Here is a 115,343-nt window from a genome sequence, read left to right on the forward strand (position 1 = left end):
GCATCCGGGAGGATTCGAACCTCCGACCGCTCGGTTCGTAGCCGAGTACTCTATCCAGCTGAGCTACGGATGCATCAGGGAGAACTTCTTTACTACGTTAACTTCCCTGGCGCTGGCGATTATCTCGCAGACCATGAAACAACAGAATAGCTGTTATCTCGAAGAAGATGGTGCATCCGGGAGGATTCGAACCTCCGACCGCTCGGTTCGTAGCCGAGTACTCTATCCAGCTGAGCTACGGATGCATCAGGGAGAACTTCTTTACTACCAGCAAGCGCCGCAAATTAACCATTGCCACGCTTCACAAGATGGTGCATCCGGGAGGATGACTCACTGTGCTCGCCCTACGGGCCGCTGCTTACGCAGCGTTATCTTCCCTGGTACTTGCGGCTATCTCGCAGACCATGAAACAACAGGGTTGCTGTTATCTCAGAGAAGATGGTGCATCCGGGAGGATTCGAACCTCCGACCGCTCGGTTCGTAGCCGAGTACTCTATCCAGCTGAGCTACGGATGCAAAATGGCGGTGAGGCGGGGATTCGAACCCCGGATGCAGCTTTTGACCGCATACTCCCTTAGCAGGGGAGCGCCTTCAGCCTCTCGGCCACCTCACCACACGCCTCTTTCGAGTGCTTCGAAGAACTTGTTTCTGCTCTTCGTCGCTGCGATGGCGCACATATTACTTTCTGGTACTTATAAGTCAAACAATTTTTCGAGACCTTTTTTCCGTTTGCACACTTACCGCGCAATCAGCCTGCAAAAACGGCAAAAAGAGCGTTTAATCAACAGAAATTCAGGGGTTAGGGCCAGCTAAAAGCAAAAGATAAACGCAACGGACGATGGACAAGTAACGGAAAAGAGAGGCATCGGGAGTAGAAAAGAGAGATAAATCGGCTGGCGGTGGGATGCGCCTCACGAAATCGCGAGGCGCGAAAACCTTAGTAACTGGACTGCTGGGATTTTTCAGCCTGGATACGCTGGTAGATCTCTTCACGATGCACGGAGACTTCTTTAGGGGCATTAACGCCAATACGTACCTGGTTACCCTTAACCCCTAAAACTGTCACAGTGACCTCATCTCCAATCATGAGGGTCTCACCAACTCGACGAGTCAGAATCAGCATTCTTTGCTCCTTGAAAGATTAAAAGAGTCGGGTCTCTCGTATCCCGGCATTATCCATCATATAACGCCAAAAAGTAAGCGATGACAAACGCCTCACGGCGTACCGCAGTCATGGCATCACATTCTGTTAAACCTAAGTTTAGCCGATATACACAACTTCAACCCGACTTTATCGTTATCAGTGCTTCTCTTGCAAGATACCGTAATCCGAAGATCACGGCACCTATGCGTTTATAGTTATTACAGTTTTGCGCTTACCCAGCCTTTCACACTGGCTAACGCAGCAGGGAGAGCAGACGCATCGGTACCACCGGCCTGAGCCATATCCGGACGACCGCCCCCTTTACCGCCCACCTGCTGAGCGACCATACCAACCAGCTCCCCTGCCTTCACGCGATCTGTCACATCCTTAGACACACCGGCAATCAGAGAAACCTTACCATCCGCAACCGTGGCTAACACTACAACCGTTGAACCCAGCTGGTTCTTCAGATCGTCAACCATGGTACGCAGCATTTTTGGCTCAACGCCGACCAGCTCGCTGACCAGCAGCTTAACGCCGTTAATCTCTTCCGCTTTGCTGGAGAGGTTTGCGCTCTCCTGCGCTGCCGCCAGCTCTTTCAGCTGCTGCAGCTCTTTTTCCAGCTGGCGGGTACGTTCCAGCGCGGAGCGTACCTTGTCGCCGAGGTTATGGCTATCGCCCTTCAGCAGCTGTGCGATATCGCCCAGCAGATCGCTTTGGGAATGCAGGCTCGCAATCGCGCCCTCACCGGTCACCGCCTCAATACGGCGCACGCCCGCAGCGGTCCCGGATTCGGAGGTGATGCGGAACAGGCCGATATCGCCGGTACGTGAAGCGTGAGTCCCGCCGCACAGCTCGGTGGAGAAATCACCCATTTTCAGAACGCGAACGCGGTCATCATACTTCTCGCCGAACAGCGCCATAGCGCCAGATTCGCGAGCCGCATCGATATCCATAATGTTGGTTTCGATAGCCAGGTTGCGGCGAATTTGCGCATTGACCAAATCTTCAACCGCGCGGATCTCTTCCGGCTTCATCGCTTCAAAATGCGAGAAGTCAAAGCGCAGCGCCTTGTCATTTACCAGAGAGCCCTTCTGAGCCACGTGCGTACCGAGAACCTGGCGCAGCGCGGCATGCATCAGGTGGGTCGCGGAGTGGTTCAGACGGATACGCTGGCGGCGTGCGCGATCGACATCGGCCTGCACCGCGTCCCCCACTTTCAGGGTACCGCCGGCCACTTTACCGATATGACCAATCGCCTGGCCGTACTTCTGCGCATCGCTGACGGTGAACGAGAAGCCCGCGCCTTTCAGCTCGCCCTTATCGCCGACCTGGCCGCCGGACTCGGCATAGAACGGCGTCTGATCCAGAATAACAACCGCTTCCTGACCGGCGCTGACGGTATCAACCGCTTTGCCGTCGATGAACAGCGCGGTGACCTTGCCGTTCAGCTCCAGGCTATCGTAGCCTTTAAACTCAGAAGCGCCCTCAACGCGAATCATCGCGTTGTAGTCGGCGCCGAAACCGCTGGACTCACGCGCGCGACGGCGCTGCTCTTCCATTGCCGCTTCGAAGCCTGCTTCGTCAACTTTGATATTGCGCTCGCGGCACACGTCCGCAGTCAGGTCAACCGGGAAGCCGTAGGTATCGTACAGGCGGAAGGCCGTTTCGCCGTCCAGGGTGTCGCCTTTCAGCTTAGCCAGCTCTTCGTCCAGCAGCGCCAGGCCGCGTTCCAGAGTGCGGGCAAACTGCTCTTCTTCCGTTTTCAGAACATGCTCAACCTGAGCCTGCTGCTGCTTCAGCTCTTCGCCAGCGGAGCCCATGACCTCAATCAGCGGCGCAACCAGCTTCCAGAAGAAGGTATCCTTTGCACCGACCATATTGCCGTGGCGGACGGCACGACGAATGATACGACGCAGAACGTAGCCGCGGTTCTCATTCGACGGGATCACGCCATCAGCGATCAGGAACGCACAGGAGCGAATATGATCGGCAATCACGCGCAGCGACTTGTTGGTCAGATCGGTGGCGCCGGTCACTTTTGCCACGCTCTCGATCAGTTGACGGAACAGGTCGATATCATAGTTGGAGTTCACATGCTGCAGAACGGCGGCGATACGCTCAAGGCCCATACCGGTATCAACGGACGGCTTCGGCAGCGGCTCCATGGTACCGTCGGCCTGGCGGTTAAACTGCATGAAGACGATGTTCCAGATCTCAATGTAGCGATCGCCGTCCTCTTCCGCGCTTCCCGGAGGGCCGCCCCAGATGTGGTCGCCGTGGTCAAAGAAGATTTCGGTGCACGGGCCGCAAGGGCCGGTATCGCCCATCTGCCAGAAGTTATCGGAGGCAAACGCGCCGCCTTTATTGTCGCCAATGCGAATAATGCGCTCACGCGGAACGCCAACCTCGTTGGCCCAGATGTCGAAAGCTTCGTCATCGGTTTCGTAAACGGTTACCCACAGCTTTTCTTTCGGCAGAGCAAACCAGCTTTCGCCGGTTAACAGCTCCCATGCGTACTTGATGGCATCCTGCTTGAAGTAGTCGCCGAAGCTAAAGTTGCCCAGCATTTCAAAGAAGGTGTGGTGGCGCGCGGTATAGCCGACGTTTTCCAGATCGTTGTGTTTACCACCCGCACGAACGCAGCGCTGCGAGGTGGTCGCACGGGAATAATTACGCTTGTCGAGGCCAAGGAACACATCCTTGAACTGGTTCATCCCGGCGTTGGTAAACAGCAGGGTCGGGTCGTTGTGCGGCACCAGGGAGCTGCTGGCAACTACCTGATGTCCCTTACTATGGAAAAAATCGAGAAACGCCTGACGGATCTCAGCAGTGCTCTTGCTCATAATTATCCTGAAATCAAGCTATACACTTCATCCTTCACGCCGCCTCGACGCTGGCTGCGCGCGTTCACCTCAGCTACGTACCTTTGTACGCCCCAGGGACTCACTCCGTTGCCGCCGTGATGCGGCGTGAATGATTTTGTGTATAAGGAATAATCGCCCTGGGCGCTGATTGCCTTTTAAACAGCCAGCGGCCGGACGGAATAAAGTGGGAATAAGATAAGTTTTCTTTACGGGGAAGTAAAATCCCCGATGGGTCAATCTGCAAAATTTCGCCAGATTTCCTGGATATCTTCCATTAAGTAGCCGCGGTACAGCAAAAAGCGCTGTATTTTGACTTTTTCTGCAAATACGGTGGGGAGCGGATCGCCATACTTTCTCTGCGCCTGCTCTTTCGCCAGCTGCGCCCAGTCGATTTCACACTCGCGCATTGCGCGCTCGCTCTCTTCTCGGGCGATACCTTTCTGGTTCAGCTCCTGGCGGATGCGCGCCGGACCGTAGCCTTTGCGGCTCCGGCTGGCAATAAACTGGCGGACAAAGCGCTGGTCATCGAGGTAGCGGTTTTCGATGCACCAGCCCACAACGCGATCGACCTCTTCCGGCGTAACGTCCAGCGCTTCGGGGCCATTCTTCCCCATGACCGGCGCGGCCAGCTTGCGCCGCAGCTCCTGTTCGCTATGGTCGCGCATTGCCAGAATACGAATCGCGCGATCCAGCAGGCGGGCGTAGCCGGAACGGCGGGATGAAGATTCAGTCACGAGCACCTCGATAATCAAAAAGCAAAAGGGCCGCATAAGCAGCCCCTTGTTTTCCCGTCTTATTTCAAATCGCATGCCCGCTGGCCCTGCCAGCCCTGCAACCTGAACTATTCAGGAGACCATTACCTGAAGGTATCAGAAATCCTGTTCGCTTGCTTCTTCGCTTTTACCGTCAACCGCGAAGTCCGGCGTGGAGTCCTGGTTGTTCAGCAGCAGTTCACGAACTTTCTTCTCGATCTCTTTCGCCGCAGCCGGGTTCTCTTTCAGCCAGGAGATAGCGTTCGCTTTACCCTGACCAATTTTGTCGCCGTTATAGCTGTACCAGGCGCCCGCTTTTTCAATCAGCTTCTCTTTCACGCCCAGATCGACCAGCTCGCCGAAGAAGTTGATGCCTTCGCCGTAAAGGATCTGGAACTCCGCCTGCTTGAACGGCGCGGCGATTTTGTTCTTGACCACCTTCACGCGGGTTTCGCTGCCAATGACGTTATCGCCATCTTTTACCGCACCGATACGGCGGATATCCAGACGCACGGAGGCGTAGAATTTCAGCGCGTTACCGCCGGTGGTGGTTTCCGGGTTACCGAACATCACGCCGATTTTCATACGGATCTGGTTGATGAAGATCAGCAGCGTGTTGGACTGCTTCAGGTTACCGGCCAGCTTACGCATTGCCTGGCTCATCATACGCGCCGCGAGGCCCATGTGAGAGTCGCCGATCTCGCCTTCGATTTCCGCTTTCGGCGTCAGCGCCGCAACGGAGTCGACCACCAGCACGTCTACCGCGCCAGAGCGCGCCAGCGCGTCACAGATCTCAAGCGCCTGTTCGCCGGTATCCGGCTGAGAACACAGCAGGTTGTCGATATCTACGCCCAGCTTGCGGGCATACACCGGATCCAGCGCGTGTTCTGCATCGATAAAGGCACAGGTTTTACCTTCACGCTGCGCGGCGGCGATAACCTGCAGAGTCAGCGTCGTTTTACCGGAAGATTCTGGCCCGTAGATCTCGACGATACGGCCCATTGGCAGACCGCCGGCGCCCAGGGCGATATCCAGTGAAAGCGAGCCGGTGGAGATAGTTTCCACGTCCATGGAACGGTCTTCACCCAGGCGCATGATGGAGCCTTTACCGAACTGTTTTTCGATCTGGCCCAGTGCTGCCGCCAACGCTTTCTGTTTGTTTTCGTCGATAGCCATTATTACTCCTGTCATGCCGGGTGGAACCGGGTAGTGAATTCTGTTCTGTTGAGGCAATTATACTGTATGCTCATACAGTATCAAGTGTTTTGTAGAAATTGTTGCCAGAGGAGCTGCAGGGCGTAGGCCGTGGCCTGACGGCGCACCGACTCACGGTCTCCGGCGAAACATTCGCGCTGCGTGATCCCCTGCCCGTTGGCGCAGGCGACGCCAAACCACACCGTTCCGACGGGCTTTTCCGCGCTGCCGCCATCCGGCCCGGCCACGCCGCTCACCGAGATCGCGTAGGTGGCGCGCGCGGCGCGCAGTGCGCCAACAGCCATCTCCACCACCACCGGTTCGCTCACCGCGCCGTGCTCAGCTAACGTCGCTTCGCTGACGCCAATCATCTGGGATTTAGCTTCATTGCTGTAGGTAACGAAACCGCGCTCGAACCACGCCGAGCTGCCGGCGATATCGGTAAGCACTTTAGCAATCCAGCCGCCGGTACAGGATTCAGCCGTGCTCACCGTCGCGCCCTGCGCCTTCAGCGCCTGCCCAACCCGCTCACTCAGCTGCATTAATTCCAAATCAGTCATCGTCGCCTCGTTTAAGCCAGATAAAGAGGCCATCAAAGATAGCACTTTCAGCACAGATATGGGGATCGGGAGATGAATTTACGAGGGGGCTTGTGAAAATGGACGGTCCCGACGGGCCGGGACCGTAAAATAGTGCTTTACTTCATGCTGCCGGCAATCAGCTCAACGTTATGACGCATCATTTTCACGTAGCTGTCCGCCACGCCGCCCGGTTTTGACAACGCCTCCGGATAGAGCTCGCCGCCCGGCTGCGCGCCCGTCGCGTTGGCAATCTGCTTCACCAGCCGCGGGTCGAGCTGGTTTTCCATAAACCAGGTGTGCACGTTATCGGCTTTAATCTGTTTAATCAGCGCCGCAACCTGCGCGGCGCTGGCTTCGCTTTCCGATGACAGCCCCTGCGGCGCAAGGAAGGTCACGCCGTAGGCGCGGCCAAAGTAGCCGAACGCGTCATGGCTGGTCAGAACCTTACGTTTCGCCTGCGGAATGGCGCTGAACTGGTTCTTCGCCCAGCCGTGAATCTCGTTGAGCTGGCCGATATAGCGCTTGCCGGAGACCTCAAGCGCCGCTTTATCCTCAGGGTCGGCTTTGACCAGCCCGCTGAGGATATTTTGCGCGTAAAGCGCGCCGTTGGCAGCGCTGTTCCAGGCGTGCGGATCGGTCACCGTTTTCCCGTCCTCATCGAGGGTATGCGTTTTTACGCCCGTCGATGCCACCACCAGCTCGCCTTTGAATCCCGATGCTTTAATCAACCGATCGACCCACCCCTCCAGCCCGAGGCCATTAACCACCACCACGTCGGCCTTGCTGAGTAAAGCGCTGTCCTGCGGCGATGGCTCAAAGGTATGCGGGTCGCCGTCGGGGCCAACCAGCATATCGACATGAACATGCTCGCCGCCAACCTGCTGCACGATATCGCCCAGCACCGAAAAGCTGCTGACCACGTTGAGCGTTTTCGCCATCGCCCCCTGCGCCGCCAGGCCCAGCGCCAGCGCTAAAACTACCCCGGTACGTTTCATCATATTTTCCTTACCCCATTAATTTGCGCCAGCCGACCACCAGCCGGCTGCGCGTGCCAAAAAACACCGAAATAAAAAAGATCCCGCTGGCGGTCAGCACGATGGCGGGGCCGGCGGGCAAATTCGCCGCCCACGACAGGCTGAGCCCCATCCAGGCGCAGGCGCTGCCGATCAGCGCCGCCAGCAGCAGGATGGCGGGCAGCGTTCGCGCCCAGCAGCAGGCGGCCACCGCCGGGAGCATCATCACCCCCACCGCCATCAGGGTGCCCAGCACCTGAAAACCCGCCACCAGGTTCAGCACCAGCAGCGCCAGAAACAGGCCGTGCAGTAGCGCGGGCAGCCGGCGGTTATTCACCTGCAGCCACGCGCTGTCAAAGGCCTCGCTCACCAGCCCGCGATAGAGCAGCGCGATGCAAATCAGCGTCAGGCTGGCAACCCCGGCGACGAACAGCGCCGCGTCGTTATCCACCGCCAGAATCGAACCAAACAGCAAATGCAGCAGATCGACGCTCGAGCCACGCAGCGACACCAGCGTCACCCCCAGCGCCAGCGAGCCCAGATAAAACCCGGCGAAGCTGGCGTCTTCTTTAAGCGGCGTGCGGCGGCTGACCCACCCCGCCACCAGCGCCACCGCAATGCCGGCGATAAAGCCGCCCACCGACATCGCCAGCAGCGACATGCCGTTAAGCAGATAGCCCACCGCGACGCCGGGCAAAATCGCATGCGACAGGGCATCGCCCATCAGGCTCATGCGTCGCAGCAGCAGGAAAACCCCGAGCATGGTGGTGCTCAGCGAGAGCGCCAGGCATACCACCAGCGCGCGGCGCATAAAGCCGAATTCGATAAAGGGTTGAAAGAAGGTGTGCCAGATCATGCCAGCCTCGCGGAATCGAAGGCGGGAAGCACCTCGCCGGTCTCGCCCCAGCGGGCGTGCCGGGACTCGAGCAGCAGGGTTTCCGGGAAATATTCGGCGACGCGCTGATTATCGTGCAGCACCGCCAGCACGGTCTGCCCCTGCCGGTGCATCTCGAGGATCAGCGTCATCAGCTCGCGGCTGGTGGACTCATCGATCCCGGTAAAGGGTTCATCGAGCATCACCAGCGGAGCCTGCTGGACCATCACCCTGGCAAACAGCATGCGTTGAAACTGCCCGCCGGAAAGCGCTTCAATCGGCGTTTTCGCCATTGACGCCAGGCCGACGCGATCCAGCGCCGCGTCAATGCGCCGGCGAAGCTCACCGCGCAGTCCGCTCAGAAGCGAGACCTGCGGCCAGGCGCCCTGGCTCACCACGTCCCGAACCACGAGGGGAAACTGTGATTCCAGCGAATGCCGCTGCGCCAGCCAGCCGATAACCGGGCGCGACGCGCGCCAGTGCAGGCGGCCGCTCACCGGGGGAATAAACCCGGCCAGCGTTTTTAATAAAGTCGATTTACCGCAGCCGTTCAGACCGACAATGGCCATCAGGCTGCCCGCGGCGATAACGCCGCTCAGCGCCGGGGTAATCGCCAGCTCGTCATACCCGGCAACCAGGTTTTCCAGTTCAATCATGGCAAGGTTACCGCCCACCATGTCGCCAGCCACAGCAGCGCCAGCAGGACGCAGGCGAAGCCCACGCGCAGCGCGGCGGAGCTTGAAAAAAGAGAGATGAACATCTTTGCCTCAATCAATATGTTATAACGTAACATTATTGGATCGGCGGAATAATGTAAATCAGCGTCAACGAAGGGAAATGCTGCAAAATGTAACAGACTCCCCTCCAGGCAGAGGGAAGTCTCGGGGCAGGCTTACTGTCCGCGGGCCTGAGAAACGGCCAGGCCGAGCTGCCAGACGGCCATCGCGTAGTGGGTGCTGTGGTTATAGCGGGTGATGGTGTAGAAGTTCGGCAGCCCGTACCAGTACTGGTAGCCGGTACCAATATCGAGGCGCAGCAGGCTAGCCTGCTGATGGTTACCCAGCGGCTGCGTTGGCGTCAGGCCGGCCGACGTCAGCTGCGATACGCTGTAATTGGTCTTAAAGCCGTTCTCCAGACCCGGGGCCTGACCCATTGCCGGTACCGCGACCAGATCGCCGCTCGCCCAGCCGTGCTGCTTGAAGTAGTTGGCCACGCTGCCGATCGCATCCACCGGGTCCCACAGGTTGATATGCCCGTCGCCGTTGAAATCCACCGCGTACTGGCGATACGAGGAGGGCATAAACTGACCGTAGCCCATTGCGCCGGCGAAGGAGCCTTTAAGGTTCAGCGGATCGTCGCTTTCGCTACGCGCCATCAGCAGGAAGGTTTCCAGCTCGCCGGAGAAGTACTCAGCGCGTCGCGGATAGCTGAAGGAGAGCGTCGCCAGGGCGTCAAGAATGCGGGTTTTCCCCATCACGCGCCCCCAGCGGGTTTCCACGCCGATAATACCGACAATGATTTCCGGCGGTACGCCGTAGACCTGCCAGGCGCGGTTCAGCGCATCCTGATACTGATTCCAGAACGCCACGCCGTTTTGCACATTATCCGGGGTGATGAACTGTTTTTTGTAGCGCAGCCACGCGCCGTTCGGCCCGGACGGCGGCAGTCCGCTCGGCGCCTGGCGGTCCATCAGGCGCAGGACGTAATCCAGACGCTTAGCCTGGGAGAGAATTTCGTGCAGCTGCTGCCGGTCAAATCCGTGCTTGCTCACCATTTTGTCGATGAACTGCTCCGCAGCAGGATTGTTGGCGAAATCTCCCCCCATATTCATAACGTTATGCTGCGGCTCCAGCAGGAAGCCACCGGATCCTCCCGTGGTCTCCGTTACTGCGGTGGCTTTAGGTTTGCTGCTACAGGCAGCGAGGAGTACGCACAGCGGGAGTAGTGCCAGATAGCGACGCTTCAACATGGGGCTTCCATTTAACAAATTCGGCAAAGGGTAATTATGGTAAAGCATGCGGCCGTCAACAAGGAAGCGGCAATCTATTCGCGGACAAAATAGTCCTGCCCGCCCCCTCTCTCCCCGCCCGAAGATCCTCTTCCCGGCCAATTTGCAGGGTGAAATTTTCATCCCATCGGCAATAAACTTTCAACTTAAAATATTTATCTTTCATTTTGCGATCAATTTAACACTTTTAAACCTTTCAAAGTGATTAAAATCAGCTGCCAGTTAGCAAGAAAAATAACGCTACAAAGGAGAGAATGATGATTGAAGTTATTACCCACGGCGCCGAATGGTTTATCGGCCTGTTTCAGAAGGGGGGCGAGGTCTTTACCGGTATGGTTACCGGGATCCTCCCTCTGCTGATCAGTCTGCTGGTTATCATGAACGCGCTGATCAACTTTATCGGCCAGCAGCGGATCGAAAAGCTGGCGCAGCGCTGCGCCGGGAATCCCGTCTCCCGCTACCTGCTGCTGCCCTGTATCGGAACGTTCGTTTTCTGTAACCCGATGACCCTGAGCCTGGGGCGCTTTATGCCCGAGAAGTACAAGCCCAGCTACTACGCGGCGGCCTCCTACAGCTGCCACTCCATGAACGGCCTGTTTCCCCATATCAACCCCGGCGAGCTGTTTGTCTATCTCGGGATCGCCAACGGCTTAACCACCCTCGGCCTGCCGCTGGGGCCGCTGGCGGTGAGCTATCTGCTGGTTGGCCTGGTGACCAACTTCTTCCGCGGCTGGGTGACCGATCTGACAACCTCCATTTTTGAGAAAAAAATGGCCATCCAGCTTGCACAAAAAGTGCATCTGTCCGGAGCTGCATCATGACGCGTATTCGTATTGAAAAAGGGGCCAGCGGCTGGGGCGGCCCGCTTGAGCTGGACGCCGTCGAAGGCAAAAAAATAGTCTATATCACCGCCGGAACCCGCCCGGCCATCGTCGACAAGATCGCCCGGCTCACCGGCTGGCAGGCCGTGGACGGCTTTAAAGAGGGGGAACCGCCGGAAGCTGAGATCGGCGTGGCGATTATTGACTGCGGCGGCACCCTGCGCTGCGGCATCTACCCGAAGCGTCGTATCCCGACCGTCAATATCCACGCCACCGGCAAGTCCGGGCCGCTGGCGCAGTATATCCTTGAGGACATCTACGTCTCGGGCGTTAAGGAAGAGAATATCCACCCCGTCGACGGCGCCGACGCCGGCGAACCGACCCCGCTTCAGCCCGCGGGTCGCGATTACGACGCCAGCAAAAAAATCACCGAGCAGAGCGACGGCCTGCTGGCCAAAGTCGGCATGGGCATGGGCTCCGTGGTGGCGGTGCTGTTCCAGGCCGGGCGCGACACCATCGACACGGTGCTGAAAACCATCCTGCCGTTTATGGCCTTCGTCTCGGCGCTGATCGGCATCATCATGGCCTCGGGCATTGGCGACTGGATTGCCCACGGCCTGGCGCCGCTCGCCAGCCATCCGCTGGGGCTGGTGACGCTGGCGCTGATCTGCTCCTTCCCGCTGCTGTCGCCGTTCCTCGGCCCCGGCGCGGTGATCGCCCAGGTTATCGGCGTGCTGATCGGCGTGCAGATTGGCCTCGGCAATATTCCGCCGCATCTCGCCCTCCCCGCCCTGTTTGCGATTAACGCCCAGGCGGCCTGCGACTTTATTCCGGTCGGCCTGTCGCTTGCCGAAGCCCGGCAGGAGACGGTGCGCGTCGGGGTGCCTTCGGTACTGGTCAGCCGTTTCCTGACCGGCGCGCCAACGGTGCTGATCGCCTGGTTCGTTTCCGGATTTATTTACCAATAAGAGGTTCCTGAAGATGACCGTGATTTACCAGACCACCATTACGCACATCGGCGCCAGCGCGACGATGGCGCTGGAGGAGCAGATGCTGATTACCTTCCGCGAGGGCGCGCCGGCGGATATCGAAGAGTACTGCTTTATTCACAACCACGGCGAGCTTGTCGGCGCGCTGGCGCCGGGGGCGCAGCTCCAGCTGGGGGAACAGCGCTATCCGGTCACCGCGGTGGGCGAGGTGGCGGAACAGAATCTGCGCGAGCTGGGCCATATCACGCTGCGCTTCGACGGCCACCGCGTGGCGGAATTTCCGGGGACGGTTCACGTGGCCGGCCCGGTACCGGAGGCGATCGCCCCCGGCTGTGTACTGAAATTTTTTGCTTAGGCTGTAAGGAGAGAACTATGAGTCAGGTTGCTGTTGTCATCGGCGGAGGACAAACCTTAGGTGAGTTTCTGTGTCGTGGCCTCGCCGCGCAGGGGTATCGCGTGGCGGTGGTGGATATTCAAAGCGATAAGGCCACCCGCGTGGCGCAGGCGATTAACGCCGAGTATGGCGAAGGAACGGCGTACGGTTTTGGCGCCGATGCGACCAGCGAGGCCAGCGTCGTCGCGCTCGCCCGCGGCGTGGACGAGATATTCGCCCGCGTGGACCTGCTGGTTTACAGTGCCGGGATCGCCAAAGCGGCCTTTATCAGCGATTTTGCGTTGGGCGACTTCGACCGCTCGCTGCAGGTCAATCTGGTGGGCTACTTCCTCTGCGCCCGCGAGTTTTCACGGCTGATGATCCGCGACGGCATTCAGGGACGCATCATTCAGATCAACTCCAAATCCGGCAAAGTGGGCAGCAAGCATAATTCCGGCTACAGCGCGGCGAAGTTTGGCGGCGTGGGGCTGACCCAGTCGCTGGCGCTGGATCTGGCGGAGTACGGTATTACCGTGCACGCGCTGATGCTCGGCAACCTGCTGAAGTCGCCGATGTTCCAGTCTCTGCTGCCGCAGTATGCCCACAAGCTGGGTATTGCCGAAGATCAGGTCGAGCAGTACTACGTCGACAAGGTTCCGCTGAAGCGCGGCTGCGATTATCAGGACGTGCTCAACGTACTGATGTTTTACGCCAGCCCGCAGGCCTCTTACTGCACCGGGCAGTCCATCAACGTCACCGGCGGGCAGGTGATGTTTTAACCGCCGGTTCCCGGGTCGCGCCGCGATCCGGGTTCTTCCCGACGCCACGCCTTAAGGAGATTTTATGGTTAGCGCATTAATCACCGTCGCCGCCATCGCCTGGATCGCCCAGCTCGCCTTCGGCGGCTGGCAGATCCGCCGCTTTAACCGCGAGTTCGATAAACTCTGTCAGCAGGGCCGCGTCGGCGTCGGACGCTCAGCGGGCCGCTTCAAGCCGCGGGCCATCGTCGCCATTGCGGTTGATGAACACGACCGCATCAGCGGCACGCTGCTGATGAAGGGCCTGACCGTCTTCGCGCGTCCGCAAACAATCCCGGCGCTTGACGGCAAACTTTTGCAGGAATTGCAGCCGGATATGATCTTTCCCCATGATCCGCTCTGTCGGAATGCACTATCATTAGCGCTTAAACCGAAACATGTATAATTTCGTTGTAAAAGTAAATATCTTGCGAAATTATCATATCGAAACTTTAAACGCAGGATGTAACCGCTATGAAACCACGTCAGCGACAGGCCGCTATTCTTGAGCATCTGCAGTCGCAGGGTAAATGCTCGGTCGAAGAGCTGGCGCAACACTTCGATACCACCGGTACGACAATCCGCAAGGATCTGGTGACCCTCGAACATGCCGGAACCGTCATTCGCACCTACGGCGGAGTGGTGTTGAATAAAGACGAAAGCGACCCGCCTATCGATCATAAGACGCTGATCAATACCGCGAAGAAAGCGCGCATCGCCGAAGCCGCCGTGCGCTTTATTCACGATGGCGACTCGATCATCCTCGATGCCGGCAGTACGGTGCTACAGATGGTGCCCCTGCTCAGCCGCTTCAATAACATCACGGTAATGACCAACAGCCTGCATATCGTTAACGCCCTCTCTGAGCTCGACAATGAACAAACGATCCTGATGCCCGGCGGCACCTTTCGCAAAAAATCAGCTTCCTTTCACGGGCAGCTGGCGGAGAATGCCTTCGAGCAGTTCAGCTTCGATAAGCTGTTTATGGGTACCGACGGCATCGATCTGAACGCCGGCGTTACCACCTTCAACGAGGTTTATACCGTCAGCAAAGCGATGTGCAATGCCGCCAGGGAAGTGATCCTGATGGCCGACTCATCGAAGTTTGGCCGTAAGAGCCCAAACATCGTCTGCGGCCTTGAAAGCGTGGATATGCTGATTACCGATGCCGGTATCGACCCGACGTTCCAGCGGGCGCTGGAAGAGCAAGGCATCAAAGTGATTATTACTGGAGAAGATCATGAGTAACTTTCTGTTAGAAGCCGGACGCCAGACCCTGCTGCTGGAGCTCCAGGAGGCGAGCCGCCTGCCTGAACGCCTGGGCGACGACTTCATCCGCGCGGCGGAAACCATCATCCACTGCGAGGGTAAACTGATTGTTTCCGGCATCGGTAAATCAGGTCATATCGGCAAAAAGCTGGCCGCCACCTTTGCCAGCACCGGCACGCCGGCGTTTTTTGTCCACCCGGCGGAGGCGCTGCACGGCGATCTGGGGATGCTCGACGGCCGCGACGTGATGCTCTTTATCTCCTATTCCGGCGGGGCGAAGGAGCTCGACCTGATCGTGCCCCGGCTGGAAGAAAAATCGATTCCTCTGCTGGCGATGACCGGCAAATCGAAATCCCCGCTGGCGCTGGCGTCCAGGGCGGTGCTGGATATTGCCGTAGAGCGCGAAGCCTGTCCGATGCACCTCGCACCGACCTCCAGCACCGTCAACACGCTGATGCTCGGCGACGCGCTGGCGATGGCGGTGATGCAGGCCCGCGGCTTCAATGAAGAAGATTTTGCCCGCTCGCATCCGGCCGGCGCGCTCGGCGCGCGGCTGCTGAATAAAGTCCACCATCTGATGCGTCGCGACGAGGAGGTGCCGCGCGTTGACGTCACCGCCAGCGTGATGGCCGCCATGCTTGAACTCAGCCGCACCGGGCTGGGGCTGGTAGCGGTATGCGATGCGCAAAACCGCGTCGAGGGCGTATTCACCGACGGCGACCTGCGCCGCTGGCTGGTGGGCGGCGGCACCCTTGAGGATACCGTCAGCCGGGCGATGACCCGCAGCGGCGTGACGCTGCAGGCCGAGAGCCGCGCGGTTGAAGCCAAAGAGCGCCTGATGAAGCACAAAATCAGCGCCGCCCCGGTGGTGGATGAGCGCGGCCAGCTGGTCGGCGCGATTAACCTGCAGAACTTTTATCAGGCCGGGATTCTTTAAGCCCCAGACGCTTCGCCAGCCGATGCAGGTTGGCGACGTCAAGCTCCAGCGCGCGGGCCGCCGCCGCCCAGCTGCGGTTATTCTCCGCCAGCGCCCGGGCGATCGCCTCGCGCTGGAATGACTCCGTCGCCTCACGCAGGTTTAGCGCCTGCGTCGGCGCCGGCGGCGCGGCGCTCGGCAGGTTCGGCGCATCGCCGGCAAACTGAAAGTGCTGCGGTTCCAGCACGATTTCATCCCCCGCCTGGGTCGCCCGCGCCAGCACCACCGCGCGATGAATCGCATGCTCCAGCTCGCGAACGTTGCCGGGCCACGGCCAGGCGCTCAGCCTTGCCCGCGCGGCGTTGCTTAACACCACCTGCCCCAGCCCCATCCGCAGGCGGCACTGCTCGCAGAAATAGCCCGCCAGCAGCACCACGTCCTGATCCCGCTCGCGCAGTGCCGGCACCGACAGCGGAAAGACGCTCAGCCGGTGATAGAGATCGGCGCGAAAGCGCCCTTCGACTACCTCCTGGCGCAGGTCGCGGTTGGTGGCCGCCAGCACCCGCACGTCCACCCGCAGACTGCGATCGTCCCCGACGCGCTGAATGTCGCCATACTGCAGCACGCGCAGCAGCTTCGCCTGCAGCGCCAGCGACAGCTCGCCGATCTCATCGAGGAACAGCGTGCCGTTATCGGCCATTTCAAACTTGCCGCTGCGGTTGCTGATAGCCCCGGTAAACGCCCCTTTTACGTGACCAAAAAGCTCGCTCTCGGCCACGCTTTCCGGCAGCGCCGCGCAGTTAAGATAGACCAGCGGATTGGCGGCGCGCGGCGAGCCCTGATGCACCGCTTTCGCCACCAGCTCCTTGCCGGTGCCGGTTTCACCGTCAATCAGCACGTTGAGATCCGATGCCGCGACGATATCAATCTCCTTTTTCAGCTGCAGCATCGGCGCCGAAAGGCCAATAATCTCCTGGCGCTCGGCGGCCGGGTAGCTCACGCTCGGCTCCGGCAGCACGTTCTGGTTCTCCAGGCGGGCGATCAGCAGCGCATTGTTGAGCGCCCCCGCCACCAGCGCGGCAATCAGCCGCAGCTCCTCATCGCTGAAGCTGTCAAAGCGGTCGGCGTCCATGCCGTCGAGGGTCAGCGCGCCGATCAGCGTCTGCCCGGCGAACAGCGGCAGCCCTACGCAGGCGTGAACCTTGAGGCTTTCCTGGCCGGGGATCAGCCCGTCATAAGGGTCCGGCAGGTCGCTATCCGCCGGGAAGCGCACCACGTCGCCGGCGCGGGCGATAGCCTCTAAACGCGGATGCCCTTCGAGGGAAAAGCGCCGCCCCAGCACGTCCTGGGCGAGGCCGTCGATGGCCAGCGGCACAAACTGATGCGCCTCATAGCGCAGCAGCGCCGAGGCATCGCAGCCGAGGATCTGCCGCAGGGTGGTAATCAGGCGCGGGAAGCGGTCGGCATGGCCGATATCGCTTTGCAAATCAATGGCGATTTTCGCCAGCGCCTCTACGGAAAAGCTCATCGCTGCCTCACTGTCATTTTGACAATCACAATAGTCATAACGACTATTTTAACCATTGTCATTTTGACAGCAACGCTTTTAGAAAAAAATAATAAATCAAACAAAATCAATATATTAAAAAGTTGGCACGCAGCTTGATATAAGCAAAACATCTTATTTTGAAAACGCTGAATTAATTGAGGTTGCTATGTCTATTCTGGTTAAAAATAACATTCATTGGGTTGGCCAACGCGACTGGGAAGTGCGTGATTTCCACGGAACCGAATATAAAACGCTGCGCGGCAGCAGCTACAACAGCTATCTCATCCGCGAAGAAAAGAACGTCCTGATCGATACCGTGGATCATAAATTCAGCCGCGAGTTCGTACAGAACCTGCGCAGCGAAATCGACCTCGCCGATATCGACTACATCGTGATTAACCATGCGGAAGAGGACCACGCCGGGGCGCTGACCGAGCTGATGAACTCGATCCCGGACACCCCGATTTACTGCACCGCCAACGCCATCGACTCCATCACCGGGCACCACCATCACCCGGAGTGGAACTTCAACGTGGTGAAAACCGGCGACAGCCTCGATCTCGGCAACGGTAAGCAGCTGATCTTCGTGGAAACCCCGATGCTGCACTGGCCGGATAGCATGATGACCTACATGACCGGCGACGCGGTGCTGTTCAGCAACGACGCCTTCGGTCAGCACTACTGCGACGAGCACCTGTTCAACGACGAAGTGGATCAGACCGAGCTGTTCGAACAGTGCCAGCGCTACTACGCCAATATCCTGACGCCGTTCAGCCGCCTGGTGACGCCGAAAATTACCGAGATCCTCGGATTCAACCTGCCGGTGGATATGATCGCCACCTCCCACGGCGTGGTGTGGCGCGACAACCCGACGCAAATCGTCGAGCTGTACCTGAAATGGGCGGCGGATTATCAGGAAGACCGCATCACCATTTTCTACGACACCATGTCCAACAACACCCGCATGATGGCCGACGCTATCGCCCAGGGCATCACCGACATCGACCCGCGCGTGGCGGTGAAAATCTTTAACGTCGCCCGCAGCGACAAAAACGAAATTCTCACCAACGTGTTCCGCTCAAAAGGCGTGCTGGTGGGCACCTCGACCATGAACAACGTCATGATGCCGAAAATCGCCGGCCTGGTGGAGGAGATGACCGGCCTGCGTTTTCGCAACAAGCGCGCCAGCGCCTTTGGCTCCCACGGCTGGAGCGGCGGCGCGGTTGACCGCCTCTCTACCCGCCTGCAGGACGCCGGCTTTGAAATGTCCCTGAGCCTGAAGGCGAAATGGCGCCCGGATCTGGATGCGCTGGAAATTTGCCGCGAGCACGGCCGCGAAATCGCCCGCCAGTGGGCCCTCTCCCCGCTGCCGGCCGGCGCTGATAAAAAAGCGTCGGCTGAGCAGAGCGCCTGCGCCGCGGCGGCAGCGGCCGACCTCGGCCCGTCAATGCAGTGCAGCGTCTGCCAGTGGATCTACGATCCGGCGAAAGGCGAACCGAACCAGGACGTCCAGCCTGGCACCCCGTGGAGCGACGTGCCGGATAACTTCCTGTGCCCGGAGTGCTCTCTCGGCAAAGATGTCTTTGACGTTCTGGCAACGGAGGCAAAATGAGCGATGGCATCGTCATCATCGGCTCGGGCTTCGCGGCCCGCCAGCTGGTAAAAAATATTCGTAAGCAGGACCCGCAGATCCCGCTGACGCTGATCGCCGCCGACAGCATGGATGAGTACAACAAGCCGGATCTCAGCCACGTCATCAGCCGCGGTCAGAGCGCCGAGGATCTGACCCTGCAAACCGCCGGGGAGTTTGCCGAACAGTATAACCTGCGCCTGTTCCCCCACGTCCGGGTGAGCGATATCGACGCCGAGGGCAAAGTGGTCAAAAGTCAGGATCGCGAGTGGCGCTACGACAAGCTGGTGCTGGCGACCGGCGCCGCGCCGTTTATTCCGCCGGTGCCGGGCCGCGAGCTGATGCTCACCCTCAACAGCCAGCGGGAATACGGTGCCGCCCAAACCCGGCTCCACGACGCGCGGCGCGTGCTGATCGTCGGCGGCGGGCTGATCGGCTGCGAGCTGGCGATGGATTTCTGCCGCGCCGGCAAAGCGGTGACGGTGGTCGACAATTCCGCCAGCGTGCTGTCGGCGCTGATGCCGCCGGAGGCCAGCAGCCGCCTGCAGCATCGGTTAACCGACATGGGCGTGCACCTGATGCTGAAAACCCAGCTCGAAGGGCTGGAGCAAACCGCCGACGGCATCCGCGTTACCGTCGATCGTCAGCGCAGCGTGACCGTGGACGCGGTGGTTGCCGCCGCCGGCCTGCGCCCGGAAACCGCCCTGGCGCGTCGGGCTGGTCTTGAGATTAACCGCGGCGTGGTGGTCGATAGCCGCCTGCGCAGCAGCCATCCGGCAATCTTCGCCCTCGGCGACTGCGCCGAAATTAACGGCATGGTGCTGCCGTTCCTGCAGCCTATTTTGCTCAGCGCCATGTGCCTGAGCAAAAATCTGCTCGAGCAACCGGGTGAGCTGAAGCTGCCGCCGATGCTGGTGAAGGTGAAAACCCCGGATATCCCGCTGCATCTGGCCGGAGAGACGCGGCGCGAAGACCTGACGTGGAATATCGTAGCCGCCAACGACGGCCTGGTGGCTAAAGGCGTGGATGCGGAAAACCAGCTGCGCGCCTTTGTGGTCAGCGAAGACCGGATGAAAGAGGCCTTTGCGCTGCTCAAGCAGCTGGTGAGCTAAGCGCTTTCCCGGGTCGCGACGTCAACGCCTTGCCCGTGTATGGATGCCCCCGTTATACAACCCATCTCTTCGGTTGTGTAACGGGGGTAAGTGGCGTTCACATATCCGGCCCCTCTCTCAACACCATCACCATCGTATAGGGCCAGGATGCTATCTGCGCCCCTGCTTCCCTTCGGGCTATCGGCTTGTTTATCAGAGCGCCTTCAGCCAGGCCGGCTTATTATCCGAGCCTCCTTTAATAGCTTAAAAGCCGTTTTCTCATCACTATAATCCTGGTTTAACAGCCCGAAGGGGGTGTCAGAACCAACGACTACTGCGGCCCGCTTATTATGAGAAATGTTTATCTGGTAACAATGCTCAACCAATTGCGTCCATTGCTCCCCGGTTTCGCAAAGTGAATGGGCTAACGCCAAAAGACGTGTGTGGAAGGTTAAGAGTACCCTGCAGGCTTACGCTCGCCTGGATGCCAGCCCTGCCACGGACAGAATCACCGCAAAATCCTTCAGGATGAAAATTAGTTTTACCCCTACATTTAGTGGTGGCTACGTGAAGGAGGTTCATCTATTCTGCCTTTATCAGCGAGCAGGCCGGAGTCCCTCTTTGTGGATAATCCCATTCTTCAGAAAACCCTCATTACCGTTATTCTCATCCTGTGGGTAATCGATGAATTCCGGACCAGGAAAAGAAAAACTTCTGACCCCGCTATTGAAGCCGCTGATGCCAGGGAACGCCATCAATGGCGCTATCTCAGATGGGGGTTCCGGGCAATACAAGCGGCAGCAACGGTGTATATCTTCGTTCAGCTGATTCAGGTATTACTGAGATAGATGCCTCAGGCAGGTACAGCTGGATAGAGACATTTTACTGTCCAGGTGGGCCTCGGTGGGTACCGTTGTGTAGGTGCCATGAGTGCCGGGGGCGGACGTAAAAAGTGCCTGTATTAATTATTAGGTAATAAATCACAGCTTATTATCTCCTCTACATATTCAGAAGTCTCATTCGAAACATCCACTGGATGTAGATAATTAGTAGTTAAAAAAGTGCTAGGAATGACGAATAAATATGCAAATATTCCTGAGGACTAAATGGATTGAGGGGAAAAAGAGGGATCATCTAAAATAATAAAGAATATCGTTATGCTGGCCATTGTGGTCAGCTTTGCCGCTGGTTGCGCACCGTTACATCCTTCTGGCTGCCATAAGACCACGGCAACGGGTAGTTGCAGTTCAGGGCGCTGGGATGATCAGGATGAATGGGGGGCGCAAGCGCGGGCAATCAGAGCGGCAATAAATGCCAAACTAAATGAGCCGCAAAACTGGAAAGGGCAAAAATGCAGGTTGCATATTGAATTTGCTCAGGATGGCACAGCTTTAAACATATCAACCAGCAATGGCAATAAAGCATATTGCGAAGCGATAAAATCAGCAGCCCATAAAGCCAAGTTTCCAGCCTTCAACAATCCAGAAGTCTATAGAGATTTTCAAAAATCCGGCTTCGATATGGGCAGTTAGCTAATCACCACAAACGGTTAGATATAAGCTAACGAACTGCTTGATTTGCAATTATCCATTACGATCTAAAGTATGGTACTACGAAGTAGTATATGGCTCGATAAAAAACTAATGTAATGCCCGGGGAAAGGAGAGTAAATCGGATGACAATTTTAGTAACAATGCAGGCCGAGCTCGTGGTCGGTGAAGCGCAAGTGATAAAGAGCCTGGCCCCTGAGGGAATGCTGGCCGCCGTTTTTGAGGACGATGGTGAAACCGAATATTTTTACGCTCTCGATGAGTCTGTCGACGGCAACCCGATTCAGGACGCGGTGCATATCTACAACGCCGAAGATATTTCTGACGGACACGTTCCCTCTGACGTTAAAATCGGCTGGTCTGAAGACAGTCAGAAGTGCGTGCTATTGATCAATGGATATCCGCATGGATCATTCGATTTCGTGGGGAAAAATGGATACTGCAGGAGTGGATTTCCTCCACAAATAAACAAGATATGGTCGAAGTCAGGCCATAAGTGGAGTGATGCGGTAGATGACTTTTTTCGATGAGTTGCGACAGCCTTGGCTGCCTGCCATCTTTATAGTCCGTACATCGGAGGTTAGGGTAAATCCGGCCGTTCTGCGGGCTTGAAATAACCGCCCATTGAGCGGTTTCTATCCATGGAGATTTGTCTGTTAGCTTGTGTGACATGAGTTACAGCAGTAGTAACAGCCATATGGTTAATTTTAAAACACGGACGCATCATGAAATCTATCGGACTACTTACTCTCATCCTGCCACTACTTCTGGCTGTCTGCGCCGGTACACAAGCCAGCGACAGCACACCATCTGGTAGCACTTCATCTGCAAATACAGTCATTACCACTCACGATAAGAACGGAAAGTTACTGCCGGATGCCCTGCGGATACAGTTTGATGTTGACGCAGACGGAAGAGTTCAGAATGCACAGATCCTTGAATCGACAACTACTCCGGAGCTTGAGCGTAAAGTCATCAGTAAAATGAAGAATGAATGGCGGTATGAAAAAGGGAAACCGGGAACAGATCTCAGAATAGTAGTCATGATTCACCCTCCCAGACGGTAGCACCACCAGGAAGTAGCAAGAAACTTTTGTGACTAGCAGCCTGACGCATCAGGCTATGTAAGTAAAGCCCGCAGTGTGCCAGGAGCGGATGTTGTTATTGTATGGATGAACACGCAGTGTCGTTGCTTTCACCATAAAACAGGTACGTTTTGAGCAAGTAAGAGGAAATTTAGTAGTTGCTAAAAAAGATAGAACACTTTAATTTAGGTGCTTAGTAAAAATATCTAACCCGATAAGGCGAGTTGGTAAAATATACCAATTTTATGACAGTGAGGGGGATTCAGATAATATTATGGATGGAAAGAGACTTCAAAATTATTGGTCACAAGAGGTGGACGCGCTTATTGCAACATACAGACAATTTGAAACTCTTATTCCTTCTCAAGAGGTTCAAGGATCAGCACATCATGGTGAAGATGGTCGATTTGTTGAGGAATTGTTGCGCGAATTTTTTTCGAAATATCTTCCCAAGAGTTTAGATATCGTAACTGGGTTCATTCTCCGGCCAGCGGTAAAAACTGGTACGACAGGGAAAGAGCGCAAGAATGACCTTGATGAACATTCATCTCAATTAGATATCATTGTCTATGATTCCGAAAGATATCCAGTATTTCAAAAAATTGGAAATAGTGCAATTGTTCCTCCGGAAGGTGTTGTGGCAATAATTTCAGTAAAAAAACACCTCAACGATGGGGACATTTTAAAAGAGTGCCGAGCTTTATGGGATGCTTCAAAGTTATGCAAGACACAATATTCTAATCGCCAATGCGATAAAGTAAGAGGGCCATACCTTGCTTTAGTAACGCTGGAATCAAAGATTGATAAAAAACGCATAGATAACCTAGACTGGATATTCAAGAAAATCGCCGAAGCATATGGGCATGGCGATAAACCGACCTTTGACGAATTAATTGGTTATGTTGGTTCTCTTAGTGAGTGGAGTCTATTTAAGAGAAGACCAGGCGATAAAAATGTAACTAAAGCGAACTATATTAGCCTTGTTCATGCCAAAGGTGAGTCTCATTTGGGATTGCAATTTATTCTCACTGGCATTCTTTCTGTATTTTACGATGAAAGCAGACGAAATATAAGGCGTCCTGGGTTTACAGCCTTTCCTTCCGGCCGAAAATTTGAGAAGAATCTTGGGGAAATAAAATGTAGTGGGGAACGCTAGCTCTTACAATACACCGCAAGGGACATGCCTTCTCTACGCATCTGCTTCCCTAAGATCGTGAAGTTATATTTAGCTTATGTTTCATTGAGCTAGCAAAGACGGTCTTATATCTTCGATTCGATCATGAGGGTCAACTGTACTTTAATCTCATATATCACAGGAGAATTGAATATGAACTCGTCACCATGGCACAAAGACTATATCATCGGACAAGAAGACCACTTCAGATACCTCATACCAGCAGGTTTCGAATCCGACTTAACTTTGAAGATACAGCGCTCAATCTGGGCCTAGTCAGCATAACTTGGGACAATAAGCTATGGATCTGTGATCTGGTATAATTAAGATACCAGATGTTACATATAGCAGTTATATCTTGAATACAGCAACGGTGTTACAATTGAAAGCTGGTAGCATATTAATGCTACCGTTTTATTTTCTAATGCAGGAAATATTGTATTAATATTTTGTGTAATTCATGCCAGCATGCCATTGAGTGAACAACAGAAGATTGATCGAAGTAATTTTTAGAGCTGTTGTTTTTAGTAGCATCTCCATCAATAGATGGATAGTTTATTTTTTTTCAATCAATTGGAAAATGATTTTTTAGTTTTTTGAGTAAGCATCACAAGAATACTGATTAGACGACGCATAATAATATCTTAATATAAATAATTATAGATTATTGACCTGTATTTTAAAATCTGCACTTGCTCAGCATTCTATAATCTCTTGTCTGCGCGGACCTTCACCTCTGCTAGTTTTATTACCCCGTATTTGTAGCGGACGTTGTTCGCCATCTTACGGTATTGAAAAAACTGTACAGGACCTTTTATTTTATTCTAAGCAGCAATATCTTAAGCTGCAGTACTTGTCAGAAAGGATTGGTTGGGTTAGTTATCTGTTAGATTTATTGAAAATGACATGTAGAGTTAAAACCATAATTAAAAAATATAAGGCATCACAATTATGTGATGCCTTTAATTTATTAAATGCCAAAGTAGTTGGTGTATAAATAAGCAAATCCATATCTTGTTTTGCTACCGACCATATATGGAGTTATAATTTTATTTGCAATCAAAATCTGTTTAAATTCTGAAAGAGTTCCAGCCTTAATGATTTCGTCATCATCATGGTTTTTCTTAATCTCTTCTAGAAGTCGGTCAAAACTACTCTCATTGAGTACATTTCTTTTGAAGCCAGGACTTACTTTATTATTGGACAAATCCAAACAGAAGCATTTAACGAACTCATTACCCTTTTCGTTCCATAGATCTTCAAGATATTTTACAACCGCATTTTTTCGAACTTGCTTACTCGTGCAGTAAGCTAACCCTATGATAGAATTTTTACGATATTGTTTCTCAATGTCTTGTTCATCCTGTTCTCTAATTGCATTTGTCAAAAGATCAATAAATGGGCGAAGGTTTACTGTTTTGTCCGCGCTTTGAATATTTCGGAATAAATCTTCATATGCGGTGCTTAGTCTGCCATTTTTTTTAGGTCTAGGAGCACCAAAGAAAGCATTTATAACTGGTTGGATAAGATATTTATCTAATGGAAGTTGGTTGTGTATTATTCCTTTTGTTTTCAATTTTTTATGAATTTGCTGTACCAATGTTGAACTTGGTAAGTTGTTTGATAGGAATGAGAAGAAATTATCTTTCGAGTAATTGAATACTATCTTTAAAAAATATGAGAAAATTTCATTCTGTGTCCACTCTAGATCTATAATACGAGGACTAAAAGAATTTTTATTTGTTAGGTTGCCAAGCCTCTGATATAGATCTCTTCGTAAGAAGAGTTTTGGATGAATGTTTTCGTAAGAAAAACGCATTGCTACTTTAACAAGAGGTGAAATTACATCATTCCATAAGAATGGTTTTACTATATTATCTAGTTGGTCAAACGTAATAATTAACCGTTTATCCTCGCTTTTTAACACACTATTAATGTCATTCATTTCATCTTCAATTAATGAATATTTTTCTGAATCTAATAACAACTCAATTATTTTACCTTGTGTCTTGAAGTTATCAAGATTTACAAGTAAGTCTGGATTCTTGCAACCATATTCCCCTCTGGAACAGATGGCATTCCATATAAAGAAGATCCAAAAACGCTTTATGAATAACTCATCCTTATGATAGGCATCGAATCCATCAAATTCGAAGTTGTCTTTATCAAAATTTGTAATATTCAACACATTATAATCCAAATGTGTTTTTTGAGCTTTTGATGTTAACATATTGAAAAAACTACCAATCTGGAGAGCCTTATAGAAAGCTGTTTTTCCGGTACCTTTATCTCCTAATAATATATTTTTTTCAGGTATAAAAAGGTCTTCCATACATGGTCTAAAATAAAACAACTTATTTATATAATCATCAGAATATTCAATGTTTTCAGCATAGAGGTCTGGTAATTTATCTCTTAAATCATTTAGTACTTTATCTTGAATGCTTTCATCTGATTTTGAGGTTGTTATATCATAATTTATATCCCCTTCATCATCACTGTTAATTTCAAAGGAATCCATTTCATTTAATGCACTTAGATTTCCTTCAGCATTAATTGCATCTTTTATCTTATTTTCTTTTACAATTAAATGAGGTTTGGATGTAACTTCATAAATATACTTGAAAAATTTCTGATATTGAGTGGAGCCGTTCTCGCCATTGATGAAATCGTCTAAATCATCCTTATCTTCCAAAGACGTACCTATATACTCAAGGGTGTTTTGCCTATCAAAATAAAAAACTTCAGTATCAAAGGATGAATCCCCTTGGATTTGATTGCAAAAATTATTAAAACGGCGGCTAAAATTACTGCTAATGATTGATAATACGAAACACGCATTAATATTCATCTCATTGAGTGTTTTCGTTACATATTCAATGCCTGGTTGATTTTGAGCATCATCACCAGCTAATACAACAACGTTTTGGGATACTTGAGCTAAGGCACCAAAAGTATTATTAAATCCCGTTCGGGAATCAATGAGTATTACATCGGGAGAAAACTCTTTATTAATATCATTTATAATATTATCAAATATTTTTACTAGTTTCTCACCCTGCAAATCTAACTTTGCAAGCCCTTCTAAATAACTAACTAAATCTTCATGATTATGCATTATATTTCCGGCTGACATAAGGTTAATAATGCCACTGCCAGAGTAATTTTTCTCAATGCTATAAATGTAATCTTTTATGCTTGTTTTTTCATCAAAGGATTTATCGTTAAGGTATTCTATAATACCACCTTTGCAATTATCTGATTGAGCACTGTTAAAAAAGTTAATCAAACCTGGAGCTTCAAAGTCGCAATCAACTACAAAAATATTTTTACCTTGCCTTGCTAGATAGCTGGCAGTTAATGCTAAGCTTGTGGTTCGCCCTACACCACCTTTGTAACTGAAAAATGTTAAAACATTACTGTGCTTGTTTACTCTCTTCTTCATGTTAAGCAAAGCACTTAATGAGCGTCTTAAACCAATTGATGTCTTTTCTTTTGAAAATAAATGTTCGTATTCCTCATCAGCTGATCTTTTTTCAGACAGGAAAGTAAACTCGATGTTTTCATTGCTAAATTCATTAATACTAGTTGCATTAAGATATAGTTCATCTTTTCTTTTAATAACATCACTTACAACGTAAACTTCGACACTTTGATTTACTCTGAGCTCAACATAATAATCATAAATTGTATTTTTATCGATATTTTCTTTTAGATCATTTTCAATTCTTCGAATGAAATCTATTGATTTTAACATTTATTAAACCTTACATCTTTTTTAGGAAGTTATTAGTGTGGGAATATAACTCTTTTATTTGCTTGTAATTAACATCAATGGACGAATATCTTATCTCAGGCGTCCAGTCATTCATTAATTTGTTTATGGCTTTTTCTTCGCTTACGTGACTTACGTCGCTGATTAACGAATCAAGGTAATTTTGTAGTCTTTTAAAATTATGTGTTTTTATTTTATTTTTAAAATCTATTCCAAATTTCTCACACTCGCCCTCATTAACTTCTGAGTTTAAGTCATAGTTTTCAAGCTCAAATATTTTATATTTAATTGAACATTCAATTATATAACCTGAGAGATAGTAAAGGCTAAGCACTAAAAATTTGTATTCCACATTTTCAGCGTTGTCCTCACCTAAGCTATCCAGTTTTTCCTTAAGCACTCTACAAGCGTGGTTATGCCGTTTAGCTGACGATAAGAACTCCGTATATTTCATAATGAGCACCATAGATATAGGACTAGTCTATATAATAGCAATTACTACCAAGATTACAATTGAGATTTTTGTCTCTAACGCAAATATTTCATAGTAAATAAATAGATTACTTTCAGAATTTTTGACAATAACATTTATTTTTTAAAATAAAATTTTAGAGCGAATAGTGTCCACTGCTGATGATGCCTTTTGGCCTAAATTGTGACTACTATGATCAGGTAGTCAGATTCTGAGTACTTATGTCCGCTGTTCGCTCAAAGTTGCCTGTCATGCCTGCTTAAAAAAGCATAACGTAGGATTGTTCCGTTTTCCAAGCAGACCCCATATCGGTTGTTTAGTCTCACATGGGTGAAATAGCTTCATGCAATCCGCCAAATAGAGGTTTGAGCAATGATTGGGCTGAACTATGGGTTCTGATGATATTTCTCACATTTAACTCGTATCTTTTTCTATCAGGAAAACCGAGTTTCCTAGCTATGGTGTTTAGCAAGCCAGTTTCTCGGATAGGATATCGAGTCATCAAAGTAACGACATCATTGTTTTGAATAGCGGTGTCGAAAATATCAACTTCAGCGTGGCGAATTTCATTTATATTTAGAAGAAAAGAAAACTCTTCATTGGAATTTATATAGTCCTGAGTTGGTATTTTTGAAAAAACCTTACTTCTAACTATTTTTTCTATAGATCTTGAGCACAACCGATCCTTGTTGCTACTCATCACTTTAATGATTTCCTCATTTATGTTGTCAAAAGCTTCATTTTCATTTTCTATTCCAAGATAGCCTGCATATTCACTTATAATAATTCGTATTACTTCTGGGTGATAATAAATTGACTCGACAGAATGAACAGCTAAAGTATATACTCGCCGAGATAAAAGAGAGGAAATTTCACCTTGTGTTTTATTATCATTATCAACCAACCCATAGGCTTCAACCCACTGAAGGCTAGGGTTAGATGCGATACCAACAACAGAAGCCTCAACATCCTTACAGCTCCCTTTTGGTATTATACTAAAACCATGAAATAAAGATGAATATATAGATAAATCAAGGCTGTTTTGATCACCCTCTACAAAAAGAACCTTTCGCCTTGAGCCAAAGATGCTTTCTTTTATCTCTTCTGGTATGTCATCACTACCATCCAATACATCTAAAGTCCAAGATGATGGATTTTTCGAAACATACTCACAAGACCGAACTAAAATAATTTTTGAATTGATAAAAAAAGACGGGAACAGAATTTCATGAGTCGAGATTAAAAATGAACAATCACTTCTTAAAGAAACTAGCTCACTAAGAAGAGGGAGTGTTATTGCCCGATGTAGGTGCCTTTCGGGCTCATCCATAATGATGAGCGTACCAGGCTCTGAAGTAAGAACGTCAGCAGCAATAAGCAACGCATTTTTCTCTCCATCAGACAACTCAGCAATACTGTATGTGACATCATCATTATAACTGCGGTTCTTAACAATGAAATTGTCATCTTTATCAACATGAATAGATATATCCATGTTTGACTTTTCTATCAGAGAATTAATTACTGTAAGAGGCGATTCAGGTGTTTTAAAATCCGGATCATTTAAAGTATTACTATCATACGCAGACTCTATATCTCTAGCTCTTCGATTAATGTGCCTTTTTAATTTTGCCACCACCATTCTGTTAGTACTTTCACCTTGATATAACCGCCACCTAGAATCAATTAGCGTACGATAGTGTCTATTGTTTTGATCTATACTCTCAATTTCACTACCGGTCATATCAATAACTGATTCATTGAACCAATTCTGCCTGTGTGCACTTATAATTTTTACATGGTTATCTGGTAATTGCCTATGAAAATGATTAACTAGTGAAGATTTCCCCGAGCCGTTTGATCCAATAAGGAAAACAACATCACCATTATCAATATCTACAGCTATGTTACCAACACCAGTTTTATTTAGTTGTAAAGAATTCAATTTAAAACCTCTCTATTCCTAATAGTACGTTGCTCGATTGATATATAAAGATAACTAAGGCTTCCCTAGCGATGGTCTTCCTCCCCCCTTGCTTCAGGTATCGCCGCATCCTATCGGATCACCATAGGCATTCTTTGCCAATACCCATAACGCTTTATCACTATTCATTGCATCAACAGTGAAATTGCTTTTGCTGCTATCGCCAGTAACAGCGGCAAGTTCTACTGACAGCATTTCGATTAAGCGATGGGATTCTAAAGAAAATGGATCTGATTTCCCTACTATTATCATGTTGATATCCTAGAAGAAATTATGACCAGCATAAAGTATCCTGCCTGGAAAAGCGTCATACCAAAATGGATTATGGGACAACTCAGATTCTTGGCTGTCCTGAGCATGTTATGTCCGCCCCTCGCTCATACCAACCCTTTAGCGTTACCGTTCATCTCGTTGCCTGTACTCTGGCTCGCCCCAGTTTCCAGGAGACCGGGGGAGGCATTCAGCAGCCCACCGTTCTTGCGAAAGATACCCTCAATGCCGCTACCCATGACAAAATCCCCGTGTACTCCTATTAATAATGCAACGTTGCATGATCTTATATTCTTTCCTGAATCCCCTTCGCAATAATCAATATTGTCCATGATATATATACTGTGTTTTTATTCAGTACGGTGTAATAAATAAAGCCAGATAAAACCCTCACCTGTCATAACGGAAGGATGGAATAAGCAGGAAGATTTTTAAAGAGCGCGGTATGAAAGTGTTACCAGCACTTCCACACCGCTAACCACAGACAACTATCAAGGAGTTGAATATGGCTGAGCAGAATTTTAAGCCAGAAAGTGCTATTGCCAAAATAGATTCTGATGAATCACAAACGAGTGGTAAAAATTGCGAGCTGGAACGTAAAAAATCCGTTAAGCACTTGCAGAATAAATCCACAGCGGAGTCACCGCAACCGCTTAGCCGCACGGAGTTTTATGACCGTATGCGGCATGACTATATCCCGCTCCAGGGTGACTGGCTTTCGCAGGCCGGATTTACGTCGGGTATGCCGGTAAAAATCAGAGTGATGCCAGATTGCATTGTGATCACCGCCCAGAACAGCCGGGAGCTGTTCGGCTGTGCCGAAGGGTTAAGCGCGGCTCATTTCAGCAAGAAGAAAATGGACTTGTGGATCAAGACGTTTCCCGGTGCGCTTAACGATACCGGTGACCTGCCGGTCATCCGGCGGGAGAAACCCGGCTATGATTGCCTGAAACGAAGCCGCGACTGACCCTTAAGGTAAAATCCCGGCTCAGGCGGCCGGGGTTGTTATAAAGATCAATCCGGACCTGCAGGAGGTGACTTACGGGCTTTGCGCTCATCTAAATAGCTGCCTTTCCCGGCTCTGGTGAATAATGCGCGACCCGGGACCCCGAACCATTAAAAGGCCCGACCTACTGCGCCAGATTATCGTATCCGCGCCAGCGATAGTTAATCACCGACAGCACCCAGCAGGCGACAAACAGCCCGATAACCACGAAGCCGGCGTTGCCGAGATTATCGTTCAGCGCCCCCACCCAGCGCCACGGCCCGCCGCTGAGCGCAAATTTATCCATCAGCAGGCCCAGCGCCTCCATGCCGCCAATAAACAGCGCTACCACCACCGAAGTCCCGGTAATGGTCATATTGTAATAGAGCTTGCGCTGCGGCTTGCTGAACGCCCAGCCGTAGGCGCCCACCATCAGCACGTTGTCGAGGGTATCCACCAGCGCCATGCCGCTGGCAAACAGCGCCGGGAAGACCATAATCGACCAGATAGACATGCCGCTCGAGGCGCTGGCGGCGGAGATCCCCAGCACGCCAATCTCGGTCGCGGTATCAAAACCGAGGCCAAACAGAAAGCCGACCAGGTACATCTGCCAGCTGCGGCTGATCAGGCGGAAGGTTTTGCCGAACAGCCAGCTCATCATGCCGCCGCCCGCCGCCACCTCATCGCTCACCTTCTCCCCGCGCTTCCACGCCTGAAAGCTGCGCCAGACGCTGCGCAGAATAACCAGGTTGATAAAAGCCATCAGCAGCAGAAACAGCGCCGAAACGGCGGTGCCAATCACGCTGCCGGTATCGTGAAACCAGCTCATCTGCTGGCCGAACGCCGTCGCGGTGGCGGCAATGGCGGCGGAGGCCAGCACCACAATCGACGAGTGCCCCAGCGAAAACCAGGCGCCCACGCCGAACGGACGCCGCCCCTGCTGCATCATCTTGCGCGTCACGCTATCAATCGCCGCAATATGATCGGCATCGACCGCATGACGCAGGCCGTATCCCCAGGCCAGCAGGCTGGCGGCCATCAGCGCGCCGCTGTCGCCAAAGGCCTGCCACGCCCAGACCCAGGCGACCAGGTTGGCCACAATAAGCCCCAGCACCAGCGCTGCGGCGCGCGGCTGCTGGCGTAAAATCGTCACTATCATGATGATGTCCTGTGAGCCTGCCGGCGGGCGGCGGCGACCGCCGCCTGACCAAACGCTATCGCTCCATCACCGGCAGGCAGCTGATGCGGAAACAACAGAGTAAAATCCGCCAGATAAAACGTCAATCGGCAAACCAGCAGCCGGTTGTGTAGTACCCCGCCGCTAAACACCAGCGTAGAGATGCCGCGCCTGACGGCGTGGTCGCGCGCCATTGCCGCCAGCCCGCGGGCCAGCGCGTCGTGAAAGGCCCAGGCCTTGTGCGCCGGCTGCGCCTGCCAGCCTAGCCACCGGCGCCAGAAGGTGGCGAGATCCAGCCGACCGTCGCGCCACGGCAGGCTAACCGGATGATCGATACCGGCGCAGGTCGCCGCCAGCGCCTCCAGCCGGCAGGCTGCTTCCCCTTCGTAGCTCAGCGTGGTCGGCGCGCAGCCCAGCGCGAAGGCCACGGCATCGAACAGCCGCCCGCAGGAAGAGGCCTTAGGCGCATTAATCCCCCGCTCGACGGCGCGGGCGACCAGCGGCCACGCCTGCCGGAGCAGAACCTCGGTTTCAGGATAGTTTTGCCACTCCGGCACAAAGGCCAGACAGTGGGCCAGCAGGTTGCGCCACGGCTGACGCGCCGCCAGATCGCCGCCGGGGAGCGCCACCGCCGGCAGGCCCGCCAGATGCTCGCACTGACGGTAATTCACCCGCAGGCATTCGCCGCCCCACAGCGCGCCGCCCTCCCCCATGCCGATGCCGTCCAGCACCAGGGCGATGACGTCCCCGCCGTCCAGCGGCCAGCCGTGCTCCGCCAGACAGGCGGCGGCATGGGCGTGATGATGCAGCACCCGCTCGATCGGCAGCGCCATCGACGCCGCCCACCGCGTCGAACGATAGCCCGGATGCGCATCGGTCACGATCCCCTGCGGGGTGAAGGCGTAAATCTCCTGCATCAGGCGCAGCGCCTCACTCCACTGCGCCTCCACGCCCTCATCGCCGAGGTCGCCAAAATGCTGGCTCAGCACCGCCTCATCGCCGCGCGCCAGGCAGAAGGTATTTTTCATATCCGCGCCGAGGCACAGCAGCGGCGGGACGTCGTGAAACCCCGGCGGCAGCGGCAGCGCATCCGGCACGTAGCCGCGCGAACGGCGTAGCATCTCCCCGCTCTGCCGCACCACGGAATCATCCATCCGCTGCACAATATCGCGGTTATGCAGCAAAAATCCGTCGGCAATCCCGGCCAAATCCGCCAGCGCCCGCTCGTTAGCCAGCGCCGGAGGGCCCCCGCTGAGATTGCCCGAAGTCATCACCACCGGGCGCGCCAGCGCCTGCAGCACCAGGTGCTGGAGCGGGTTCGACGCCAGCATGACGCCCGCCTCTGCCAGCCCCGGCGCGATATCGTCACATAAACCGCTGAGCCGGGTTTTATCCACCAGCACCACCGGCGCGGCGGGCGACGACAGCAGCGCCAGCGCCTCGGCCGGCAATCCCTCCGCCGTCGGCAGCATCACCGCCAACGGCTTAGCCGGGCGGTGCTTGCGCTGGCGCAGGATCGCCACGGCGCGTGGGTTTCCGGCGTCGCAGGCGAGATGGAAGCCGCCAAGCCCTTTAATCGCCACAATCTGCCCGGCAGCAAGCCGGTCTGTTGCCGCCCGCAGCGCCTCCTCGCCGTAGCAGTTCTCCTCCCCGCTGCGCCACTCAAGCCGCGGCCCGCACGATTCGCAGGCCACCGGCTGGGCATGAAAGCGCCTGTCGGCCGGATTGCGGTATTCGGCTTCGCAGGACGGGCACAGCGGGAACGGCGCCATCGCGGTAAACGGACGATCGTAGGGCATGGCGCGAATAATGGTAAAACGCGGCCCGCAGTGGGTGCAGTTGATAAACGGATAGCGGTAGCGGCGCTCCCGCGGATCGTTCATTTCCGCCAGGCACGCCGGACAGGTGGCGGCATCGGGAACGATCTGCGTGCGCATGGTTCCGCCTCCGCTTCGGCGGATGGTGAACGCCTCCGGCAGGGCTTCCCAGGCAAAGGGTGAGGCCTGCGCGCTGTCGATACGCGCCAGCGGCGGGCAGCGGCGGGCCAGCGCGGCGACAAACTCCGCCTCGTCGCCCAGCAGGCGAACCAGCACGCCGTCGCCGTCGTTGCACACGTCGCCGAAGCGTCCCAGGCGCTGCGCCAGCTGCCAGACGAAGGGGCGAAATCCCACCCCCTGCACCTTACCGCGGATGCGGATTTTCACCCCGTTCATGCCGCTATCGCCCTACCAGGCCAGCGCCGTACGGCGACGTTTTTCAATATTCATCTGCTCAAGCTTATTGCGGTCAACGCAGATAAGCGCGTGCGTCGGGCAGGCGTCCATACAGGCGGGCCCCTCTTCGCGATGATGGCAAAGGTCGCATTTATTGGCTTCGGCCTTTTCCGCCGTCACGTTCAGGCCCGCGCCGCTATGGCGGATCACCGGACGCACCACCACTTCCATCGCCCCATACGGGCAGGCCACCACGCAGGTTTTGCAGCCGATGCAGCGCTCCTGCATCACGTGGACAAAGCCCTTATCGCGGCTGATGGCCCCGTTCGGGCAGACGTTAGCGCAGGGCGCGTCTTCACACTGACGACAGGCGGTGGCCGTCGACACGTTGACACCCTTGATGACATGGATACGTGGTAAAAAGGATTTTGGCGTCAGCGCGGCGCAGTCCTGATTGGCCTGATGAGAGACCACGCAGGCCACTTCGCAGGTACGACAGCCGATGCATTTGCTCGCGTCGGCAATAATGAAACGGTTCATCCATTTCTCCAGCAGTAAGAAGGTTACGCGCCGGAGTATGCATAATACGTTCCAATTATTATCTAATTGATAGTAAAGGTAATTAATCGGGTGATTTCTGTCATCGTCACATCTGACGATGACAGGTGACGATCTCAGGCGCCGGGGCCTGCGCCAAGAGAATCGCGCTCAATCAGCTCGCCGGGGAAGGTTTGCTGGAATTTTAAATCACCGCCGTCGAGCATGAAAATCAGCCGGTTAATGCTCTCTTTGATCATCTCCGTCACCGGAATTTTGACGCTGGAAAGCGCCGGGATCATATAGGGCGCCAGCACGATATCATCGAAGCCAATCACCGAAACCTGCTCCGGCACCTTCACGCCGTGCAGATGCAGCTGCTTCATCGCGCCAATCGCCATATCGTCGTTGCTCGCCACCAGCGCGCTGTAGCCGGCGTTGCGCTGACGCAACGTCTCAACCCCGGCCGCACCGGTTTCCGGCGTCCATTTTCCCTTCACGATCAGCCCTTCATTGAGCGGAATGTCGTGCTGAGCCAGCGCATCTTTGTAGCCGGCGAGGCGCTCGATGCCGGTAGGTGAATCCAGCGAGCCGGTGATAAACGCAATCTCACGGTGGCCGCGGGCGATGAGCTGCTGTACCGCGGCAAAGGCCGAGGCTTTTTGATCGGACCAGACGCAGTGGCTGGCGTTGCGCCGCAGGCGGCGGTTAAGCACCATGATTGGCCGGTCGTGCTGCTCGACGATCTCGTCCATTTCATCGACGCTAAGAAAGCGCGGGTAAATAATAATCGCGTCGCAGCGCAGGTCTAGCAGGTACTGAATCGCCTCGCGCTCTTCGTCGGCGCTGTGCTTGCCGTCGGCCAGAATCAGCTGACGCCCCTTGTCTTCGGTCATCCGCGCCACCTGAAACAGCAGCTCGCTGAAGTAAACCCCGTGATAGAGGGTGTTGGTGACCACCAGCCCGAGAGTCTGGCTCTTTTTGGTGGCGAGGTTACGCGCCAGCAGATTCGGCCGGTAGCCGCTTTCAGCAACGGCCTGGAACACGCGATCTTTCGTCTCCTGGCTGACGTAGCCGTTGCCCGATAGCACCCGCGAAACCGTCGCCTTCGACACCCCTGCGCGCTTAGCGACCTCCAGCATCGTTGCCATGTTGTTCTTCCTGTTGCAAAAGATGCTCGCAGTGTACTGCACGCCCTGCCGTTTTACAGCCTTCACGTTGCTGACGGCCTGTTTTCCCTCTTCGCGACAAAGCGATCAAAATCACAAATTTGAAAACTGATTTTTTTAGATCTTGTATGAATCGATGAAACTCATCATGATTTTGTGGAACCGGTTTCCTACATATGCACGACGCCACGCAGCTTTACGGCGCGGTGAAAAGCCAGTACCCCATTGATAAACAGGATAAAATCCGATGTCTAAAAATTATGCAGCCCTGGCACAGCAGATCGTCTCGGCGATTGGCGGCGTTGAAAACGTCACCGCCGTCACCCACTGCATGACCCGCCTGCGTTTCGTGGTCAAAGACAACGAGCAGGTGGATAGCGCGACCCTAAAAGGGCTGAAAGGCGTACTTGGCGTCGTGCGGAGCGATAACCAGTGCCAGGTGATCGTCGGCAATACCGTCTCCCAGGCCTACCGTGAAGTCGTTGGCCTGCTGCCGGGCGATATGCGCCCGGCGGAGCCCGTGGGCAAACCGCCGCTGACCTTCAGGCGAGTTGGCGCCGGGATCCTCGATGCGCTGATCGGCACCATGTCGCCGCTGATCCCGGCGATTATCGGCGGATCGATGGTCAAGCTGCTGGCGATGATCCTCGAGATGAGCGGCGTCCTGGCGAAAGGCGCGCCGACGCTCACCATTCTGACGACGATCGGCGACGGCGCATTCTTCTTCCTGCCGCTGATGGTCGCCGCCTCTGCGGCGGTAAAATTCAAAACCAATATGTCGCTGGCGATTGCCCTCGCCGGGGTGCTGGTGCATCCGAGCTTTATTGAGCTGATGGCCAAAGCTGCTCAGGGCGAGCACGTCGAGTTCGCCTTTATTCCGGTCACCGCGGTGAAATATACCTACACCGTGATCCCGGCGCTGGTGATGACCTGGTGCCTCTCTTATATCGAGCGCTGGGTCGACAGAATCACTCCGGCGGTGACGAAAAACTTCCTCAAGCCGATGCTGATCGTGCTGATCGCCGCGCCGCTGGCCATTCTGCTGATCGGCCCGCTCGGGATCTGGATCGGTAGCGCCATCTCGACGCTGGTGTACACCATTCATCACTATCTGGGCTGGCTATCGGTGGCGATTATGGGCGCCCTGTGGCCGCTGCTGGTGATGACCGGGATGCACCGCGTCTTTACGCCGACGATCATTCAGACCATTGCCGAAACCGGCAAAGAGGGCATGGTGATGCCGTCGGAAATCGGCGCCAACCTGTCGCTGGGCGGCTCTTCGCTGGCGGTGGCGTGGAAAACGAAAAACCCGGAGCTGCGCCAGACGGCGCTGGCGGCGGCGGCGTCGGCTATTCTCGCCGGGATCTCCGAACCGGCGCTGTACGGGGTCGCGATACGGCTCAAGCGCCCGCTGATCGCCAGCCTGATCAGCGGCTTTATCTGCGGCGCGGTAGCCGGCATCGCTGGGCTTGCCAGCCATTCAATGGCGGCACCGGGCCTGTTTACCAGCGTCCAGTTCTTCGATCCGGCGAATCCCATGACTCTCGTCTGGGTCTTCGGCGTGATGGCGCTGGCAGTGGTGCTGTCGTTTGTTCTGACCCTGCTGCTCGGCTTTGAGGATATCCCGGTGGAAGATGCCGCCGCCGATGCCCGACAGCGCCAGGCGACGGCCGAAGCATCGCACGCCTGAACATAATTTTTGACACAGAGGTAACGCATGGCGACTTTTCCACACGGATTTTTATGGGGCGGCGCACTGGCCGCCAACCAGGCTGAAGGGGCATATCTGGAGGGCGGCAAAGGGCTGACTACCGTCGATACCCTTCCCCACGGGGCCAGGCGCCTGCCGGTTAAGCTGGGGCTGGAGAAGCGCTTTCAACTGCGTGACGATGAGTTCTACCCAAGCCATGAAGCGATAGACTTTTATCATCGTTATAAAGAAGACATCGCCCTGATGGCGGAGATGGGCTTTAGCGTATTTCGCACCTCCATCGCCTGGAGCCGCCTGTTCCCCAACGGCGACGAGCAGGAGCCGAATGCGCAGGGGATCGCCTTCTACCGTTCGCTGTTTGAAGAGTGTAAAAAGCACAATATCGAGCCGCTGGTGACCCTGTGCCACTTCGACGTGCCGATGCATCTGGTGACCGAATACGGCTCCTGGCGCAATCGCAAAATGGTGGGATTCTTTACCCACTACGCCCGCACCTGCTTTGAAGCCTTTGACGGGCTGGTGAAATACTGGCTGACCTTTAACGAAATCAACATCATGCTCCATAGTCCCTACTCCGGCGCCGGCCTGGCGTTCGAAGAGGGCGAGAATCAGGAGCAGGTGAAGTACCAGGCCGCGCACCATGAGCTGATTGCCAGCGCCCAGGTGACCAAAATCGCCCACGAGGTGAACGCGCAAAATCAGGTTGGCTGTATGCTGGCGGGCGGCAACTTCTACCCCTGGTCCTGCAAGCCGGAAGATGTGTGGATGGCGCTGGAAAAAGATCGCGAAAACCTGCTCTTTATCGACGTGCAGGCGCGCGGCGCCTGGCCGGTATGGGCGGCGCGGGTGCTCCGCGAGAAGGGCGTGACGATTGTCAAACAGCCGGGCGACGACGAGATCCTGCGCAACACCGTCGATTTTGTCTCCTTCAGCTACTACGCCTCGCGCTGCGCCTCGGCGGAGATGAACGCCAACAATACCAACGCGGCCAATATCGTGAAGTCGTTAAAAAATCCGCATATTCAGGCCAGCGAATGGGGCTGGGGAATCGACCCCCTCGGCCTGCGCATCACCATGAATATGATGTATGACCGCTACCAGAAGCCGCTGTTCCTCGTGGAAAACGGCCTCGGGGCGCGGGACGAAATCGACGCCAACGGCGAGATTAACGACGACTATCGCATCAGCTATCTGCGCGAGCACATCAAAGCGATGGGCGACGCTATCGAAGACGGTATTCCGGTGATGGGCTATACCAGCTGGGGCTGCATTGACCTGGTGGCCGCCTCCACCGGCGAGATGAGCAAACGCTACGGCTTCATCTACGTTGACCGCGATGACGCCGGCAACGGCACTCTCGACCGTAAGCGCAAGAAGTCGTTCTGGTGGTATAAAAAGGTCATTGCCAGCAACGGCGAAGACCTGGCGTAACGGCAATCCCCCGGATAGCGGCGCTGACGCCTCTCCGGGGAAACCTCACTCCACCACCGCTTCCAGCGGAGCAAACCCGCCGAGGCCCTGCCAGCCGTTCAGCCGCCGGTAAACCTCGGCCACCGCGTCTTTAATCGGCTGGGTCATCGGATAGTAGAAGCCGACGATATCCGGCTGAATGCCTAAGAAAATCACCTCGCCGACGTCCTCTTTCAGCTGATCGATCAGATAGTTGAGCGGCATATTGTGGGTGGTCATCATAAACATTTCGGCGATATCGTCAGGATCGACGATGCGGATCGCGCCGGGACTGAGCCCCATGTCGGTCGCGTCGACGATCAGCAGGCGATCGGGGCGCAGCTCGCGGATCGCGACGATGTCGTTTTCCGGGGCGCTGCCGCCGTCAATGACCACCCAGCGGCCCGTCGGGTTTGCCGCGCACGTTTCCGCCAGCAGCGGACCCGCGCCGTCGTCGCCCATCATGCTGTTGCCCACGCAGAGTAAAACGTCAGTCACGGAGTCTCCTCACCATCAGATAGATGGCGCTTTCCTGGTGAATATCATGCAGCATGCTGAGCATCAGCCTGCTCCACGCCTGCTGCTGCGGCGTCTGCGCAACCTGCGCGTTATCAAAGGCGTTGGCCAGCATCGTCACGTGATTGCTGTCGATAACGATTTCGCCATATTTCGGCACGCCTTCCATTTTTCGCCGGGCGGTGCTGCCCGCTTCAAGGGTTGCAATCCACGCCAGGTACTGGTCCCACGGGCAGCTCAGCGCCGTTTCCAGACAGTCGATAACCCCAAGATGGTGACCAATCGCCAGGCTGTAATAGACAACCTGCTGCGCCTGGTCAGGCGTGGCGTCGTTCTCATCAATAAATTTACGGCTCAGCTGGCTGAACACCACCGTTTCACTCATCGGATGCGCGCCTCCTCAACCACCTGATTGAGATGGGTAACGATCTCGGTCAGACGCGGATCTTTTTCCGCCTCCAGCCAGCGCACGACCTGGCTGTCGCCCTGGCCGAGCAGGCGCATATAGTCATCGGCAATCTGCCGACCGTAGCGATAGCCCGCCAGGCGGCGCGCTTCGCGGTCGATGCGCACCCGCAGCGGCTGGACCATATTCGGATGCAGAATTTCCGCCGCCTTGTCATCCTGCTCGCCCGGCAGACGGGCGTGAATTTTCTGCTCCAGCAGGCCCAGCGCCATCGCAAAACCGTACAGCGTCGCGGCCGGCGTCGGCGGGCAGCCGGGAATATAGACGTCGACCGGCACAATTTTATCGGTGCCGCCCCATACGCAGTACAGATCGTGGAAGATACCGCCGCTGTTGCCGCAGGCGCCGTAGGAGATACAGATTTTCGGGTCCGGCGCGGAGTGCCAGGCGCGCAGCGCCGGTGAGCGCATGGCGCGGGTCACCGCCCCGGTGAACAGCAGGATATCGGCATGACGCGGCGACGGAACGACCTTTATTCCAAAGCGTTCGGCGTCAAACAGCGGCGAAAGCGTGGCGAAAATCTCAATCTCGCAGCCGTTGCAGCCGCCGCAGTCCACGCGATACACGTAGGCGGAACGCTTAATATTCTTCAGCAGCGATGCCTTCATGCTGGCGATAGACTCGTCTACCGTCATCGGCACAGGAATACCGTTTTCATCGCGCGGGCCCAGTAAATTACTCATCAGCTGGCCTCTCTCATATGGCGAGTCAGTTCAATACGATCGGACGGCACCAGGCACTTCTGGCGCTTGCACTCGGGGCAGGTTTCGAAGCTTTCGCGGCGCATCCCGGCGCGGGTATCGCCGTTGTGCTCCAGCAGCGCGATGGCGTAATCGATCTCTTTCTGCACGGCGAAGGGACGCGCGCACGTCCGGCAGTGGCACATAGCAAAGCGCGACTGCTGGAGGAAATCCTCTTTCTTCCACACCGCCAGCTCGTACTCCTGCGAGAGCTTAATCGCCGCCGTCGGGCACACCTCTTCGCAGCGGCCGCAAAAGATGCAGCGCCCGAGGTTGAACTGCCACGCCAGCTGGTTAGCGGCGAGGTCGGTCTCCACCGTCAGGGCATTCGACGGGCAGGCGTTAACGCAGGCCGCGCAGCCGATGCACTGCTGGGGAGTGTGTTCCGGCTTGCCGCGGAAGTTTTTATCCACCGGCATCGGCTCCAGCGGATAGGCGTGCGTCGCGGTGCCGGTATTAATAACTTTTTTAATAAAGGTAAACATGGCGGCTCCTTATTTCAGCGGCGAGTTTTTACGCTCGATGCTGTAGCGCTCCAGCTCTTTGTACGGCACCACTTTGCTTTTCTTCTTCCGCACGTCGACCACGGTCATTCGGTCGGTACAGGAGTAGCAGGGATCGAGGCTGCCGATAATCAGCGGCGCATCGGAAACGGTATTGCCGCGCAGCATATAGCGCAGGGTCGGCCAGTTGGCGTAGGTCGCCGCCCGGCAGCGCCAGCGGTAGAGCTTCTGATTGTCGCCGGTCATACTCCAGTGGATATCATCCCCGCGCGGCGCTTCCGAGAAGCCCAGCGCAAAACGATGAGGAATATAGGTGAAGCCATCCACCATCAGCGGGCCGCCCGGCAGATTGTCGAGGCCGAAGTCGATCATATTTAGCGCGGTGTAGACCTCGTTGATGCGCACCTTCAGGCGCGAAATCACGTCGCAGCCCTGCTCGCTGTGCACTTCCATCGGCAGCAGGCCGTAGCCGACAAACGGATGGTCGGCGCGGGTATCGCGCGCGTGGCCGCTGGCGCGCACCATCGGGCCAACGTTGCTGAAGTCGCGGGCGATTTGCGGGTCGAGACGGCCAATGCCGACGGTACGCTGCGCCATGTTCGGCGTGCTGAGCAGCATCTCCACCAGCTCCTGCACGTCGCGGCGCATCTGCTGCGCCAGCTGGCGGGTCTGGATCATATCCTCTTTCAGCAGGTCGCGACGGATGCCGCCAATCAGGTTCAGGCCGTAGGTTTTACGCGCCCCGGTGAGGATCTCCGCCATTTTCATCGACGTCTCGCGCACGCGGAAGAACTGCATGAAGCCGGAGTCAAAGCCGGTAAAGTGGCAGGCGAGGCCGAGGTTGAGCAGATGCGAATGCAGACGCTCCACCTCCAGCAGAATGGCGCGGATCATCTGCGCGCGCTCCGGCACCACGATGCCCATCGCGTTTTCTACGGAGGTGGTATAGGCGGTGCTGTGGGCAAAGCCGCAGATGCCGCACACCCGGTCGGAGAGGAAGGTCACTTCGTTGTAACCCATCCGGGTTTCCGCCAGTTTCTCCATCCCGCGATGGACGTAGAACAGACGGTAGTCGGCGTCGATAATATTCTCCCCGTCAACGAACAGGCGGAAATGGCCGGGTTCATCGGAGGTGACGTGCAGCGGGCCAATCGGCACCACGTTGTTTTTCTTACTGCCCAGCTCGTTAATGAACTCGTAGGTTTCCGCATCGGTGGTCGGCGCCGGGCGCTGACGGTAATCCATGCTGTCTTTGCGCAGCGGATAGAGTTCGTCCGGCCAGTCGTCCGGCAGCACCAGACGGCGCTCATCCGGCAGGCCAACCGGCAGCAGGCCGTACATATCGCGCACTTCGCGCTCGCCCCATACCGCAGCGGGCACCCGCGGCGTCACCGACGGATATTCCGGCTTATTGGCGTCCACTTCCACGCGCACGGTTATCCAGCACTTCGTCCCCTGCTCCATCGACAGCACGTAGTAAACGGCATAGTGGCCGTTGAGCTTGCGTTCGTCGTTACCGAACAGCACCGACAGCCAGCCGCCCTGCTGGTAGTAGAGAAACTCCACCACTTCCGGGAGATAGTTGATCTTCACCGTGACGGTGAGCTGATCGTTGGTCTGCCAGGCCTCGTCCAGCACCACGCCCGGGAAGGTCTGATGCAGCGCGGCGAGATAGCGTTGACCCGGTTTTTCTTCGTTCATATATAAGACTCTCTTAAATCACGCCGCCAGCAAGGAGACGAAGGCTAAAAAGGCAAAGCCAAAACCGGCCCAGGTAACGCGGGACGTGGCACAAAAGCGCAGGCGCGCCATGCTGTTTTCAAACAGGGCAATAATCAGGACGCCGGCCACCAGCTTGACGACGGCGACCACCAGCGCCAGCAGCAGCCCACCGACGCTAAAGCTGGTCATCTGCCCCCACGGCATAAACACGCCGACAAACATCTGCAGGACCACCAGCTGCTTGAGGCTAATCCCCCACTTCAGCACCGCGAAACCGCTGCCGCTGTATTCGGTCAGCGGCCCCTCCTGCAGCTCCTGCTCCGCCTCCGCGAGGTCGAACGGCAGCTTGCCCATTTCGATAAAGGTGGCAAAAGCGCAGGCGGCCAGCGCGAGGATCAGCGGAATGCTGCGCGCGGCGGGCCAGTGGTAGATGGTGTCGGTGATGCTGCTGATATGGGTCGAGCCGGCAACCTGCGCCGCCACCCACAGTCCCAGCAGCAGAATCGGCTCAACCAGCACGCCGAGCATCGCTTCGCGGCTGGCGCCGATGGCGGTAAACGGGCTGCCGGTATCCAGACCGGCGATAGCAAAGAAGAAGCGGGCGATGGCGAAGAGATAGATCAGCGTAATCAGGTCGCCCAGCCCCGCCATCGGCGAGTCAACGGTAACCACCGGCAGCGCGGTGGCGATGGTCAGCATCACGCCGACCATCACGTACGGCATCAGGCGGAATACCCAGCCGGAGGCGTCGGGGCCGATACTCTGGCGCCCCAGCAGCTTGATAATGTCCCGATACTCCTGCAGCACGCCCGGCCCGCGGCGGTTATGCAGACGGGCGCGGGCGACGCGGGTGATGCCGGACAGCAGCGGCGCGGCGGCAAACAGCGCCAGCGCCTGCAACAATGCAACGAATACGCTCATTTTCAGGCTCCTCGTGAAATGACAATAACGACCAGCACCGCCAGCTCAATCAGCGCAACGCTGCGCAGCAGCGCGGGCGCGGAGCCGTTCTGCCAGCCGGGGATCAGGCGTACCGGGTTCAGCCAGTGGCGCAGCTTGAGCAGCGGAGCAAAGGCCTCTTTGACCGGCATCGCGAAGCCGTGGGCGGTCACCACCATCGATTTTTCATGGTCGTAGCCGCAGACCCAGGCCGCGCCGCGGGAGCGCGCGGGCAGGCGGTCGCCTTTGTAGAAAATCATCAGCAGCAGCGGCAGCAGCGGACAGGCGATCAGCAGAATGGCAATCAACGGCTGCGACACCACGCTCGATACCTGAGCCTGGGCCGGGACCACGCCGCTCACCAGCGGCAGAAGCCACGGCGCTGCCACGCCGCCAATCACGCAGCAGAGCGCGGAAAACACCACGCTGAAGGTCATCAGCCACGGGGCGCTGGTGGCGTTTTCCGCCTGCTGGCTCCGCGGCGCGCCGAGGAAGGTGACGCCGTAGACTTTAGCCATGCACATCACCGCCAGGGCGCCGGTAATCGCCAGGCCTACCGCCAGCAGCGGCCCGAGCAGGCGGCCGATAAACGCCTCGCCGGTGCTGAGCCTAAAGAACGACTGATAGATAACCCACTCGCCGGCAAAGCCGTTCAGCGGCGGCAGCGCCGCCATAGCCATCAGGCCAACCAGCATAGAGAGCGAAATCAGCGGCATTCTTTTGCCGATGCCGCCCAGCTTTTCGATATCGCGATGGCCGGTGCGGAACCACACCGCCCCGGCGCCAAGGAACAGCGTGGTTTTAAACAGACTGTGGTTGATCAGGTGATACATCCCGCCGATAAATCCCAGCACCATCAGGCTGGCGTTATCGAGGGCCACGCCGGTGACAAACGCGCCGAGGCCCAGCAGGATGATGCCGATATTTTCCAGAGTGTGGTACGCCAGCAGGCGCTGGATATTGTGCTCCATCAGCGCGTAGAGCCCGCCGATAAACGCGGTGATCATCCCCAGCACCAGCAGCAGTACGCCCCACCACAGCGGCGGGATGCCGCCGGCAAGGGAGACCGTCAGGATGCCGAACAGGCCAACCTTCATCACCACCGTGGAGAACAGCGCGGCGGCCGGCGCGCCGGCGCCGGCATGGGCCTGCGGCGCCCAGCCGTGCAGCGGAATAATCCCCGCCAGCAGCGCAAAACCGACCAGCGCCGGGAGCCACAGCAGCATCTGCTGCGGGGCTCCGGCGGCCAGCAGGCTAATCTGCGTCAGATCGAGCGTGCCGTAAAACGACCACACCAGCCAGCAGCTCCACGCCAGCAGCAGCGTGCCGAAGCGGCCCAGCGCAAACCACAGTTTGCCGGACTGGGCGCAGCCGGTAAGGAAGGCTCCGCACAGGGCCATAATTTCCGCCATCACCACCAGACTGCCAAAGCTGGTCGTCACGACGGCGCAGGTGGCGGCCGCCAGCAGCAGGTTGACCAGCAGGCCGTTAGCTTTTACCTGCGGATGGCGGTGCCAGGAGATATTAAATAGCGAAATCGGTAATGCCGAGAGGCCGATGGCCAGCAGCCACAGGGCGTTAACCCCGCTAACCCGCACGGGCAGCGAGATCATCTGCAGCACGCCGGTGCTCACCCGACCCGGCATCAGCAGCGTCGCCATCCCGGCGACGATCAGCATCGCGCTGGCAACCGCCCCGCCGATCCCGGCGATCGCGCCGCTTAGCGGTTTTCTCAGGCTAAAGAGCAGCGCCAGCACGGCGCTGACGGCGTACCAAACCACCGCCTGATTGACTAAAGAGATAATGTTCACTTCACGCCCCCTTGTTGCGCCTGAAACAGCGACAAATCGCCGAGGTCGGTGTTAAAAGTCAGCTCGCGCTTACGCCTGCTGGCCAGGGCGATGTCGCGGATATCAACCAGCAGCAGCGCTTTTGTCGGGCAGGTACGCACGCAGGCAGGTCCCTGCTCATCGAAATGGCACAGATCGCATTTCACCGCGATAGCGCGTACGCCCGGTACCCAGTCGAGCAGCGAGCTGACGCGGGCGGGCGCGGGCGGCGCGGCGGGCGCCATCGGCGTATTCGCATTTGCCGGAATATCCAACGGTCGGCTGCCGGAAAATTCGATCGCGCCAAACGGGCAGGCGATGCCGCACAGCTTGCAGCTTACGCACAGGCTTTCGTTTAGCTGGACCGCGCCGTCGATGCGGTTAATCGCGTTAACCGGGCATACTGCGGCGCAGGGGGCGTCTTCGCAGTGGTGGCACATCTGCGGCGCGGATTCTTTTTCATTACGCATGACCTGCAGTCGCGGCATCGCCTGCAGGCCCTGCTGGCGATGCGTCTCAGCGCATGCGGCTTCGCAGGTGCGGCAGCCGATACAGACGGTGGAGTCAGCAATTACAAAACGGTTCACCGGGTCTTCCTCGGGTGAAAGTCATTTTTGACGAAATCAGGTTGTGCAGATGTCATTTTCGACACCCGTCGACACCTTGCGCTTAGTCGTCCAGCTGCAGATGGCTTAAATCCACCGGCTGGTCCTGTTCCATGGCGTCGTACAGGCGGTCGTATACGGTCGCCACGATCGCCAGATAATGCTCCAGCACCTTCTCGCGGGAGCGGTTGCTGATGCGCCCGTCGATGGTGCCGTCAGAAGCCAACGTAGCCTGCGCGATCAAGCGCTTATCTTCGCCATTTTTGCTTTGTACGTAGTATTCGATGGTGTGGTTGTTAAAGCCTTCCGCCAGCGCGACAAAAACCTGAAAGTGGCCGAACAGCACGAAGCACAGCTCTTTGTCCGGCGCGCAGCTCATCGCATGATGCAGGCGCGCCTTCGACAAGGTGATGCCCTGAACCAACGAGTTGCAGTAGGTATGCCACTGCTCCTGATGCTGGCGGTGACGATCGGCGATGTAGTCCGCCTTTTCACTTATTTCCCAAATAGTCATCTCGGATCTCCCGGTTGCATGAGATGCACTGCACTAGCATTTTCTATGCCAAATTTCATCTTATTGATATTTATTGAAATTAATAAAATTCGGGGCCTTCAGCGACATGTCGACGACGTCATCAGGTCATCGTCATCGACAGTTTCTCCGACAGTACCGATGCCCTGGCATCGTTATTGCATATATGGCCCATTGCGGCGATGTGGAGGCCACCATGCACGAAATCACGCTTAGCCAGCGGGCGTTGGAAATTATTGAACAGCAGGCGCAGCAGGCCGGCGCGCGTCGGGTCACCGGCGTGTGGCTCAAGGTCGGGGCCTTTTCCTGCGTGGAGGCCAGCGCGCTGACCTTCTGCTTTGAACTGGTGTGCCGCGGCACGCTGGCCGAAGGCTGCGAGCTGCATATCGCCGAACAGCAGGCCGAATGCTGGTGTGAGTCCTGCCAGCAGTACGTGCGTCTGATCTCTCAGCACGTGCGGCGCTGCCCGCAGTGTCAGAGCGACGGGCTGCAGATCGTGGCGGACGATGGCTTACAGATTCAGAGAATAGAAGTGATCCCCGCATAGTGCGCCCGGGATCGCGGCGGCAGGCGCGCGAGCGCCGCCAGCAGAGAAACAACGCGCAGTATGGCGGGATAGACCAGGAGTAAAATTATGTGTACCACCTGCGGCTGTGGGGAAGGCAACCTTTATATAGAAGGTGACGAACGTAACCCCCACTCGGCGTTTCGCAGCGCCCCCTTCGCGCCGGCTACGCGCCGGCCGATGACCATTACCGGCGTCAAAACCGACGGTTTTACCCCCAGCCGCTCCGCTGAGGGCGACCTGCACTACGGCCACGGCGAGGCGGGTACCCATGCGCCGGGCATTAGCCAGCGTAAAATGCTGGACGTTGAAATTGACGTGCTGGAGAAGAACAACCGTCTGGCCGCCCGCAACCGCGCCCGCTTTGCGGCCAAAGGCCAGCTGGTGCTGAACCTGGTCTCCAGCCCCGGCTCCGGCAAAACCACCCTGCTGACCGAAACCCTGCTGCGCCTGAAGGCGAAAACCGCCTGCGCGGTGATTGAAGGCGACCAGCAAACGGTCAACGATGCGGCGCGCATCCGCGCCACCGGCACGCCGGCCATTCAGGTCAACACCGGCAAGGGCTGCCACCTCGACGCGCAGATGATCGCCGAGGCCGCCCCACGCCTGGAACTTGCCGATAGCGGCATCCTGTTTATTGAAAACGTCGGCAACCTGGTATGCCCGGCGGGCTTCGATCTCGGCGAGCGGCACAAGGTCGCGGTCCTGTCGGTGACCGAAGGTGAAGACAAGCCCCTGAAGTATCCGCATATGTTCGCCGCCGCCAGCCTGATGCTGCTGAACAAAATCGATCTCCTGCCGTACCTCAATTTTGACGTTGAGCAGTGCCTCGCCTGCGCGCGGGAGGTAAACCCTGATATTGAAATCATCCTGCTTTCCGCCACCAGCGGAGAGGGCATGGAGCAGTGGCTTAACTGGCTGGAGGCGCAGCAATGTGCATAGGCGTCCCGGGACAAATTTGCGCCATTGAAGGCAACCAGGCCAGGGTCGAGATCTGCGGCATCCAGCGCGAGGTCGACTTAACGCTGGTGGGCACCGTCGATGAGCAGGGCCGGCCGCGGCTCGGCCAGTGGGTGCTGGTGCACGTCGGCTTCGCCATGAGCATCATTAATGAAGCCGAAGCCCGCGATACCCTCGCGGCGCTGCAAAATATGTTTGAGGTCGAGCCGGACGTCGGCGCCCTGCTGTTCGGCGAGGAGCGATAATGCGTTTCGTTGATGAATACCGCGCGCCGGAGCAGGTGCTGCAGCTGGTGGATCGCCTGCGGGAGCGCGCTCGCCTGCTGCCGCATACCGCCGCCCGTCCGCTGCGGATTATGGAGGTTTGCGGCGGCCACACCCACGCTATCTTTAAATTCGGCCTCGACCAGCTGCTGCCGGAAAATATTGAATTTATCCACGGTCCCGGATGCCCGGTCTGCGTCCTGCCGATGGGCCGCATTGACGCCTGCATTGAAATTGCCGGCCGCCCGGGCGTCATTTTCTGCACCTTCGGCGATGCGATGCGCGTACCGGGGAAAAACGGCTCCTTGCTGCAGGCAAAATCGCGCGGAGCCGACGTGCGCATCGTCTATTCGCCGGTCGATGCCCTGAAGCTGGCGCAGCAAAACCCCGACCGCGAGGTGGTGTTCTTCGGGCTGGGCTTTGAAACGACCATGCCCGCCACCGCGCTGACCCTACGCCAGGCGCGCGACCGCGACGTCGATAACTTCTTCTTTTTCTGCCAGCACATTACCCTGCTCCCGACCCTGCGCAGACTGCTCGATACTCCGGACAACGGTATCGACGCCTTCCTCGCCCCCGGTCACGTCAGCATGGTCATTGGTACCGAAGCCTACGGGTTTATCGCCAGCGACTACCGCCGGCCTTTAGTGGTTGCTGGATTCGAACCTCTTGATCTACTGCAAGGCGCGGTGATGCTGGTTGAGCAGACAATAGCGCGGTGCAGCCGGGTCGAGAACCAGTATCGTCGCGTAGTACCCGATGCAGGTAATCCGCTGGCGCAGCAGGCGATTGCCGACGTGTTCTGTCTCTCCGGCGACAGCGAATGGCGCGGGCTTGGGGTCATCAGCGCTTCCGGCGTAGGGCTGACGCCTGAGTATCAGCGTTTCGACGCCGAAGCCCATTTTCGCCCGGCGCCCCAGCGCGTTTGTGACGACCCGCGAGCCCGCTGCGGCGAGGTGCTGACCGGACGCTGCAAACCGCATCAGTGCCCGTTATTCGGGCAGGTCTGTAATCCGCAAAGCGCGTTCGGCGCGCTGATGGTCTCATCAGAAGGCGCCTGCGCCGCCTGGTATCAATATCGCAGTCAGGAAAACGAAGCATGAAAAGCATCCAGTTAGCCCACGGTAGCGGCGGTCAGGCGATGCAGCAGCTGATCGCCTCCCTGTTTATGCAGGCCTTCGCCAATCCGTGGCTGGCGGAGCAGGAGGATCAGGCGCGGCTTGACCTGGTGCAGCTTGCCGCCCAGGGGGATCGCCTCGCCTTCTCCACCGACGGCTACGTTATCGATCCGCTGTTTTTTCCCGGCGGCGATATCGGCAAGCTGGCTGTATGCGGCACCGCTAACGACGTGGCGGTAAGCGGCGCTCTGCCGCGCTACCTCTCATGCGGTTTTATCCTCGAAGAGGGGCTGGAGATAGCCACCCTTGAGAAGGTGGTGAACAGCATGGCGCAGACCGCTCAGGCGGCGGATATCGCTATCGTCACCGGTGATACCAAAGTCGTGCCGCGCGGGGCGGCGGATAAGCTGTTTATCAATACCGCCGGGATTGGCGCGATTCCTCCCGAGATCCGCTGGGGAGCACGGCAGATTACGCCCGGCGACGTGCTGCTGGTCAGCGGCACGCTGGGAGATCACGGGGCCACCATTCTGAATTTGCGCGAAGGGCTCGGGCTGGACGGCGCGCTCTCCAGCGACTGTGCGGTATTAACGCCGCTGATTCAGACGCTGCGCGACCTTCCCGGCGTGAAAGCGCTGCGCGATGCCACCCGCGGCGGCGTTAACGCGGTGGCCCATGAATTTGCCGCGGCCAGCGGCTGCGGGATTGAGCTGCACGAACGCGAGCTGCCGGTCAACGATACCGTACGCGGCGTTTGCGAACTGCTTGGGCTCGATGCCCTCAACTTTGCCAATGAAGGCAAGCTGGTTATCGCCGTCGCTCGCGATGCGGCGGAAGCGGCGCTGACCCGGCTGCGGGCGCACCCGCTCGGCCGCCGCGCGGCGATAGTTGGCGAAGTGGTTGAGCGCAGCGGCGTGCGGTCCGTCGGCCTGTACGGCGTGAAACGCACCCTCGATCTTCCTCACGCCGAGCCGCTGCCGCGAATTTGCTAGTCGCCTCTGGCCGCCGGGGTAGCGTTGCGGCGGAAAGCGCCCGACTGGCGCAAAAATGCTTTATTAACATACTATTACATCCTAAATAATTCGAGTTGCAGGAAGGCGGCAAGCGAGGGGATCCCGATGAGCTTACTCAGGTAAGTGATTCGGGTGACTGAACGCAACCCACGCAAATGCAACTTGAAGTATGACGGGTATATTTATGTCATCACTTTCTTATGCGCTGCTTTGTCGGCGCTTTTTGGACGTAAGCAATGTCGTATACACCGTTGGGCGATTTCGGGCAGCAGGGTCTGTTCGACATCACCCGAGTTTTATTACAGCAGCCCGATCTGGCCGCGCTGAGCGAAACGCTGACGCGTCTGGTCAGACAGTCCGCGCTGGCGGATCGCGCCGCTATTATTCTCTGGAACGCCGGCAACCACCGCGCGGCCAGATACGCCTGCGACGAAGCGGGCCTGCCGGTGAGCTACGAAGATGAAACCGTGCTCGCCCACGGGCCGGTGCGGCGCCTGCTCTCGCGCCCCGACGCGCTGCACTGCGACCGCGCCACCTTTGTCGAAGCCTGGCCGCAGCTGGCCGATAGCGGCCTCTACCCGTCGTTCGGCCATTACTGCCTGCTGCCGCTGGCGGCAGAAGGCCGCATCTTCGGCGGCTGCGAGTTTATCCGCAACGATGCCCGTCCGTGGACGGAAAAAGAGTATCAGCGCCTGCACACCTTCACGCAGATCGTCGCCGTGGTCACCGAGCAGATCCAGAGTCGGGTCAGCAATAACGTTGATTACGATCTGCTGTGCCACGAGCGCGATAACTTCCGCATTCTGGTTGCCATCACCAACGCCGTGCTCTCCCGGCTGGATATCGATGAGCTGGTCAGCGAGGTCGCCAAAGAGATCCACCGCTATTTCCGCATCGACGCCATTAGCGTGGTGCTGCGCAGCGGCCGCAAAGGCAAGCTGAATATCTACTCGACCCACTACCTCGACGCCAGCCATCCGGTGCACGACCAAAGCGAGGTCAACGAGGCCGGAACGCTGACCGAGCGGGTGTTTAAAAGCAAAGAGATGCTGCTGCTCAATTTGCACGAACACGACTCCCTGGCGCCGTACGAAAAAATGCTCTTCGAGATGTGGGGTAACCAGATTCAGACCCTGTGCCTGCTGCCGCTGATGTCCGGCAATACCCTGCTTGGGGTCCTGAAGCTGGCGCAGTGCGATGAGAAGGTCTTCACCACCACCAATCTCAAGCTGCTGCGCCAGATTGCCGAGCGCGTATCGATCGCCGTCGATAACGCGCTGGCGTATCGCGAGATCCAGCGTCTGAAAGAGCGGCTGGTTGATGAGAACCTCGCGCTGACCGAGCAGTTGAACAACGTCGAGAGCGAGTTTGGCGAGATAATTGGCCGCAGCGAAGCGATGCACAGCGTGCTCAAGCAGGTCGAAATGGTGGCGCACAGCGACAGCACCGTGCTGATCCTCGGCGAAACCGGCACCGGTAAAGAGCTGATTGCCCGCGCGATCCATAACCTCAGCGGCCGCAACGCCCGGCGAATGGTGAAAATGAACTGCGCGGCGATGCCCGCCGGGCTGCTGGAAAGCGACCTCTTCGGCCACGAGCGCGGAGCCTTTACCGGCGCCAGCGCCCAGCGTATCGGTCGTTTTGAGCTGGCGGACAAAAGCTCGCTGTTTCTCGATGAGGTCGGCGATATGCCGGTTGAGCTCCAGCCGAAGCTGCTGCGCGTGCTGCAGGAGCAGGAGTTTGAGCGCCTCGGCAGCAATAAGCTGATCCGCACCGACGTGCGGCTGATCGCCGCGACCAACCGCGATCTCAGGCAGATGGTCGCCGATCGCGAGTTCCGCAGCGATCTCTACTACCGGCTCAACGTTTTTCCGATCCATATCCCGCCGCTGCGCGAACGTCCGGATGATATTCCGCTGCTGGTCAAAGCCTTCACCTTTAAAATTGCCCGCCGTCTTGGGCGCAATATCGACAGCATTCCGGCTGAAACCCTGCGCACCCTAAGCCGCATGGAGTGGCCGGGCAACGTCCGCGAGCTGGAAAACGTTATTGAGCGCGCGGTGCTGCTGACCCGCGGCAGCGTGCTGCAGCTATCCATGCCCGAGCTGAGCAGCGATCCGGAACCGATGGCGGCAGAAATTCTGCCGCAGGAGGGCGAAGACGAGTATCAGCTTATCGTCCGCGTGCTGAAAGAGAGCAACGGCGTGGTTGCCGGCCCCAAAGGCGCCGCCCAGCGTCTGGGCCTAAAGCGCACGACCCTGCTGTCGCGGATGAAAAGATTGGGTATTACAAAAGATGAGCTAGTATAGGTCCGACACGCACTCAACCAGGTACAAGGAGATTCTATGGCGGTATCAGCACGTAATCAGCTCACCGGCACGGTCAGCGCGGTAGCCACGGGCGCAGTTAACGATGAGGTTGAATTAACCCTCGCGGGCGGCGCAAAGCTGGTGGCAATTGTCACCCACAGCAGCAAGGAAGCGCTGGGCCTGGTCGCAGGAAAAGAGGCCATTGCGCTGGTTAAAGCGCCGTGGGTCACCCTCGCGACCGAGGATTGCGGCCTGAAGTTCTCCGCACGCAACCAGTTTGCCGGCAGCGTGATCCGCGTAACGGAAGGCGCGGTCAACGACACCGTACATATTAAAACCGATGCCGGTTTTGAGATTGTCGCTGTCGTCACCAACGAAAGCCAGCAGGAAATGAAGCTCGCGCAGGGCAGCCGCGTGATTGCGCTGATCAAAGCATCGGCGATCCTCCTCGCAACCCGCGCCTGAGTCAGACTCAAAGCGCTGCTTCACTTTGAGTGAAACAGCGTTCATTGCAAACCTCCGCGTCAGCAGCGCCTTTCGGCATTTTTCCGCTGGCGCTGCGCCGATCGGGCGTCGATTTCGCGCCCGTTTCCCCTCCGCCGCTATGCCACGCTATCGTTTCCACGCTCATTATTCGCCCACCATCTAAATAATAATCATTTTCATTTAACAATAGCTTGTGCTATATAACATAGCACAGGCTATAAATGATGATTAATTAATCGCAACGTTGTGAGGGAACCTATGCTGCACCTGCCACCGCTGAAACACCTGATGTTTGCCGCTACTCTGGCGATCCTCGCCGTCGCCCCCGCGCAGGCGAAAGATAAATTTAAGGTCATCACCACCTTTACGGTGATCGCCGATATGGCGCAGAACGTGGCCGGCGATGCCGCCGAGGTGAGTTCAATTACCAAACCGGGGGCCGAGATCCATGAGTATCAGCCCACGCCCGGTGATATCAAGCGCGCCCAGGGAGCGCAGCTCATTCTCGCCAACGGTCTGAATCTCGAACTGTGGTTCGCCCGCTTCTACCAGCATTTAAACGGCGTGCCGGAAGTGGTGGTCAGCAACGGCATTCAGCCGATGGGCATCAGCGACGGCCCCTATAACGGCAAGCCCAACCCGCATGCGTGGATGTCGGCGGACAACGCCTTAATCTACGTCGATAACATCCGCGACGCGCTGGTGAAATACGATCCGGACAACGCCGACGTCTATCGCCGCAACGCTGAGGCCTACAAGGAAAAAATCCGCCAGACCATGGCGCCGCTGAAAGCGCAGCTGGCGAAACTGCCGGAGGATAAGCGCTGGCTGGTCACCAGCGAAGGCGCATTCTCCTACCTCGCCCGCGATAACGGCCTGCAGGAGCGCTATTTATGGCCGATTAACGCCGACCAGCAGGGCACGCCGCAGCAGGTGCGTAAAACCATCGACACCATGAAAAAAGAGCATATCCCGACCATCTTCAGCGAAAGCACCATCTCCGATAAGCCGGCGCGCCAGGTCGCGCGCGAAGCCGGCGCCCACTACGGTGGCGTGCTCTACGTTGACTCCCTGAGCACCGCCGACGGCCCGGTACCTACCTATCTCGATCTGCTGCGGGTGACCACGCAAACCATCGTCCAGGGCATCAACGACGGCCTGAGGAAACAGCCATGAGCGCAGGAACGGCGGGGCTGGTCATCGATCGGGTCAGCGTAACCTACCGCAACGGCCATACCGCGCTGCGGGATGCCTCCTTCAGCGTCCCGCAGGGTTCGATTGCCGCGCTGGTTGGGGTGAACGGCTCGGGGAAATCGACCCTGTTTAAAGCGCTGATGGGCTTCGTGCGCCTGGCGCGCGGCGAGATTGCGATTCTCGGCCGGCCGGTCAACCAGGCGCTGCGGCAAAATCTGGTGGCCTACGTCCCACAGTCCGAAGAGGTCGACTGGTCGTTCCCGGTGCTGGTGGAGGACGTAGTGATGATGGGACGCTACGGCCATATGGGCTGGCTGCGGCGGGCAAAGGCTCGCGATCGCGAGATCGTTGACGCGGCGCTGGCGCGCGTAGGCATGAGCGAATACCGCCAGCGGCAGATCGGCGAACTCTCCGGCGGCCAGAAAAAGCGTGTGTTCCTTGCCAGAGCCATCGCCCAGCAGGGCAAGGTGATCCTGCTGGATGAACCCTTTACCGGCGTCGACGTGCAGACCGAAGCGCGGATCATCGCCCTGCTGCGGGAGCTGCGCGATGAAGGCTGCACCATGCTGGTCTCAACCCACAATCTCGGTTCGGTCAGCGAGTTTTGCGACTACACCGTGATGGTCAAAGGCACCGTTCTCGCGAGCGGCCCGACCGAGACCACCTTTACCGCCGAGAATCTGGAGCTTGCCTTTAGCGGCGTGCTGCGCCACGTGGTGCTGAAAGGCGGCGAGGATCGCATCATTACCGACGATGAACGGCCGTTTATCAGCCGCCGGGCAACAGGAGGCGAAGGATGAACTGGCTGATCGAGCCGTTTGGCTATCAGTATATGCTGAACGCGATGTGGGTCTCCGCGCTGGTCGGCGGCGTGTGCGCATTTCTCTCGTGCTACCTGATGCTTAAAGGCTGGTCGCTGATTGGCGATGCCCTTTCCCACTCGATCGTCCCCGGCGTGGCGGGAGCCTATATGCTCGGCCTGCCCTTTGCGCTGGGCGCCTTTCTCTCCGGCGGGCTGGCGGCGGGCAGCATGCTGTTTCTCAACCAGCGCTCAAAGCTCAAGGAGGATGCCATTATCGGGCTGATTTTCTCCTCCTTCTTCGGTATCGGGCTGTTTATGGTGTCGCTCAACCCGACCTCGGTAAATATTCAGACCATTATCCTTGGCAATATTCTGGCGATTGCCCCGGAGGATATTATCCAGCTGGCGGCGATTGGCTTTATTTCGATAATCATCCTGCTGCTGAAATGGAAAGATCTGATGGTGACCTTTTTCGATGAAAGCCACGCGCGCTCCATCGGCCTGAACACCACCGGACTCAAGCTGCTGTTCTTCACCCTGCTGGCGGCCTGTACCGTTGCGGCGCTGCAAACCGTGGGCGCGTTTCTGGTGATTTGCCTGGTGGTCACCCCCGGCGCCACCGCCTGGCTGCTCACCGACCGCTTTCCGCGCCTGCTGGCGATTGCCGTCGCCATCGGAAGCCTGACCAGCTTCTTCGGCGCCTGGCTGAGCTACTATCTGGACGGCGCCACCGGCGGCATTATCGTGGTGGCCCAAACGCTGCTGTTTCTGGCGGCATTTATCTTCGCGCCAAAGCACGGCCTGCTTGCCAGCCGCCGTCGCGCCAGGGAGGCCTCATGCTGACCGCTCTGCTCGAACCGTTCCAGTTCTCTTTTATGATTAACGCCATGCTGGTGGCGGCTATCGTTGCCGTCCCCTGCGCCCTGCTGTCGGTGTTTTTGGTGCTTAAAGGCTGGGCGCTGATGGGCGATGCCATGAGCCACGCGGTGTTTCCGGGGGTGGTGGTGGCGTACATCGTCGGCATTCCATTCGCCATCGGCGCCTTTATTGCCGGGCTGTTCTGCGCCATTGCCACCGGCTATCTTGATGACAATAGCCGCATCAAGCGCGACACGATCATGGGGATCGTCTTTTCCGGCATGTTTGGCGCAGGGCTGGTGCTATACGTCGCCATTCAGTCCGAGATTCATCTCGACCATATTCTGTTCGGCGATATGCTGGGCATCTCCGCGAGCGATATCGCGCAAACGTCGCTGATAGCACTGGCTATTGCGCTGATTATTGGGCTGAAGTGGCGCGATTTTCTGCTGCACGCCTTCGACCCTCATCAGGCCAAGGCCAGCGGTTTACGCTGCGGGCTGCTGCACTACGGGCTGCTGTGCATGATTGCGCTGACGATCGTCGCGACGCTGAAAGCGGTGGGGATTATTTTGTCGATTTCGCTGCTGATAGCGCCGGGCGCTATCGCGCTGCTGCTGACGCGGCGCTTTATCAGCGCGCTGCTGCTGGCGGTGGCGCTCGCCGTGAGCTGTTCGCTGGGCGGCGTCTGGCTGTCGTTTTATCTCGATAGCGCCCCGGCGCCCACCATCGTGGTGCTGTTCACCGCGCTGTTTATCATTACGTTCGTTTATACTTCGATGCGCGATAGCCGGACGCAGGCCGACTCCGCAGAGGTCGAGGGCCGCGGCTAGCGCCACTGCCTGGAAAAGCGCCGGCTATTTTTTTGGCCGGTATTTTTCCGGCAGCTCGGGTACCGGGCGCCGGTCATCAATCAGATGACGAATGGTTAATATCGGGTGGCGCCAGAGCATTCGCGGCCCCGCCCAGCGCATGATCTGCTTCATCTCTTCGCGTTTTGCCGGCTGATAGCAGTGCACCGGGCACTGCTTGCAGGCCGGCTTTTCTTCACCAAACACGCATTTATCCAGCCGCTTATCGGCATAGGCGTTGAGCGCCTGATAGTGCTCCGCGTCGCCTGTAGCCTCCGGGCAGCGGCGCCGATAGAGCGAAATCATCCTGCTGATGGTCTCTTTTTCGCGATCGATACGTTTACCCGCCATAGCCTGCCCCCGGCAATAAAGATGCACCTATAATACACCTTAAGGCGGCGCGGTGCAGCCGGTTACTCCCTGAGGATTAGGCCGGCTTATCCACGTGCCCCAGCGGTTTTTCCGGGAAGCAGACGTCGCGTACCCGACGCTTGAGCTCCGCCGCATCGGGGAAACCGTCGTCCTGTTTGCGATCCCAGATTTGCACATCGTCTACGGTGATGGTGAATATTCCCCCGGTTCCCGGCACCAGCGTTACCGAGCCGATATCGGTGCTGAAGGTGTGCAGCAGCTCCTGCGCCATCCAGCTGGCGCGCAGCATCCAGTTGCACTGGGAGCAGTAGGTGATGGTAATGGCGCGCTTAGTCATTGTTATCCTCAATAGTTCCTACCTGAATGATCAGGTTAGTTAATCGTTAAGCCGAATTGTAAGCAACTTTATGAATAAAATGTGGAGATATAATGAATTAGTTGCAAATGGTAATACTTATCATTAGTATTCGCAAAATTACAGGGAATGAATTCGCCAGCGCAGGGAAATAACGGGGTGAATCGACAAATCTGGAAGTAACGCGTGAGCCGATACTAATAATTATCAAGGCGTGGCTACTATGTACAAATCCACTCAATCAACAGCATGGTTTAAAAAAAGCCTGCTGGTGACTTCTTTGCTCGCAGCAATTTATCAGACCTCCGCCGGGGCGGCTGACAGCACCAATAAAAATCTCACCAGCGATGCATCATCCGATGATAGTTCGGAGCTGATGACCGTGACCGCACCCGCGCCCGAGCTGAAAGCAGGCAGCGAACACACCATTAGCGCTCAGGATCTGCAGGATAAAGGCGCGAAAGATTTTGGCTCCATCATGCGCTATGAGCCGCTGATTGGCGCCACCGGCGCCAGCGGCGGTTCGGGCAACGGTAAAAGCGGCTTCGACCGCGGCGGCTACACCGGCTACAACATTCGCGGCATGGAGAGCAACCGCGTCGGGATCGACGTCGACGGCATCGCCCAGCCAAACGCCACCGGACGCAGCTACGTCAGCCGAGCGGGCCTCAACACCTTCGGCATCGGCCGCGACTACATTGACCCGTACATGTACGGCAGCATCAATATTCAGTCCGGCGCCACCTCCAGCGAAACGGCCAACAGCTCCATCGGCGGTAACGTCTCTTTCCGTCCGAAATCTGCCGATGACTACCTGCGTCCTGGCAAAACCAGCGCCTTCGGCTACCAGAGCGGCTACGACTCCGCCGACCGCAGCTGGCACAACGGCGTCACCATCGCCGGCGGCGACGAGACCCTGCGCGGGATCTTCGTCTACAGCCGTCGCGACGGCCAGGAAACGGAAAATAACAGCGGAACCGTCGATTCATATCCGGCCAACTGGCACTCCGACGCCTTTATGACCTCCGGGATCTGGCAGCCAAATGAAGAGCATAAGCTGACCGGCACCTTTGATTACTACCATAAAACCAACCATACGCACTACGACGCCTGGGACTCCAGCGGCGGCAGCGTTATCGGCACCGCCAACCAGACCAGCCAGACGCGCCGCTGGGGGCTGAGCCTGAAAGACGACTGGACGCCGATGAACGACTATATCGATAGCGTGTCGACTAAGGTCTACTACCAGCATACCGAGGCCCACGACTGGACCTGGATGCCGGATAGCACCGCCCTCTCCATGGAGACCGTGAACTCGAACTTTGACACCGACACCTGGGGGTTCCAGACCGCGCTGGCCAAATCCGTGGGCCGTCATGACCTGAGCGGTGGCCTCAACGCCAGCACCACCAAAACCCAGCGTCCGTTCAGCCAGTCGCCGGTGCCGAGCGTCTACAGCGCGATCATGCAGCCGGAAGCGGATAGCCGCGGCTACATCATCGCCGGCTTCGTGCAGGATAAGATTAACTTCGATCTCGACAGCCATAACTTCGCCGTGATCCCGGGCATTCGCGTCGTGCATCAGTCGACCAAGCCGGAGAACCTCTCGGACCTGACCACCAACAGCAGCGTGCTGACCGGCTCCGCCGTCTCGACGCTGTACGGTAAGAACTCCGATACCCAGGCGCTGCCGTCGCTGACCCTGCAGTACGATATGACTCCGCGCCTGATGACCTACCTGCAGTACCAGCGCGGCGCGCAGTTCCCGAACGCCAGCCAGCTGTACGGCTCATGGAACCTCGGCTCCAGCTATGCCGGACGGGCGCAGTACGCGCTGATCGGCAATACCGATCTGAAAACCGAAACCAGCGATAACTTCGAGTGGGGGATGAAGGGCGAGGTGACGGAAGGCATCACCATGCGCACCGCGCTGTTCTACAACAGCTATAAAAACTTTATCGCCTATAGCCGCTACACGCGCTCCGGCAACCCGGACCAATTCACCAACGTACCGTCGAATATCTATACCATTTATCAGGCGGAAAACCGCGATAAGGCCTATATCTACGGCGGCGAAATCAGCGCCAAATTTAACTTTGGCACCTGGTTTGAAGAGGTTAACGGCCTGAGCGCCACCCTCGCCTACGGCTATAGCGAAGGGAAATCGAAGTCCAGCTATAACGGCGACAAGTACGTCGACCTCGATAGCGTCGCGCCAATGAAGGCTATCGTCGGCGTGGCCTGGGACGACCCGGCAAAAGTGTACGGTACCGCGCTGACCGCGACCTTTGTTAAGGGCAAACGCGCCAGCACCACCAACCGCGAAAGCTATACCAACACCGGCTCGGCGATCACCGATTCCACCAGCGAATATATTCGCGTGCCTGGCTACGGCATGCTCGACTGGACCGCTTACTGGCAGGTGGCGAAGAACGTGCGCCTGAACGGCGGGGTTTACAACATTACCGATCGTAAATACTGGGATTACCTGAGTAGCCGTAATATCGAGACATCGACCAACCAGGATGCCAATGACAAAGCGCTGGCGACGATGCCTGGCCGTACCTGGCAGCTGGGCGTGAACGTCGATTTTTGATAGATCCAATAATAAGAAACCTGCCCCCGGCCATCGTGCCGGGGATACTCATCGTAGAGAAGGATGTGAATTATGCTAGACGCTCAACATCAACCTGCCCCGCTGTGGCAGCGCTATCTGACCACTAAAGCGCAATCCTCCGCCAAATACGCCCGCGATATCGCCGCCGAAATGGGGATTAGCGAAGCCGAACTGACCGAAGCCCGCCTCGGCTACGATGCCGTGCGCCTGCAGGACGACGCGCGCGCTATCCTGGCCGCGCTGGAAGCCGTCGGCGAAACGAAGTGCATCTGCCGCAACGAATACGCGGTCCACGAGCAGGTCGGCGAATTTACCCACCAGCACCTCAACGGCCACGCCGGACTGGTGCTCAACCCGCGGGCCCTCGACCTGCGCCTGTTTCTCAGCCAGTGGGCCAGCGCGTTCCACCTGACCGACAACGATCGCCAGAGCATTCAGTTCTTCGATCATCACGGCGACGCGCTGCTGAAGGTCTACGCCATCGAGCAAACCGATATGGCAGCCTGGGACGCGCTGATTGCTGAGCACACCCAGAACGCGCCGACGCCGCTGGCGATTCGTCCCGTCGAGATCGCAAAATATGCAGACACCGTCGACGGCGCTGCGCTGGAGAGCGAGTGGCGCGCGATGACCGACGTGCACCAGTTCTTCGTCCTGCTGAGAAAGCATAACCTGTCGCGCCAGCAGGCTTTCCGGGCGGTGAGCGACGACCTCGCCTGCCGCATTGAAAACGATGCCCTGCCGCGCCTGCTGGGCGCCGTCCGCGAAGAGGGCAACGAAATTATGATTTTCGTCGGCAACCGCGGCTGCGTGCAAATTTTTACCGGCGCGCTCGAAAAGCTGCTGCCGATGCGCGGCTGGCTCAATATTTTCAACAGCACCTTTACGCTGCACCTGCGCGAAGACAGCGTTGACGAGGTTTGGGTGACCCGCAAGCCGACCGCTGACGGTCACGTTACCAGCGTCGAGCTGTTCGCCAAAGACGGCACGCAGATCGCCCAGCTCTTCGGCCAGCGCAGCGAAGGCCACCCGGAGCAGGAGCAGTGGCGCAGCCAGGTTGACCGTCTGACGACGGAAGGACAGACCGCATGAAACGCTGGCTCGTACTGCTGACGGTCTTGCCGCTGTTTGCCAGCGCCGCCGCCGAACGCATCATCTCTCTCGGCGGCGACGTCACCGAAGTGGTTTACGCCCTCAATGCCCAGCAGCAGCTGGTCGCCAAAGACAGCACCAGCACCTGGCCCGCCGAGGCGCAGTCGCTGCCGGACGTGGGCTATCTGCGCCAGCTCAACGCCGAAGGGATCCTCTCGCTGCGTCCGACCCTCGTGCTGGCCAGCGCCCAGGCCCAGCCTTCGCTGGTGCTAAAAAAGGTGCAGGAAAGCAGCGTGAAGGTTATTGACGTACCGGGGGGCTACAGCCTGGCGTCAATTGATAAAAAGGTCGCCACGATTGCTGATGCCTTAGGCAAACAGGAACAGGGCGATGCGCTGCTGCAGAAGCTGCACCAGCAGATCGCGCAGATCCCCAGCCAGCCGCTTAACAAGCGGGTGCTGTTTATTCTCAGCCACGGCGGGATGAACACGCTGGTTGCCGGGAAGCAGACGGCGGCCGATGGCGCGATCCGCGCCGCCGGCCTGCAGAACGCGATGCAGGGCTTCGACCACTACCGCAGCATGTCCCAGGAGGGCGTGGTCGCCAGCCTGCCGGACCTGGTGGTCATCTCCGCCGACGGGCTTAAGGGCATGGGGGGCGAAGCGGGACTGTGGAAACTCCCCGGCCTGGCGCAAACCCCGGCGGGCCGCCATAAGCAGGTGCTGGTGATTGACGATATGGCGCTGCTCGGGTTTGGCCCACGCACGCCGCAGGCGGTCATCACGCTGCGGCAAAAAGCGGAGCAGCTGCCCTGATGCGTGCCGCTCCCGCCCGTACTCTGTGGCTAATGCTGTTGCTGCTGGCAGGGCTGACGCTGTTCGCCACCACCCTCGGGGCGATGCGTCTGCCGCTCGCCAGCCTGTGGCCGTCAGGAGATGAGGTGCTGCGCCATATCTGGCTGACGATTCGTCTGCCTCGCGTGCTACTGGCGCTGCTGGTCGGCGCCGCGCTGGCGCTCTCCGGCTGCGTGATGCAGGGGCTGTTTCGCAACCCGCTCGCCGACCCCGGCCTGCTGGGGATCAGCAGCGGCGCGGCGCTGGCGGTGGCCTGCTGGCTGGTGCTGCCGCTGTCGGTGCCGGTACTGGTGGCGCTGTATGCGCCGATGCTGGCGGCCTTTATCGGCAGCATGGCGGTGATGGTGGTGATTTTTATCCTCAGCCGGGCCGGCGACGGCTCGCTGTCGCGCCTGCTGCTGGTGGGGATTGCCATCAACGCGCTGTGCAGCGCGCTGGTGGGCGCGCTGGCGTGGATAAGCAACGATACCCAGCTGCGCCAGCTCTCCCTGTGGGGGATGGGCAGCCTCGGCCAGGCGGAGTGGTCTACGCTGCTGGTGGCGGCCACGCTGATGGTCCCGGCGTCGGCGGCGGTATGGCTGATGGCCTCGCGCCTCAACCTGCTGCAGCTTGGCGATGAGGAAGCGCACTATCTCGGGGTCAACGTCCGGGCGCTGCAGCGGCTTCTGCTGCTGTGCAGCGCGCTGCTGGTGGCGGCATCGGTCGCCATCAGCGGAGTGATCGGCTTTATTGGCCTGGTGGTTCCGCATCTGATGCGGATGTGGCTGGGGCCGGACCATCGCGGCCTGGTCCCCGGCTCGCTGCTCGCCGGCGCGATTTTACTGCTCCTCGCCGATACCCTCGCCCGCACCGTCGCCGCGCCCGCCGAAATGCCGGTCGGCCTGCTGACCAGCATGCTCGGCGCCCCGTGGTTTTTATGGCTTATTTTCCGCCAGCAGAGGACGATCAATGGATAACAGCTATATCGCCCGCTCGCTGTCGCTGCGCGTCGGCCAACGCCTGCTGATTGACGATATTTCACTGCAGCTGAGCGCGGCCGGAATGACGGCGCTGATTGGCCCGAACGGCGCGGGCAAATCGACCCTGCTCCGCCTGCTGACCGGCTTTTTAACCCCGGACAGCGGCGAACGGCGCGTAGAGGGCCGACCGCTGGAAAGCTGGACGCCGGAGGCGCTCTCCCGCCGTCGGGCGGTGATGCTGCAGCGTACCCAGCTGCACGCCGACTGGCCCGTTGAGACGGTGATCGCTATGGGACGCTCCCCGTGGGGCAAAACCCCGGACCTCCAGGCGGTCCGCAGGGTGATGGCGGAGACCGGCTGCGACCATCTGGCCGGCAGGCGCTACCCTTCGCTCTCCGGCGGCGAGCAGCAGCGAGTGCAGCTGGCCCGCTGTCTCGCCCAGCTGTGGCGCGACGACGCTCCGCAGGGCTGGCTGTTTCTTGATGAGCCGACCTCGGCGCTGGATCTTTACTATCAGCAGCACCTGCTGCGCCTGCTGAAACGGCTGACCCGCAGCGGCCTGCTGCACGTCTGCATCGTGCTGCACGATCTTAACCTCGCCGCGCTATGGGCCGACCATATCCTGCTGATGCATCAGGGAAAGCTGGTGGCGGAAGGCACGCCGCATAAGGTGATACAGCAGCCGATCATCAGCCGCTGGTACGGCGCCGACGTGCGCACCGGCCAGCACCCCGATCACCCGATCCCCCAGGTCTATCTGGCGCCATAATTCCGCCGTGGGTAGCGCGCTCGTCCGCGCTACCCGCTTTAGCAACTGGAACGCGGATCGCTACATCTTGTTTCGTCACTTTCCCTGAAAGTCGTATCTCCGTTATGATGTCTCTCCCATGTGATACCAACGAAAACAAAAAAGATCGCAACCCATTAAAACCCAGGGAGCTGGATAACTTTCTATGAGTACAATCGACAATCTCGACGCCCACACCCCGATGATGCAGCAGTATCTGAAGCTGAAAGCGCAGCATCCGGAGATCCTGCTGTTCTACCGCATGGGCGACTTTTACGAGCTGTTCTATGACGACGCTAAACGCGCCTCGCAGCTGCTTGATATCTCGCTGACCAAACGCGGCGCCTCGGCGGGCGAGCCGATCCCGATGGCCGGGATCCCGCACCATGCGGTGGAAAACTACCTCGCGAAGCTGGTGAATCAGGGCGAGTCGGTGGCGATTTGCGAACAGATTGGCGATCCGGCCACCACCAAAGGACCGGTCGAACGGAAAGTGGTACGCATCGTCACGCCCGGCACCATCAGCGATGAAGCGCTGCTGCAGGAGCGTCAGGATAATTTGCTGGCCGCCATCTGGCAGGACAGCAAGGGCTTCGGCTATGCAACGCTGGACATCAGCTCCGGGCGTTTTCGCCTCAGCGAGCCGGCCGATCGCGAAACCATGGCGGCGGAGCTGCAGCGCACCAACCCGGCAGAGCTGCTGTATGCCGAAGATTTTGCCGAAGCGGCGCTGATTGAGGGCCGCCGTGGCCTGCGCCGCCGTCCGCTGTGGGAGTTTGAAATCGACACCGCGCGCCAGCAGCTGAATTTACAGTTCGGCACCCGCGACCTGGTGGGCTTCGGGGTCGAAAACGCCCCGCGCGGCCTGTGCGCGGCGGGCTGCCTGCTGCAGTACGTCAAGGATACCCAGCGTACCTCCCTGCCGCATATCCGCTCGATTACCATGGAGCGCGAGCAGGACAGCATCATTATGGATGCCGCCACCCGCCGTAACCTCGAGATCACCCAGAACCTGGCCGGCGGCACCGACAATACCCTCGCCTCGGTCCTCGACTGCACCGTCACCCCGATGGGCAGCCGGATGCTTAAACGCTGGCTGCATATGCCAATCCGCAATTCCGCGGTGCTGATCGAGCGCCAGCAGACCATCGGCGCCCTGCAGGAACGCTATGGCGAACTGCAGCCGGTGCTGCGCCAGGTCGGAGATCTGGAGCGTATTTTGGCGCGCCTGGCGCTGCGCACCGCGCGGCCGCGCGATTTAGCCCGCATGCGCCATGCCTTCCAGCAGCTGCCGGCGCTGCGCGAAATGCTGGCCGACGTCCCCTGCGCCCCGGTGCAGCAGCTGCGCGATAAAATGGGCGAGTTCGCCGAGCTGCGCGAGCTGCTGGAAAAAGCCATTATCGACGCGCCTCCGGTGCTGGTGCGCGACGGCGGCGTGATTGCCCCGGGCTATAACGAAGAGCTCGACGAGTGGCGCGCGCTGGCCGATGGCGCCACGGACTATCTCGATAAGCTGGAGGTTCGCGAACGCGAACGGCTGGGGCTGGATACGCTGAAGGTGGGCTACAACGCGGTTCACGGCTACTACATCCAGATTAGCCGCGGCCAAAGCCAGCACGCGCCGATTCACTACGTCCGTCGCCAGACGTTAAAAAACGCCGAGCGCTACATTATTCCTGAGCTCAAGGAGTATGAAGACAAGGTGCTGACCTCGAAAGGCAAGGCGCTGGCGCTGGAGAAACAGCTGTACGATCGCCTGTTTGATATGCTGCTGCCGCATCTTGCCGACCTGCTGCAGAGCGCGAGCGCGCTGGCGGAGCTGGACGTGCTGATTAACCTCGCCGAGCGCGCCGAAACCCTTAACTACTGCTGCCCGACCTTTAGCGATAAGCCGGGCATCCGCATTGTCGAAGGCCGCCATCCGGTGGTGGAACAGGTGCTAAAAGAGCCGTTTATCGCCAACCCGCTCACCCTGTCGCCGCAGCGGCGGATGCTGATTATTACCGGTCCGAATATGGGCGGTAAAAGTACCTATATGCGCCAGACCGCGCTGATTGCGCTGCTGGCCTGGATCGGCAGCTACGTTCCGGCGCAAAAGGTCGACATCGGCCCTATCGACCGCATCTTCACCCGCGTCGGCGCGGCGGACGATCTGGCAAGCGGCCGCTCAACCTTTATGGTCGAGATGACCGAAACCGCCAATATTCTGCATAACGCCACCGAACACAGTCTGGTGCTGATGGACGAAATTGGCCGCGGCACCTCAACCTACGACGGCCTGTCGCTGGCGTGGGCCTGCGCCGAGAGCCTGGCGAATAAGATAAAAGCGCTGACCCTGTTTGCCACCCACTACTTCGAGCTCACCCAGCTGCCGGAGAAAATGGAAGGAGTGGCTAACGTCCATCTGGACGCGCTGGAGCACGGCGACACCATCGCCTTTATGCACAGCGTTCAGGACGGCGCGGCGAGCAAAAGCTACGGCCTGGCGGTCGCGGCGCTGGCGGGGGTGCCGAAAGAGGTGATCAAGCGCGCTCGCCAGAAGCTGCGCGAGCTGGAGAGCATTTCGCCCAACGCCGCGGCGACCCAGGTTGACGGCACGCAGATGTCGCTGCTGTCGGCTCCGGAGGAGACCTCCCCGGCTCTCGAAGCGCTGGAGCATCTTGACCCCGATACGCTGACGCCGCGTCAGGCGCTAGAGTGGATCTATCGGCTGAAAAGCCTGGCGTAATCCTCTTATCCTCTGAACGTCACTCCCGGGCAGCAATACTTCGCCCGGGAGTGAACCGCAGAAATGGCCGCAGAAACCGGTATATTACCCCGCCCGCTGACGTAAAAAATCGATAAACGCCCGCACCCTGGTCGGCACGTGCCGCGCGTCCGGATAGACCGCATAGACCCCCTGCGGCGGAAAGCTGAGCTCCGGTAGCAGATGAACCAAACGCCCCTGAGCCAGCGCTGAAGCCACCAGCCACTCCGGCAGCAGCGCCACGCCGCTGCCGGCAAGGGCGAAGGCCATTAGCGCACTGGCGCTATCCGCCGACAGGCGCGGGGGCTTTTTAATTTCAAAGTCGATAGCCTTGCGATCCCGACCGCTAAGCTGCCAGCGCAGCGGGGTTTGCAGGCGCTCGTGAATAACCCACTCGGCCTGGGCCAGCTCTTCAAGGGTTGTCAGCGGATGCTGCGCCAGCCACGCGGGTGCGGCAACGGGCAGGATCGCAAAACGCGAGATCAGCGCCGCGCGGTAGCGCGAGTCCGCCAGCGTCCCGAGACGAATGGCGACATCAAAGCGTTCGGAGATTAAATCGGCGTGGTGCGAGGATGAAACGTGGCGCACGCGCAGCGCCGGATGCAGCTGGCTAAATTCGGCCAGGGCGGGAACGATCGCCCGCGTCCCGTACTCCGGGGTGGTAGTGATGCGCAGCTCGCCGCTCAACCCGGCGTGGCTGGCCCGCACCTCATCCTGGAGATTTTCCGCCGCCTTCAGCAGCCCGACGCCGCGCTGATAGAACACCGTCCCCGCGTCCGTCAGGGTCAGCCGCCGCGTGGAGCGTAAAAGCAGCGTCACGCCAAGCTCGCTCTCCAGCTGCCGCACGTTAAAGCTCACCACCGCCTTGGTCTGGGCCAGGGCGACCGCCGCCGCGGTAAAACTTCCGCAGTCCACCACCGCCACAAACATCGCCATACGTTGCAGATTCAGCATGCTAATTCAGCTTATTGTCAAAAATTATAAGACAGTATATCCCGCTTCGCCGCGTTTATCCCCCCGACGCAGGGGTTTAGAGTAGCGACCTTCTTTACCGGAGATCGCCATGACGTATCGCAGCAAGGTTGCCACCGTTTTTCTGCTCGGTTTTTTTCTCGACTTAATCAATATGTTCATCGCCAGCGTTGCCTTTCCCGACATGAGCCGGGCGCTTAACGCCTCCGTAGGGGAGCTCACCTGGGTCAGCAACGGCTATATTGCCGGGCTCACGCTGGTGATCCCCTTCAGCGCCTGGCTTGCGCAGCGGTTTGGCGCCCGCCGCGTTTTTCTGCTGTCGCTGCTGCTGTTCAGCGCGGCGGCGCTGGGATCCGGAATGGCGAAGTCGCTGAGCGCGCTGATTTTCTGGCGCGCGCTGCAGGGGATCGGCGGCGGGCTATTAATTCCCGTTGGTCAGGCGATGACCTGGCAGTACTTTCAGAGCCACGAGCGGGCAAAGCTCTCCGCCGCGGTGATGCTGGTCGGGCTGCTGGCTCCCGCCTGCTCTCCGGCGCTTGGCGGGCTGCTGGTGCAGACGTTCAGCTGGCGATGGGTTTTCTTTGCCAGCCTGCCCGTCGCCTTTCTGACGCTTATCCTGGCCGCCTGCTGGCTTGAAAAAGAGGCGAAGGCGACGCGTCCGAGGCGCTTTTTACACCTGCCGCTGCTGGCCGACCCGCTGCTGCGCTTCGCGATGCTGATTTATCTCTGCGTTCCCGGCACGTTTATTGGCATCAACGTCGTCGGCCTGTTTTACCTGCAAACCCTCACCGGCATGTCGCCTTCCGCCGTCGGGTCGCTGATGCTGCCGTGGTCGCTGGCATCGTTTGTGGCGATAACGCTGACCGGCAGATACTACAATCGCTTCGGCCCCCGGCCGTTTATTATCAGCGGATGCCTGCTTCAGGCGGTGGGGATCCTGCTGCTGATCGGCGTAGGCCCGCAGACCCCGGCGGTCGCCCTGATAAGCGCCTTCACCCTGATGGGCGCGGGCGGCAGCCTGTGCAGCAGTACGGCACAAAGCAGCGCCTTTTTGAATATCGCCAATCATCACCTGCCGGACGCCAGCGCGCTGTGGAATATCAACCGCCAGCTCAGCTTTTTAGCCGGCGCGGCGCTGCTGGCGACGCTGCTCAGCGTCCTGCTCCACTACTACCCCACCGCGCTGGCGTGGCGCGGGGTGTTTATTACCGCAGCCGGGGTAACCCTTATCCCCCTGCTGAGCTGCCTGCGATTCGACAACCGGGCGCTGATCCTGCGCCTGCATAGCAAAATGGAGAAGAAATGAGCGCATATTTTGAGGAAGTTCTTAATGCCCACGTGGTTATTGAAAGGTGGTTAGGCCGCAAGGAAGGAAGCGCGGAGGCGTTAATGGCCCGTTTTACCCCGGATTTTACGCTGCTCACCACCGGCGGCGCCCGTATGGACCAGCCAACGGTCAGCGATTTTTTCCAGCAGGCCGGCGGCAGCCGCGCGGGCCTGACCATCGCCATTGATAGCCTTACGGAGCTTGCCCGCTGGCACGACGGCGCGGCGGTTCTCTATCGGGAAACGCAGACCCTTCCCGGACAGGCGCCGACGGTGCGCTGGTCAACGGTGGTGTTCAGGCAGGAGGATGAGCGGATTTTGTGGCGCCACCTGCAGGAGACCTGGCAGGGGTAGAGCAAGGCAGGCCAGAAAAAGAAAAGGCCCAATCGAAGGATCGGGCCTTTTTTAAGAAAAATGTCTTATTCGCGGAATAGCGCTTCGATGTTCAGCCCCTGACCCTGCAGGATTTCCCGCAGGCGGCGCAGGCCTTCAACCTGGATCTGACGCACGCGTTCACGGGTCAGGCCAATTTCACGACCTACATCTTCAAGCGTAGCGGCTTCATAGCCCAGCAGGCCAAAACGACGCGCCAGGACTTCACGCTGCTTGGCGTTCAGTTCGAACAGCCATTTGACGATGCTTTGTTTCATATCATCGTCCTGCGTGGTGTCTTCCGGGCCGTTATCTTTTTCATCGGCCAGAATATCCAGCAGCGCTTTTTCCGAGTCACCGCCCAGCGGGGTATCCACCGAGGTGATGCGCTCGTTCAGACGCAGCATACGGCTAACGTCATCAACCGGCTTATCCAGCTGTTCGGCAATCTCTTCCGCACTCGGCTCGTGGTCCAGCTTATGGGACAACTCGCGCGCGGTACGCAGATAAACGTTCAGCTCTTTCACAATATGGATAGGTAAACGAATGGTACGGGTTTGGTTCATAATCGCCCGTTCAATCGTTTGACGAATCCACCAGGTTGCATAAGTTGAAAAACGGAACCCACGTTCCGGGTCAAACTTTTCAACCGCGCGGATCAGCCCCAGGTTGCCCTCTTCAATCAGATCCAGCAGCGCCAGACCACGATTGCTATAACGACGGGCAATTTTTACCACCAGACGCAGGTTACTTTCTATCATCCGGCGGCGTGAAGCGACATCACCACGCAACGCGCGTCGGGCGAAGTAGACCTCTTCTTCAGCCGTCAGCAGCGGGGAATAACCAATCTCACCAAGATAGAGCTGTGTCGCATCAAGCACGCGTTGCGTTGCGCCTTGCGACAGGAGATCCTCCTCGGCCAGATCGCTATCACTGGGTTCCTCTTCTACTAAGGCTTTCTCGTCGAAAACCTCAACTCCGTTCTCATCAAATTCCGCGTCTTCATTTAAATCATGAACTTTCAGCGTATTCTGACTCATAAAGATGGCTCCTACCCGTGATCCCTGAGCAAAGCACCTTCGCTAAATATCATTCAAACGTCGCCAGGACAGCTTTTTAACCCCAATGCAGAGCGGTGCTCACCGCCCCGGCGCCTTTTAACTGACGTTATGCTTATGCGTACTTCGCCAAATTATCGCTGCGGTAAATACTGCAGCGGGTTGACGGATTTCCCCTTGTAACGAATTTCAAAATGTAATCTTGTCGAGCTGGTTCCGGTGCTACCCATGGTAGCGATTTTCTGCCCCGCTTTAATTTCCTGTTGCTCCCGGACCAGCATGGTATCGTTATGAGCGTAGGCACTCAGGTAATCATCGTTGTGTTTGATGATAATAAGATTACCGTAACCGCGCAGTGCGTTACCGGCATAGACGACGCGTCCATCAGCGGTCGCGACGATAGCCTGTCCTTTACTGCCTGCAATGTCGATGCCTTTATTACCGCCCTCGGCGCCGCTAAAGTTCTCGATAACCTTGCCATCAGTCGGCCAGCGCCATGAAGAGATCGGCGAACTGGTTGACGTGCTGCTTGCAGTCGGTTGGTTGCTGCTAATAGCTGGAGCCGTAACCGGCGCAACGACCGTCGTTGCTGGCTTATTGTTCGGCAACATCTTATTAGCATTCTGTTCACCTGAGGATTCAGAATACGTAATAGTTGGTTGTGACGCAACCACTGCGGTTGATTTTTGTGCAGGATGTGCGGCCGCCGTCGCACCTCCGCTGGCCCGAGCGCTGGCCTGAGCAACGGCGTTATCGCCGGTGATTGGCTGGCCCGCGGAGTTGCCGACCTGCAGCGTCTGGCCGACGTTCAGGCCGTACGGTGCCGGGATATTATTGCGCTCAGCAAGGTCGCGAAAATCGTTGCCGGTCACCCAGGCAATATAGAACAGCGTATCGCCGCGTTTGACGGTGTAGCTGCTGCCGCCGGTATAGCTGCCTTTCGGAATATCGCCATATTTGCGGTTATAAACGATCTTGCCGTTCATGGTCTGCACCGGCTGCTGGGCCATCGGCTGAATTTGGGTCGGCTGGCTCTGAACCGGCTGCACCTGAGGCACGGCGGTAACGCCCGTTTTCGCCGGCGGGGTAATCAGCATCCCGGAGCTGGTTCCGGAGGAGGAGGCTCCTCCCGCCGAACTGACCGGCGCAGGCGGATTATTCGTATTCGAACAGCCTGCCAGCCAGAGTGAAACCAGCGATAGTGCCGCAATACGGCTTAAGGTAAATTTTGGGCTTCCCGCGCTCATTTATCCCCCAGGAATAGGTTAACTACCAATATCTTGCTTACCGGGAAACGCCCGGCCAGGACACTGAAAATGTGTCCACCCTACGCCTAAAATCAGGCAAAAAAAACCTGGAATAATCCGGGTCTCACGCCAGCTCCCCTTGTACCAGGGGAACGAAGCGAACGGCTTCGACGGTATCAATGACAAACTCATTGCCGCGACGACGGATCCGTTTCAGAAACTGATGCTCTTCACCCACCGGTAAAACCAGCACGCCACCTTCATCCAGCTGCGCCAGCAGGGCCGGCGGAATTTCCGGCGGTGCGGCGGTGACGATAATCGCATCAAAAGGTGCTCGCGCCTTCCAACCCTGCCATCCATCGCCGTGACGGGTTGAAACATTATGTAAATCAAGTTGTTTAAGGCGACGCCGCGCCTGCCACTGCAGGCTCTTAATTCGCTCGACCGAACAGACGTGGTGCACCAGCTGCGCCAGGATCGCCGTCTGATAGCCCGAGCCGGTGCCAATTTCCAGCACCCGCGACTCCAGCGTCAGCGTCAGAAGCTCCGTCATCCGCGCCACCATGTAGGGCTGCGAAATGGTTTGCCCCTGGCCAATCGGCAGCGCGGTGTTTTCCCACGCCTTATGTTCGAAGGCCTCATCGACAAACTTTTCCCGCGGTACCAGCGAAATCGCTTCGAGCACGCGCTCGTCAACGATGCCCTGAGTGCGGAGCTGATTCAGCAGGCTTTCAACACGTTTGCTTACCATTGGCTGTCTACTCCGACGCGATCGAGCCAGTCGGTGACCACTTCATGGGCCTGGTGGGCGGTTAAATCAACGTGCAGCGGCGTCACCGACACGTAGCCTTCATCTACCGCCGCAAAGTCGGTATCGGGCCCGGCATCGTGCTTCTCGCCCGGAGGACCAATCCAGTACAGGGTATTGCCGCGCGGATCTTTTTGCGGGATAACCTGATCGGCCGGATGGCGGCTGCCGCAGCGGGTCACGCGGATGCCTTTAATCTGCTCAAGGGGCAGATCGGGGACGTTGATATTGAGAATGCGCCCGGTGCGCAGCGGCTCGCGGCTGAGCGCGCGCAGAATGGTGCAGGTGATGGCCGCCGCGGTGGCGTAATGCTGATGGCCGTTTAGCGAAACGGCCAGCGCCGGAAAGCCAAGGTGACGACCCTCCATCGCCGCGGCAACGGTACCGGAGTAGATAACGTCATCGCCAAGATTCGGCCCGGCGTTGATACCGGAGACCACGATATCCGGACGGGGGCGCATCAGGGCGTTAACGCCGAGATAGACGCAGTCCGTGGGCGTGCCCATCTGGATGGCGATATCACCATTGTCAAAGGTGAAGGTACGTAGTGAAGACTCCAGCGTCAGGGAGTTCGATGCGCCGCTGCGGTTACGATCGGGTGCGACAACCTGGACCTCAGCGAATTCCCGTAAGGCCTTCGCCAGGGTCTGAATGCCCGGCGCATGAATCCCGTCATCGTTACTCAGCAATATTCGCATAGTCACCCGTTGTATTGATAAGTTCCCTTACCACGCTGGTGGCGAAGCTGCCCGCTGGCAGCCAGAAACGCAGTTCAACGGTGACGTCATCCCACCAGTTCCAGCGCATCTGCTGCGGATAGAGCAGCATCGCCCGGCGTGCCGCCTCTACTTTTTCACGCACCAGCAGCGCCTGAAGCTGCGTCTCTTCGGCCACCGCCGCCTGCTCGGCGGCCAGCGCATCGCGTTGGCTGCCCCAGTCGCCGCTGCCCGGCAGCGCAGCGGTAATCAGCAGCTCGCGGTTATTAACCCGCCCCTGCAGTTCCGCCAGCTCTTCAGGCGCAGCGACAAACCAGCTGCCGCGCCCCGCTAATTGTAGCGCATCGCCATCAACAACCTGATTAAATTCTGTTTTTTTTAATCTAATACTGACCTGCTGATTAAACAAGCCGCTACGCGCCGCCGAGAGCCAAAAACTGCGTTTATTTCGATCGCGCACCGGGGCTCCGCTCTCCGCCCAGCGCAGCGCGCCCAGCAGGTTGCTGCCGCCAATCCCAAAGCGCTGAGCGCCAAAATAGTTCGGCACGCCGCCGCCGGCGATGGCCTGCAGGCGCTGCTCGACATCATCGCGGTGGCTGACTTCGCGCAGGATCAGGGTGAACTGATTGCCCTTCAGCGCCCCAAGGCGCAGCTTGCGCTTATGGCGCGCGTACTCCAGCACCTGGCAGCCCTCGAGCTGAAACTTGCTGAGGTCGGGCATCTCTTTACCCGGCACCCGGGCGCAGAGCCACTGTTCGGTTACCGCGTGCTTGTCCTTCTGCCCGGCAAAGCTGACTTCCCGGGCATGGATTTTAAGGAATTTTGCCAGCGCGTCCGCGACAAAGCGCGTGTTGCACTCCTTTTTGAGGATCCGCACCAGCACGTGCTCGCCTTCGCCATCGGGCTCAAAGCCGAGGTCTTCTACCACCACGAAGTCTTCCGGGCTGGCTTTCAGCAGCCCCTGCCCCTGCGGTTTTCCGTGCAGCCAGGTGAGTTCGTTGAAGGCGATCATTGCGCCGCCTTACGCAGCAGCGCCACCGCTTCACAGGCAATGCCTTCGCCGCGCCCGGTAAAGCCGAGCTTTTCGGTGGTCGTCGCCTTCACGTTGACGTCGTCCATATGGCAGCCAAGATCTTCGGCGATGAAAACGCGCATCTGCGGAATATGCGGCAGCATTTTCGGCGCCTGGGCAATGATGGTGACGTCAACGTTGCCGAGGGTATAGCCTTTCGCCTGAATCCGGCGCCAGGCTTCGCGCAGCAGCGCGCGGCTGTCGGCGCCTTTGAAGGCCGGATCGGTGTCCGGGAACAGCTTACCGATGTCCCCCAGCGCAGCCGCGCCCAGCAGGGCATCGGTTAGCGCATGCAGCGCAACGTCGCCATCGGAGTGGGCCAGCAGCCCCTTCTCGTAAGGAACGCGCACCCCGCCAATAATGATTGGGCCTTCACCGCCAAAAGCGTGTACGTCAAAACCATGTCCAATTCGCATTAAGCCTTCTCCTGGTGTCGGGAACGGGTAAGGTAAAATTCTGCCAGCGCCAGGTCTTCCGGGCGCGTCACTTTAATATTATCAGCGCGTCCGGCTACCAGTTCGGGATGGAAGCCGCAGTACTCCAGCGCCGACGCTTCGTCGGTGATGGTTGCGCCTTCGTTGAGCGCACGCGTCAGGCAGTTAAAGAGTAATTCACGCGGGAAAAACTGCGGCGTCAGCGCATGCCACAGGTCGTTGCGATCGACGGTATGGGCAATGGCGACCTTGCCGGGTTCAGCGCGCTTCATGGTATCGCGGACCGGTGCCGCCAGGATGCCGCCAACGCGGCTGGTTTCGCGCAGCGCCAGCAGGCGGGTGAGATCGTCCTGATGCAGGCACGGGCGCGCGGCGTCATGCACCAGCACCCACTGCGCATCGGGCAGCGCCTGCAGGCCAGCAAGCACGGAGTCGGCGCGTTCGCTGCCGCCGTCAACGACGGTAATCTGCGGATGGGAGGCCAGCGGCAGCTGGCTAAAACGGACATCGCCGGGGCTGACGGCAATCACCACGCGCTGGACGCAGGCGTTGGTCAGCAGCGCGGCGACCGCGTGTTCGAGAATCGTTTTGTTACCGATTGAGAGATATTGTTTCGGGCATTCCGTTTGCATACGACGGCCAAAACCGGCCGCCGGCACCACGGCGCAAACGCCCGGAAAAGTGGCTGCCATGTCGTAATCCTGGGCTTATTTATCGATTATTCTGCGCCGAACCCTGATTGCGCTTAGACGCATCCGGGACCAGACGATAAAACGTTTCACCCGGGCGGGTCATACTTAGCTCGTTGCGCGCGCGTTCTTCGATAGCTTCCTGACCGCCGTTGAGGTCATCGATTTCCGCAAACAGCTGATCGTTGCGCGCTTTTAGTTTACCGTTAGTGTCCTGCTGAGCGGAGACATCGTCATTAACCCGACTATAGTCATGCAGACCATTTTTACCGAACCACAGCGAGTACTGTAGCCAGACCAGCAAAGCCAATAATAGCAGCGTTAATTTACCCATCCTGCCCCCTGAAAAACGGCATCATCATCCGATAACTCGCCCGAGCGTTTTGCTCCGACGCGCGGACGATGCCGCGTAACGCGGGGACTGTACCACATTTTTGTCGTCGATACCCAGGCTTGATTCATACGCCAAAAAGACTATCCCAGCAGCCAGAGGAACAGCAGGCCGAACATCAGTCCGATGGTTAAAATCGTCGCGCATGAGCTGTAGAGGAGTTTGCCATTCAACAACGAATGCAGCGCAATACCGACCACCACGGCAACCGGCATTAGTGCAAGGAAGAACGGCCAGGTGTAGAGAAGAAAAAACAGCGTATTGCTGCCATAGATGAGAAAGGGGATACCCAGCGCCAGCAGCCATGAGATAAATCCCACGGCGGCGCCTGACAAAGACCAGGTGGTCTCGTCATTCGCCACCGGAGGTGGTTCTGAACGAATCATACTGAGGTTCTGGGTATTACGCATATCGAATCCTGTTCACCGGGCGACCAGCATCTCAGTGCCGCCACCGTTTCAGGATCTGATAATATCTCGCTGTCTGAGCAGGTCTAATAGTTGGTGCACCAAATTTGTTACCAATTGTTCACCATCCAGATGAATTTCCGCCTTTTCCGGCGCTTCATACACGGAGTCAATCCCGGTGAAATTGCGTAATTCGCCGGCGCGCGCCTTCTTGTACAGCCCTTTCGGATCTCGCGCCTCGCAGATGGCCAGCGGCGTATCGACGAACACTTCGATAAAGCGCCCTTCCCCCAGCCGCTCGCGCACCGTCTGCCGTTCGGCGCGGTGCGGGGAGATAAAGGCCGTCAGGACCACCAGTCCGGCCTCAACCATCAGCTTAGCCACTTCACCCACGCGGCGGATGTTCTCTTTGCGATCGTCGTCGCTAAAGCCCAAATCGCTGCACAGGCCGTGGCGAACGTTATCGCCGTCCAGCAGATAGGTGCTGACGCCGGCCTGCTGGAGCGCCTCCTCCAGCGCGCCGGCAACGGTCGATTTACCGGAGCCGGAGAGCCCGGTAAACCACAGCACCACGCCGCGATGGCCGTGGCGCTGCTCGCGCTGCTGCTGAGTGACCGGATGGGCGTGCCAGACGACGTTTTCGTCATGCTGCGCCATTACTTGCCTCCCAGCAGATCGCGAGCGTCCCAGTGCGGGAAATGCTTACGGATAAGCTGGTTTAGCTCCAGCTCGAACGCGCTGAACGACGAAGCGGACGCCTGCGCGTGCTCCTGCGGTTCGCGCACCATGCCGGCGCCGACGGTCACGTTCGACAGGCGGTCGATAAAAATAAGCCCCCCGGTCACCGGGTTGTTCTGGTATTTGTCCAGCACCAGCGGCTCGTCAAAGGTCAAATCCACGAGGCCGATGCCGTTAAGCGGCAGCGATTCCACTTCCCGCTGGGTCAGATTGTTAATATCAACCTGGTAGCGAATGCCGTCCACGCGGGCGCGGGTTTTCTTGCCGGCAATTTTGATATCAAAGCTCTGGCCCGGAGAGAGCGCCTGTTCAGCCATCCACACCACGTCAATGCTGGCGCTCTGCACGGCCGGCAGGGATACCTGCGCATCGACCAGCAGGTCGCCGCGGCTGATATCAATCTCATCCTTAAGCACGATGGTGATCGCTTCCCCGGCGCCGGCTTCCAGTAGGTCGCCGTCAAAGGTCACGATGCGCGCCACGCTGGATTCCACGCCCGAAGGCAGCACCTTCAGACGCTGGCCGACCGTCACGGTGCCGGAGGCTACGGTGCCGGAGAAGCCGCGGAAATCGAGGTTTGGACGGTTAACAAACTGCACCGGGAAACGCAGCGGCTGGCTTTCGACCTGGTGATGGATCTCTACGGTTTCCAGCACTTCCAGCAGCGTCGGGCCGCTGTACCAGCCCATCTTGTCGCTCTGGCTGGCAACGTTATCCCCTTCCAGCGCGGAAAGCGGCACGAAGCGAATATCGAGGTCGCCAGGCAGCTGTTCGGCAAAGGTCAGATACTCTTCGCGAATCTGATTGAATCGCTCTTCGCTGAACGCCACGAGGTCCATTTTATTCACCGCCACCACCAGGTTTTTAATCCCCAGCAGCGTCGAAATAAAGCTGTGACGACGGGTCTGATCCAGCACGCCTTTGCGCGCGTCAATCAGCAGGATCGCCAGATCGCAGGTCGAGGCGCCGGTCGCCATATTGCGGGTGTACTGCTCGTGCCCCGGCGTATCGGCAATAATAAACTTGCGCTTTTCGGTAGAGAAATAGCGGTAGGCCACGTCGATGGTGATGCCCTGCTCGCGTTCCGCCTGCAGGCCATCCACCAGCAGGGCCAGATCCAGCTTCTCGCCCTGGGTTCCGTGACGCTTGCTATCGTTATGCAGCGATGAGAGCTGATCTTCATAGATCTGGCGGGTATCGTGCAGCAGGCGGCCAATCAGCGTGCTTTTGCCGTCATCAACGCTGCCGCAGGTCAGGAAGCGCAGCAGGCTTTTATTCTGCTGCGCGTGCAGGTAGGCTTCAACGCCGCCTTCATCAGCAATTTGTTGTGCAATTGTCGTATTCATGGCGGCTCCTTAGAAATACCCCTGACGTTTCTTCAGCTCCATCGAGCCTGCCTGGTCGCGGTCAATCATGCGACCCTGACGTTCGCTGGTCGTGGAGACCAGCATCTCTTCAATAATTTCCGGCAGCGTTTGCGCGTTGGACTCCACCGCGCCGGTCAGCGGCCAGCAGCCGAGGGTACGAAAACGTACCATCTGCTGTTTGATAACCTCGCCCGGCTGCAGGTCGATGCGGTCGTCATCGATCATCATCAGCATGCCGTCACGCTCGAGAACCGGGCGCTCTGCCGCCAGGTACAGCGGCACGATTTCGATATTTTCCAGATAGATGTACTGCCAGATATCCAGCTCGGTCCAGTTAGAGAGCGGGAACACGCGGATGCTTTCGCCTTTGTTAATCTGGCCGTTGTAGTTGTGCCACAGCTCAGGGCGCTGGTTTTTCGGATCCCAGCGGTGGAAGCGGTCGCGGAACGAGTAGATACGCTCTTTGGCGCGAGACTTCTCTTCATCGCGGCGGGCGCCGCCGAACGCGGCGTCGAAGCCGTATTTGTTCAGCGCCTGCTTGAGGCCTTCGGTCTTCATGATATCGGTATGCTTGGCGCTGCCGTGGACAAACGGGTTAATGCCCATCGCCACCCCTTCCGGGTTTTTGTGCACCAGCAGCTCGCAGCCGTAGGCCTTCGCGGTACGGTCACGGAACTCGTACATCTCACGGAATTTCCAGCCGGTATCCACGTGCAGCAGCGGGAACGGCAGGGTTCCCGGATAAAACGCTTTACGCGCCAGGTGCAGCATCACGCTGGAATCTTTACCGATGGAGTACATCATCACCGGATTGGAGAATTCGGCGGCCACCTCGCGAATGATATGGATGCTTTCCGCCTCCAGTTGTCGCAGGTGAGTGAGTCGTTTTTGGTCCATTACCGTTCCTTATAAGGCCTGTTGCACCGGGCCTAAGCCAGATTGACCACAGAAGAGTCAAAGCCCTCTGCGTTCGTTGTGTGTTGAAACCAGGCGAGCTGCTGATGGAGCTGCACCACTTCACCCACCACCAGCAGGGCCGGCATTGGGGCATCTTTCGCCAGGTGTTCCAGTTGTTCTAACGTGCCGGTCGTCGTTTGCTGATCGGCGCGCGTGCCGCGGGAGATAACCGCCACCGGCGTGTTTCTGTCGCGTCCGTGCGCGATCAGCTGCGCGCTAATTTCTGCCGCCTTCATCGTGCCCATGTAGATAGCCAGCGTTTGCTGGCTCTGCGCCAGCAGCGCCCAGTCGAGCGCCGCGCTATCCGCCTTGTAGTGGCCGGTGACGAAGGTCACGCTCTGCGCGTAATCGCGGTGGGTCAGCGGGATCCCGGCGTACGCCGTCGCGCCCGCCGCTGCGGTCACGCCGGGAACAACCTGAAAGGAGATCCCCGCCGCCGCTGCCGCCTGCAGCTCCTCGCCGCCGCGGCCGAAAATAAACGGATCGCCGCCCTTCAGGCGCACCACCGTTTTGCCCTCTTTCGCCGCCTCGACCAGCATCCGATTCGTCTCATGCTGCGGTACTGAATACTCTCCGGCGCGTTTACCGACGCAGATCATCTCCGCATCACGGCGTACCAGCTCGCGGATCTCCGGCGTCACCAGATGGTCGTAAAACACCACGTCCGCCCGCTGCACCGCCTGCAGACCGCGCAGGGTAAGGAGTCCGGCATCACCCGGCCCGGCGCCGACAAGTATGATTTCACCCGACCGCTTTTCCGGCTGATGCAGCTCATCCTCCAGCGCCTTATCCGCAGCGGCCTTATTTCCGGCAATCATCAGGCTGGCAAAGCGGCCGTTGAAAACGCGCTCCCAGAAACGACGTCGCGCCGCGGTGGTGGTGAGATGCGTTTTAATATGATGTCGCCAGTAGCTTGCCGCTTCGGCAACGCGTCCGAGGTTGGTCGGCAGCAGGGCTTCAATTTTTTCGCGGATCAGCCGCGACAGTACCGGCGCCGATCCGCCGGAAAAGATCGCCACCAGCAGCGGCGAGCGATCGACAATGGAGGGGAAGACCACCGAGCAAAGCGGCTGATTGTCCACCACGTTAACCAGGCGAAAGCGGGCGTTCGCCGCGGCAGAAACCCGCTGGTTCAGCGCGTCGTCTTCGGTGGCGGCAATCACCAGGAAAACGTCGTCGATCTGCTGTTCCTGAAACTCCTGCGCGCGCCACGCGATCTCCTGGCGTTCGACCTGTTCAGCAAGCTCATCGGACAGCGCAGCGGCCACAACCTGCACCTTCGCCCCCGCCCGGCGCAGAAACATTATCTTGCGCGCGGCAATCTCACCGCCGCCGATAACCAGCACCGGCCGCGCTTTTAATTCGGCAAATAAGGGCAAATAGTCCACGATGCAACAGCTCACTTACAATCAGTCATAGTGCGACTATAGGGTGCCACTTAGAGCAAATGAAATTACGAAATGGAATGAGTTGTTACTCAAAGGAATAAAGACATGGGAAAGCTAAGATCAAAAAGTGCTTAACATGCGACTTTTCCGCTATTTAAGAGCAAATGAAATTGTTTAACCTCGGTCACAGTTTCATACTAAGCGGGTCAAATTGTTATGTTCCCGTAAGGACCCTCATATGTTTTCCGCGTTGTGCCGCCGCCTGCTTCCACTGGCGCTTGGCGCAGGTTTTGTCTTCTCCGCCCCGGCTTTTAGCGCTATGGGCGAAACCGCCAATACGCAGGCTCGCCATATCGCCACCGTTTTCCCCGGAAGAATGACCGGCTCGCCAGCAGAGATGCTGTCGGCGGACTACCTGCGTCAGCAGTTCGCGCAGATGGGCTACCAGAGCGATATTCGCAGCTTTCATACCCGCTATATCTACACCACCAAAAACCAGCGGCAGAACTGGCAAAACGTCACCGGCAGCACGGTGATTGCCGCCCACGAGGGCAAGGCGCGCCAGCAGATCATCATCATGGCGCACCTTGATACCTACGCCCCGATGAGCGATAGCGACGTGGAAAAGAACCTCGGCGGCCTGACCCTGCAGGGGATCGACGACAACGCCCTTGGCCTTGGCGTGATGCTGGAGCTGGCCGAGCGTCTCAAGAACGTGCCTACCCACTACGGCATTCGCTTTATCGCGTCCAGCGGTGAAGAGGAGGGGCGCCTCGGGGCGCAGAATCTGCTGCAGCGGATGAGCGATGCGGAGAAGAAAAACACCCTGCTGGTGATCAACCTCGATAATCTGGTGGTCGGCGACAAGCTCTATTTTAATAGCGGCCGCAGCACGCCGGCGGCGATTCGCAAGCTGACCCGCGACCGGGCGCTGGCCATCGCGCGTAGCAAAGGCGTTGCCGCCTTCAGCAACCCGGGGCTGAACCGCGACTATCCGCAGGGCACCGGCTGCTGTAACGACGCCAGCGTTTTTGATAGCGCCGGGATCCCGGTGCTGTCGGTGGAGGCTACCAACTGGTCGCTCGGTAAGAAAGATGGCTTCCAGCAGCGGGCAAAATCCCCCGCCTTCCCTGACGGCTCAAGCTGGCACAACGTGCAGCTGGATAATCAGCAGCATATCGACAAAGCGCTGCCCGGCCGCATCGAGCGGCGCAGCCGCGACGTCGTCAAGGTGATGCTGCCGCTGTTGAAAGAGCTGGCGAAGGCCGATAAGCGCGGCTAGCTGGCGCTTGCTGGTCAGCCAGGAAGGAGCATATCCCCGCTGGCGCGGGGAACACTTGCAGCTGGTAACACAAATGCATGGTTCGACCGGTTTATCCCCGCTGCCGCGGGGAACACAGCTGCTCGACGAATGCGGCAGGCTCCAGCGTCGGTTTATCCCCGCTGGCACGGGGAACACCGCATGATGACCCGCTACCAGAACAACTATCACGGTTTATCCCCGCTGACGCGGGGAACACGAACAAACCCCCATCCCTGTTTCGCGATTCACCGGTTTATCCCCGCTAACGCGGGGAACACGTTAATACCGGTTTGCCCGGTGCCGGTTGTTTCGGTTTATCCCCGCTGGCGCGGGGAACACTTCGCTGTTTGGCAATCGGCGTCCTGCTGTTCCGGTTTATCCCCGCTGGCGCGGGGAACACGATATTGTCGCTGTAGTTCCAGAGCAGCCACGCGGTTTATCCCCGCTGGCGCGGGGAACACACGTTTAATGGTTCGATTATCCGGAATAGAGTCGGTTTATCCCCGCTGGCGCGGGGAACACGGGGCTACTCTGCTATTGCGGTGGCGACGTGCCGGTTTATCCCCGCTGGCGCGGGGAACACATTTCGGACCCGACAAACTCTTTAACGGATGGCGGTTTATCCCCGCTGGCGCGGGGAACACGATAACGGAGAATGCGCACAATCGGTACGTCTCGGTTTATCCCCGCTGGCGCGGGGAACACGACGGTCGGGCAAAAAGTATCACAGTAGAAACCGGTTTATCCCCGCTGACGCGGGGAACACAGCCATAGCTGACGTTACCGGCCATTCATTTCCGGTTTATCCCCGCTGGCGCGGGGAACACACTGACACCTATTGCGACTGGTCGCCATCTCGCGGTTTATCCCCGCTGGCGCGGGGAACACTGCCGGAATTACACCATGAAATTGATCTAATGCGGTTTATCCCCGCTGGCGCGGGGAACACAAATGGGCAACCCATCAGTACCGCAGGGCTTTCGGTTTATCCCCGCTGGCGCGGGGAACACCAGCGGTTTCGTTGGTGATGCTAGACCATCCGCGGTTTATCCCCGCTGGCGCGGGGAACACGGACTGCTGGTTCGTCAGCTGTGCAATCTGCTCGGTTTATCCCCGCTGGCGCGGGGAACACTTGGTGGGGGAACTGCAGGAGAAGGGAATTTACGGTTTATCCCCGCTGGCGCGGGGAACACGGGATTACCTGACTATCGGCCATAATCCTACCCGGTTTATCCCCGCTGGCGCGGGGAACACGATGATATCATCGCCGAGTTCATGGAGCTGTTCGGTTTATCCCCGCTGGCGCGGGGAACACGCCTGCGATAGTGGTGCGGCCAGACGCTACGCCGGTTTATCCCCGCTGGCGCGGGGAACACCTCCACATCGGCGAGTCCCAATGTGTAGCCAGCGGTTTATCCCCGCTGGCGCGGGGAACACGAGACATTCCCTCCCCATGAGCTACCCAGCAACGGTTTATCCCCGCTGGCGCGGGGAACACAAGCTAGGCTGGCGCAGAGAGGCAGCTTACTACGGTTTATCCCCGCTGGCGCGGGGAACACTCATGACCGCTGAGAAGGCCGATCGTAACGACCGGTTTATCCCCGCTGGCGCGGGGAACACTAAAAATCGCAGATTAACCGTGAATGCATGAGCGGTTTATCCCCGCTGGCGCGGGGAACACAAAAGGAATTTGAATATATCCCCTTCGATATACGGTTTATCCCCGCTGGCGCGGGGAACACTTCCAAAAAAGATGGGGCTTAAGGGCAAGAAGCGGTTTATCCCCGCTGGCGCGGGGAACACATTTCGTCGCCGACTAATGCCGCAGGACGATGCGGTTTATCCCCGCTGGCGCGGGGAACACCCGCGTTGTGGCTCAAAGAAGATGCCGTAATTCGGTTTATCCCCGCTGGCGCGGGGAACACGAGGCCGCGCGCGAAGAGTTGGAAGCCGATGACGGTTTATCCCCGCTGGCGCGGGGAACACATATGCAATGCGCCAAGGTAATGTTCCGGGTGCGGTTTATCCCCGCTGGCGCGGGGAACACAGCGGCCACTCGTAAAAGCACAGCGCAAAGAACGGTTTATCCCCGCTGGCGCGGGGAACACCAATGTCCCCTCAATTCAGTTTCACCACATTGCGGTTTATCCCCGCTGGCGCGGGGAACACTGCTGCTGAATTGATTGCCCGCCTAAAAAGGGCGGTTTATCCCCGCTGGCGCGGGGAACACGAGGCGCGCGGAGTTGAAAAGTTGATCGAGCACGGTTTATCCCCGCTGGCGCGGGGAACACTCGGTCACCATGACGCGCTCCCAGACCGGTACCGGTTTATCCCCGCTGGCGCGGGGAACACGTGCAGGGTAACGGCAAATCAACCCTCGCCAACGGTTTATCCCCGCTGGCGCGGGGAACACGGTTCCCGCACCATCCCCGACGCTGCCGGCGGCGGTTTATCCCCGCTGGCGCGGGGAACACCTGTTCGCCACGATGATGCGGCGCGGGCCGACCGGTTTATCCCCGCTGGCGCGGGGAACACTAAGGACTAAATCTCGAACCGCATTAACAAAACGGTTTATCCCCGCTGGCGCGGGGAACACGCGTATTGCGGCGCGAATTCATCGTCAATAATCGGTTTATCCCCGCTGGCGCGGGGAACACCTGGGCGATGGACAGGCTACCGGTACCCAGGGCGGTTTATCCCCGCTGGCGCGGGGAACACATCGACTTCATCTGGTAGACCGTAACCGGGTGCGGTTTATCCCCGCTGGCGCGGGGAACACCCGCGCCGCGCGCTCCCGTTGAGACGCGTCACCGGTTTATCCCCGCTGGCGCGGGGAACACAGTCGCGTGTTGAACTCGAAATACTGCCCCGGCGGTTTATCCCCGCTGGCGCGGGGAACACCAGATCGTTTTTAACTGATTGGGTTTGCAAAACGGTTTATCCCCGCTGGCGCGGGGAACACTCATCGAGGATGAGGTCCTGCCCGATAGCGTCCGGTTTATCCCCGCTGGCGCGGGGAACACAAAAATAGAACTGAGTGGTGTTCTTGGTAAAACGGTTTATCCCCGCTGGCGCGGGGAACACATGTGGGTAAACGGGTCCTCACGTATACCGAGCGGTTTATCCCCGCTGGCGCGGGGAACACGCGACCTGTCGATGATGGCGGTAGTTAACCTACGGTTTATCCCCGCTGGCGCGGGGAACACATGGCAACCCTGAAGGGGCTGACGCGTACCTACGGTTTATCCCCGCTGGCGCGGGGAACACGGTAACCGTTGGCAGACTGAGGGATGCTGATACGGTTTATCCCCGCTGGCGCGGGGAACACATGGCAACCCTGAAGGGGCTGACGCGTACCTACGGTTTATCCCCGCTGGCGCGGGGAACACGGTAACCGTTGGCAGACTGAGGGATGCTGATACGGTTTATCCCCGCTGGCGCGGGGAACACTCTTCCTCGGCTTTCTTATTGGCATTGGTCTGCGGTTTATCCCCGCTGGCGCGGGGAACACAACAAAGCCCAGCCAGAAGGCGACGCGCCGGACGGTTTATCCCCGCTGGCGCGGGGAACACTGAAACCATTCGTCAGGCGTCGCCCCCCAGTTCGGTTTATCCCCGCTGGCGCGGGGAACACCAGATTGGCAAGGTGATGGAGCTGGGACTCGGCGGTTTATCCCCGCTGGCGCGGGGAACACGAGCAGAAACGCATAGACGAAGGGATTGAGGCGCGGTTTATCCCCGCTGGCGCGGGGAACACCGCTACGTCTGAAAGGTTGTTCATTCGCATGCCGGTTTATCCCCGCTGGCGCGGGGAACACGGTCGCTTAATGCAAATAACAACGTATAAGGGCGGTTTATCCCCGCTGGCGCGGGGAACACTCTAACGCTATGCGACTGAACTAAAAGACTTTTTTCAACACACTCAATCCTACCAAACTTTCCGTATTTTTAAAGAACACTAACTTATTGAATTTTAATGGGTAAAAATGACACCAGTCTCAGCCCATCCAGATCTACCGGAATACGTCGGTTTTCACCGAAAGTCTGAAATTCAAATCCTGATTCAGTATTCGTTGCCCATGCCATCACGACATTTCCCTCTTGCGCCAAAACGGAGATTTGTAGCCATATCATCTCGCGGACCTTGGCCGAAATATCGCCAACATACACCCCAGCACGAATCTCCAGTAGCCAGACAGCCAGCCTTCCTCGCAGTCGCGGTGGTACATTTTCAGTCACAACAACCAGCATACTCATCCTCAATTACTCCGATGGCCAGAGTCTCCCAACGAGACAGGAAGTGGGATCGCAACGGGTTGCGAATCTTCAGGGGGAGCTGGAGGTTGGATTTCCCCCGCGGCAAGAACCTCTTCAATAAGTGGAATCAGTCTCGCTAGCGTCTTACCACTACGGAAAATATCCCGACAGGCAAGACGAACCTCCCTGTCCGGTGCAACCGGATTGCGGCGAGCAATTTCAAACGCTTTGGGCACCACGGTGTCGAATTTAATGATATCGGCGATATCGTAGACAAAGGAAAGTGGCTTACCGGTATGTACAAAACCAATGGCTGGCGCATACCCGGCAGCGAGCACTGCTGCCTCCGTCACACCATAGAGGCAAGCTGTCGCTGAACTGATGCACTGGTTGATAATATCGCCCTTCTCCCAATCCCTGGGATCATAGCGGCGGCCTTGCCACTTAACTCCATATTGTTTCGCCAGTAATGAATAAGTCGCCCGAACCCGACTGCCTTCAATGCCACGTAGTTGATCAACCGAACGGCGGCCTGGCGCGGGCTCACCAAAGCGCAGCTCAAACATTTTACGCACGACTTTTAAACGTAAATCATCATCAAGCGCCAGCTTTGCCTGATAGAGTAATTTATCTGAACGCGCACCGCCCGGCTGACCCGATGCATACACGCGAACTCCGGCTTCCCCCACCCATACCAATAGTGTCCCCACCTGAGCAGCTAAACGAACGGCAGCATGAGAAACACGCGTTCCAGGCTCGAGCATAATACAAGCCACAGACCCGACAGGAATATGGGTACGAACCCCCGTTTTGTCGATTAACACAAAAGCGCCGTCGATCACATCTATCTGCCCATATTGAAGGAAGATCATCGACACACGATCTTTCAATGGGATCGGATTAAGAGGAAGCCAGCTCATCAGCGCCTCCTTTTCACCATCAACATCCCACACCCCATCGCTTTGCTTTTTCCCAACCCGGAAAACAACGCCTGTTCAAACAATAAAGCATCGGTAATTATGAGCGTGCCGGAAAAATCAACGCTACTAAAAGCAATCGGGTTATCCTGTGCTTTACGAACAAAACGGTGTTGTTGATATGCCTGCACGCAAGCGTATCGCGTCTGTATTTCTCTGCTTTCCGTACCGGCCCATTGGGTAAAATCGTCAGGTTCAGGCTGAAGCAGACGGAAGCCGTGTTGATTCCCCTGCATTTCCAGCCAGCCCTGCGCAGCCTGCTGCTGTAATTCCCACCATTTTTCCGGCTCTACGCCGTTCGCTTTAGCCTGGTGCTTTGCATTCATCATGACATCGCTACGTTTGCCATTACGGGTAATCACCGGATTAGCGCGTAACTGAAAATCAAGCACCAGCCCCTCGGTCAGCTGAGGGCTAAATGATTTAGTTTCAACCAGAAACAGAGCGTGCTGCGTTAACGGCGGCGTCGCTGAGAGCATAAAAAAGCCGCCACGCTCTTCCTGACGGAACAAAAACTGGCGCTCTTTCTGTTCAGGAAAGAGCTGCCATAGCCACTGGTGGCTGGCGTAAGGCCGGGCTGAATCCCATTTTTTCAACATTTCCGGCTGTAGATTATTAAACCGGAGCTGGATACGAGACAGGTACATTAGGCTCTCCCCTGCAGTGGCCCGCTAAAACGGGTATAGCTACTAAACTGCCAGCGCTGGCGGCTTACAGGCTGATTATTGCTACGCTGCTTTTGCTGCCAGGTCAGACTGACTTCATTTGGGTCATCCCAGTAACAAACGCCTGCGCTTAAGATAGAGCCATTTAATTCCACCGGGCATATCTCCTGCCTCGCCAGGATAAAGACGTCCTTTAAATCACCACGCATTAAACGAGGCGCCAACGGTAATGCTAAAGGATAGGACTTACGCCCAAGATAGAGAGGGAAATGTGGGGTCAATAACGCCTCGAGCAGTACCGGCAGCGTGCATGGTGCTCCGGGTGTCGCGCTTAATGCCACATGCCAGTAGCCGTCGCAGCGATACTCCCGCTGCGAAATCAGGGTTCCGATCTCATCGGGGGCAAGTCTAAGTTCATCCCGACGCGTGTAGTAACGATACTTTTTGTTTTCTCGCGGCGCACTTACGGTGTGATAGTCCCGAAGCCATCGTTCCTGAGAGGAAAGCGCGTGCACGGCCAGATGGTAATGCTGATTGAAATTATTCAGCCGCTCTTCTTCTTCCCGCCGAATACCCAGCGCTGCGGCAAGCAATCCCAGCAAGGCAGATCGCGTTGGAACTGTCGCCGAAGGACGGATTTCTCCGGGTGCTTCTTCGCCCCACGATGCCAGGGGCGCATACAGTTGGAAAACCAAATATTCCTTCATCATTCATCCTTACTGGCTAACAAAGGCCAGTAATTCCGCCAGCGTTCCTTCACTTTTCTGCACGTTCAATTCTTTATAATTGTCAGTACAGTTCCCATATACGCTATTGAAGCTGTCACGCTGCTGCTTTAAGCGGGTAATAGCCGCCGTAATTTGATCGGCATCGCGTACCGGCTGGAAAAATGCCGCAGCCAAAGAGCGCGGCTGTTTTTTACCGATTTCAGCCAGTGCATAGGAAGCATAAGCTCGAGAGGCAAAGCTATTTTGTTTACCGGTTGGAGAAACCGTAAGCGCCGTTTCGGTCAGTGCCGCAATAGCACGTTTCGCCAGTTCCTCATTACCACCAAGGTTTTCCACCAACAAATCACGGCTAATGCAGATATAGGTATAGAAAAGCGCCGAAGCAAAACCCTGCTCACCCATATGACCGGAACCGGCGTCTTCTTCTTTATTGTTCAGATCGTCAACGGCGGTGAAAAAATCAGATTCAATGGTCACGGCGCTCACCCCTAACGCATGAGAAACCTGACAGGCAGCTTCGACGTTGAACTCCGGCGTTGACGCCAGCATACGGCCAAATAGCGCCATATCTACGCTACGCTGCTCCTTCCTGAGCAGCTTAACTTCTTCTTCACTGGGTTCACGCTTATTGGCAATTAGCGTATCAACCAGCTGTTTAATTAACGTAATTTCGTGATGGCTGACATGAACAATTTGTTCAATTTCGAGGTTTTTTTCATCGGGCGCATTTTTATCATTTTTCAGCTTACCGAATTGAGCAGCAATTTTTTCTGCCGCCCCTTTCGCCACCTTCGCCGCGATACCGCCGGCAATCATCGGCCGGAAAACGTAATCCACGCCAATTCGTCGGGAACGCTTGCCGATGAAACCATCCAGCGCTTCTTCAAAGGTGTCAGATACGCGCCAGGCACGCTTCAGGCTTTGCGATGAAATGCGCAGACGCTCCACGCCCCCCATATAGGCTGTTTTAGGTCTACCTGATTCATCGCGGTTCAGGTTAGCAGGCGCGTAGGCGGTTAATAAATGCAGTTGAATAAAGGTAGTCATCGTTAAATCCTTCTAAAAATGATTATTTGCTATATGACGCAGAAAGATATTCATTCGCCCAACGGATGCGATTGCGCTCAAAGGGGTCACGGGGCTCCGACTTGTGCTCTTCTCGCCTTTGCCACTCTTCCATCCACAAAAAAATACTGTCGGCCAGCGATAAGACATTAACCCCTTCATGACCACGAATCGTCACCGCGTGGATTAACAGCTGACAAAACGTTTCCGGATCGGAAGCCTTTTGCAAACGTTCAAAACGTAGAGTAGAAACGCACGACGTTGAGCCGTTAAGTTTTTCCCCCAGCTGCGCGGCAAAGCTTGTTTTTTCATTATGCTTCTTGATATGCGCGGCGACGCTGGCAAACAGCGCCAGCGCCATTTCATCAAGGGGTTGTAGCGGCATATGTTCAAGAAGAGAGTGACGGAGCGCGCCGTATCCTTCACACATCATTGCGCCGTAGGGCGGCTCCATTCTTTTCAGCTCCGCCCGCCAGGCTCGTCCGTTAATGCGCTGACTCTCTCGGGTCGAGTATCGCTCAGACAATGCGGTAAACCAGTTAATCAGCGCTTTTTGTGCTTTGGCATTGGTGATTCTGCGCAGTGCCGCAGTATGACTATTCAGCATGTTCAACCTCCTCTTATTATCCAACCAGCGCCAGTACATCCTTATACGCTTTATGTTTACGATAGCCGCTCTCAAGCTCCTGCCGCGCCTTCAGCTGACGGAGCAGGATATCGTCCGGACTATCGGCGTCAGTGAGGATTTCACGGTCAAAAACGTTAAAGAGATAGGCGTGTAATTCACGCTCCCATGCTTTCACCGCGAGATGAGTCGACGTCTCTTGACGTAATGAATCAACCGCCAGTACACCTTGCAACGTTCGAAAAGCAGACTCAGTTTCCTGCCAAAAGGCGATATCTATCATGCTGAAGTCAACTTTGGCTTCTTTTGGACTGGCAAATCTGGCGCTTTTTAGTGCATTTCTCAGTAATGCCAGCGCCTCTGAAGCCAGTACCAGTACTTTATTGAGCGCTTCCAGAAATTGCTCCGCATGAGAGGTGCTGATTAACGGAACACGGTGCTGGTACCAGCAGCGAGCTTTGGCATTATCCATGTCCCATGCAAAGCACCACAGTCCGATATTTTTCTGTTGACTGGCAGAGCGGACCACCTTTGCAGGCTGCATTTTGTTAAATTTATCCTCACGTTCGAGAATAAGCCCCAGCCAGTCTTTATAGCTGACGCCGCCCGGCTGCCCTTTGAATGCCAGCCAGGGGGAGGAAGAGTCTTTTAGCGCCTGCCGATAGGGGGAGAATGGATGCCGCCAACCGTCATACTGAACGCCATAGTTTTTTACACGCATTTGCCGCAGCAGCGACTCATGCTCCTCACCGCATAAATCACAGATTCCCGCATCAGTATGGGTGAAATCGAGCTCAATCCGTCGCGGCATTCCCCAGTAAGCCTGCAAAGGATGCGCATTCTCCGGCGTTACCACATTGCCTGCCTTTTCACTGGTCCTGGTCGGCGCGAGCCAGGGGAAAATCAGCGGGAACTTCGCTGGCGTCGGTGCATTTTCCTCGGGTAAAACGTTGAGCCAGAGCTTTCGCCAGAGCGGAAACTTATCTTCTTCTTGCGGGACCACCAGCGTGGTTAGCGGTCCACCGCCGCGCATTCCGACCCGATATCCCGCGCCACCGGCCGGAGAGTTAGTTTGCACCGCAAACAGGGCAATGGCCGCACAGTGGGGACATATTCGTTCAAAGCGACCTCGTTTAACAAAATGATCTTTATTGAGCTTTAGCGTATTGCCGCCAGGCGCATCAATCAGCAGCCCGGCAATAGTGCTATATTCAGTATCAAGAGGATCGTAGCTTTGTAGAAAGGAAGGTTTTTGTTCGCCGAACTGCAGAGCGGGAGAGAGGACACGCAGTGCGCGCTGCCATTCTTCAGGTTCAATACCTTCATTCCAGATATCTCCCCAGTCTTCTTTATCTTCAGGGGCGATAGCACATTGCAGGATACCTATCAACATTTGCCATGCTGCCCCCTGAAAATCAGCCCGAGGAAACGCGAGATCCTGAATTCTGTTATCCAGAATATCGCATAGTGCAACTTTCGTTTTTTCTCCGTCGGAGAAAAGGACAGGAAGCCATTTTTCCGTACTCAAATCCATAGAGTTACTCCTGTAAAACTGGAATTCAGCAGAACCAACCATTTATTGAAGGAGAAAAAGGATTGGCTCCCAGCCCAACATTTGGGTAGAAAACATCGTAACCAAGTTTTCGGATGCCATCAATAACAAAGCAAGAAGTCACTTATAATAAATAAGCCTGATCTTTAATGTTGCTATAATTACGTTCATGCTTATTTCAATGACAATAATTAACAAAAACGAATATATCACATTTCCAATGTGCAAATGGTTCACACGTCAGCAGGAGTAAAAAGTGTCTGCTGGAGGTGAAAAATTGTTGTCCTCATAGCCAGTAAGCTATAATCTTGCTATAGCTTACTGGCTATGAGGGATCGCAATGTGGGACATAGAAACGACGGACGCTTTCGATGAGTGGTTTGCGGCACAGACGGGTGCGCTGCAGGAAGACATGCTGGCCGCTATGGTGATTTTATCTGAGTATGGCCCACAGTTAGGCAGGCCGTTTGCAGATACCGTGAATGATTCTGCTTTTCCGAACATGAAAGAATTGCGCGTACAGCATCAAGGCAACCCAATCCGAGCCTTCTTTGCGTTTGATCCTTGCCGCCATGGCATCGTGCTATGCGCCGGAGACAAAACGGGGTTGAACGAAAAGAAATTTTACCGAGACATGCTCAGGTTTGCCGATAATGAATACCGTAAGCACCTGAATAAATGAGGAGTTACTATGGCTACCCTTAAAGAACTGATGGCTAAGCAAAGTCCAGAAAGCCGGGAGCGTATTGCCGAAAAAGTGGAAGAACTTCGCCAGACGATCGCTTTAAATATGCTTAGGGAAGAGCTGAATATTTCTCAAACGGAGCTGGCGGCGGCGATGGGCGTTAAGCAGCCAACGATCGCAAAAATGGAACAGGCGGATAACGATCCCCGCCTGTCGACCCTGAAACGTTACGTCACCGCTCTGGGCGGCGAACTCAGTATTGACGTGAAGCTCCCAACGGGCAAAAGGGTCGCATTTCACCTCTGAAAAAATGGAGCGAGGCTGGCTTTCAGGCTAACTCACCAGATAAATTGAACTGCCAGCCAGCCCTGCAGCTTTGTCCTGGAAATCAAAAGATGATGACTGAAAGCCCGCAGTATCTCCGCTACTGGGGAAAAACAGCAAAAACAACCGATAGCAAGCATAATGCCTATCACCTCCTGGCATACCATTGCCTTGACGTCGCAGCCTGCGGATATTTCATCGTCAAAAACAATATCTTTAACACCAGAGATATATTAAAAGAGTGTGGCATCAGCGGGACGGATGCAGAAAACTGGATCGTCTGGCTATTTGCCAGTCACGACATTGGAAAATATGCTCGGGGCTTTCAAAAATATGCCCTATTCCCAGGTTCACCGTTAGTTCCTCCTATTAATAGTATTTCAGCTTTTGAACGTCACGATTCTTTAGGCTTTTATTTATGGGGAAAATTACTTGAAGCATGGTCTGAAGGTAATAATGAAATTATTCCAGGCATTCCCCTGGAGAATCGCCCCAGTTTCAAAAGCGCCTTAAATATATGGATGCTCGTTAGCACCGGCCACCACGGAATCCCCCCTGATACGCTAAAAAATAGCAGCCCTTTGGCATTCAGCGACGAGGATATTGCGGTAGCAACGCATTACCTGGAAACAGTAAGTCAGCTATTTTCCTTTACGCTGCCTGCGGAATGGAAAGTCAAAGCGGGAAGAAAACGCTTAAAACAGCACAGCTGGTTTTTTGCTGGCATAGTCACCATCGCCGACTGGATGGGCTCGGATGAAACGCAATTTCCGCCGCTCAGCAGCCCCATGCCTTTAGAAGACTACTGGCCCCTTGCCTACGAAAAAGCTCAACGAGCCATCCTCAAAATCCCGCAGCGGTCACAACATAGCCGCTATCAGGACCATCAGGCTCTCTTCCCGTTTATTCATACTCTTACGCCTCTCCAGCAGCGAGCAAGTACGCTGGATATCTCTGCGCCGGGTCCGCAGTTGGTCATTCTGGAGGATGTTACCGGGGCAGGTAAAACCGAAGCGGCGTTAATCCTGACGCATCGTTTAATGTCCGCCAATAAGGGGCATGGACTCTACGTTGGCCTGCCGACAATGGCGACCGCAAACGCCATGTATCAACGCCTGACAGGAGCTTATCACGCGCTGTTTGCCAAAGATGCCAGGCCATCGCTGATGCTGGCACATGGCGGCCGACAGATGTCGGATGCATTCCGACAGTCGGTCTGGCAACCATCGGGGGAAACGGCTGAAGATTATTCTCGCGACGATGGCAACGCCGCCGGTGAATGCCATATCTGGTTTGCCGATTCGCGGAAAAAAGCGCTGCTGGCGGAAGTGGGGGTTGGAACCTTAGATCAGCTATTAATGGCCGTCATGCCCTTCCGCCACCAGTCGCTACGCCTGCTCGGAATGCGCGACAAGATTTTGCTGCTGGATGAAGTTCATGCCTACGATGGCTATATGGTGAAACTGCTGGAAGGGTTGCTCCAGTTCCATGCCGCCCAGGGCGGAAGCGCTATCATTTTAAGCGCAACGCTCCCTGCCGCTTTACGGGAGAAATTGCTCAACGCATTTAACAAAGGTGCGGGATTTGCCGCAATCGAAACGAGCAGCGATGCGGGCTACCCATGGTTAAGCCATCTATCTTCCACAGGGCTGACAGAAGAAGCGCTCACGACACGCCAGGAGGTTCAGCGCACCGTCATCGTTAGCTGGATCCAGCAACGTAGGGAAGCGTTGGAAATTATTTATCGTGCAGTCGAAGCCGGGCAATGCGTATGTTGGATCCTTAATACGGTTGATGAAGCACGCGAAACTTATCAGCAGCTGTTGCATGAAAAGCGCATCCCTGAACAGGACCTGCTGCTTTTCCACAGCCGCTTCGCCTTTGCCGATCGTATTGCCATTGAGAATAAAACCCTCGCCTGGTTCGGCAAAGATGCCCCCGTTTCAGCACGGCGAGGGAAAGTATTGATCGCCACTCAGGTTGTCGAACAAAGCCTCGATCTGGATTTTGACTGGATGATCTCGGATCTGGCGCCAATAGATTTGTTGATCCAGCGCGCCGGTCGACTTCAGCGCCATATCCGCACTGCCGGTGGGGAACGCAAAGCGATACTGCCCGATGAACGTCAGCCACCGATACTGCATATTCTAGCGCCAGAATGGCAGGAACAGGCTGGGCAAGGTTGGCTGGGAAAAGAGCTGCGAGGAACCGGCTTCGTTTATTCCGACCACGCCTGCTTATGGCGCACTCAGGCGCTGCTGCGTCAATATGGAGAAATCAGGATGCCGGAAAATGCCAGGGCATTGGTCGATGGCGTCTATGAACAGAAAATTCCCGCCCCGGGCAGCTTACAGGCACTTTCTGACGTCGATTTCGGCAAGGTGTTGAGCCAACGTTCCGTCGCGACGCAAAACCTACTACGCCACGATATCGGCTACGATCGGGAGGCCAGCGATTTTTTATGGGATAAAGATCGGGAGTTTTCAACCCGCCTGGGCGAAGAGAGCGTTGATATCTATCTCGCCTGGCTGGATGAGGAAAATGAACTGCATCCTATCGTGATGGAGGGCGACTTCCGCTGGGAAATGAGCCGATTATCGGTACGTCTATCGTGGTGGAAAAAGAGATCGGCAGAATTTTTACTTCTCGGCGAGGATACGCTTGAACGATTTCGGAAGAAACAACATCGCCCGTCCGCGCAGGTGGTGCTGGTATCGTCAGAAGGTGAAGCGATTTACTACAGCAAACGGGAGGGGCTGGCTGGCAATACCCCAGGGTAAACTCCTGAACCAATACTCCCGGAAGCGGCGCGATGCGCCGCCCGGGACTTTTCTCAACCCTCGTGCAGCCCGCACTCGCGCTTCAGGCCGAAGAAGCGCGTCTCTTCTTCCGCCATCCCCGGCTCCCATTTGCGGGTGGTGTGGGTATCCCCCACTGAAAGGTAACCCTGATCCCACAGCGGATGGTATTTCAGGCCGTGCTTCTGCAGGTACTGATAAACGGTGCGGTTATCCCAGTCGATAATCGGCAGCACCTTAAATACCCCGCGCTGAATCGCCAGCACCGGCAGCGTTGCCCGGCTACCGGACTGTTCGCGGCGCAGGCCGGCAAACCAGGTACGGGTGTTCAGCTCCTGCAGGGCGCGGTTCATCGGCTCAACCTTGTTGATGTCATTGTATTTCTCAATGCCGTCAACGCCCTGCTCCCACAGCTTGCCGTAGCGGGCTTCCTGCCAGGCCGGGCTGGTCTGCGCCCGATAAACCTTCAGGTTCAGCTGCAGCTTGTCGGTTAGCTCATCGATAAACTGATAGGTTTCCGGGAACAGGTAGCCGGTATCGGTAAGGATCACCGGAATATCCGGACGGATCTGGTTAACCAGATGCAGGCTAACCGCCGCCTGAATACCAAAGCTTGAGGAGAGCGCGTAGTCGCCGGGCAGGTTTTCCAGCGCCCACGCCACGCGTTCTTCGGCGCTGAGCTTCTCCAGCTGCGCGTTGGTTTCTGCCAGCTGCAGTACGCGTTCAACTTTCGGCAGTTCATTTAGCGCGTTGAGATCGAGTACGGACATAGTTACCTCGTTATTTTCCCTTCACCTTATCCCCTTCCCGTCAACGGAGAGGGGATCGTCAGGCGTGGATAAAGACCTTTATTCCCAGAAATCACGGGCTGGATCGAGCACCGGGCGCACGATACCCGCACGCACCGTAAAGTCGCCGAAGCCTTCACCCGCTTCGCGCTCTTTCGCCCAGCGCCCGACCAGTTCGTCAATCGAGTCGAGAATTTCCGACTCGGTAATATTTTCGCGATACATACGCGGAATACGCGTTCCGCTGCGGTTGCCGCCAAGGTGCAGGTTGTAACGGCCCGGCGCTTTACCGATCAGGCCAACCTCCGCCAGCAGGGCGCGGCCGCAGCCGTTCGGGCAGCCGGTCACGCGGGTGACGATATGCTCCTCGCCCACCCCGTACTTGCTCATCACGCCGTCCACCTTATCGATAAATGACGGCAGGAAGCGCTCCGCCTCGGCCATCGCCAGCGGACAGGTCGGGAAGGAGACGCAGGCCATCGAGTTTTCACGCTGCGGGGTGACGCTATTCATCAACCCGTGATCGCGAGCCAGCTTCTCGATCTTCGCCTTCTGCTCTTCCGGCACGCCGGCAATAATCAGGTTTTGGTTCGCCGTAATGCGGAACTCGCCTTTATGGATCTTAGCAATCTTCAGCAGACCCGTTTTCAGCGGACGCCCCGGATAATCAAGGATACGGCCGTTTTCAATAAACAGCGTCAGGTACCAGTTATTGTCGATACCTTTCACCCAGCCAATCCGATCGCCGCGACCGGTAAACTCGTAGGCGCGGATCGGCTCGAATTTAATGCCGGCACGGCGCTCAACTTCGGCCTTGAAGGTCTCAACGCCAACGCGTTCCAGGGTGTATTTCGTTTTCGCATTTTTGCGGTCGGTACGGTTGCCCCAGTCGCGCTGGGTCGTGACCACCGCTTCCGCCACGGCCAAAGTGTGCTCAAGCGGCAGGTAGCCGAATTCGCTGGCGGTGCGCGCGTAGGTTTTCTTGTTGCCGTGCTCAATGGACAGACCGCCGCCCACCAGCAGGTTAAAGCCCACCAGCTTGCCGTTTTCGGCAATCGCCACGAAGTTCATGTCGTTGGCGTGCAGATCGATATCGTTCTGCGGCGGAATAACCACGGTGGTTTTGAACTTACGCGGCAGATAGGTCTGGCCAAGGATCGGCTCTTCGTCGGTGGTGGCCACCTTCTTCTGATCGAGCCAGATCTCGGCGTAGGCGCGGGTGCGCGGCAGCAGGTGCTCGGAGATCTTTTTCGCCCACTCGTAGGCTTCAGCATGCAGCTGAGACTCGTTGGGGTTAGAGGTGCACAGCACGTTACGGTTCATATCGTTGGCCGTCGCCAGCGCGTCCAGCCCCACCGAGTGCAGCATCTGGTGCACCGGCTTGACGTTCTTCTTCAGAATGCCATGGAACTGGAAGGTCTGACGGTTGGTCAGACGAATGCTGCCGTAGATGGTGTTATCGGCGGCAAACTTATCAATCGCCTGCCACTGTTTGGTGGTGATCACCCCGCCCGGCAGGCGGCAGCGGAGCAGCATCGCGTGACGCGGCTCCAGCTTCTGCGCCGCGCGTTCGGCGCGGATGTCGCGGTCATCCTGCTGATACATGCCGTGAAAGCGGATCAGCAGGAAGTTATCGCCCCTAAAGCCGCCGGTGAGGGGGTCGTTTAAGTCTTCTGCGATGGTGCCGCGCAGGTAGTTACTCTCTACCTTCATACGCTCGGCGTCGGTCAGTTTACCTTCGACCACCAGCGGTCCTGGATGTTTTTCGCTCATTAGTAGACATCTCGCTGATAACGGCGCTCAACGCGCAGCTCACTTAAAAATTCGTCCGCCGCTTCGGCGTCCATCGCGCCAAATTCGGCAATCACTTCCAGCAGCGTCCGCTCAACGTCTTTCGCCATGCGATTGGCGTCGCCGCAGACATAAATATGGGCGCCGTCATTAATCCAGCGCCACAGTTCGGCCCCCTGCTCGCGCAGCTTGTCCTGAACGTAGACTTTTTGTTGTTGATCGCGGGACCAGGCCAGATCGATGCGGCTCAGTACGCCCTCTTTGACGTAGCTTTGCCATTCAACCTGGTAAAGGAAATCTTCCGTAAAGTGCGGGTTGCCGAAGAACAGCCAGTTCTTGCCCTCGGCGCCTTCCGCCGCGCGCTGCTGCATAAATGCGCGGAATGGCGCAATGCCGGTACCCGGGCCAATCATGATGACCGGCGTCTGCGGATTAGCAGGCAGGCGGAAGTTATCATTGTGTTCGATAAAGACGCGGACTTCGCCATCTTCTTCCACGCGATCGGCAAGGAAGCTGGAAGCGCCGCCGGCGCGCGCGCGGCCTTCGATCTCATAGCGCACCACGCCGACGGTAACGTGAACTTCGTTTTCCGTTTCCGCCTGCGACGAGGCGATCGAGTACAGGCGCGGCGTGAGCGGGCGCAGCAGGTCAATCAGCGCCTGGGCATCCAGCTGTGCCGGAGAGAAGCGCACCATATCGACGATCGGCGTGGTGGCGGCGTAGTGCTGCAGCTGCGCTTTATCGCCCACCAGCGGCAGCAGCGTTTCGCTGCGCGTTAGGGTGGCATAGTTCTCCACGATGTTGGCGGTGTTCACCGTCAGCTCAAAGTGCCACGTCAGTGCTTCGGCCAGCGGCAGCGTCTTGCCGTCTACGCTAACCGGCTCGTCGCCCTTCAGCCACAGCAGTTCGGCCAGCTCGTTGACCAGCGCCGGATCGTTCTGATACCAGACGCCCAGCGCATCGCCGGGCTGATAGCGCAGGCCGGAGTCGCCAAGATCGATTTCAACGTGGCGCACGTCTTTTTCCGAATCACGGCCGGTGATTTTTTGGTTTACCGAAAGCGTCGCGGTCAGCGGCGCTTCTTTGGTATAGGGGCTGGTGTGAATGTCATTGACCGCGCCGCTTGTCGCCAGCTGAGCCGGCGTTGCCGCCGGGGCGCGGGCTTTCAGCACCTCGACCACGCGGGTGCGCCATTCGGCCGCAGCGCCCTGATATTCAACGTCGGAGTCAACGCGATCGAGCAGGCGCTCCCCGCCCAGCTCGGCCAGCCTGCTGTCGAAGTCTTTACCCGACTGGCAGAAGAATTCGTAGGAGGTATCGCCAAGACCAAAGACCGCAAAAGCGGTGCCTTCGAGCTTCGGCGCTTTTTTCGAGAGCAGGAATTTATGCAGCGCGACGGCTTCTTCCGGCGGCTCACCTTCGCCCTGGGTTGAGGTCACGACGATCAGCAGTTTTTCGGAGGCTATTTGTTTGAATTTATAGTCGCCTGCGTTAACCAGCTTGACGTTCAGCTGCGCTGCCTGAAGGTCGTCACGCAGCGCTTCTGCCACGCGGCGGGCGTTGCCGGTTTGCGAGGCGGAAAGCAGCGTAATGCTCGGGACTTCCGCTGCCGGGGCCGGAGCGGCAGCCACCGCGCCGGGATGCTGATTCAGCACGCCCCAAAAATAGCCGGAAACCCAGGCAAGCTGGGTCGGAGTGAAGTCTGTCGTGGCCGCCTGCAGGCGCGCCATTTGCTCCGGGTTGAGCGGGAGCAAATTGGAAGGTGGGACCTGTGTCGTCATGCGTCGTTATGTTCCAGTAAGCAAAGCTGTTATTCGCACCCTGTCAGCGCGGCAAAAACAGAAGAGAATGTAAGGTTAACGGCGCAGATAGTAACAATTAAATAAGGGATGGAAATAACAAATAACCAAATGGACTAACCTGTTTTACCTATAGTTATTAACAACAAAATCGATTAAATAACCACATGAAATATAAAGAGATAATATGCGCCAGTTCGGTGAATGTGGCGATTTTCCGCTCAGGGCCGTTTTAGTTAATGCTAAAAAATGTGCTTTCCGGTACCCTACGGCGGTTTTTTTGTCTTATTGAGAGTAAAAGATGTCCACCACCCTGTTTAAAGATTTTATCTTCGAAGCCGCCCACCGCCTGCCCCACGTACCGGAAGGTCATAAGTGCGGTCGCCTGCACGGTCACTCTTTTATGGTGCGTCTGGAGATTACCGGCGAAGTCGATCCGCATACGGGTTGGATCATGGATTTTTCCGAGCTGAAGGCCGCCTTCAAGCCGACCTACGATCGCCTGGATCACTACTATCTGAACGATATTCCAGGGCTGGAAAACCCGACCAGCGAAGTGCTGTCGCGCTGGATTTGGCAACAGGTTAAGCCCGTTGTACCGCTGCTGAGCGCGGTGATGATTAAAGAGACCTGCACGGCGGGCTGCATCTATCGCGGCGAGTGATTAAAGCCTTTGTGTCGATGGTCAATATTCCTTAGATAACGCCATGTTAGCCTAGACGTTCTCGGTATCTGGGGCGCAATATGGCTGACGATTTTGATATTATTATCATCGGTGCAGGGATAGCCGGCACCGCCTGTGCTCTACGCTGCGCGCGGGCAGGACTTTCGGTCCTGCTGCTCGAACGCGGCGAACTTCCCGGCAGCAAAAATCTCTCCGGCGGGCGCCTGTATTGCCGCGCTCTCGCCGAACTTCTCCCTCATTTTCAACAATCCGCCCCGCTTGAACGCCGTATCACCCAGGAAAACCTGACCCTGCTGACCGACTATGGCGCCACAACCTATTCCAGCCTGCAGCCCGGCGGCGACTCCTGGAGTTTACTGCGCGCCCGTTTCGATCCGTGGCTGGTTAGCCAGGCCGAAGGCGAAGGCGTCCAGTGCATTACCGGTACGACGGTCACGGCGCTGCATCGTGAAAACGGCCGGGTTTGCGGGGTCATTTGCGACAACGAAACGCTGCGCACCCGCTACGTGGTGCTGGCGGAAGGGGCCAACAGCGAGCTGGCGGAGCGTCACGGTTTACTCCCGCGCCCGTCCCCAACCGCCATGGCGCTGGGGATCAAAGCGGTGCTGGCGATGGATCGCAAGACGCTGGAAGATCGTTTCCGCCTCGAGGGTAACGAGGGCTCCGCCATGATATTCACCGGCGGAGTCTGCGGCGATTTACCCGGCGGCGCGTTCCTTTATACCAATCAGGAGACGCTCTCATTCGGTATCGTATGTCCACTCTCCTCGCTGGGAAAAGGGGAGACGCCTGCCTCCGGGCTGCTGGACCGGCTTAAATCGCACCCGGCCCTGCGCCCTCTGCTGCAGGGCAGCGAAACGCTGGAATACGGCGCGCATCTGGTACCTGAAGGCGGCCTGCACGGCATGCCGGCGCGGTATGCCGGGGATGGCTGGCTGCTGGTGGGCGACGCGCTGCGCACCTGCGTCAATACCGGCTTCACCGTGCGCGGAATGGACATGGCCTTAATCGGCGCCCAGGCGGCGGCGCAAACGTTAATCCACGCCTGCCGGCACGACGCGCCGCAAAATCTGTTTGCGCAATACCATCAGGAGATCGAGCGCAGCCTGCTGTGGGAGGTGCTCCAGCGTTACCGGCACGTTCCCGCGCTGCTGCAGCGCCCCGGCTGGTATCACCGCTGGCCCGCGCTGATGGACGATATCTCCCGCGAACTCTGGCAGCAGGGCGAAGGCCCCGTCCCGCCGCTGCGTCAGATAGTCTGGCGTCATCTTCGCCGTCACGGCCTGCGTCATCTGGCAGGCGATCTTGTCAGGAGCTTACGATGTCTGTAGCACGTAACGTCTGGCGCCCCGCCGCCGACCCGCATATTGTCCCGACGGCTGCGCCCGACCGGGAAGTCGTCGAACGGCTCATTGCCTCCTGTCCCGCCGGGCTTTTTTCGCGAACGGCGGAAGGCGGCGTGCAGGTCGACTACCGGGGATGCCTGGAGTGCGGCACCTGCCGGCTATTATGCGATGAGGCAACGCTCAAAGAATGGCGCTATCCTGACTCTGGATTTGGTATTACATTCCGTTTTGGCTAATAAAACGGCGCTAAATAATTCAGGCTGCAGGAAGGCTAGCGCATTCGCAGCCTGAATGATGACGAGAAAAATACGAAGGACACACCATGCCTCTGTTACACCTGCTACGACAAAATCCGGTCATCGCGGCCGTCAAAGATAACGCCAGCCTGCAGTTAGCCATCGATTCCGAGTGCCAGTTTATTTCCGTGCTGTACGGCAATATCTGCACCATCAGCAACATCGTAAAGAAAATCAAAAACGCCGGGAAATACGCATTTATTCATGTCGACCTGCTGGAGGGGGCGTCGAATAAAGAGGTGGTGATTCAGTTTTTGAAGCTGGTGACCGAAGCGGACGGCATCATCAGTACCAAAGCGCCGATGCTGAAAGCGGCCAGGGCGGAAGGCTTTTTCTGCATTCATCGCCTGTTTATCGTCGACTCCATTTCCTTTCACAATATCGACAAGCAGGTGGCGCAGTCCAACCCGGACTGTATTGAAATCCTGCCGGGCTGTATGCCAAAAGTGCTGGGATGGGTGACGGAGAAGATTCACCAGCCGCTGATTGCCGGCGGTCTGGTCTGCGACGAAGAGGATGCGCGTAATGCGATGAAAGCCGGCGTGGCGGCCCTTTCAACCACCAACACCGGCGTCTGGAAATTAGCGAAGCAGCTTAATTAATCGTGCGCGCTGGCTGCCAGTGCTTCAAGCACCGGTAGCCAGTCATCCACGATGCCGACGTCCGCTTGAGAAAATACCGGCGCGCTGGCGTCATGATTAATCGCCACGATAAACCGGCTGTCGCGCACTCCCGCCATCAGCGCCGCCGCGCCCGATGCGCCCGCCACAATGCAGATATCCGGGGCCAGCAGATGGCCGGATATCCCCACCAGGCGATCGGCGTCATGACCGCCGTTCATCACCCGCCCGCGGCTGTAGCCCGCTTCCGCGCCAAGGTTTTGCGCAAGCGCCGCGATGCTTCCCGCATCGGCCTCCTCTCCGCCCTGCCCGACAACCAGCACCCGCTCCGCCGTGGCTAAAGGGTGCGCGCCCGCGCGCTCTACGCGCTCAATCTCCGTCAGCCACTCGGGCTGCGCCGCGGAGACGATACGGCGCTCCGGCAGGCCGCAAGGGAAATCCCCGTCCGCCTTCCCCCCGGGCTGGCGCGCCAGGGAGAGGCACAGCGGCCGGGTGCTCACCTCCAGCGTGGCCGTCAGCGCGTTGCCCCAATGAGGCTTCGTCACCCAGCCTTCCGCCGCGTTCAGCGATTGCACCTGGCACACGCTGCATCCCCGCAGGCGCCAGGCCAGCCGCGTGGCCAGCTCATCGGCCAGCGCGCCCGCCGGGAACAGCACTATATCCACCGGCGTCTGCCGCCACTGAGCGACCAGCGCATCCAGAAGCTGCCCGGCAACCTCCGCCCCGGCGTCTGGCGTCCAGCGCTCGAGATCCGCCGCAGCAAGATCGTTTGCCGCAAGCCACCCGCCTATCGCGGTGCTGTCGCCGGCCGCCATCACTATCGCCATCTTCATGGCCGCATCCTCTGGCATAAATAGTTCTCCCACAGCGTCCTGGCTTTCTCCTGCGCCGTCGCGCCTTCAACGATAACGGCCGCGCGCCGCGGAGCCGGGCGCATCAGGCGCAGGCACTGAACGTCAGGCGTCGCCTCAGCGGTCGCCGCCTGGCGCACGATGTCCGCCTTTGCCGCCGCCAGGCGCTGGCGCATGCCGGGTACCGGGAGCGCCACTTCGCCGCACTGCCTGACGGCAATCACCGCCGGTAGCCGCACCCGGCAGCGGCGGATGCCGGCGTCCGTGCGCTGCTCGACAACGACAAAAGGCGGTTCGAGCGTAAAGCGTTCAACCTGGGTGAAACAGGGCCAGCCGAGCATTTCCGCCAGCAGAAACGGCGTCTGGCCATTTTGCCCCTCGCTGCTCTGACAGCCGGTCACGATCAGCTCCCCGCCGCGGCTGCGCTGCCAGCCGGCAATCTGTCCGGCGATAAACGAGGGCGCAAAGCGCAGATCCGCTGCCGTCTCCAGCAGCACCCGCTGATCAAAGCCCAGCGCGGCAAAGTAGCGCAGCCAGTGCAGCGCGCGCTCGTCGCCAATGCTTAATGCGCTCAGGGTCATCCCGCAGCCCGCATTGCGCTGAGCCAGCAGCAGCGCGGCGGCGGCCTGCTCATCGGCGCCGATGGCGCTGCGCAATAGTGAAACATCCGGCCCGGGGGTATCCAGCGCGGCGGCCTGCCAGTCCTTTTCCGCCAGCATGCCGGCGTCCGGCTCCGGCTTAAACGCCAACAGAACGTTCATTCGCTCCTCCTTGTCTTTTATCGCCGCTTCCGGCAGCGGCCAGCGGCAGCGCTTTGGTTTCCGGGGCCCACAGCCAGGTCACCACAAAGCCGATCAGCAGTACGCCGGCCAATAGCAAAAGGGTAACCGTCATCCCCCACTGCGCCAGGGTCCAGGGCAGCAGGCCGGTGCTGATGGCGGCGCCAAGCCGGCTCATGGCGGTTGCGAAGCCAACGCCCAGCGAGCGGATATCCGTAGGAAAGCTTTCCGCCGGTAAAATCCCCACCAGGTTGCTGACCGCCGAAATCGTGGTGCTGAATAAGATAAAAAGCAGCAGCGTCCAGTGGCTGCCCGCCGGCAGACAGGCCATAACGATTAGCGTCGCCGCCAGCAGCAGAAAGCTGCCGAGCAGAAAATGACGGTGGGCCAGCAGATGGGTTAATACCAGGCCCAGCAGCGCGCCAACGATCAGCAGCGCATTCAGCAGCAGGCTGGCGGTGAGCGCATCTTCAAGACCGATGGTTTCCGCGATGGTGGGCAGCCAGGTATAGATAACGAACCACGGGATCACCAGGCAGACGAAGAAGATGCTATTAAACGCCGTTCGCCGCCAGTAGCGCGGTGAAAATAGCGTTCCGATGCGTTTATTGCTTGCCGCCACCACCTCATCGCCGAGCAGCACGTGCGGGCCGAAACAGCGGCGCACCACGGCATGGGCCTCGGCGAAGCGGCCCTGGCGCAACAGCCAGCGCGGAGACTCCGGCGTCCCCCAGCGCAGCAGCGTGATGAGCAGGGCCGGCAGCGCGGACGAGGCCAGCAGCCAGCGCCAGGCCTCCGGGTTTTCGCTAATAAAATGGTGCCCGGCGAGGCTTGCCAGAACGTAACCGATGGTCCACACCACGCTAAACGCGCCGAGCAGAATGCCTCTATGTCGGCGCGGCGCGAATTCGGCGAGCAGCGTATGGCCCACGGAGTAATCCCCGCCCAGGCCAATGCCTATGAGGATCCGCAGGCCAATGAGCTGTTCAGGCGTGGTGGCAAAAAACTGTAGAAAAGAGGCGACGGTAATCAGGACAAAGCTGAGGTTGAAAATCTTCTGCCGGCCAATATGATCCGAGACCCATCCGAGGATCAGGCTGCCGATAAACAGGCCAAGCAGCGCCGCCCCGCCGATCATCCCGGCCATAAAAGGCGTCAGGCGCATGGCGGGAGTCAGCTGGATAATGGCGTAACCGATGACGCCGAGGACGTAGCCGTCAACCAGATGCGCGCCGAAGGTTAGTGCGGCAATACGGCAGTGAAAGCCGTTAAGCGGCAGATCGTCCATTCGCACCGGTGAAGCGTTCATTTCTCCCCCTTCATGGTCCGGCAAAAACGGCTTCCCGGTTGAGAAGCCGTGTATAGTCCTCATACTTCAAGCCGCCTGCTGCGTTTGCTTTCCCCCGTCACATCGCAATCGTTGCTCCAGGGGATGGGCGCTTTAAGGACCCGCAGGCGAGCCGAATTATTTTGGCTATCGCTATTATTTTTCAATCGGGTAAATCGTCCCGGTATTCATGATACCGTTTGGATCAAACTGCTTCTTCAGCCCTTCCAGCAGCGGCCACGCGCTGCCGTGCTCCAGCTTGCTCCAGTGAACGCGGTGTTTACCAATCCCGTGGTGATGCACCATCGAGCCGCCGAGGCGAATGGTCTCTTCGCAAATGATCTTGTTGAGCGGGTTGTGGTACTTATCAATCTCCTCCTCCGGCTTGCAGTCCACCACGTTGTAGTCGTAGACGAAGTACATGTTGGTGCCGTTCATATAGCTATGAGAAGAGTGGCCGCCCAGCATGGTGATGTCGTCGGCGTGCGGGAACTCGGTGCGGATGCGGTTGAGAACGCTTTCGTAGATCTCATTGATGCAGCTCCAGCAGCCCGATACCTCGGTGGTAAAGCCCATGTTGCCGGTTTTGAGGATCTGCACGCGTTCGGCGGCCACCTTTTCCGGGCCCCAGTTGAGGTGGTTAAACCAGGTTTCAATCAGCTTGCTGTCTACGCGCCGGCACTGCGGATAGCGCGCAACGACCTGCGCAATCCCTTCGCCGGTGGCTTTCGCTATCAGCGGATTGCCTTCGGCCATAAAGATCAGCACGCATTTGCCATCGGCAAAATGGGTAAAGTGCTGGGTGCCATCCTCGGCATCGTACAGGCGGGCGATCGACGGACGATAGCCTTCCACCATGACCTCGCGCAGGATGCTGAAGCCCACCTTCATATCGTCCAGCACGTAGCCGTAGAACAGGTTATTTTCCGGCGTGAACCTGAAGATTTTCACCGTCACTTCAGTGATATAGCACAGCGCACCTTCGTTACCGATGATGATATGGCGAATATCCGGCCCGGCGGCGCGGCGCGGAACGTTTTTGATGCGGGTGACGGTGCCGTCGGGCAGCACGGCCTCCAGCCCGACCACCATATCTTCGATCGCCCCGTAGAGCGTGGAAAACTGGCCGATGCTGCGGGTTGCCACCAGACCCCCCATCTGCGCCAGCGGCTTGGACTGCGGCGAGTGCCCGGTGGTGTAGCCTTTTGCCCGCAGCGCGTTTTCGAGAATTTCCAGCGGCACGCCGCACTGCGCGGTTGCCTGCATATTTTCGATATCAATGTTCAGGATTTGGTTCATCCCGGCGCCGTCCAGCACCACGGAATTTTCCACGACGGTTTCGAGGCCGCCTTCGGTCGCCGAGGCGCCGGTACGCGGAACCCCGTTGATCTTATGCTGGTTCATAAAGGACAGCACGCTTGAAACCTGTTCGGTGGAGCCTAGCTTGACGACCGCGGCGGGCAGCGGCAGCGTAAAGACGCCGTGGATATCGGCATATTTACGAAAGCGGTCAATACTGTTGCGCTTTAAAACGGTTTCATCGGTGATCACGCGATCGGAACCGACGATTTCTTTTAACTGGTCAACAATCGCTTCACGGGATAAAGACATAGTAATACCTTCCTGATAATTAATTCGGAATAGACGCGGCATCACGCAAGCTGCTTCTTTATTAACGGCCGGCATAAACCCCAATGACATCGGGTGCGATGTTTACGGGGAATTGTTTTATTTCAGCCTCGATGCATATTGAGTAATATTACGTAAGACAATAAATAAAAATACAGAAACCACCGATTGAAAATTAACGCACCAGATAACCGCCATCGACCACCAGCAGATGGCCGTTAACATAATTGGATGCCTGACTGGCTAAAAATACGGCTGCTCCCATGAGATCCTGAGTATCACCCCAGCGGTTTGCCGGAATATGGTCCAGCACGCGCTGATTGGTTTCCGGATTGCTGCGGGTAGCCAGCGTAATATCGGTAGCATAATAGCCAGGGGCGATGCCGTTGACCTGAATATTATACTGACCTAGCTCGTCGCAATAGGCTTTAGTGAAACCGGCAAGCGCGTGCTTAGTTGCCGAATAAGCCGGTGACCACTGGCCGCCGAGGTAAGAAAATAACGAGCAGATATTAATAATTTTGCCGCTGTTTTGCGGGATCATAATTTTTGCCGCTTCGTGGCTGAGCTCGAACGGCGCCGTCAGGTTAACATCGATCATCGGATCCCAGTCCGCCCGCCCGAAGTCCAGCACCTTATTGAGCTTACAAATCCCGGCATTGTTGACCAGGATATCGACCGTGCCAAAGCGTTCACAGCAGGCGGCAATGATCCGCTGCGGCGCGCCTTTGGCGGTAATATCCACCTGCATAAACTCAACTTCAACGCCCTGTTTTTCAATGATTTCTTTTGTCTCTCCGTTGTCCTTGACGACGCTTGGGATAAACAGATTCGCGCCGGCTTTCGCCAGCGCCATAGCAAAGGCCTGACCCAGCCCGCTATTGCCGCCGGTGACAATTGCCGTTTTACCTTTCAGAGAGAAGAAATCCATTGAGAACGCGTTAAGAGATTCGATTGACATAGTTGACTCCAAATTCCTTTAGGCAAAAAAAAAGAAAGGTAACTTCCCCCACGAGAGGGAAGCTACCTTTCTCATTGTCTCTGGTAACTGAGCTAAATTTTTAGCACAGCGTCCGGACACCTAATGTGATCGCAATCACAGATAAATATTTCACGCATAAATTATGCGTAAAACTACGAAGCGTGATTATTCTCACACTAAAGCCCACGCCGGCATGTTATTCCTAATCGCAATTACTAGAGACCAGAGAAAAGTAATCCACCTGCAAAGGCGGTTTACTTTTCTCTTTTTTTCGTCTATTCAAAATGAGATCACGATATGCAACAGAATTCATATCGCCGTTGGATAACGCTTGCCATTATTAGCTTTAGCGGCGGAGTCAGCTTTGACCTTGCCTATTTACGCTATATCTATCAAATCCCAATGGCAAAATTCATGGGATTTAGCAATACCGAAATCGGCTTAATTATGAGCACCTTTGGTATTACCGCCATTATTCTCTATGCTCCCAGTGGGGTTATTGCCGATAAATTATCGCATCGCAAAATGATTACTTCAGCGATGATCGTGACCGGCCTGCTCGGTTTAATAATGGCAACCTATCCACCGCTGTGGGCCATGCTTTGTATTCAGGTCGCCTTTGCCATCACCACCATTCTGATGCTGTGGTCCGTTTCAATTAAAGCTGCCTCGCTGCTCGGCGATCATAACGAGCAGGGGAAAATCATGGGCTGGATGGAGGGGCTGCGCGGCGTTGGCGTTATGTCGCTGGCGGTATTTACCATGTGGGCATTTTCCCGCTTCGCGCCCGACGATAGCAACAGCCTGAAGGTCGTTATCCTGATTTACAGCGTGGTTTACATCCTGCTGGGGATATTGTGCTGGTTCTTTGTCAGCGACGCGCCCCAGCGCGGCGGCGAGGCGCAGGAAGAGAAAAAAGCGTTTCAGCTAAGCGATATCCTCGCGGTCCTGCGCATCAGCACCACCTGGTACTGCAGCATGGTCATCTTTGGCGTCTTTACCATCTACGCCATCCTCAGCTACTCCACCAACTACCTGACGGAAATGTACGGTATGTCGCTGGTAGCCGCGAGCTATATGGGGATCGTCATCAACAAAATCTTCCGCGCGATTTGCGGCCCGCTGGGCGGCATTATTACCACCTACAGCAGAGTCAAATCCCCGACCCGCGTCATTCAGCTGCTGTCGGTCGTGGGGGTTCTGGCGCTGGTCGCCCTGCTGGCGACCAATTCAAATCCGCAGTCCGTCGCAATGGGGATCGGCCTGATTCTGCTGCTGGGCTTCACCTGCTACGCTTCGCGCGGGCTCTATTGGGCCTGCCCCGGCGAAGCGAGGACCCCGGGCTATATTATGGGAACAACCGTCGGTATCTGCTCGGTCATCGGCTTCCTGCCCGACGTTTTTGTCTATCCGATCGTCGGCCACTGGCAGGACACTCTCCCCGCCGCAGACGCCTACCGCAATATGTGGCTGATGGGCCTGGCCGCGCTGTGTATGGTGATCCTCTTTACCTTTTTGCTGTTTCGAAAAATACGCCGCACCGACGCCGCGACAGCGCGCGAGGCATCGCTTGCCGCAGAGACTGCCGGCGAGTGAGGGTGAAAATTAAAGGAGAATAATAATGTCGAAGAAATACATCATTGGAATCGATGGCGGGAGCCAGAGTACCAAGGTCGTGATGTACGACCTGCAGGGAAACGTGGTGTGCGAGGGAAAGGGCCTGCTGCAGCCCATGCACACCCCGGACGCCGATACGGCGGAGCATCCTGATGATGATTTGTGGACCTCGCTTTGCCTCGCCGGGAAGGATCTGATGAGCCGGTTCGCGGGCCAGAAAGAAGATATTGTCGGCATCGGTCTGGGCTCCATCCGCTGCTGCCGCGCGCTCCTTAAAGCCGACGGTACGCCCGCGGAACCGCTGATTAGCTGGCAGGACGCCCGCGTCACCCGGCCTTATGAGCACACCAATCCCGACGTGGCCTGGGTCACCTCATTTTCCGGCTATCTATCGCACCGCTTAACCGGCGAGTTTAAGGACAATATCGCCAACTACTTTGGTCAGTGGCCGGTGGATTATAAAACCTGGGGGTGGAGCGACAACGACGAGGTCGTTAAGCAGTTTAATATTCCGCGCCGGATGCTATTCGACGTGCAGATGCCCGGCACGATTCTGGGTCATCTCACCGGCCAGGCGGCCCGCGCAACCGGCTTCCCGGCGGGATTGCCCGTTATCTGCACCACCAGCGATAAGCCGGTTGAGGCGCTCGGCGCAGGGCTGCTGGATGATGAAACGGCGGTTATCTCATTGGGCACCTATATCGCCCTGATGATGAACGGTAAAGCGCTGCCGAAAGATCCCGTCGCCTACTGGCCGATTATGTCCTCCATTCCCGAGACGCTGCTCTATGAGGGGTACGGTATTCGCAAAGGAATGTGGACGGTGAGCTGGCTGCGGGACATGCTGGGCGAATCTTTGATTAAGGACGCCGGGGCCCAGGGCCTGTCGCCGGAAGATCTGTTAAATAAAAAGGCTGCAGCGGTGCCGCCGGGCTGCAACGGTTTAATGACCGTACTGGACTGGTTAACGAACCCCTGGGAGCCCTATAAGCGCGGGATCATGATCGGTTTTGATTCCGGCATGGATTACGCGTGGATTTATCGCTCCATTCTGGAGAGCATTGCGCTGACGTTGAAAAATAACTACGACAATATGTGCAATGAAATGAATCACTTCGCTAAATATATCATCATTACCGGCGGGGGTTCGAACAGCGACCTCTTTATGCAGATCTTCGCCGATGTATTTAACCTGCCGGCCAGACGCAACGCGATTAACGGCTGTGCAAGCCTCGGGGCGGCAATCAACGCCGCGGTTGGATTGGGTTTGTACCCCTCCTACGCGGCAGCGGTAGCAAATATGGTGCGGGTAAAAGATACCTTTATGCCGATAGAGAAGAATGCCAGCCGGTATGAGGCATTAAATAAGGGGATCTTCAGGGAGTTAACCACGTATACGGATACGATTTTGAAAAAGTCGTATGCGGTCACCCACGGTAGCCTGGAAAACGTTGACGCGATTCAAAGCTGGTCGAACGCGTAACGGACGCGCCGGGTAGTACGTAGCTACCCGGCGATTGATCAGGCAATATTCAGATACTTGTGCGTTTGCATCGACAGCCGCCAGTTGCGGGCGATGCAGGTCTCGATGCAGAGACGCGTCGCATCCTCTTTCTGGCTGATAGGCTGCAGAGCGATAATCCGCGGCTTGTCGTCGGTCAGCGTGTCCAGCAGTTCATCCAGCGCTTCGATATCGCGCACGCGACCCACCGGATGCTTGATTTCATCCGCGCGCAGCAGCGCCTGCGACAGCACGTCGTAACCGCCACGCATGTTGACCTTAGGGGAAACCGTCACCCAGGCCCGCGGGCTGCAGCGCACCTCATGGGTACCGCTGGTTTCAATCTGGCAGCTGAAGCCGTTATGCTCAAGCAGGGTCGTCAGCGGGGTGAGATCGTGGATGCAGGGCTCACCGCCGGTGATCACCACGTGACGGGCGGTCCACCCCTGACGGCCAATGATCGCCAGCAGATCTTCGCCGCTGGCCGGGCCCCATTTGTCGCTCTCTTTGGTTTTCGCCAGAATGCTAAACAGCGACACTTCCCGATCGGCAAGTTTGTCCCAGGTATGTTTGGTATCGCACCAGGCGCAACCAACCGGGCATCCCTGCAGGCGAATAAAAATGGCGGGCACGCCGGTAAAGTAACCCTCGCCTTGCAAGGTCTGGAACATCTCGTTAATCGGGTACTGCATAATCATCTCTGTTTAGGTTCTAAACGATCATTATCGCAGATTTGCACGCCCAGGTCTTGTCCTCAGCTGCGATGGCGCGCGCTTCCCTCCCCTCGGCCCGCAGGCCAGACATCGGAGGGTCAAACCGCGGCTATTGTTCCTCTTCACGCCGCCAGTTTATAAATCTATCCGCCGCCCGGTAATAATTCATTTTATTTTTTAGATCCCCGTCTTTGATGTAACAAAAAATTTTAATTATGACATTAATGAAAAATATAAAAACCTGAATAATAAATAAAATAACAAACAAAATCAGTAATATACAAACTGATACATGAAAGATCGAATCTTTATAAATAGCCTGATGTCGAATCCAATCCGCGCCCGTTCATAACCTTAATACCGTCTTAAGGATTGGCCTAAATGGCCCATTTGCCATTTACCCACCGTTTAGTTTAGCCCGCCTAGAATCCACTTCACTAACCATGATGAGACTGTATTCATGAAGACATTATTAATAACAGGCGTTACCGGATTTCTGGGTGGAGCAGTTTTAGAGAATATCCTCAATCAAAAAAATGGGGTTAATCTGCTGCTTTTAGTTCGTGCCAATAATGGTGAAGCAGCGCTTGCCCGGGTTAAAGACAATCTGCGTAAATTCAATATCGCCGAGGAGGCGCTGGCGACGCTGAGCGCCCGGCACATCCTGCTGGGCGATTTGGCGAATCCTGAGGAATTCCTTGCCGATCCGCGCCTCGATGGCGTCACCCACGTGCTCAACTGCGCCGCCGTCGCCTCGTTCGGCAACAATCCGCTGATCTGGAAAGTCAACGTTGAGGGGACGCTCCGCTTTGCCCAACGCATGGCCGAGGTCTCCGGGCTACAGCGCTTCCTGCACGTTGGCACGGCAATGTCGTGCTCGCCGGAACCTGATTCTCTGGTTGCGGAAAGCGCCGAATTCCGCGAGCGCGCCGAACATCTTGTCGAGTACACGCATTCTAAATCGACCATCGAGCGGCTGATGCAGCAGGCGTGCCCGACGCTGCCGCTGACTATCGCCCGCCCTTCTATCGTCGTCGGCCATACCCATCACGGCTGCCAGCCCTCCAGCAGCATCTTCTGGGTATTCAGCATGGGCCTGATGCTGCAAAAGTTCATGTGTTCGATGGAGGACAGAATTGACGTTATTCCCGTTGATTACTGTGCCGACGCGCTGCTGATGCTGCTCGACAGCCCGCTGGCTCGTGGAGAAGTGGTGCATATCTCGGCAGGGGAAGAAAATAGCGTCAGGTTTGCCGAGATTGACAGCGCGATGGCCTCAGCGCTGGAGCGTCTGCCGGTTGGCGATAGCTATGCCCAGGTGAGCTACGAAACGCTGGTTAAGATGCGCCGTGAGCTAAAAGATATCTTTGGTCCGTGCAATGAGCGCCTGATGCTCAAAGCCATGCGCCTGTACGGCGCGTTCGCCACGCTTAACGTCCGCTTCAGTAACGATAAGCTGCTGAGTATGGGGATGCCTAAACCGCCGCGCTTTACCGATTACATTGACCGCTGCGTGCAAACGACCCGCGGGCTTTCTATTCCGCAGCAGATGGCCGTCGACTTTAAATAATCGCCGGTCTGCGGACAAAAAAAATGCCAGTCCGCAGACTGGCATTTTTATATCAGATAAAGACCGGCTTATGCCTGACCTTTGATCTCTTTACGACCGTTGTACGGTGCTTTTTCGCCCAGAGCTTCTTCGATACGAATCAGCTGGTTGTATTTAGCAACGCGGTCAGAACGGCTCATAGAACCGGTTTTGATCTGGCCTGCAGCGGTACCAACAGCCAGGTCAGCGATGGTAGCGTCTTCAGTTTCGCCTGAACGGTGAGAGATAACGGCAGTGTAGCCAGCGTCTTTCGCCATTTTGATCGCAGCCAGAGTTTCGGTCAGAGAACCGATCTGGTTGAATTTGATCAGGATGGAGTTAACGATGCCTTTGTCGATACCTTCTTTCAGGATCTTGGTGTTGGTTACGAACAGATCGTCACCAACCAGCTGGATTTTGTCGCCCAGAACTTTAGTCTGGTATGCAAAGCCGTCCCAGTCAGATTCGTCCAGACCGTCTTCGATAGAGACGATCGGGTACTGTTTGGTCAGGTCTTCCAGGAAGTGAGTGAACTCTTCAGAGGTGAACGCTTTGTTGCCTTCGCCGGCCAGAACGTATTTACCGTCTTTGTAGAATTCAGAAGCCGCGCAGTCCATCGCCAGAGTGATGTCGGTGCCC

107 protein-coding genes, 4 tRNA genes, 1 pseudogene and 1 CRISPR repeat array (1 of these 113 only partly in view) are annotated in these 115,343 nt (G+C 57.0%); of the genes and pseudogenes, 48 read left to right on the forward strand and 64 right to left on the reverse strand.

The annotated features are described in order from the left end of the window. From EDF75_RS17635 to mltB, 13 genes are all read right to left on the reverse strand, one after another. A tRNA-Arg gene (locus EDF75_RS17635) sits at positions 1-73 on the reverse strand. A gap of 95 nt (positions 74-168) precedes the next feature. Then, positions 169-245 (reverse strand) — tRNA-Arg (locus EDF75_RS17640). A 194-nt stretch (positions 246-439) separates the two neighbouring features. Then, positions 440-516: transfer RNA gene (locus EDF75_RS17645), tRNA-Arg, on the reverse strand. Between the two features lie 4 nt (positions 517-520). Continuing rightward, positions 521-613: transfer RNA gene (locus EDF75_RS17650), tRNA-Ser, on the reverse strand. Positions 614-937: 324 nt separating this feature from the next. Continuing rightward, complete coding sequence (csrA, locus tag EDF75_RS17655; RefSeq protein ID WP_000906486.1) at positions 938-1,123, reverse strand: carbon storage regulator CsrA; 186 nt, start codon at positions 1,121-1,123, stop codon at positions 938-940. A gap of 239 nt (positions 1,124-1,362) precedes the next feature. Then, the gene (gene alaS, locus EDF75_RS17660) at positions 1,363-3,990 is read right to left on the reverse strand and encodes an alanine--tRNA ligase (RefSeq protein ID WP_133600333.1); all 2,628 of its coding nucleotides are present in this window, start codon (positions 3,988-3,990) and stop codon (positions 1,363-1,365) included. Between the two features lie 254 nt (positions 3,991-4,244). Beyond that, on the reverse strand, positions 4,245-4,745 hold the full coding sequence (gene recX / locus EDF75_RS17665) for a recombination regulator RecX (RefSeq protein ID WP_133600334.1): 501 nt from the start codon (positions 4,743-4,745) through the stop codon (positions 4,245-4,247). A 135-nt stretch (positions 4,746-4,880) separates the two neighbouring features. After that, positions 4,881-5,939 carry a recombinase RecA gene (gene recA, locus EDF75_RS17670; protein WP_095098387.1) on the reverse strand — a complete coding sequence of 353 codons (1,059 nt, stop codon included), beginning with the start codon at positions 5,937-5,939 and terminating at the stop codon, positions 4,881-4,883. Positions 5,940-6,019: 80 nt separating this feature from the next. Next, complete coding sequence (pncC, locus tag EDF75_RS17675) at positions 6,020-6,517, reverse strand: nicotinamide-nucleotide amidase (RefSeq protein WP_133600335.1); 498 nt, start codon at positions 6,515-6,517, stop codon at positions 6,020-6,022. A 137-nt stretch (positions 6,518-6,654) separates the two neighbouring features. Further along, the gene (locus EDF75_RS17680) at positions 6,655-7,533 is read right to left on the reverse strand and encodes a metal ABC transporter substrate-binding protein (RefSeq protein WP_133600574.1); all 879 of its coding nucleotides are present in this window, start codon (positions 7,531-7,533) and stop codon (positions 6,655-6,657) included. A gap of 10 nt (positions 7,534-7,543) precedes the next feature. Further along, positions 7,544-8,407: a metal ABC transporter permease gene (locus tag EDF75_RS17685; protein ID WP_095098396.1), complete on the reverse strand. Its 864-nt coding sequence runs from the start codon at positions 8,405-8,407 to the stop codon at positions 7,544-7,546. Then, on the reverse strand, positions 8,404-9,102 hold the full coding sequence (locus EDF75_RS17690; protein WP_463671439.1) for a metal ABC transporter ATP-binding protein: 699 nt from the start codon (positions 9,100-9,102) through the stop codon (positions 8,404-8,406). The genes EDF75_RS17685 and EDF75_RS17690 overlap by 4 nt, the downstream gene beginning before the upstream one ends. 215 nt (positions 9,103-9,317) lie before the next feature. Continuing rightward, positions 9,318-10,394, reverse strand: a complete 1,077-nt coding sequence (gene mltB / locus EDF75_RS17695) for a lytic murein transglycosylase B (protein WP_166646209.1) — start codon at positions 10,392-10,394, stop codon at positions 9,318-9,320. Positions 10,395-10,690: 296 nt separating this feature from the next. On the opposite strand from mltB, the gene srlA reads away from it, so the two are divergent. The 7 genes from srlA to gutQ all read left to right on the forward strand — a co-directional run bounded on the left by srlA (position 10,691) and on the right by gutQ (position 15,619). Beyond that, positions 10,691-11,254 carry a PTS glucitol/sorbitol transporter subunit IIC gene (srlA, locus tag EDF75_RS17700; RefSeq protein ID WP_076946057.1) on the forward strand — a complete coding sequence of 188 codons (564 nt, stop codon included), beginning with the start codon at positions 10,691-10,693 and terminating at the stop codon, positions 11,252-11,254. Further along, complete coding sequence (gene srlE / locus EDF75_RS17705; protein ID WP_133600338.1) at positions 11,251-12,222, forward strand: PTS glucitol/sorbitol transporter subunit IIB; 972 nt, start codon at positions 11,251-11,253, stop codon at positions 12,220-12,222. The genes srlA and srlE overlap by 4 nt, the downstream gene beginning before the upstream one ends. 13 nt (positions 12,223-12,235) lie before the next feature. Continuing rightward, positions 12,236-12,598 carry a PTS glucitol/sorbitol transporter subunit IIA gene (srlB, locus tag EDF75_RS17710; RefSeq protein ID WP_045857690.1) on the forward strand — a complete coding sequence of 121 codons (363 nt, stop codon included), beginning with the start codon at positions 12,236-12,238 and terminating at the stop codon, positions 12,596-12,598. Positions 12,599-12,615: 17 nt separating this feature from the next. Further along, entirely contained in the window at positions 12,616-13,395 is a 780-nt protein-coding gene (srlD, locus tag EDF75_RS17715; protein ID WP_095098409.1) for a sorbitol-6-phosphate dehydrogenase, read from the forward strand. A 64-nt stretch (positions 13,396-13,459) separates the two neighbouring features. After that, entirely contained in the window at positions 13,460-13,819 is a 360-nt protein-coding gene (gene gutM, locus EDF75_RS17720; protein ID WP_095098411.1) for a transcriptional regulator GutM, read from the forward strand. Positions 13,820-13,887: 68 nt separating this feature from the next. Further along, positions 13,888-14,661, forward strand: coding sequence for a glucitol operon DNA-binding transcriptional repressor SrlR (srlR, locus tag EDF75_RS17725; protein WP_095098414.1), 774 nt, complete (start codon positions 13,888-13,890; stop codon positions 14,659-14,661). Next, positions 14,654-15,619 carry an arabinose-5-phosphate isomerase GutQ gene (gene gutQ / locus EDF75_RS17730; RefSeq protein WP_133600339.1) on the forward strand — a complete coding sequence of 322 codons (966 nt, stop codon included), beginning with the start codon at positions 14,654-14,656 and terminating at the stop codon, positions 15,617-15,619. Before srlR ends, gutQ begins: the two co-directional genes overlap by 8 nt. On the opposite strand, the gene norR is transcribed toward gutQ, so the two are convergent. Then, positions 15,582-17,126, reverse strand: coding sequence for a nitric oxide reductase transcriptional regulator NorR (gene norR / locus EDF75_RS17735; protein WP_133600340.1), 1,545 nt, complete (start codon positions 17,124-17,126; stop codon positions 15,582-15,584). The two genes, gutQ and norR, sit on opposite strands and share 38 nt — an antisense overlap. Before the next feature lie 187 nt (positions 17,127-17,313). Between norR and norV the strand changes: the two genes are divergently transcribed. From norV to EDF75_RS17775, 7 genes are all read left to right on the forward strand, one after another. Next, positions 17,314-18,759 carry an anaerobic nitric oxide reductase flavorubredoxin gene (norV, locus tag EDF75_RS17745; RefSeq protein WP_133600341.1) on the forward strand — a complete coding sequence of 482 codons (1,446 nt, stop codon included), beginning with the start codon at positions 17,314-17,316 and terminating at the stop codon, positions 18,757-18,759. Then, positions 18,756-19,889, forward strand: coding sequence for an NADH:flavorubredoxin reductase NorW (gene norW / locus EDF75_RS17750; RefSeq protein WP_133600342.1), 1,134 nt, complete (start codon positions 18,756-18,758; stop codon positions 19,887-19,889). Before norV ends, norW begins: the two co-directional genes overlap by 4 nt. 602 nt (positions 19,890-20,491) lie before the next feature. Continuing rightward, positions 20,492-20,716: a hypothetical protein gene (locus EDF75_RS17755; protein ID WP_133600343.1), complete on the forward strand. Its 225-nt coding sequence runs from the start codon at positions 20,492-20,494 to the stop codon at positions 20,714-20,716. 309 nt (positions 20,717-21,025) lie between these two features. Beyond that, entirely contained in the window at positions 21,026-21,400 is a 375-nt protein-coding gene (locus EDF75_RS17760; protein ID WP_133600344.1) for a cell envelope integrity TolA C-terminal domain-containing protein, read from the forward strand. Positions 21,401-21,543: 143 nt separating this feature from the next. Beyond that, entirely contained in the window at positions 21,544-21,948 is a 405-nt protein-coding gene (locus tag EDF75_RS17765; RefSeq protein WP_133600345.1) for a DUF2251 domain-containing protein, read from the forward strand. Between the two features lie 195 nt (positions 21,949-22,143). Next, a complete protein-coding gene (locus EDF75_RS17770) occupies positions 22,144-22,485 on the forward strand; it encodes a TonB family protein (protein ID WP_133600346.1) in 342 nt (113 codons plus the stop codon). A gap of 292 nt (positions 22,486-22,777) precedes the next feature. Beyond that, the gene (locus tag EDF75_RS17775; RefSeq protein ID WP_133600347.1) at positions 22,778-23,659 is read left to right on the forward strand and encodes a DUF6602 domain-containing protein; all 882 of its coding nucleotides are present in this window, start codon (positions 22,778-22,780) and stop codon (positions 23,657-23,659) included. A gap of 988 nt (positions 23,660-24,647) precedes the next feature. Here the strand turns inward: EDF75_RS17775 and EDF75_RS17780 are convergent. The 4 genes and pseudogenes from EDF75_RS17780 to EDF75_RS17795 form a co-directional block, all read right to left on the reverse strand. Then, a complete protein-coding gene (locus EDF75_RS17780; protein WP_133600348.1) occupies positions 24,648-27,434 on the reverse strand; it encodes a KGGVGR-motif variant AAA ATPase in 2,787 nt (928 codons plus the stop codon). 10 nt (positions 27,435-27,444) lie between these two features. Continuing rightward, the gene (locus tag EDF75_RS17785; RefSeq protein ID WP_133600349.1) at positions 27,445-27,906 is read right to left on the reverse strand and encodes a hypothetical protein; all 462 of its coding nucleotides are present in this window, start codon (positions 27,904-27,906) and stop codon (positions 27,445-27,447) included. A 340-nt stretch (positions 27,907-28,246) separates the two neighbouring features. Further along, on the reverse strand, positions 28,247-29,869 hold the full coding sequence (locus tag EDF75_RS17790; protein WP_133600350.1) for an AAA family ATPase: 1,623 nt from the start codon (positions 29,867-29,869) through the stop codon (positions 28,247-28,249). A 102-nt stretch (positions 29,870-29,971) separates the two neighbouring features. After that, positions 29,972-30,160, reverse strand: a pseudogene (locus tag EDF75_RS17795) (GNAT family N-acetyltransferase); the annotation flags it as partial. Positions 30,161-30,683: 523 nt separating this feature from the next. On the opposite strand from EDF75_RS17795, the gene EDF75_RS17800 reads away from it, so the two are divergent. Next, positions 30,684-31,145, forward strand: a complete 462-nt coding sequence (locus EDF75_RS17800) for a SymE family type I addiction module toxin (RefSeq protein WP_133600351.1) — start codon at positions 30,684-30,686, stop codon at positions 31,143-31,145. A 163-nt stretch (positions 31,146-31,308) separates the two neighbouring features. On the opposite strand, the gene EDF75_RS17805 is transcribed toward EDF75_RS17800, so the two are convergent. From EDF75_RS17805 to EDF75_RS17820, 4 genes are all read right to left on the reverse strand, one after another. Beyond that, positions 31,309-32,322, reverse strand: coding sequence for a HoxN/HupN/NixA family nickel/cobalt transporter (locus EDF75_RS17805; protein WP_133600352.1), 1,014 nt, complete (start codon positions 32,320-32,322; stop codon positions 31,309-31,311). Beyond that, a complete protein-coding gene (gene hypF, locus EDF75_RS17810) occupies positions 32,319-34,553 on the reverse strand; it encodes a carbamoyltransferase HypF (protein ID WP_133600353.1) in 2,235 nt (744 codons plus the stop codon). Before hypF ends, EDF75_RS17805 begins: the two co-directional genes overlap by 4 nt. 12 nt (positions 34,554-34,565) lie before the next feature. Beyond that, a complete protein-coding gene (hydN, locus tag EDF75_RS17815) occupies positions 34,566-35,093 on the reverse strand; it encodes an electron transport protein HydN (RefSeq protein ID WP_095098443.1) in 528 nt (175 codons plus the stop codon). A 134-nt stretch (positions 35,094-35,227) separates the two neighbouring features. Continuing rightward, positions 35,228-36,241, reverse strand: a complete 1,014-nt coding sequence (locus tag EDF75_RS17820) for a LacI family DNA-binding transcriptional regulator (protein WP_095098445.1) — start codon at positions 36,239-36,241, stop codon at positions 35,228-35,230. Positions 36,242-36,506: 265 nt separating this feature from the next. On the opposite strand from EDF75_RS17820, the gene ascF reads away from it, so the two are divergent. Together ascF and EDF75_RS17830 are read left to right on the forward strand one after the other, a co-directional pair. Then, positions 36,507-37,949, forward strand: coding sequence for a PTS cellobiose/arbutin/salicin transporter subunit IIBC (gene ascF / locus EDF75_RS17825; protein ID WP_133600354.1), 1,443 nt, complete (start codon positions 36,507-36,509; stop codon positions 37,947-37,949). A 27-nt stretch (positions 37,950-37,976) separates the two neighbouring features. Further along, complete coding sequence (locus tag EDF75_RS17830) at positions 37,977-39,401, forward strand: 6-phospho-beta-glucosidase (protein WP_095098450.1); 1,425 nt, start codon at positions 37,977-37,979, stop codon at positions 39,399-39,401. Positions 39,402-39,446: 45 nt separating this feature from the next. Here the strand turns inward: EDF75_RS17830 and hycI are convergent, their stop codons facing one another. From hycI to hycA, 9 genes are all read right to left on the reverse strand, one after another. After that, complete coding sequence (gene hycI, locus EDF75_RS17835; protein ID WP_133600355.1) at positions 39,447-39,917, reverse strand: hydrogenase maturation peptidase HycI; 471 nt, start codon at positions 39,915-39,917, stop codon at positions 39,447-39,449. Further along, positions 39,910-40,320, reverse strand: coding sequence for a formate hydrogenlyase maturation HycH family protein (locus EDF75_RS17840; protein ID WP_133600356.1), 411 nt, complete (start codon positions 40,318-40,320; stop codon positions 39,910-39,912). Before EDF75_RS17840 ends, hycI begins: the two co-directional genes overlap by 8 nt. Continuing rightward, positions 40,317-41,084 carry an NADH-quinone oxidoreductase subunit B family protein gene (locus tag EDF75_RS17845; protein ID WP_095098457.1) on the reverse strand — a complete coding sequence of 256 codons (768 nt, stop codon included), beginning with the start codon at positions 41,082-41,084 and terminating at the stop codon, positions 40,317-40,319. Before EDF75_RS17845 ends, EDF75_RS17840 begins: the two co-directional genes overlap by 4 nt. Next, positions 41,084-41,626 carry a formate hydrogenlyase complex iron-sulfur subunit gene (locus EDF75_RS17850; RefSeq protein WP_133600357.1) on the reverse strand — a complete coding sequence of 181 codons (543 nt, stop codon included), beginning with the start codon at positions 41,624-41,626 and terminating at the stop codon, positions 41,084-41,086. The genes EDF75_RS17845 and EDF75_RS17850 overlap by 1 nt, the downstream gene beginning before the upstream one ends. Before the next feature lie 9 nt (positions 41,627-41,635). Next, on the reverse strand, positions 41,636-43,345 hold the full coding sequence (hycE, locus tag EDF75_RS17855) for a formate hydrogenlyase subunit HycE (RefSeq protein WP_133600358.1): 1,710 nt from the start codon (positions 43,343-43,345) through the stop codon (positions 41,636-41,638). 18 nt (positions 43,346-43,363) lie between these two features. Beyond that, the gene (locus tag EDF75_RS17860) at positions 43,364-44,287 is read right to left on the reverse strand and encodes a respiratory chain complex I subunit 1 family protein (RefSeq protein ID WP_133600359.1); all 924 of its coding nucleotides are present in this window, start codon (positions 44,285-44,287) and stop codon (positions 43,364-43,366) included. Positions 44,288-44,289: 2 nt separating this feature from the next. Beyond that, complete coding sequence (gene hycC / locus EDF75_RS17865; protein WP_133600360.1) at positions 44,290-46,116, reverse strand: formate hydrogenlyase subunit 3; 1,827 nt, start codon at positions 46,114-46,116, stop codon at positions 44,290-44,292. Continuing rightward, complete coding sequence (locus EDF75_RS17870; RefSeq protein ID WP_095098475.1) at positions 46,113-46,721, reverse strand: 4Fe-4S dicluster domain-containing protein; 609 nt, start codon at positions 46,719-46,721, stop codon at positions 46,113-46,115. The genes hycC and EDF75_RS17870 overlap by 4 nt, the downstream gene beginning before the upstream one ends. Positions 46,722-46,803: 82 nt before the next feature. Continuing rightward, positions 46,804-47,253, reverse strand: coding sequence for a formate hydrogenlyase regulator HycA (gene hycA, locus EDF75_RS17875; protein WP_133600361.1), 450 nt, complete (start codon positions 47,251-47,253; stop codon positions 46,804-46,806). Positions 47,254-47,467: 214 nt separating this feature from the next. Between hycA and hypA the strand changes: the two genes are divergently transcribed. The 11 genes from hypA to sitD all read left to right on the forward strand — a co-directional run bounded on the left by hypA (position 47,468) and on the right by sitD (position 57,672). Next, entirely contained in the window at positions 47,468-47,818 is a 351-nt protein-coding gene (gene hypA / locus EDF75_RS17880) for a hydrogenase maturation nickel metallochaperone HypA (RefSeq protein WP_133600362.1), read from the forward strand. An 87-nt stretch (positions 47,819-47,905) separates the two neighbouring features. Continuing rightward, positions 47,906-48,778 carry a hydrogenase nickel incorporation protein HypB gene (gene hypB, locus EDF75_RS17885; RefSeq protein ID WP_133600363.1) on the forward strand — a complete coding sequence of 291 codons (873 nt, stop codon included), beginning with the start codon at positions 47,906-47,908 and terminating at the stop codon, positions 48,776-48,778. Next, positions 48,769-49,041: a HypC/HybG/HupF family hydrogenase formation chaperone gene (locus tag EDF75_RS17890; protein ID WP_133600364.1), complete on the forward strand. Its 273-nt coding sequence runs from the start codon at positions 48,769-48,771 to the stop codon at positions 49,039-49,041. Before hypB ends, EDF75_RS17890 begins: the two co-directional genes overlap by 10 nt. Further along, positions 49,041-50,162: a hydrogenase formation protein HypD gene (hypD, locus tag EDF75_RS17895; RefSeq protein WP_133600365.1), complete on the forward strand. Its 1,122-nt coding sequence runs from the start codon at positions 49,041-49,043 to the stop codon at positions 50,160-50,162. Before EDF75_RS17890 ends, hypD begins: the two co-directional genes overlap by 1 nt. After that, on the forward strand, positions 50,159-51,169 hold the full coding sequence (gene hypE, locus EDF75_RS17900) for a hydrogenase expression/formation protein HypE (RefSeq protein WP_133600366.1): 1,011 nt from the start codon (positions 50,159-50,161) through the stop codon (positions 51,167-51,169). Before hypD ends, hypE begins: the two co-directional genes overlap by 4 nt. 257 nt (positions 51,170-51,426) lie before the next feature. After that, complete coding sequence (flhA, locus tag EDF75_RS17905) at positions 51,427-53,499, forward strand: formate hydrogenlyase transcriptional activator FlhA (RefSeq protein ID WP_133600367.1); 2,073 nt, start codon at positions 51,427-51,429, stop codon at positions 53,497-53,499. A gap of 36 nt (positions 53,500-53,535) precedes the next feature. Next, a complete protein-coding gene (locus EDF75_RS17910) occupies positions 53,536-53,964 on the forward strand; it encodes a TOBE domain-containing protein (protein WP_133600368.1) in 429 nt (142 codons plus the stop codon). A gap of 279 nt (positions 53,965-54,243) precedes the next feature. Further along, positions 54,244-55,161 (forward strand): metal ABC transporter substrate-binding protein, encoded by a 918-nt coding sequence (locus EDF75_RS17915; RefSeq protein WP_095098502.1) that lies wholly within the window; start codon positions 54,244-54,246, stop codon positions 55,159-55,161. Continuing rightward, complete coding sequence (locus tag EDF75_RS17920) at positions 55,158-55,979, forward strand: manganese/iron ABC transporter ATP-binding protein (RefSeq protein WP_133600369.1); 822 nt, start codon at positions 55,158-55,160, stop codon at positions 55,977-55,979. Before EDF75_RS17915 ends, EDF75_RS17920 begins: the two co-directional genes overlap by 4 nt. After that, entirely contained in the window at positions 55,976-56,824 is an 849-nt protein-coding gene (sitC, locus tag EDF75_RS17925; RefSeq protein WP_133600370.1) for an iron/manganese ABC transporter permease subunit SitC, read from the forward strand. The genes EDF75_RS17920 and sitC overlap by 4 nt, the downstream gene beginning before the upstream one ends. Then, a complete protein-coding gene (gene sitD / locus EDF75_RS17930) occupies positions 56,818-57,672 on the forward strand; it encodes an iron/manganese ABC transporter permease subunit SitD (RefSeq protein WP_133600371.1) in 855 nt (284 codons plus the stop codon). The genes sitC and sitD overlap by 7 nt, the downstream gene beginning before the upstream one ends. A 24-nt stretch (positions 57,673-57,696) precedes the next feature. Here sitD and EDF75_RS17935 read toward each other — a convergent pair whose 3' ends face one another. Both EDF75_RS17935 and EDF75_RS17940 read right to left on the reverse strand, forming a co-directional pair. Then, a complete protein-coding gene (locus tag EDF75_RS17935; RefSeq protein ID WP_095098513.1) occupies positions 57,697-58,041 on the reverse strand; it encodes a nitrous oxide-stimulated promoter family protein in 345 nt (114 codons plus the stop codon). A gap of 76 nt (positions 58,042-58,117) precedes the next feature. Beyond that, the gene (locus tag EDF75_RS17940) at positions 58,118-58,399 is read right to left on the reverse strand and encodes an Rdx family protein (protein WP_133600372.1); all 282 of its coding nucleotides are present in this window, start codon (positions 58,397-58,399) and stop codon (positions 58,118-58,120) included. 241 nt (positions 58,400-58,640) lie between these two features. Between EDF75_RS17940 and EDF75_RS17945 the strand changes: the two genes are divergently transcribed. From EDF75_RS17945 to mutS, 6 genes are all read left to right on the forward strand, one after another. Then, positions 58,641-61,013, forward strand: coding sequence for a TonB-dependent receptor domain-containing protein (locus EDF75_RS17945; protein ID WP_133600373.1), 2,373 nt, complete (start codon positions 58,641-58,643; stop codon positions 61,011-61,013). Positions 61,014-61,085: 72 nt separating this feature from the next. Continuing rightward, positions 61,086-62,126, forward strand: coding sequence for a hemin-degrading factor (locus EDF75_RS17950; RefSeq protein WP_133600374.1), 1,041 nt, complete (start codon positions 61,086-61,088; stop codon positions 62,124-62,126). Then, positions 62,123-62,941 carry a heme/hemin ABC transporter substrate-binding protein gene (locus EDF75_RS17955; RefSeq protein ID WP_133600375.1) on the forward strand — a complete coding sequence of 273 codons (819 nt, stop codon included), beginning with the start codon at positions 62,123-62,125 and terminating at the stop codon, positions 62,939-62,941. The genes EDF75_RS17950 and EDF75_RS17955 overlap by 4 nt, the downstream gene beginning before the upstream one ends. Next, entirely contained in the window at positions 62,941-63,936 is a 996-nt protein-coding gene (locus EDF75_RS17960) for a FecCD family ABC transporter permease (RefSeq protein WP_133600376.1), read from the forward strand. Before EDF75_RS17955 ends, EDF75_RS17960 begins: the two co-directional genes overlap by 1 nt. Further along, positions 63,929-64,708 carry a heme ABC transporter ATP-binding protein gene (locus tag EDF75_RS17965; RefSeq protein WP_133600377.1) on the forward strand — a complete coding sequence of 260 codons (780 nt, stop codon included), beginning with the start codon at positions 63,929-63,931 and terminating at the stop codon, positions 64,706-64,708. Before EDF75_RS17960 ends, EDF75_RS17965 begins: the two co-directional genes overlap by 8 nt. Before the next feature lie 184 nt (positions 64,709-64,892). Then, positions 64,893-67,454 carry a DNA mismatch repair protein MutS gene (gene mutS / locus EDF75_RS17970; RefSeq protein WP_133600378.1) on the forward strand — a complete coding sequence of 854 codons (2,562 nt, stop codon included), beginning with the start codon at positions 64,893-64,895 and terminating at the stop codon, positions 67,452-67,454. Positions 67,455-67,538: 84 nt separating this feature from the next. On the opposite strand, the gene EDF75_RS17975 is transcribed toward mutS, so the two are convergent. Next, positions 67,539-68,426 carry a LysR family transcriptional regulator gene (locus EDF75_RS17975; RefSeq protein ID WP_133600379.1) on the reverse strand — a complete coding sequence of 296 codons (888 nt, stop codon included), beginning with the start codon at positions 68,424-68,426 and terminating at the stop codon, positions 67,539-67,541. Positions 68,427-68,535: 109 nt separating this feature from the next. On the opposite strand from EDF75_RS17975, the gene EDF75_RS17980 reads away from it, so the two are divergent. After that, positions 68,536-69,750: an MFS transporter gene (locus tag EDF75_RS17980; protein ID WP_133600380.1), complete on the forward strand. Its 1,215-nt coding sequence runs from the start codon at positions 68,536-68,538 to the stop codon at positions 69,748-69,750. Beyond that, positions 69,747-70,124, forward strand: a complete 378-nt coding sequence (locus EDF75_RS17985) for a DUF4440 domain-containing protein (protein ID WP_133600381.1) — start codon at positions 69,747-69,749, stop codon at positions 70,122-70,124. Before EDF75_RS17980 ends, EDF75_RS17985 begins: the two co-directional genes overlap by 4 nt. A 65-nt stretch (positions 70,125-70,189) precedes the next feature. Here EDF75_RS17985 and rpoS read toward each other — a convergent pair whose 3' ends face one another. Together rpoS and nlpD are read right to left on the reverse strand one after the other, a co-directional pair. Next, entirely contained in the window at positions 70,190-71,182 is a 993-nt protein-coding gene (gene rpoS / locus EDF75_RS17990) for an RNA polymerase sigma factor RpoS (protein ID WP_004866938.1), read from the reverse strand. A 152-nt stretch (positions 71,183-71,334) separates the two neighbouring features. Further along, entirely contained in the window at positions 71,335-72,396 is a 1,062-nt protein-coding gene (gene nlpD, locus EDF75_RS17995) for a murein hydrolase activator NlpD (RefSeq protein WP_347876911.1), read from the reverse strand. Here nlpD and EDF75_RS27510 point away from each other — a divergent pair. Further along, positions 72,338-72,469 carry a peptidase gene (locus EDF75_RS27510; protein WP_241723694.1) on the forward strand — a complete coding sequence of 44 codons (132 nt, stop codon included), beginning with the start codon at positions 72,338-72,340 and terminating at the stop codon, positions 72,467-72,469. The two genes, nlpD and EDF75_RS27510, sit on opposite strands and share 59 nt — an antisense overlap. A 102-nt stretch (positions 72,470-72,571) precedes the next feature. On the opposite strand, the gene EDF75_RS18000 is transcribed toward EDF75_RS27510, so the two are convergent. The 11 genes from EDF75_RS18000 to cysG form a co-directional block, all read right to left on the reverse strand. Then, positions 72,572-73,198, reverse strand: a complete 627-nt coding sequence (locus EDF75_RS18000; RefSeq protein ID WP_133600383.1) for a protein-L-isoaspartate(D-aspartate) O-methyltransferase — start codon at positions 73,196-73,198, stop codon at positions 72,572-72,574. Further along, complete coding sequence (gene surE, locus EDF75_RS18005) at positions 73,192-73,953, reverse strand: 5'/3'-nucleotidase SurE (RefSeq protein WP_133600384.1); 762 nt, start codon at positions 73,951-73,953, stop codon at positions 73,192-73,194. The genes EDF75_RS18000 and surE overlap by 7 nt, the downstream gene beginning before the upstream one ends. Further along, positions 73,934-74,983 carry a tRNA pseudouridine(13) synthase TruD gene (gene truD / locus EDF75_RS18010; protein WP_133600385.1) on the reverse strand — a complete coding sequence of 350 codons (1,050 nt, stop codon included), beginning with the start codon at positions 74,981-74,983 and terminating at the stop codon, positions 73,934-73,936. Before truD ends, surE begins: the two co-directional genes overlap by 20 nt. Next, positions 74,980-75,459 (reverse strand): 2-C-methyl-D-erythritol 2,4-cyclodiphosphate synthase, encoded by a 480-nt coding sequence (gene ispF, locus EDF75_RS18015; RefSeq protein WP_041146943.1) that lies wholly within the window; start codon positions 75,457-75,459, stop codon positions 74,980-74,982. Before ispF ends, truD begins: the two co-directional genes overlap by 4 nt. Then, positions 75,459-76,169 carry a 2-C-methyl-D-erythritol 4-phosphate cytidylyltransferase gene (gene ispD / locus EDF75_RS18020; RefSeq protein WP_115192025.1) on the reverse strand — a complete coding sequence of 237 codons (711 nt, stop codon included), beginning with the start codon at positions 76,167-76,169 and terminating at the stop codon, positions 75,459-75,461. The genes ispF and ispD overlap by 1 nt, the downstream gene beginning before the upstream one ends. A gap of 19 nt (positions 76,170-76,188) precedes the next feature. Then, positions 76,189-76,500 (reverse strand): cell division protein FtsB, encoded by a 312-nt coding sequence (gene ftsB / locus EDF75_RS18025; RefSeq protein WP_045857570.1) that lies wholly within the window; start codon positions 76,498-76,500, stop codon positions 76,189-76,191. A 140-nt stretch (positions 76,501-76,640) separates the two neighbouring features. Then, positions 76,641-76,967 (reverse strand): DUF3561 family protein, encoded by a 327-nt coding sequence (locus EDF75_RS18030; RefSeq protein WP_041146946.1) that lies wholly within the window; start codon positions 76,965-76,967, stop codon positions 76,641-76,643. Positions 76,968-77,015: 48 nt separating this feature from the next. Next, positions 77,016-77,621 (reverse strand): adenylyl-sulfate kinase, encoded by a 606-nt coding sequence (gene cysC, locus EDF75_RS18035; RefSeq protein ID WP_133600386.1) that lies wholly within the window; start codon positions 77,619-77,621, stop codon positions 77,016-77,018. Then, complete coding sequence (gene cysN, locus EDF75_RS18040; RefSeq protein WP_133600387.1) at positions 77,621-79,048, reverse strand: sulfate adenylyltransferase subunit CysN; 1,428 nt, start codon at positions 79,046-79,048, stop codon at positions 77,621-77,623. Before cysN ends, cysC begins: the two co-directional genes overlap by 1 nt. Before the next feature lie 9 nt (positions 79,049-79,057). Beyond that, positions 79,058-79,966, reverse strand: a complete 909-nt coding sequence (gene cysD, locus EDF75_RS18045; protein ID WP_041146949.1) for a sulfate adenylyltransferase subunit CysD — start codon at positions 79,964-79,966, stop codon at positions 79,058-79,060. Between the two features lie 32 nt (positions 79,967-79,998). Next, a complete protein-coding gene (gene cysG, locus EDF75_RS18050) occupies positions 79,999-81,405 on the reverse strand; it encodes a siroheme synthase CysG (RefSeq protein ID WP_166646212.1) in 1,407 nt (468 codons plus the stop codon). A 247-nt stretch (positions 81,406-81,652) separates the two neighbouring features. On the opposite strand from cysG, the gene EDF75_RS18055 reads away from it, so the two are divergent. Beyond that, positions 81,653-82,696 carry an aminopeptidase gene (locus EDF75_RS18055; RefSeq protein WP_133600389.1) on the forward strand — a complete coding sequence of 348 codons (1,044 nt, stop codon included), beginning with the start codon at positions 81,653-81,655 and terminating at the stop codon, positions 82,694-82,696. Between the two features lie 26 nt (positions 82,697-82,722). Continuing rightward, a CRISPR array of direct repeats spans positions 82,723-86,595; the repeat unit is 29 nt; unit sequence CGGTTTATCCCCGCTGGCGCGGGGAACAC. An 84-nt stretch (positions 86,596-86,679) separates the two neighbouring features. On the opposite strand, the gene cas2e is transcribed toward EDF75_RS18055, so the two are convergent. Genes cas2e through casA form a run of 7 tightly spaced genes read right to left on the reverse strand, consistent with a single transcriptional unit; the run spans position 86,680 to position 92,567 of the window. Continuing rightward, positions 86,680-86,973, reverse strand: coding sequence for a type I-E CRISPR-associated endoribonuclease Cas2e (cas2e, locus tag EDF75_RS18060; RefSeq protein WP_088402257.1), 294 nt, complete (start codon positions 86,971-86,973; stop codon positions 86,680-86,682). A 2-nt stretch (positions 86,974-86,975) separates the two neighbouring features. After that, positions 86,976-87,893, reverse strand: a complete 918-nt coding sequence (gene cas1e, locus EDF75_RS18065; RefSeq protein ID WP_088402258.1) for a type I-E CRISPR-associated endonuclease Cas1e — start codon at positions 87,891-87,893, stop codon at positions 86,976-86,978. Beyond that, the gene (gene cas6e, locus EDF75_RS18070) at positions 87,893-88,597 is read right to left on the reverse strand and encodes a type I-E CRISPR-associated protein Cas6/Cse3/CasE (protein WP_133600390.1); all 705 of its coding nucleotides are present in this window, start codon (positions 88,595-88,597) and stop codon (positions 87,893-87,895) included. Before cas6e ends, cas1e begins: the two co-directional genes overlap by 1 nt. Continuing rightward, positions 88,597-89,322: a type I-E CRISPR-associated protein Cas5/CasD gene (cas5e, locus tag EDF75_RS18075; protein WP_133600576.1), complete on the reverse strand. Its 726-nt coding sequence runs from the start codon at positions 89,320-89,322 to the stop codon at positions 88,597-88,599. The genes cas6e and cas5e overlap by 1 nt, the downstream gene beginning before the upstream one ends. A gap of 9 nt (positions 89,323-89,331) precedes the next feature. After that, complete coding sequence (gene cas7e, locus EDF75_RS18080; RefSeq protein WP_133600391.1) at positions 89,332-90,390, reverse strand: type I-E CRISPR-associated protein Cas7/Cse4/CasC; 1,059 nt, start codon at positions 90,388-90,390, stop codon at positions 89,332-89,334. Positions 90,391-90,412: 22 nt separating this feature from the next. Further along, complete coding sequence (casB, locus tag EDF75_RS18085; protein ID WP_088402262.1) at positions 90,413-91,015, reverse strand: type I-E CRISPR-associated protein Cse2/CasB; 603 nt, start codon at positions 91,013-91,015, stop codon at positions 90,413-90,415. Positions 91,016-91,031: 16 nt separating this feature from the next. Beyond that, a complete protein-coding gene (casA, locus tag EDF75_RS18090; protein ID WP_133600392.1) occupies positions 91,032-92,567 on the reverse strand; it encodes a type I-E CRISPR-associated protein Cse1/CasA in 1,536 nt (511 codons plus the stop codon). A gap of 358 nt (positions 92,568-92,925) precedes the next feature. On the opposite strand from casA, the gene EDF75_RS18095 reads away from it, so the two are divergent. From EDF75_RS18095 to cas3, 3 genes are all read left to right on the forward strand, one after another. Beyond that, the gene (locus EDF75_RS18095) at positions 92,926-93,267 is read left to right on the forward strand and encodes a type II toxin-antitoxin system RelE/ParE family toxin (RefSeq protein WP_133600393.1); all 342 of its coding nucleotides are present in this window, start codon (positions 92,926-92,928) and stop codon (positions 93,265-93,267) included. Between the two features lie 9 nt (positions 93,268-93,276). Continuing rightward, entirely contained in the window at positions 93,277-93,576 is a 300-nt protein-coding gene (locus EDF75_RS18100) for a helix-turn-helix domain-containing protein (RefSeq protein ID WP_133600394.1), read from the forward strand. 89 nt (positions 93,577-93,665) lie between these two features. After that, positions 93,666-96,374 carry a CRISPR-associated helicase Cas3' gene (gene cas3 / locus EDF75_RS18105; RefSeq protein WP_463671435.1) on the forward strand — a complete coding sequence of 903 codons (2,709 nt, stop codon included), beginning with the start codon at positions 93,666-93,668 and terminating at the stop codon, positions 96,372-96,374. A 53-nt stretch (positions 96,375-96,427) separates the two neighbouring features. Here cas3 and cysH read toward each other — a convergent pair whose 3' ends face one another. From cysH to cysJ, 3 genes are all read right to left on the reverse strand, one after another. Further along, entirely contained in the window at positions 96,428-97,162 is a 735-nt protein-coding gene (gene cysH, locus EDF75_RS18110) for a phosphoadenosine phosphosulfate reductase (protein ID WP_041146958.1), read from the reverse strand. A gap of 78 nt (positions 97,163-97,240) precedes the next feature. Beyond that, the gene (cysI, locus tag EDF75_RS18115) at positions 97,241-98,953 is read right to left on the reverse strand and encodes an assimilatory sulfite reductase (NADPH) hemoprotein subunit (protein WP_133600395.1); all 1,713 of its coding nucleotides are present in this window, start codon (positions 98,951-98,953) and stop codon (positions 97,241-97,243) included. Further along, positions 98,953-100,752, reverse strand: a complete 1,800-nt coding sequence (cysJ, locus tag EDF75_RS18120; protein WP_133600396.1) for an NADPH-dependent assimilatory sulfite reductase flavoprotein subunit — start codon at positions 100,750-100,752, stop codon at positions 98,953-98,955. Before cysJ ends, cysI begins: the two co-directional genes overlap by 1 nt. 319 nt (positions 100,753-101,071) lie before the next feature. Between cysJ and queD the strand changes: the two genes are divergently transcribed. From queD to EDF75_RS18145, 4 genes are all read left to right on the forward strand, one after another. Then, the gene (gene queD / locus EDF75_RS18130) at positions 101,072-101,434 is read left to right on the forward strand and encodes a 6-carboxytetrahydropterin synthase QueD (RefSeq protein ID WP_133600397.1); all 363 of its coding nucleotides are present in this window, start codon (positions 101,072-101,074) and stop codon (positions 101,432-101,434) included. Between the two features lie 80 nt (positions 101,435-101,514). Next, positions 101,515-102,786, forward strand: coding sequence for an FAD-dependent oxidoreductase (locus EDF75_RS18135; RefSeq protein ID WP_133600398.1), 1,272 nt, complete (start codon positions 101,515-101,517; stop codon positions 102,784-102,786). Next, positions 102,777-103,037, forward strand: a complete 261-nt coding sequence (locus EDF75_RS18140; RefSeq protein ID WP_133600399.1) for a ferredoxin family protein — start codon at positions 102,777-102,779, stop codon at positions 103,035-103,037. The genes EDF75_RS18135 and EDF75_RS18140 overlap by 10 nt, the downstream gene beginning before the upstream one ends. Positions 103,038-103,123: 86 nt before the next feature. Then, the gene (locus EDF75_RS18145) at positions 103,124-103,699 is read left to right on the forward strand and encodes a glycerol-3-phosphate responsive antiterminator (protein ID WP_041146964.1); all 576 of its coding nucleotides are present in this window, start codon (positions 103,124-103,126) and stop codon (positions 103,697-103,699) included. Here EDF75_RS18145 and EDF75_RS18150 read toward each other — a convergent pair. The 5 genes from EDF75_RS18150 to EDF75_RS18170 form a co-directional block, all read right to left on the reverse strand. Then, positions 103,696-104,550, reverse strand: coding sequence for an electron transfer flavoprotein subunit alpha/FixB family protein (locus tag EDF75_RS18150; protein ID WP_133600400.1), 855 nt, complete (start codon positions 104,548-104,550; stop codon positions 103,696-103,698). The genes EDF75_RS18145 and EDF75_RS18150 overlap by 4 nt on opposite strands. Continuing rightward, positions 104,547-105,329, reverse strand: coding sequence for an adenine nucleotide alpha hydrolase family protein (locus tag EDF75_RS18155; RefSeq protein WP_133600401.1), 783 nt, complete (start codon positions 105,327-105,329; stop codon positions 104,547-104,549). The genes EDF75_RS18150 and EDF75_RS18155 overlap by 4 nt, the downstream gene beginning before the upstream one ends. After that, positions 105,307-106,719 (reverse strand): MFS transporter, encoded by a 1,413-nt coding sequence (locus EDF75_RS18160; RefSeq protein ID WP_133600402.1) that lies wholly within the window; start codon positions 106,717-106,719, stop codon positions 105,307-105,309. Before EDF75_RS18160 ends, EDF75_RS18155 begins: the two co-directional genes overlap by 23 nt. A 111-nt stretch (positions 106,720-106,830) precedes the next feature. Further along, positions 106,831-108,285: an FAD-binding oxidoreductase gene (locus tag EDF75_RS18165; RefSeq protein ID WP_133600403.1), complete on the reverse strand. Its 1,455-nt coding sequence runs from the start codon at positions 108,283-108,285 to the stop codon at positions 106,831-106,833. Between the two features lie 193 nt (positions 108,286-108,478). Next, positions 108,479-109,264, reverse strand: coding sequence for an SDR family oxidoreductase (locus EDF75_RS18170; protein ID WP_115192015.1), 786 nt, complete (start codon positions 109,262-109,264; stop codon positions 108,479-108,481). A gap of 318 nt (positions 109,265-109,582) precedes the next feature. Here EDF75_RS18170 and EDF75_RS18175 point away from each other — a divergent pair, with 318 nt between their 5' ends. Together EDF75_RS18175 and EDF75_RS18180 are read left to right on the forward strand one after the other, a co-directional pair. Further along, entirely contained in the window at positions 109,583-110,881 is a 1,299-nt protein-coding gene (locus tag EDF75_RS18175; protein WP_133600404.1) for an MFS transporter, read from the forward strand. Positions 110,882-110,906: 25 nt separating this feature from the next. Continuing rightward, entirely contained in the window at positions 110,907-112,385 is a 1,479-nt protein-coding gene (locus EDF75_RS18180) for an FGGY-family carbohydrate kinase (RefSeq protein WP_133600405.1), read from the forward strand. Positions 112,386-112,423: 38 nt separating this feature from the next. Here the strand turns inward: EDF75_RS18180 and queE are convergent, their stop codons facing one another. Then, positions 112,424-113,095, reverse strand: coding sequence for a 7-carboxy-7-deazaguanine synthase QueE (queE, locus tag EDF75_RS18185; protein ID WP_133600406.1), 672 nt, complete (start codon positions 113,093-113,095; stop codon positions 112,424-112,426). A 481-nt stretch (positions 113,096-113,576) separates the two neighbouring features. Here queE and EDF75_RS18190 point away from each other — a divergent pair, with 481 nt between their 5' ends. Next, entirely contained in the window at positions 113,577-114,686 is a 1,110-nt protein-coding gene (locus EDF75_RS18190) for an SDR family oxidoreductase (protein WP_133600407.1), read from the forward strand. 68 nt (positions 114,687-114,754) lie between these two features. On the opposite strand, the gene eno is transcribed toward EDF75_RS18190, so the two are convergent. Then, positions 114,755-115,343, reverse strand: the end of a protein-coding gene (eno, locus tag EDF75_RS18195; RefSeq protein WP_041146973.1) for a phosphopyruvate hydratase. Its footprint extends 710 nt past the window's final position; only the last 589 of its 1,299 coding nucleotides appear in the window; its start codon lies beyond the right edge, outside the window; its stop codon occupies positions 114,755-114,757.

The organism is Klebsiella sp. BIGb0149 (assembly GCF_004362605.1).
In the GTDB taxonomy this organism is placed as follows: Bacteria; Pseudomonadota; Gammaproteobacteria; order Enterobacterales; family Enterobacteriaceae; genus Klebsiella; species Klebsiella terrigena.

Coding starts and splice junctions, on each gene's coding strand:
- csrA (WP_000906486.1), bottom strand. CDS start 1,123: ATGCTGATTCTGACTCGTCGAGTTGGTGAGACCCTCATGATTGGAGAT.
- alaS (WP_133600333.1), bottom strand. CDS start 3,990: ATGAGCAAGAGCACTGCTGAGATCCGTCAGGCGTTTCTCGATTTTTTC.
- recA (WP_095098387.1), bottom strand. CDS start 5,939: ATGGCTATCGACGAAAACAAACAGAAAGCGTTGGCGGCAGCACTGGGC.
- pncC (WP_133600335.1), bottom strand. CDS start 6,517: ATGACTGATTTGGAATTAATGCAGCTGAGTGAGCGGGTTGGGCAGGCG.
- EDF75_RS17680 (WP_133600574.1), bottom strand. CDS start 7,533: ATGAAACGTACCGGGGTAGTTTTAGCGCTGGCGCTGGGCCTGGCGGCG.
- EDF75_RS17685 (WP_095098396.1), bottom strand. CDS start 8,407: ATGATCTGGCACACCTTCTTTCAACCCTTTATCGAATTCGGCTTTATG.
- EDF75_RS17690 (WP_463671439.1), bottom strand. CDS start 9,102: ATGGTGGGCGGTAACCTTGCCATGATTGAACTGGAAAACCTGGTTGCC.
- mltB (WP_166646209.1), bottom strand. CDS start 10,394: ATGTTGAAGCGTCGCTATCTGGCACTACTCCCGCTGTGCGTACTCCTC.
- srlA (WP_076946057.1), top strand. CDS start 10,691: ATGATTGAAGTTATTACCCACGGCGCCGAATGGTTTATCGGCCTGTTT.
- srlE (WP_133600338.1), top strand. CDS start 11,251: ATGACGCGTATTCGTATTGAAAAAGGGGCCAGCGGCTGGGGCGGCCCG.
- srlB (WP_045857690.1), top strand. CDS start 12,236: ATGACCGTGATTTACCAGACCACCATTACGCACATCGGCGCCAGCGCG.
- srlD (WP_095098409.1), top strand. CDS start 12,616: ATGAGTCAGGTTGCTGTTGTCATCGGCGGAGGACAAACCTTAGGTGAG.
- gutM (WP_095098411.1), top strand. CDS start 13,460: ATGGTTAGCGCATTAATCACCGTCGCCGCCATCGCCTGGATCGCCCAG.
- srlR (WP_095098414.1), top strand. CDS start 13,888: ATGAAACCACGTCAGCGACAGGCCGCTATTCTTGAGCATCTGCAGTCG.
- gutQ (WP_133600339.1), top strand. CDS start 14,654: ATGAGTAACTTTCTGTTAGAAGCCGGACGCCAGACCCTGCTGCTGGAG.
- norR (WP_133600340.1), bottom strand. CDS start 17,126: ATGAGCTTTTCCGTAGAGGCGCTGGCGAAAATCGCCATTGATTTGCAA.
- norV (WP_133600341.1), top strand. CDS start 17,314: ATGTCTATTCTGGTTAAAAATAACATTCATTGGGTTGGCCAACGCGAC.
- norW (WP_133600342.1), top strand. CDS start 18,756: ATGAGCGATGGCATCGTCATCATCGGCTCGGGCTTCGCGGCCCGCCAG.
- EDF75_RS17760 (WP_133600344.1), top strand. CDS start 21,026: ATGCTGGCCATTGTGGTCAGCTTTGCCGCTGGTTGCGCACCGTTACAT.
- EDF75_RS17765 (WP_133600345.1), top strand. CDS start 21,544: ATGACAATTTTAGTAACAATGCAGGCCGAGCTCGTGGTCGGTGAAGCG.
- EDF75_RS17770 (WP_133600346.1), top strand. CDS start 22,144: ATGAAATCTATCGGACTACTTACTCTCATCCTGCCACTACTTCTGGCT.
- EDF75_RS17775 (WP_133600347.1), top strand. CDS start 22,778: ATGGATGGAAAGAGACTTCAAAATTATTGGTCACAAGAGGTGGACGCG.
- EDF75_RS17780 (WP_133600348.1), bottom strand. CDS start 27,434: ATGTTAAAATCAATAGATTTCATTCGAAGAATTGAAAATGATCTAAAA.
- EDF75_RS17785 (WP_133600349.1), bottom strand. CDS start 27,906: ATGAAATATACGGAGTTCTTATCGTCAGCTAAACGGCATAACCACGCT.
- EDF75_RS17800 (WP_133600351.1), top strand. CDS start 30,684: ATGGCTGAGCAGAATTTTAAGCCAGAAAGTGCTATTGCCAAAATAGAT.
- EDF75_RS17805 (WP_133600352.1), bottom strand. CDS start 32,322: ATGATAGTGACGATTTTACGCCAGCAGCCGCGCGCCGCAGCGCTGGTG.
- hypF (WP_133600353.1), bottom strand. CDS start 34,553: ATGAACGGGGTGAAAATCCGCATCCGCGGTAAGGTGCAGGGGGTGGGA.
- hydN (WP_095098443.1), bottom strand. CDS start 35,093: ATGAACCGTTTCATTATTGCCGACGCGAGCAAATGCATCGGCTGTCGT.
- EDF75_RS17820 (WP_095098445.1), bottom strand. CDS start 36,241: ATGGCAACGATGCTGGAGGTCGCTAAGCGCGCAGGGGTGTCGAAGGCG.
- ascF (WP_133600354.1), top strand. CDS start 36,507: ATGTCTAAAAATTATGCAGCCCTGGCACAGCAGATCGTCTCGGCGATT.
- EDF75_RS17830 (WP_095098450.1), top strand. CDS start 37,977: ATGGCGACTTTTCCACACGGATTTTTATGGGGCGGCGCACTGGCCGCC.
- EDF75_RS17840 (WP_133600356.1), bottom strand. CDS start 40,320: ATGAGTGAAACGGTGGTGTTCAGCCAGCTGAGCCGTAAATTTATTGAT.
- EDF75_RS17845 (WP_095098457.1), bottom strand. CDS start 41,084: ATGAGTAATTTACTGGGCCCGCGCGATGAAAACGGTATTCCTGTGCCG.
- EDF75_RS17850 (WP_133600357.1), bottom strand. CDS start 41,626: ATGTTTACCTTTATTAAAAAAGTTATTAATACCGGCACCGCGACGCAC.
- hycE (WP_133600358.1), bottom strand. CDS start 43,345: ATGAACGAAGAAAAACCGGGTCAACGCTATCTCGCCGCGCTGCATCAG.
- EDF75_RS17860 (WP_133600359.1), bottom strand. CDS start 44,287: ATGAGCGTATTCGTTGCATTGTTGCAGGCGCTGGCGCTGTTTGCCGCC.
- hycA (WP_133600361.1), bottom strand. CDS start 47,253: ATGACTATTTGGGAAATAAGTGAAAAGGCGGACTACATCGCCGATCGT.
- hypA (WP_133600362.1), top strand. CDS start 47,468: ATGCACGAAATCACGCTTAGCCAGCGGGCGTTGGAAATTATTGAACAG.
- hypB (WP_133600363.1), top strand. CDS start 47,906: ATGTGTACCACCTGCGGCTGTGGGGAAGGCAACCTTTATATAGAAGGT.
- EDF75_RS17890 (WP_133600364.1), top strand. CDS start 48,769: ATGTGCATAGGCGTCCCGGGACAAATTTGCGCCATTGAAGGCAACCAG.
- hypD (WP_133600365.1), top strand. CDS start 49,041: ATGCGTTTCGTTGATGAATACCGCGCGCCGGAGCAGGTGCTGCAGCTG.
- hypE (WP_133600366.1), top strand. CDS start 50,159: ATGAAAAGCATCCAGTTAGCCCACGGTAGCGGCGGTCAGGCGATGCAG.
- flhA (WP_133600367.1), top strand. CDS start 51,427: ATGTCGTATACACCGTTGGGCGATTTCGGGCAGCAGGGTCTGTTCGAC.
- EDF75_RS17910 (WP_133600368.1), top strand. CDS start 53,536: ATGGCGGTATCAGCACGTAATCAGCTCACCGGCACGGTCAGCGCGGTA.
- EDF75_RS17915 (WP_095098502.1), top strand. CDS start 54,244: ATGCTGCACCTGCCACCGCTGAAACACCTGATGTTTGCCGCTACTCTG.
- EDF75_RS17920 (WP_133600369.1), top strand. CDS start 55,158: ATGAGCGCAGGAACGGCGGGGCTGGTCATCGATCGGGTCAGCGTAACC.
- sitC (WP_133600370.1), top strand. CDS start 55,976: ATGAACTGGCTGATCGAGCCGTTTGGCTATCAGTATATGCTGAACGCG.
- sitD (WP_133600371.1), top strand. CDS start 56,818: ATGCTGACCGCTCTGCTCGAACCGTTCCAGTTCTCTTTTATGATTAAC.
- EDF75_RS17935 (WP_095098513.1), bottom strand. CDS start 58,041: ATGGCGGGTAAACGTATCGATCGCGAAAAAGAGACCATCAGCAGGATG.
- EDF75_RS17940 (WP_133600372.1), bottom strand. CDS start 58,399: ATGACTAAGCGCGCCATTACCATCACCTACTGCTCCCAGTGCAACTGG.
- EDF75_RS17945 (WP_133600373.1), top strand. CDS start 58,641: ATGTACAAATCCACTCAATCAACAGCATGGTTTAAAAAAAGCCTGCTG.
- EDF75_RS17950 (WP_133600374.1), top strand. CDS start 61,086: ATGCTAGACGCTCAACATCAACCTGCCCCGCTGTGGCAGCGCTATCTG.
- EDF75_RS17955 (WP_133600375.1), top strand. CDS start 62,123: ATGAAACGCTGGCTCGTACTGCTGACGGTCTTGCCGCTGTTTGCCAGC.
- EDF75_RS17960 (WP_133600376.1), top strand. CDS start 62,941: ATGCGTGCCGCTCCCGCCCGTACTCTGTGGCTAATGCTGTTGCTGCTG.
- EDF75_RS17965 (WP_133600377.1), top strand. CDS start 63,929: ATGGATAACAGCTATATCGCCCGCTCGCTGTCGCTGCGCGTCGGCCAA.
- mutS (WP_133600378.1), top strand. CDS start 64,893: ATGAGTACAATCGACAATCTCGACGCCCACACCCCGATGATGCAGCAG.
- EDF75_RS17975 (WP_133600379.1), bottom strand. CDS start 68,426: ATGCTGAATCTGCAACGTATGGCGATGTTTGTGGCGGTGGTGGACTGC.
- EDF75_RS17980 (WP_133600380.1), top strand. CDS start 68,536: ATGACGTATCGCAGCAAGGTTGCCACCGTTTTTCTGCTCGGTTTTTTT.
- EDF75_RS17985 (WP_133600381.1), top strand. CDS start 69,747: ATGAGCGCATATTTTGAGGAAGTTCTTAATGCCCACGTGGTTATTGAA.
- rpoS (WP_004866938.1), bottom strand. CDS start 71,182: ATGAGTCAGAATACGCTGAAAGTTCATGATTTAAATGAAGACGCGGAA.
- EDF75_RS18000 (WP_133600383.1), bottom strand. CDS start 73,198: ATGGTAAGCAAACGTGTTGAAAGCCTGCTGAATCAGCTCCGCACTCAG.
- surE (WP_133600384.1), bottom strand. CDS start 73,953: ATGCGAATATTGCTGAGTAACGATGACGGGATTCATGCGCCGGGCATT.
- truD (WP_133600385.1), bottom strand. CDS start 74,983: ATGATCGCCTTCAACGAACTCACCTGGCTGCACGGAAAACCGCAGGGG.
- ispF (WP_041146943.1), bottom strand. CDS start 75,459: ATGCGAATTGGACATGGTTTTGACGTACACGCTTTTGGCGGTGAAGGC.
- ispD (WP_115192025.1), bottom strand. CDS start 76,169: ATGGCAGCCACTTTTCCGGGCGTTTGCGCCGTGGTGCCGGCGGCCGGT.
- ftsB (WP_045857570.1), bottom strand. CDS start 76,500: ATGGGTAAATTAACGCTGCTATTATTGGCTTTGCTGGTCTGGCTACAG.
- EDF75_RS18030 (WP_041146946.1), bottom strand. CDS start 76,967: ATGCGTAATACCCAGAACCTCAGTATGATTCGTTCAGAACCACCTCCG.
- cysC (WP_133600386.1), bottom strand. CDS start 77,621: ATGGCGCAGCATGACGAAAACGTCGTCTGGCACGCCCATCCGGTCACT.
- cysN (WP_133600387.1), bottom strand. CDS start 79,048: ATGAATACGACAATTGCACAACAAATTGCTGATGAAGGCGGCGTTGAA.
- cysD (WP_041146949.1), bottom strand. CDS start 79,966: ATGGACCAAAAACGACTCACTCACCTGCGACAACTGGAGGCGGAAAGC.
- EDF75_RS18055 (WP_133600389.1), top strand. CDS start 81,653: ATGTTTTCCGCGTTGTGCCGCCGCCTGCTTCCACTGGCGCTTGGCGCA.
- cas2e (WP_088402257.1), bottom strand. CDS start 86,973: ATGAGTATGCTGGTTGTTGTGACTGAAAATGTACCACCGCGACTGCGA.
- cas1e (WP_088402258.1), bottom strand. CDS start 87,893: ATGAGCTGGCTTCCTCTTAATCCGATCCCATTGAAAGATCGTGTGTCG.
- cas6e (WP_133600390.1), bottom strand. CDS start 88,597: ATGTACCTGTCTCGTATCCAGCTCCGGTTTAATAATCTACAGCCGGAA.
- cas5e (WP_133600576.1), bottom strand. CDS start 89,322: ATGAAGGAATATTTGGTTTTCCAACTGTATGCGCCCCTGGCATCGTGG.
- cas7e (WP_133600391.1), bottom strand. CDS start 90,390: ATGACTACCTTTATTCAACTGCATTTATTAACCGCCTACGCGCCTGCT.
- casB (WP_088402262.1), bottom strand. CDS start 91,015: ATGCTGAATAGTCATACTGCGGCACTGCGCAGAATCACCAATGCCAAA.
- casA (WP_133600392.1), bottom strand. CDS start 92,567: ATGGATTTGAGTACGGAAAAATGGCTTCCTGTCCTTTTCTCCGACGGA.
- EDF75_RS18095 (WP_133600393.1), top strand. CDS start 92,926: ATGTGGGACATAGAAACGACGGACGCTTTCGATGAGTGGTTTGCGGCA.
- EDF75_RS18100 (WP_133600394.1), top strand. CDS start 93,277: ATGGCTACCCTTAAAGAACTGATGGCTAAGCAAAGTCCAGAAAGCCGG.
- cas3 (WP_463671435.1), top strand. CDS start 93,666: ATGATGACTGAAAGCCCGCAGTATCTCCGCTACTGGGGAAAAACAGCA.
- cysH (WP_041146958.1), bottom strand. CDS start 97,162: ATGTCCGTACTCGATCTCAACGCGCTAAATGAACTGCCGAAAGTTGAA.
- cysI (WP_133600395.1), bottom strand. CDS start 98,953: ATGAGCGAAAAACATCCAGGACCGCTGGTGGTCGAAGGTAAACTGACC.
- cysJ (WP_133600396.1), bottom strand. CDS start 100,752: ATGACGACACAGGTCCCACCTTCCAATTTGCTCCCGCTCAACCCGGAG.
- queD (WP_133600397.1), top strand. CDS start 101,072: ATGTCCACCACCCTGTTTAAAGATTTTATCTTCGAAGCCGCCCACCGC.
- EDF75_RS18135 (WP_133600398.1), top strand. CDS start 101,515: ATGGCTGACGATTTTGATATTATTATCATCGGTGCAGGGATAGCCGGC.
- EDF75_RS18140 (WP_133600399.1), top strand. CDS start 102,777: ATGTCTGTAGCACGTAACGTCTGGCGCCCCGCCGCCGACCCGCATATT.
- EDF75_RS18145 (WP_041146964.1), top strand. CDS start 103,124: ATGCCTCTGTTACACCTGCTACGACAAAATCCGGTCATCGCGGCCGTC.
- EDF75_RS18150 (WP_133600400.1), bottom strand. CDS start 104,550: ATGAAGATGGCGATAGTGATGGCGGCCGGCGACAGCACCGCGATAGGC.
- EDF75_RS18155 (WP_133600401.1), bottom strand. CDS start 105,329: ATGAACGTTCTGTTGGCGTTTAAGCCGGAGCCGGACGCCGGCATGCTG.
- EDF75_RS18160 (WP_133600402.1), bottom strand. CDS start 106,719: ATGAGGACTATACACGGCTTCTCAACCGGGAAGCCGTTTTTGCCGGAC.
- EDF75_RS18165 (WP_133600403.1), bottom strand. CDS start 108,285: ATGTCTTTATCCCGTGAAGCGATTGTTGACCAGTTAAAAGAAATCGTC.
- EDF75_RS18170 (WP_115192015.1), bottom strand. CDS start 109,264: ATGTCAATCGAATCTCTTAACGCGTTCTCAATGGATTTCTTCTCTCTG.
- EDF75_RS18175 (WP_133600404.1), top strand. CDS start 109,583: ATGCAACAGAATTCATATCGCCGTTGGATAACGCTTGCCATTATTAGC.
- EDF75_RS18180 (WP_133600405.1), top strand. CDS start 110,907: ATGTCGAAGAAATACATCATTGGAATCGATGGCGGGAGCCAGAGTACC.
- queE (WP_133600406.1), bottom strand. CDS start 113,095: ATGCAGTACCCGATTAACGAGATGTTCCAGACCTTGCAAGGCGAGGGT.
- EDF75_RS18190 (WP_133600407.1), top strand. CDS start 113,577: ATGAAGACATTATTAATAACAGGCGTTACCGGATTTCTGGGTGGAGCA.